Annotated in this window: 105 protein-coding genes, 1 tRNA gene and 3 pseudogenes (1 of these 109 only partly in view); 62 read left to right on the top strand and 47 right to left on the bottom strand. The window is 64.4% G+C overall.

The genetic code is table 11. The features are described from left to right. On the bottom strand, window positions 1-827 hold the 5' portion of the coding sequence (locus QJT82_RS12105) for an allantoate amidohydrolase (protein ID WP_028339443.1). It extends 445 nt beyond the left edge of the window; the window shows 827 of its 1,272 coding nt (coding positions 1-827); its start codon is at window positions 825-827; its stop codon lies beyond the left edge, outside the window. 373 nt (window positions 828-1,200) lie between these two features. Between QJT82_RS12105 and QJT82_RS12100 the strand changes: the two genes are divergently transcribed. From QJT82_RS12100 to QJT82_RS12080, 5 genes are read left to right on the top strand one after another with little or no spacing between them, the layout of a single operon-like run. Next, window positions 1,201-2,310, top strand: coding sequence for a BMP family ABC transporter substrate-binding protein (locus QJT82_RS12100; RefSeq protein WP_028339444.1), 1,110 nt, complete (start codon window positions 1,201-1,203; stop codon window positions 2,308-2,310). Next, on the top strand, window positions 2,307-3,416 hold the full coding sequence (locus tag QJT82_RS12095; protein WP_028339445.1) for an ABC transporter permease: 1,110 nt from the start codon (window positions 2,307-2,309) through the stop codon (window positions 3,414-3,416). The genes QJT82_RS12100 and QJT82_RS12095 overlap by 4 nt, the downstream gene beginning before the upstream one ends. Window position 3,417: 1 nt before the next feature. Continuing rightward, window positions 3,418-4,344 carry an ABC transporter permease gene (locus QJT82_RS12090; RefSeq protein ID WP_028339446.1) on the top strand — a complete coding sequence of 309 codons (927 nt, stop codon included), beginning with the start codon at window positions 3,418-3,420 and terminating at the stop codon, window positions 4,342-4,344. A gap of 19 nt (window positions 4,345-4,363) precedes the next feature. Further along, complete coding sequence (locus QJT82_RS12085; RefSeq protein WP_028339447.1) at window positions 4,364-5,047, top strand: isochorismatase family cysteine hydrolase; 684 nt, start codon at window positions 4,364-4,366, stop codon at window positions 5,045-5,047. After that, window positions 5,044-6,576: an ABC transporter ATP-binding protein gene (locus QJT82_RS12080; protein ID WP_028339448.1), complete on the top strand. Its 1,533-nt coding sequence runs from the start codon at window positions 5,044-5,046 to the stop codon at window positions 6,574-6,576. The genes QJT82_RS12085 and QJT82_RS12080 overlap by 4 nt, the downstream gene beginning before the upstream one ends. Before the next feature lie 307 nt (window positions 6,577-6,883). Here QJT82_RS12080 and puuE read toward each other — a convergent pair whose 3' ends face one another. Together puuE and QJT82_RS12070 are read right to left on the bottom strand one after the other, a co-directional pair. Then, a complete protein-coding gene (puuE, locus tag QJT82_RS12075; RefSeq protein WP_028339449.1) occupies window positions 6,884-7,822 on the bottom strand; it encodes an allantoinase PuuE in 939 nt (312 codons plus the stop codon). A gap of 1 nt (window position 7,823) precedes the next feature. Beyond that, window positions 7,824-8,237, bottom strand: a complete 414-nt coding sequence (locus QJT82_RS12070) for a DUF3830 family protein (RefSeq protein WP_016843084.1) — start codon at window positions 8,235-8,237, stop codon at window positions 7,824-7,826. A gap of 196 nt (window positions 8,238-8,433) precedes the next feature. On the opposite strand from QJT82_RS12070, the gene QJT82_RS12065 reads away from it, so the two are divergent. Then, window positions 8,434-9,168, top strand: coding sequence for a 3-oxoacyl-ACP reductase family protein (locus QJT82_RS12065; protein ID WP_028339450.1), 735 nt, complete (start codon window positions 8,434-8,436; stop codon window positions 9,166-9,168). Here the strand turns inward: QJT82_RS12065 and QJT82_RS12060 are convergent. Further along, a pseudogene (locus QJT82_RS12060) lies at window positions 9,165-9,254 on the bottom strand (IS5/IS1182 family transposase); the annotation flags it as partial. The gene QJT82_RS12065 and the pseudogene QJT82_RS12060 overlap by 4 nt on opposite strands. Before the next feature lie 412 nt (window positions 9,255-9,666). On the opposite strand from QJT82_RS12060, the gene QJT82_RS12055 reads away from it, so the two are divergent. After that, a complete protein-coding gene (locus QJT82_RS12055) occupies window positions 9,667-10,272 on the top strand; it encodes a CarD family transcriptional regulator (protein ID WP_028339451.1) in 606 nt (201 codons plus the stop codon). A 78-nt stretch (window positions 10,273-10,350) separates the two neighbouring features. Here the strand turns inward: QJT82_RS12055 and QJT82_RS12050 are convergent, their stop codons facing one another. The 3 genes and pseudogenes from QJT82_RS12050 to QJT82_RS12040 all read right to left on the bottom strand — a co-directional run bounded on the left by QJT82_RS12050 (window position 10,351) and on the right by QJT82_RS12040 (window position 12,987). After that, window positions 10,351-11,037, bottom strand: a complete 687-nt coding sequence (locus QJT82_RS12050; RefSeq protein ID WP_028339452.1) for a hypothetical protein — start codon at window positions 11,035-11,037, stop codon at window positions 10,351-10,353. Between the two features lie 544 nt (window positions 11,038-11,581). Beyond that, the gene (locus tag QJT82_RS12045) at window positions 11,582-12,493 is read right to left on the bottom strand and encodes a complex I NDUFA9 subunit family protein (protein WP_028339453.1); all 912 of its coding nucleotides are present in this window, start codon (window positions 12,491-12,493) and stop codon (window positions 11,582-11,584) included. A gap of 123 nt (window positions 12,494-12,616) precedes the next feature. Next, window positions 12,617-12,987: pseudogene (locus QJT82_RS12040) on the bottom strand (VOC family protein). A gap of 264 nt (window positions 12,988-13,251) precedes the next feature. Between QJT82_RS12040 and bfr the strand changes: the two are divergent. The 4 genes and pseudogenes from bfr (at window position 13,252) to QJT82_RS12020 (ending at window position 16,664) form a co-directional block, all read left to right on the top strand. Then, window positions 13,252-13,734 carry a bacterioferritin gene (gene bfr / locus QJT82_RS12035; RefSeq protein ID WP_028339454.1) on the top strand — a complete coding sequence of 161 codons (483 nt, stop codon included), beginning with the start codon at window positions 13,252-13,254 and terminating at the stop codon, window positions 13,732-13,734. 328 nt (window positions 13,735-14,062) lie between these two features. Continuing rightward, window positions 14,063-15,100: pseudogene (gene ftsZ, locus QJT82_RS12030) on the top strand (cell division protein FtsZ); the annotation flags it as partial. A gap of 278 nt (window positions 15,101-15,378) precedes the next feature. Beyond that, window positions 15,379-16,380: a tryptophan--tRNA ligase gene (gene trpS / locus QJT82_RS12025; protein WP_028339456.1), complete on the top strand. Its 1,002-nt coding sequence runs from the start codon at window positions 15,379-15,381 to the stop codon at window positions 16,378-16,380. Window positions 16,381-16,463: 83 nt separating this feature from the next. Next, window positions 16,464-16,664 carry a hypothetical protein gene (locus tag QJT82_RS12020; RefSeq protein WP_016843073.1) on the top strand — a complete coding sequence of 67 codons (201 nt, stop codon included), beginning with the start codon at window positions 16,464-16,466 and terminating at the stop codon, window positions 16,662-16,664. 11 nt (window positions 16,665-16,675) lie between these two features. Here the strand turns inward: QJT82_RS12020 and QJT82_RS12015 are convergent, their stop codons facing one another. The 3 genes from QJT82_RS12015 to QJT82_RS12005 all read right to left on the bottom strand — a co-directional run bounded on the left by QJT82_RS12015 (window position 16,676) and on the right by QJT82_RS12005 (window position 18,956). Beyond that, window positions 16,676-17,560 carry an aldose 1-epimerase family protein gene (locus tag QJT82_RS12015; RefSeq protein WP_259244476.1) on the bottom strand — a complete coding sequence of 295 codons (885 nt, stop codon included), beginning with the start codon at window positions 17,558-17,560 and terminating at the stop codon, window positions 16,676-16,678. Window positions 17,561-17,676: 116 nt separating this feature from the next. Beyond that, window positions 17,677-18,444: an enoyl-CoA hydratase-related protein gene (locus QJT82_RS12010; protein ID WP_028339458.1), complete on the bottom strand. Its 768-nt coding sequence runs from the start codon at window positions 18,442-18,444 to the stop codon at window positions 17,677-17,679. A gap of 77 nt (window positions 18,445-18,521) precedes the next feature. Then, window positions 18,522-18,956, bottom strand: coding sequence for a MarR family transcriptional regulator (locus tag QJT82_RS12005; RefSeq protein WP_028339459.1), 435 nt, complete (start codon window positions 18,954-18,956; stop codon window positions 18,522-18,524). 292 nt (window positions 18,957-19,248) lie between these two features. Between QJT82_RS12005 and QJT82_RS12000 the strand changes: the two genes are divergently transcribed. From QJT82_RS12000 to QJT82_RS11965, 8 genes are all read left to right on the top strand, one after another. Then, window positions 19,249-20,148 carry a CHAD domain-containing protein gene (locus tag QJT82_RS12000; RefSeq protein ID WP_245288663.1) on the top strand — a complete coding sequence of 300 codons (900 nt, stop codon included), beginning with the start codon at window positions 19,249-19,251 and terminating at the stop codon, window positions 20,146-20,148. A gap of 168 nt (window positions 20,149-20,316) precedes the next feature. After that, on the top strand, window positions 20,317-20,589 hold the full coding sequence (locus tag QJT82_RS11995; protein WP_028339461.1) for a helix-turn-helix transcriptional regulator: 273 nt from the start codon (window positions 20,317-20,319) through the stop codon (window positions 20,587-20,589). Further along, entirely contained in the window at window positions 20,586-22,601 is a 2,016-nt protein-coding gene (hyfB, locus tag QJT82_RS11990) for a hydrogenase 4 subunit B (RefSeq protein WP_264641711.1), read from the top strand. The genes QJT82_RS11995 and hyfB overlap by 4 nt, the downstream gene beginning before the upstream one ends. After that, on the top strand, window positions 22,592-23,548 hold the full coding sequence (locus tag QJT82_RS11985) for an NADH-quinone oxidoreductase subunit H (protein ID WP_028334457.1): 957 nt from the start codon (window positions 22,592-22,594) through the stop codon (window positions 23,546-23,548). Before hyfB ends, QJT82_RS11985 begins: the two co-directional genes overlap by 10 nt. Continuing rightward, complete coding sequence (locus tag QJT82_RS11980) at window positions 23,548-24,210, top strand: hydrogenase-4 component E (RefSeq protein ID WP_016843065.1); 663 nt, start codon at window positions 23,548-23,550, stop codon at window positions 24,208-24,210. Before QJT82_RS11985 ends, QJT82_RS11980 begins: the two co-directional genes overlap by 1 nt. After that, window positions 24,207-25,655: a hydrogenase 4 subunit F gene (locus QJT82_RS11975; RefSeq protein WP_028339463.1), complete on the top strand. Its 1,449-nt coding sequence runs from the start codon at window positions 24,207-24,209 to the stop codon at window positions 25,653-25,655. Before QJT82_RS11980 ends, QJT82_RS11975 begins: the two co-directional genes overlap by 4 nt. Before the next feature lie 18 nt (window positions 25,656-25,673). Further along, the gene (locus QJT82_RS11970) at window positions 25,674-27,185 is read left to right on the top strand and encodes an NADH-quinone oxidoreductase subunit C (RefSeq protein ID WP_028339464.1); all 1,512 of its coding nucleotides are present in this window, start codon (window positions 25,674-25,676) and stop codon (window positions 27,183-27,185) included. Window positions 27,186-27,197: 12 nt separating this feature from the next. Then, a complete protein-coding gene (locus QJT82_RS11965) occupies window positions 27,198-27,731 on the top strand; it encodes an NADH-quinone oxidoreductase subunit B family protein (protein WP_028339465.1) in 534 nt (177 codons plus the stop codon). Between the two features lie 48 nt (window positions 27,732-27,779). On the opposite strand, the gene QJT82_RS11960 is transcribed toward QJT82_RS11965, so the two are convergent. Continuing rightward, the gene (locus QJT82_RS11960) at window positions 27,780-28,790 is read right to left on the bottom strand and encodes a LacI family DNA-binding transcriptional regulator (protein ID WP_028339466.1); all 1,011 of its coding nucleotides are present in this window, start codon (window positions 28,788-28,790) and stop codon (window positions 27,780-27,782) included. Between the two features lie 99 nt (window positions 28,791-28,889). Between QJT82_RS11960 and QJT82_RS11955 the strand changes: the two genes are divergently transcribed. From QJT82_RS11955 to QJT82_RS11940, 4 genes are all read left to right on the top strand, one after another. Then, complete coding sequence (locus tag QJT82_RS11955; RefSeq protein ID WP_028339467.1) at window positions 28,890-29,762, top strand: phytanoyl-CoA dioxygenase family protein; 873 nt, start codon at window positions 28,890-28,892, stop codon at window positions 29,760-29,762. Window positions 29,763-29,902: 140 nt separating this feature from the next. Next, the gene (locus tag QJT82_RS11950) at window positions 29,903-31,249 is read left to right on the top strand and encodes an MFS transporter (RefSeq protein ID WP_028339468.1); all 1,347 of its coding nucleotides are present in this window, start codon (window positions 29,903-29,905) and stop codon (window positions 31,247-31,249) included. A 3-nt stretch (window positions 31,250-31,252) separates the two neighbouring features. Continuing rightward, window positions 31,253-32,113: a TIM barrel protein gene (locus tag QJT82_RS11945; RefSeq protein ID WP_028339469.1), complete on the top strand. Its 861-nt coding sequence runs from the start codon at window positions 31,253-31,255 to the stop codon at window positions 32,111-32,113. A gap of 57 nt (window positions 32,114-32,170) precedes the next feature. After that, window positions 32,171-33,676, top strand: coding sequence for a hypothetical protein (locus QJT82_RS11940; RefSeq protein ID WP_028339470.1), 1,506 nt, complete (start codon window positions 32,171-32,173; stop codon window positions 33,674-33,676). Window positions 33,677-33,691: 15 nt separating this feature from the next. Here QJT82_RS11940 and QJT82_RS11935 read toward each other — a convergent pair whose 3' ends face one another. Both QJT82_RS11935 and QJT82_RS11930 read right to left on the bottom strand, forming a co-directional pair. Next, complete coding sequence (locus QJT82_RS11935; RefSeq protein WP_259244486.1) at window positions 33,692-34,543, bottom strand: division plane positioning ATPase MipZ; 852 nt, start codon at window positions 34,541-34,543, stop codon at window positions 33,692-33,694. Between the two features lie 225 nt (window positions 34,544-34,768). Continuing rightward, a complete protein-coding gene (locus tag QJT82_RS11930; protein ID WP_028339471.1) occupies window positions 34,769-35,557 on the bottom strand; it encodes a crotonase/enoyl-CoA hydratase family protein in 789 nt (262 codons plus the stop codon). A 104-nt stretch (window positions 35,558-35,661) separates the two neighbouring features. Here QJT82_RS11930 and QJT82_RS11925 point away from each other — a divergent pair, with 104 nt between their 5' ends. The 4 genes from QJT82_RS11925 (at window position 35,662) to QJT82_RS11910 (ending at window position 39,309) form a co-directional block, all read left to right on the top strand. Beyond that, complete coding sequence (locus QJT82_RS11925; RefSeq protein ID WP_028339472.1) at window positions 35,662-36,231, top strand: TetR/AcrR family transcriptional regulator; 570 nt, start codon at window positions 35,662-35,664, stop codon at window positions 36,229-36,231. 37 nt (window positions 36,232-36,268) lie between these two features. Continuing rightward, window positions 36,269-37,027, top strand: coding sequence for an SDR family NAD(P)-dependent oxidoreductase (locus QJT82_RS11920; protein ID WP_035631128.1), 759 nt, complete (start codon window positions 36,269-36,271; stop codon window positions 37,025-37,027). A gap of 110 nt (window positions 37,028-37,137) precedes the next feature. Then, window positions 37,138-38,061 carry a glutathione S-transferase family protein gene (locus QJT82_RS11915; RefSeq protein ID WP_028339474.1) on the top strand — a complete coding sequence of 308 codons (924 nt, stop codon included), beginning with the start codon at window positions 37,138-37,140 and terminating at the stop codon, window positions 38,059-38,061. A 213-nt stretch (window positions 38,062-38,274) separates the two neighbouring features. Then, window positions 38,275-39,309, top strand: a complete 1,035-nt coding sequence (locus tag QJT82_RS11910) for an LLM class flavin-dependent oxidoreductase (protein WP_028339475.1) — start codon at window positions 38,275-38,277, stop codon at window positions 39,307-39,309. Window positions 39,310-39,393: 84 nt separating this feature from the next. Here the strand turns inward: QJT82_RS11910 and QJT82_RS11905 are convergent, their stop codons facing one another. The 3 genes from QJT82_RS11905 to QJT82_RS11895 form a co-directional block, all read right to left on the bottom strand. Continuing rightward, on the bottom strand, window positions 39,394-40,965 hold the full coding sequence (locus QJT82_RS11905; protein ID WP_028339476.1) for a porin: 1,572 nt from the start codon (window positions 40,963-40,965) through the stop codon (window positions 39,394-39,396). Window positions 40,966-41,704: 739 nt separating this feature from the next. Further along, complete coding sequence (locus QJT82_RS11900) at window positions 41,705-44,809, bottom strand: DEAD/DEAH box helicase (RefSeq protein ID WP_028339477.1); 3,105 nt, start codon at window positions 44,807-44,809, stop codon at window positions 41,705-41,707. Between the two features lie 421 nt (window positions 44,810-45,230). Further along, the gene (locus tag QJT82_RS11895) at window positions 45,231-46,409 is read right to left on the bottom strand and encodes an NnrS family protein (RefSeq protein WP_035631112.1); all 1,179 of its coding nucleotides are present in this window, start codon (window positions 46,407-46,409) and stop codon (window positions 45,231-45,233) included. 485 nt (window positions 46,410-46,894) lie between these two features. Between QJT82_RS11895 and QJT82_RS11890 the strand changes: the two genes are divergently transcribed. Continuing rightward, a complete protein-coding gene (locus QJT82_RS11890) occupies window positions 46,895-47,740 on the top strand; it encodes a LysR family transcriptional regulator (RefSeq protein WP_035631113.1) in 846 nt (281 codons plus the stop codon). Between the two features lie 251 nt (window positions 47,741-47,991). Here the strand turns inward: QJT82_RS11890 and QJT82_RS11885 are convergent, their stop codons facing one another. Continuing rightward, window positions 47,992-48,540, bottom strand: a complete 549-nt coding sequence (locus QJT82_RS11885) for a hypothetical protein (RefSeq protein ID WP_028339481.1) — start codon at window positions 48,538-48,540, stop codon at window positions 47,992-47,994. A 325-nt stretch (window positions 48,541-48,865) separates the two neighbouring features. Between QJT82_RS11885 and QJT82_RS11880 the strand changes: the two genes are divergently transcribed. The 4 genes from QJT82_RS11880 to ctaD all read left to right on the top strand — a co-directional run bounded on the left by QJT82_RS11880 (window position 48,866) and on the right by ctaD (window position 52,858). Further along, window positions 48,866-49,360 (top strand): universal stress protein, encoded by a 495-nt coding sequence (locus QJT82_RS11880; protein ID WP_063607062.1) that lies wholly within the window; start codon window positions 48,866-48,868, stop codon window positions 49,358-49,360. A gap of 257 nt (window positions 49,361-49,617) precedes the next feature. After that, entirely contained in the window at window positions 49,618-50,094 is a 477-nt protein-coding gene (locus QJT82_RS11875; RefSeq protein ID WP_155258379.1) for a hypothetical protein, read from the top strand. A gap of 246 nt (window positions 50,095-50,340) precedes the next feature. Then, on the top strand, window positions 50,341-50,952 hold the full coding sequence (locus QJT82_RS11870) for a TIM44-like domain-containing protein (protein ID WP_080686664.1): 612 nt from the start codon (window positions 50,341-50,343) through the stop codon (window positions 50,950-50,952). A 298-nt stretch (window positions 50,953-51,250) separates the two neighbouring features. Beyond that, the gene (gene ctaD / locus QJT82_RS11865) at window positions 51,251-52,858 is read left to right on the top strand and encodes a cytochrome c oxidase subunit I (protein WP_028339484.1); all 1,608 of its coding nucleotides are present in this window, start codon (window positions 51,251-51,253) and stop codon (window positions 52,856-52,858) included. Between the two features lie 471 nt (window positions 52,859-53,329). On the opposite strand, the gene QJT82_RS11860 is transcribed toward ctaD, so the two are convergent. Continuing rightward, window positions 53,330-53,404: transfer RNA gene (locus QJT82_RS11860), tRNA-Gln, on the bottom strand. A gap of 219 nt (window positions 53,405-53,623) precedes the next feature. On the opposite strand from QJT82_RS11860, the gene QJT82_RS11855 reads away from it, so the two are divergent. Further along, window positions 53,624-55,402 carry an acyl-CoA dehydrogenase gene (locus tag QJT82_RS11855; RefSeq protein WP_028339485.1) on the top strand — a complete coding sequence of 593 codons (1,779 nt, stop codon included), beginning with the start codon at window positions 53,624-53,626 and terminating at the stop codon, window positions 55,400-55,402. A gap of 194 nt (window positions 55,403-55,596) precedes the next feature. Here QJT82_RS11855 and QJT82_RS11850 read toward each other — a convergent pair whose 3' ends face one another. Next, window positions 55,597-55,872 (bottom strand): hypothetical protein, encoded by a 276-nt coding sequence (locus QJT82_RS11850; RefSeq protein WP_155258380.1) that lies wholly within the window; start codon window positions 55,870-55,872, stop codon window positions 55,597-55,599. Window positions 55,873-55,957: 85 nt separating this feature from the next. Beyond that, on the bottom strand, window positions 55,958-56,263 hold the full coding sequence (rpsU, locus tag QJT82_RS11845; protein WP_080686675.1) for a 30S ribosomal protein S21: 306 nt from the start codon (window positions 56,261-56,263) through the stop codon (window positions 55,958-55,960). 489 nt (window positions 56,264-56,752) lie between these two features. On the opposite strand from rpsU, the gene QJT82_RS11840 reads away from it, so the two are divergent. Next, window positions 56,753-56,986, top strand: a complete 234-nt coding sequence (locus tag QJT82_RS11840) for a hypothetical protein (protein WP_028339486.1) — start codon at window positions 56,753-56,755, stop codon at window positions 56,984-56,986. Window positions 56,987-57,007: 21 nt separating this feature from the next. Here QJT82_RS11840 and QJT82_RS11835 read toward each other — a convergent pair whose 3' ends face one another. From QJT82_RS11835 to QJT82_RS11820, 4 genes are all read right to left on the bottom strand, one after another. Further along, a complete protein-coding gene (locus QJT82_RS11835) occupies window positions 57,008-57,247 on the bottom strand; it encodes a hypothetical protein (RefSeq protein ID WP_028339487.1) in 240 nt (79 codons plus the stop codon). A gap of 190 nt (window positions 57,248-57,437) precedes the next feature. Beyond that, complete coding sequence (locus tag QJT82_RS11830; protein ID WP_028339488.1) at window positions 57,438-57,686, bottom strand: hypothetical protein; 249 nt, start codon at window positions 57,684-57,686, stop codon at window positions 57,438-57,440. A gap of 104 nt (window positions 57,687-57,790) precedes the next feature. Next, entirely contained in the window at window positions 57,791-58,000 is a 210-nt protein-coding gene (locus QJT82_RS11825) for a cold-shock protein (protein WP_028339489.1), read from the bottom strand. A 281-nt stretch (window positions 58,001-58,281) separates the two neighbouring features. Then, entirely contained in the window at window positions 58,282-59,274 is a 993-nt protein-coding gene (locus QJT82_RS11820) for a LysR family transcriptional regulator (RefSeq protein WP_028339490.1), read from the bottom strand. On the opposite strand from QJT82_RS11820, the gene QJT82_RS11815 reads away from it, so the two are divergent. Then, entirely contained in the window at window positions 59,263-59,805 is a 543-nt protein-coding gene (locus QJT82_RS11815; RefSeq protein WP_245288664.1) for a DUF1330 domain-containing protein, read from the top strand. The two genes, QJT82_RS11820 and QJT82_RS11815, sit on opposite strands and share 12 nt — an antisense overlap. A gap of 111 nt (window positions 59,806-59,916) precedes the next feature. Here QJT82_RS11815 and QJT82_RS11810 read toward each other — a convergent pair whose 3' ends face one another. Next, window positions 59,917-60,918 (bottom strand): lytic transglycosylase domain-containing protein, encoded by a 1,002-nt coding sequence (locus tag QJT82_RS11810; protein ID WP_080686665.1) that lies wholly within the window; start codon window positions 60,916-60,918, stop codon window positions 59,917-59,919. 75 nt (window positions 60,919-60,993) lie between these two features. Then, window positions 60,994-61,362, bottom strand: a complete 369-nt coding sequence (locus tag QJT82_RS11805) for a VOC family protein (RefSeq protein WP_245288665.1) — start codon at window positions 61,360-61,362, stop codon at window positions 60,994-60,996. Window positions 61,363-61,585: 223 nt separating this feature from the next. Between QJT82_RS11805 and QJT82_RS11800 the strand changes: the two genes are divergently transcribed. Next, window positions 61,586-62,149 carry a DinB family protein gene (locus QJT82_RS11800; protein ID WP_028339492.1) on the top strand — a complete coding sequence of 188 codons (564 nt, stop codon included), beginning with the start codon at window positions 61,586-61,588 and terminating at the stop codon, window positions 62,147-62,149. Window positions 62,150-62,262: 113 nt separating this feature from the next. Continuing rightward, window positions 62,263-62,991 carry an alpha/beta hydrolase gene (locus QJT82_RS11795; protein WP_028339493.1) on the top strand — a complete coding sequence of 243 codons (729 nt, stop codon included), beginning with the start codon at window positions 62,263-62,265 and terminating at the stop codon, window positions 62,989-62,991. A gap of 248 nt (window positions 62,992-63,239) precedes the next feature. Here QJT82_RS11795 and paoC read toward each other — a convergent pair whose 3' ends face one another. The 3 genes from paoC to paoA are packed head-to-tail and all read right to left on the bottom strand — an operon-like array spanning window position 63,240 to window position 67,066. Further along, entirely contained in the window at window positions 63,240-65,447 is a 2,208-nt protein-coding gene (gene paoC / locus QJT82_RS11790) for an aldehyde oxidoreductase molybdenum-binding subunit PaoC (protein ID WP_028339494.1), read from the bottom strand. A 30-nt stretch (window positions 65,448-65,477) separates the two neighbouring features. Then, complete coding sequence (locus QJT82_RS11785) at window positions 65,478-66,428, bottom strand: xanthine dehydrogenase family protein subunit M (protein ID WP_028339495.1); 951 nt, start codon at window positions 66,426-66,428, stop codon at window positions 65,478-65,480. Beyond that, complete coding sequence (paoA, locus tag QJT82_RS11780) at window positions 66,425-67,066, bottom strand: aldehyde dehydrogenase iron-sulfur subunit PaoA (RefSeq protein ID WP_028339496.1); 642 nt, start codon at window positions 67,064-67,066, stop codon at window positions 66,425-66,427. Before paoA ends, QJT82_RS11785 begins: the two co-directional genes overlap by 4 nt. A 400-nt stretch (window positions 67,067-67,466) precedes the next feature. Between paoA and QJT82_RS11775 the strand changes: the two genes are divergently transcribed. From QJT82_RS11775 to QJT82_RS11735, 9 genes are all read left to right on the top strand, one after another. Next, window positions 67,467-68,228 (top strand): crotonase/enoyl-CoA hydratase family protein, encoded by a 762-nt coding sequence (locus QJT82_RS11775; protein WP_028339497.1) that lies wholly within the window; start codon window positions 67,467-67,469, stop codon window positions 68,226-68,228. Between the two features lie 61 nt (window positions 68,229-68,289). After that, window positions 68,290-69,960 (top strand): bifunctional metallophosphatase/5'-nucleotidase, encoded by a 1,671-nt coding sequence (locus tag QJT82_RS11770; protein WP_028339498.1) that lies wholly within the window; start codon window positions 68,290-68,292, stop codon window positions 69,958-69,960. A 288-nt stretch (window positions 69,961-70,248) separates the two neighbouring features. Beyond that, window positions 70,249-71,175: a histone deacetylase family protein gene (locus QJT82_RS11765; protein ID WP_028339499.1), complete on the top strand. Its 927-nt coding sequence runs from the start codon at window positions 70,249-70,251 to the stop codon at window positions 71,173-71,175. 127 nt (window positions 71,176-71,302) lie between these two features. Further along, complete coding sequence (locus QJT82_RS11760) at window positions 71,303-71,554, top strand: exodeoxyribonuclease VII small subunit (protein WP_028339500.1); 252 nt, start codon at window positions 71,303-71,305, stop codon at window positions 71,552-71,554. A 545-nt stretch (window positions 71,555-72,099) separates the two neighbouring features. Beyond that, entirely contained in the window at window positions 72,100-74,028 is a 1,929-nt protein-coding gene (dxs, locus tag QJT82_RS11755; protein ID WP_028339501.1) for a 1-deoxy-D-xylulose-5-phosphate synthase, read from the top strand. Window positions 74,029-74,127: 99 nt separating this feature from the next. Beyond that, on the top strand, window positions 74,128-74,691 hold the full coding sequence (locus tag QJT82_RS11750; protein ID WP_028339502.1) for a nucleoside 2-deoxyribosyltransferase: 564 nt from the start codon (window positions 74,128-74,130) through the stop codon (window positions 74,689-74,691). Further along, window positions 74,688-75,449 (top strand): TlyA family RNA methyltransferase, encoded by a 762-nt coding sequence (locus QJT82_RS11745; RefSeq protein WP_028339503.1) that lies wholly within the window; start codon window positions 74,688-74,690, stop codon window positions 75,447-75,449. Before QJT82_RS11750 ends, QJT82_RS11745 begins: the two co-directional genes overlap by 4 nt. Beyond that, window positions 75,442-76,683 carry a methyltransferase gene (locus QJT82_RS11740; RefSeq protein ID WP_028339504.1) on the top strand — a complete coding sequence of 414 codons (1,242 nt, stop codon included), beginning with the start codon at window positions 75,442-75,444 and terminating at the stop codon, window positions 76,681-76,683. Before QJT82_RS11745 ends, QJT82_RS11740 begins: the two co-directional genes overlap by 8 nt. 54 nt (window positions 76,684-76,737) lie before the next feature. Further along, window positions 76,738-77,571 carry a nucleotidyltransferase domain-containing protein gene (locus QJT82_RS11735; protein ID WP_028339505.1) on the top strand — a complete coding sequence of 278 codons (834 nt, stop codon included), beginning with the start codon at window positions 76,738-76,740 and terminating at the stop codon, window positions 77,569-77,571. 104 nt (window positions 77,572-77,675) lie between these two features. Here QJT82_RS11735 and QJT82_RS11730 read toward each other — a convergent pair whose 3' ends face one another. Then, window positions 77,676-78,527 carry a DUF1194 domain-containing protein gene (locus QJT82_RS11730; RefSeq protein WP_028339506.1) on the bottom strand — a complete coding sequence of 284 codons (852 nt, stop codon included), beginning with the start codon at window positions 78,525-78,527 and terminating at the stop codon, window positions 77,676-77,678. Window positions 78,528-78,760: 233 nt separating this feature from the next. Between QJT82_RS11730 and clpS the strand changes: the two genes are divergently transcribed. Together clpS and QJT82_RS11720 are read left to right on the top strand one after the other, a co-directional pair. Further along, window positions 78,761-79,066: an ATP-dependent Clp protease adapter ClpS gene (clpS, locus tag QJT82_RS11725; RefSeq protein WP_028339507.1), complete on the top strand. Its 306-nt coding sequence runs from the start codon at window positions 78,761-78,763 to the stop codon at window positions 79,064-79,066. 90 nt (window positions 79,067-79,156) lie between these two features. After that, window positions 79,157-79,921 (top strand): hypothetical protein, encoded by a 765-nt coding sequence (locus QJT82_RS11720; RefSeq protein WP_245288666.1) that lies wholly within the window; start codon window positions 79,157-79,159, stop codon window positions 79,919-79,921. On the opposite strand, the gene QJT82_RS11715 is transcribed toward QJT82_RS11720, so the two are convergent. The 3 genes from QJT82_RS11715 to QJT82_RS11705 all read right to left on the bottom strand — a co-directional run bounded on the left by QJT82_RS11715 (window position 79,918) and on the right by QJT82_RS11705 (window position 82,919). Next, window positions 79,918-81,111: an adenylate/guanylate cyclase domain-containing protein gene (locus QJT82_RS11715; RefSeq protein ID WP_028339509.1), complete on the bottom strand. Its 1,194-nt coding sequence runs from the start codon at window positions 81,109-81,111 to the stop codon at window positions 79,918-79,920. The genes QJT82_RS11720 and QJT82_RS11715 overlap by 4 nt on opposite strands. A gap of 44 nt (window positions 81,112-81,155) precedes the next feature. Beyond that, window positions 81,156-82,244, bottom strand: coding sequence for a chorismate synthase (aroC, locus tag QJT82_RS11710; protein WP_028339510.1), 1,089 nt, complete (start codon window positions 82,242-82,244; stop codon window positions 81,156-81,158). Window positions 82,245-82,319: 75 nt separating this feature from the next. Next, window positions 82,320-82,919, bottom strand: coding sequence for a histidine phosphatase family protein (locus QJT82_RS11705; protein WP_028339511.1), 600 nt, complete (start codon window positions 82,917-82,919; stop codon window positions 82,320-82,322). Window positions 82,920-83,148: 229 nt separating this feature from the next. Between QJT82_RS11705 and QJT82_RS11700 the strand changes: the two genes are divergently transcribed. Together QJT82_RS11700 and QJT82_RS11695 are read left to right on the top strand one after the other, a co-directional pair. After that, entirely contained in the window at window positions 83,149-83,637 is a 489-nt protein-coding gene (locus QJT82_RS11700; RefSeq protein WP_016844579.1) for a sigma-70 family RNA polymerase sigma factor, read from the top strand. 67 nt (window positions 83,638-83,704) lie between these two features. After that, complete coding sequence (locus QJT82_RS11695) at window positions 83,705-84,469, top strand: anti-sigma factor (RefSeq protein WP_028339512.1); 765 nt, start codon at window positions 83,705-83,707, stop codon at window positions 84,467-84,469. Window positions 84,470-84,854: 385 nt separating this feature from the next. On the opposite strand, the gene QJT82_RS11690 is transcribed toward QJT82_RS11695, so the two are convergent. Then, window positions 84,855-85,811 carry a J domain-containing protein gene (locus tag QJT82_RS11690; RefSeq protein WP_028339513.1) on the bottom strand — a complete coding sequence of 319 codons (957 nt, stop codon included), beginning with the start codon at window positions 85,809-85,811 and terminating at the stop codon, window positions 84,855-84,857. Between the two features lie 118 nt (window positions 85,812-85,929). Then, the gene (locus tag QJT82_RS11685) at window positions 85,930-86,337 is read right to left on the bottom strand and encodes an RT0821/Lpp0805 family surface protein (RefSeq protein WP_028339514.1); all 408 of its coding nucleotides are present in this window, start codon (window positions 86,335-86,337) and stop codon (window positions 85,930-85,932) included. A gap of 108 nt (window positions 86,338-86,445) precedes the next feature. Between QJT82_RS11685 and pdxH the strand changes: the two genes are divergently transcribed. Both pdxH and QJT82_RS11675 read left to right on the top strand, forming a co-directional pair. Beyond that, on the top strand, window positions 86,446-87,087 hold the full coding sequence (gene pdxH / locus QJT82_RS11680; protein WP_028339515.1) for a pyridoxamine 5'-phosphate oxidase: 642 nt from the start codon (window positions 86,446-86,448) through the stop codon (window positions 87,085-87,087). Window positions 87,088-87,243: 156 nt separating this feature from the next. Beyond that, the gene (locus QJT82_RS11675) at window positions 87,244-87,996 is read left to right on the top strand and encodes an SDR family oxidoreductase (protein WP_028339516.1); all 753 of its coding nucleotides are present in this window, start codon (window positions 87,244-87,246) and stop codon (window positions 87,994-87,996) included. Between the two features lie 134 nt (window positions 87,997-88,130). On the opposite strand, the gene QJT82_RS11670 is transcribed toward QJT82_RS11675, so the two are convergent. Further along, window positions 88,131-88,352 (bottom strand): hypothetical protein, encoded by a 222-nt coding sequence (locus tag QJT82_RS11670; RefSeq protein ID WP_063607063.1) that lies wholly within the window; start codon window positions 88,350-88,352, stop codon window positions 88,131-88,133. Between the two features lie 130 nt (window positions 88,353-88,482). After that, complete coding sequence (locus QJT82_RS11665; protein ID WP_028339517.1) at window positions 88,483-89,460, bottom strand: magnesium transporter CorA family protein; 978 nt, start codon at window positions 89,458-89,460, stop codon at window positions 88,483-88,485. Between the two features lie 337 nt (window positions 89,461-89,797). Here QJT82_RS11665 and QJT82_RS11660 point away from each other — a divergent pair, with 337 nt between their 5' ends. After that, the gene (locus tag QJT82_RS11660; protein WP_028339518.1) at window positions 89,798-90,475 is read left to right on the top strand and encodes a L,D-transpeptidase; all 678 of its coding nucleotides are present in this window, start codon (window positions 89,798-89,800) and stop codon (window positions 90,473-90,475) included. 17 nt (window positions 90,476-90,492) lie between these two features. On the opposite strand, the gene QJT82_RS11655 is transcribed toward QJT82_RS11660, so the two are convergent. Continuing rightward, window positions 90,493-91,617 carry an extensin family protein gene (locus tag QJT82_RS11655; RefSeq protein ID WP_245288667.1) on the bottom strand — a complete coding sequence of 375 codons (1,125 nt, stop codon included), beginning with the start codon at window positions 91,615-91,617 and terminating at the stop codon, window positions 90,493-90,495. A gap of 145 nt (window positions 91,618-91,762) precedes the next feature. Here QJT82_RS11655 and QJT82_RS11650 point away from each other — a divergent pair, with 145 nt between their 5' ends. Together QJT82_RS11650 and QJT82_RS11645 are read left to right on the top strand one after the other, a co-directional pair. Next, window positions 91,763-93,391 carry a fatty-acid--CoA ligase gene (locus tag QJT82_RS11650; protein ID WP_028339520.1) on the top strand — a complete coding sequence of 543 codons (1,629 nt, stop codon included), beginning with the start codon at window positions 91,763-91,765 and terminating at the stop codon, window positions 93,389-93,391. A gap of 350 nt (window positions 93,392-93,741) precedes the next feature. Then, window positions 93,742-94,599, top strand: coding sequence for a DUF1499 domain-containing protein (locus QJT82_RS11645; RefSeq protein ID WP_028339521.1), 858 nt, complete (start codon window positions 93,742-93,744; stop codon window positions 94,597-94,599). 4 nt (window positions 94,600-94,603) lie between these two features. Here QJT82_RS11645 and QJT82_RS11640 read toward each other — a convergent pair whose 3' ends face one another. The 4 genes from QJT82_RS11640 to QJT82_RS11625 form a co-directional block, all read right to left on the bottom strand. Next, window positions 94,604-95,521 carry an MBL fold metallo-hydrolase gene (locus tag QJT82_RS11640; protein ID WP_028339522.1) on the bottom strand — a complete coding sequence of 306 codons (918 nt, stop codon included), beginning with the start codon at window positions 95,519-95,521 and terminating at the stop codon, window positions 94,604-94,606. A 112-nt stretch (window positions 95,522-95,633) separates the two neighbouring features. Next, a complete protein-coding gene (locus QJT82_RS11635) occupies window positions 95,634-96,848 on the bottom strand; it encodes an acyl-CoA dehydrogenase (protein ID WP_028334515.1) in 1,215 nt (404 codons plus the stop codon). Window positions 96,849-96,994: 146 nt separating this feature from the next. Beyond that, window positions 96,995-98,071: a 3,4-dihydroxy-2-butanone-4-phosphate synthase gene (gene ribB / locus QJT82_RS11630; RefSeq protein ID WP_028339523.1), complete on the bottom strand. Its 1,077-nt coding sequence runs from the start codon at window positions 98,069-98,071 to the stop codon at window positions 96,995-96,997. Window positions 98,072-98,311: 240 nt separating this feature from the next. Further along, window positions 98,312-100,045 carry a cation:proton antiporter gene (locus tag QJT82_RS11625; protein WP_028339524.1) on the bottom strand — a complete coding sequence of 578 codons (1,734 nt, stop codon included), beginning with the start codon at window positions 100,043-100,045 and terminating at the stop codon, window positions 98,312-98,314. A gap of 122 nt (window positions 100,046-100,167) precedes the next feature. On the opposite strand from QJT82_RS11625, the gene QJT82_RS11620 reads away from it, so the two are divergent. Then, window positions 100,168-100,647, top strand: coding sequence for a DUF3124 domain-containing protein (locus QJT82_RS11620; RefSeq protein WP_051447769.1), 480 nt, complete (start codon window positions 100,168-100,170; stop codon window positions 100,645-100,647). A gap of 55 nt (window positions 100,648-100,702) precedes the next feature. Continuing rightward, window positions 100,703-101,941: a PLP-dependent aminotransferase family protein gene (locus QJT82_RS11615; RefSeq protein ID WP_028339526.1), complete on the top strand. Its 1,239-nt coding sequence runs from the start codon at window positions 100,703-100,705 to the stop codon at window positions 101,939-101,941. A gap of 147 nt (window positions 101,942-102,088) precedes the next feature. Here QJT82_RS11615 and QJT82_RS11610 read toward each other — a convergent pair whose 3' ends face one another. Then, window positions 102,089-103,369, bottom strand: a complete 1,281-nt coding sequence (locus QJT82_RS11610; RefSeq protein ID WP_028339527.1) for an amidohydrolase/deacetylase family metallohydrolase — start codon at window positions 103,367-103,369, stop codon at window positions 102,089-102,091. A 231-nt stretch (window positions 103,370-103,600) separates the two neighbouring features. Between QJT82_RS11610 and QJT82_RS11605 the strand changes: the two genes are divergently transcribed. Then, on the top strand, window positions 103,601-103,831 hold the full coding sequence (locus QJT82_RS11605) for a hypothetical protein (protein WP_028339528.1): 231 nt from the start codon (window positions 103,601-103,603) through the stop codon (window positions 103,829-103,831). 69 nt (window positions 103,832-103,900) lie between these two features. Here the strand turns inward: QJT82_RS11605 and QJT82_RS11600 are convergent, their stop codons facing one another. From QJT82_RS11600 to QJT82_RS11585, 4 genes are all read right to left on the bottom strand, one after another. Next, window positions 103,901-104,719 (bottom strand): aldo/keto reductase, encoded by an 819-nt coding sequence (locus tag QJT82_RS11600; protein ID WP_028339529.1) that lies wholly within the window; start codon window positions 104,717-104,719, stop codon window positions 103,901-103,903. A gap of 167 nt (window positions 104,720-104,886) precedes the next feature. Continuing rightward, the gene (locus QJT82_RS11595; protein WP_028339530.1) at window positions 104,887-106,467 is read right to left on the bottom strand and encodes an alkaline phosphatase D family protein; all 1,581 of its coding nucleotides are present in this window, start codon (window positions 106,465-106,467) and stop codon (window positions 104,887-104,889) included. A 308-nt stretch (window positions 106,468-106,775) separates the two neighbouring features. Then, a complete protein-coding gene (locus QJT82_RS11590; RefSeq protein ID WP_028339531.1) occupies window positions 106,776-107,207 on the bottom strand; it encodes a hypothetical protein in 432 nt (143 codons plus the stop codon). Window positions 107,208-107,377: 170 nt separating this feature from the next. Continuing rightward, window positions 107,378-110,851, bottom strand: a complete 3,474-nt coding sequence (locus QJT82_RS11585) for an indolepyruvate ferredoxin oxidoreductase family protein (RefSeq protein ID WP_264641712.1) — start codon at window positions 110,849-110,851, stop codon at window positions 107,378-107,380. 226 nt (window positions 110,852-111,077) lie between these two features. On the opposite strand from QJT82_RS11585, the gene QJT82_RS11580 reads away from it, so the two are divergent. From QJT82_RS11580 to QJT82_RS11565, 4 genes are all read left to right on the top strand, one after another. Then, entirely contained in the window at window positions 111,078-112,028 is a 951-nt protein-coding gene (locus QJT82_RS11580) for a hypothetical protein (protein WP_028339533.1), read from the top strand. Between the two features lie 46 nt (window positions 112,029-112,074). Further along, window positions 112,075-112,629: a carboxymuconolactone decarboxylase family protein gene (locus QJT82_RS11575; RefSeq protein ID WP_028339534.1), complete on the top strand. Its 555-nt coding sequence runs from the start codon at window positions 112,075-112,077 to the stop codon at window positions 112,627-112,629. A gap of 1 nt (window position 112,630) precedes the next feature. After that, window positions 112,631-113,431: an SDR family NAD(P)-dependent oxidoreductase gene (locus tag QJT82_RS11570; RefSeq protein WP_028339535.1), complete on the top strand. Its 801-nt coding sequence runs from the start codon at window positions 112,631-112,633 to the stop codon at window positions 113,429-113,431. Window positions 113,432-113,712: 281 nt separating this feature from the next. After that, entirely contained in the window at window positions 113,713-113,931 is a 219-nt protein-coding gene (locus QJT82_RS11565; protein WP_016845043.1) for a hypothetical protein, read from the top strand. Window positions 113,932-113,963: the final 32 nt, after the last annotated feature.

Raw genomic sequence — 113,963 nt, 5'->3', positions numbered from 1 at the left:
TTGACATAGCCGACGGTGCCGACGAGGCCTTGTTCGTCGGACTGGCAAAACTGTTCGATCGCAACGATGCATTCGGCAGCGCCCGCCAGCGCATCGCGCCGCAGCTTCATCGGCACCGTGCCGGCGTGGCCGGCGACGCCGGTGAGACTGGCGGCCAGCCGGGTCGCACCCGAAATCGCGGTGACGACGCCGACCGGCAGCGCCTTCTCCTCAAGCACGGGGCCCTGCTCGATGTGCAGCTCGACATAGGCGAGCAGCTCGCGGCGGGGGCGCGCTGCCTTGCCGATATGATCGGGCTCGAGGCCGAACTGGATCAGCGCATCGCGCATCGACGTGCCGGCGCGGTCGCGCGTGTTGAGCACGCTCTCGTCGAAGGTGCCGGCGACCGCGCGGCTGCCGAGCAGGGTCGAGGCGAAGCGCACGCCCTCCTCGTCAGCAAAGCCCACGATCTCGATCGCGAACGGCAGCCGCCTGCCGCGCCGGTTCAGATCGGCGACGCAGGCGATTGCGGTGATGACGCCAAGCGGGCCGTCCCATCGGCCGGCGTCGCGCACGGTGTCGTAATGCGAGCCGAGCATCAGCGCCGGCAGGCCCGGCCGCTCGCCCTCATAGCGGCCGCAGACATTGCCGATGGCATCGAGATGCGCGCTCATGCCAGCCTCGCGCATCCAGGACAGGATGAGATCGGCCGCCTTGCGGTGCTCGTCGGTGAGGAAGACTCGCGCCAGATGCTCCGGCGTCTCGGAGATCGTCGCGAGCTGATCGATCCGCGCCACGATCTCTTCGCCAAGCGAAGACGGTTTCGAGGACGGTTTTGTCTCGCTCATGCTGTTTCCCATCAGTCCAACGCGGCCGCCGGAGCCCGCTTCACTCGTAGCAGGCCCGATCCGATTGACCAGCCGGCAAATGGCGCGTCGCGCGCAGGTCCCGACCGGGCGTGCACGGGCTGTCCAGCGGTTAGCGACTGCTTAACGGCATTGCATACAACAGCGATCGATCGCTCATAAAATAGGCAAATCGATCTGGATCAGCTTCCGAGACTTCTGGACCTGATCACCATTCCTACGTGCATTCAACCGCTTACGGAGGAATGACCGCCAAACATGCTCTGGCATGAAGCTTGCGACACTTCCCTCAAGCTCCGCCGTCGGGCGGCTGCGACAAGGACAGGCGGGCCGGACCCGCCGGAGGGAGCAGGCGATGGATTTTGGCAGGATTTCAAGAAGGCATTTATTGCAGGGGAGCGCCGCACTGGCGCTCGGCAGCACGCTCGGCATTCGTGGCGCGGCCGCAGCCGAAACCACGATCGGCTTCATCTATGTCGGGTCGCGCGACGACTACGGCTACAACCAGGCCCACGCGCAAGGAGCCGCGGCGGTGAAGAAGCTTCCCGGCATCAAGGTCGTCGAGGAAGAAAAGGTGCCGGAGACCGATGCAGTCGAGAAGACCATCGAGTCCATGATCAATCTCGACGGCGCCACGCTCATGTTCCCGACCTCGTTCGGTTACTACAACCCGCACGTCCTCAAGATGGCGGGCAAGTTTCCAAAACTGCATTTCGAGCATTGCGGCGGGCTGTGGTCCGACAAGGACCCGAAGAACGCGGGCAGCTATTTCGGCTATATCGACGAGGCGCAGTACATCTCCGGCATCGTCGCCGGCTATTCGACCAAGAGCGGCAAGCTCGGCTTCGTCGCCGCCAAGCCGATCCCGCAGGTGCTGCGCAACATCAACGCATTCACGCTCGGCGCCCGGCTCGCCAATCCGAAGGCGACCACGCAGGTGATCTTCACCGGCGACTGGTCGATGCCGGTCAAGGAGGCCGAGGCGACCAACAGCCTGATCGACCAGGGCGTCGACGTGCTGACCTGCCATGTCGACGGACCGAAGACGATGGTCGAGAACGCCGCGCGCCGCGGCGCTTTCGTCTGCGGCTATCACGTCAACCAGTCGCCGCTGGCGCCGAAGGCCTATCTCACCGGCGCCGAGTGGAATTGGGAGGCGCTCTACCCGAAATTCGTCAAGATGATCACCGCGGGCGAAGCGATCCCGAACTTCTATCGCGGCGGCCTCAAGGAAGAGATCGTCAAGGTGTCGCCCTACGGCGAAATGGTCTCGGCCGAGGCGCGCAAGCATGCCGACGACGTCAAGGCCAAGTTCATGACCGGCGAGTACGCGATCTTCAAGGGCCCGCTCGTCGACAACAAGGGCAAGACGGTGATCGCTTCCGGCACCGATCGCGGCCAGCAGGATCCCGAGCTCGAGAAGATGGACTATCTCGTCGAGGGCGTGATCGGAGCCACCGCGTGACGACCGAGACGGCGGAATCGGTGGAGGCGGCCGGCATCGCTCCGGCCGCCGATCCCGGATTCCTCCAGCGCCACGGCGCGAGCATCGAATACATCCTGATCCCGGCCGCGGCGCTGGTCGGCGCGCTCGCGGTGTTCGGCGGTTTTGTCGCGCTGTACGGCAAGAACCCGCTCGATCTGTATTTCTACATGTATTACGGCGCGTTCGGCACCGCCTTCTCCTGGCAGAACACGCTGACCCGCGCCGCACCGCTGATCCTGACCGCGCTGTGCACGGCGCTGCCGGCGCAGCTCGGCATGGTGATCATCGGCGGCGAAGGCGCGCTGCTGATCGGCGCGCTGTCGGCGACCGCGGCCGCGCTGGCGCTGCAAGGCGCGGCGCCGATCGTGGTGCAGCTCGCGATGGTGATCGCGGGCATGATCGGCGGCGGCCTCTGGATCACGCTGTCGGGCGGCCTGCGGCAATATCGCGGGGTCAACGAGACGATCTCGAGCCTGCTGCTGGTCTATATCGCGCTTGCGATTCTGAACCATCTGGTCGAGGGCCCGATGCGCGATCCGGCGAGCCTGAACAAGCCGTCGACGCGCGAGATCGGCGCCGCCAACATGATCGGCACCATTCCCGGCACCGACGTGCATTGGGGCCTGGTGTTCGGCCTCGTCGCGGCCGTTGCCGCCTACATCCTGATCTATCACACCACCTTCGGCTTCGCGGCGCGCGTTGCCGGCGGCAACATCCGCGCCGCCAAGATCGTCGGCCTCAGCGTCGGCAAGCTGATCCTGACCGTCTGCTTCCTCGCCGGCAGTTGCGCCGGGCTAGCCGGCATGATCGAGGTCGCGGCGGTGCAGGGCCGCACCAACGCCAACCTCGCCGCCGGTTACGGCTTCACCGGCATCCTGGTCGCGTTCCTGGCGCGGCAGAATCCGCTCGCGATCATTCCGGTGGCGATCCTGCTCGGCGGCATCTCGGCTTCCGGCGGCCTGTTGCAGCGGCGGCTCGGCCTGCCCGACGCCTCCGTGCTGGTGCTGCAAGGCATCATCTTCGTGTTCGTGCTGGCCAGCGACGCGCTCTATGGACGGATCGGATTCCTGAAGGGAAAGTCCTGACATGGCGGACGCATCGCTCGGGCTCTGGACCGTTCCGCTGGCCGTGTTCGGCGGCGCCATCCGCGTCTCGACGCCGTTCCTGTTCGTCAGCCTCGGCGAGTGCATCACCGAGCGAAGTGGCCGCATCAATCTCGGCCTCGAGGGCACGCTGGTGATGGGCGCAATGAGCGCCTACGGCATCTCCTATCTGTCGGGCTCGCCGTGGCTCGGGGTGCTTGCGGCCGGCATCACCGGCGCCCTGTTCGGCGCGCTGCATGCCGGGATCTGCTCGCTGCCGCGGGTCAACGACATCGCGGTCGGCATCGCGCTGATGCTGCTCGGCACTGGTTTGGCGTTCTTCCTCGGCAAGCCGCTGATCGAGCCGACCGCGGCCCGGCTGCCGGCGATCGATTTCGGCTGGTGGAGCGACGTGCCGCAGGTGCGCGCGGCGCTGCGCATCAACGTGCTGTTCCTGATCGGCGTCGCGATCGCGCCGCTGCTCTACTGGGCCTTCAGGACCACGCGCTGGGGCCTCTTGATCCGCACCGCCGGCGAGAGCGCGGATGCGGCACGCGCGATGGGCCATTCGGTGCTGCTGATCAGGTTGCGCGCCACCATGGTCGGCGGCTTCCTCGCCGGCATCGGCGGCTCGTTCCTGTCGCTGTTCTATCCGGGCAGCTGGAACGAAGGCCTTTCCTCGGGACAGGGCATCACCGCGGTGGCACTGGTGATCTTCGCGCGCTGGGACCCGATGCTGTGCCTGTGGGCGTCGCTCGCCTTCGGCGGCGCGGCCGCGCTCGGGCCCGCGCTGCAATCGGTCGGCATCACCTCCGGCTATCATTTGTTCAACGCCGCGCCCTACATCCTGACGCTGGCGATCATGATCATCACCTGCTCGCCGAAGCGCACGCTGACCGGCGCGCCCGCCGAATTGTCCATCACCCGATAGCATCTCGAAAGATCATTTCATGCCCGAGCGCTTCATCAAGTCCGAGCCCTACGCTTGGCCCTACAATGGCGATCTGCGGCCAGAGAATACCGCGCTCATCATCATCGACATGCAGACCGATTTCTGCGGCGTCGGCGGCTATGTCGACAAGATGGGCTACGACCTGTCGCTGACGCGGGCGCCGATCGAGCCGATCAGGAAGCTGCTCGCGGTGATGCGCGCGCAGGGCTTTCACATCATCCATACGCGCGAGGGGCACCGGCCTGATCTGACCGACCTGCCCGCCAACAAGCGCTGGCGCTCGCGCCAGATCGGCGCCGGCATCGGCGACCCCGGCCCCTGCGGCCGCATCCTGGTGCGCGGCGAACCCGGCTGGGAGATCATTCCCGACCTCGCGCCGCTGCCGGGCGAGCCAATTATCGACAAGCCCGGAAAAGGCTCGTTCTGCGCTACCGACCTCGAGCTGATGCTGCGGCTGCGCGGCATCGAGAACATCGTGCTGACCGGCATCACCACCGACGTCTGCGTCCACACCACCATGCGCGAGGCCAACGACCGCGGCTTCGAGTGCGTGTTGGTCGAGGACTGTTGCGGCGCGACCGACCGGAGCAACCACGACCACGCGCTGAAGATGATCAAGATGCAGGGCGGTGTGTTCGGCGCGGTGACCAGATCCGCCGACCTGATCGGGGCGCTGTCGTGATCATCGGCGAGCCGCCCGCACCATCAGGCGCGTTCGGCGTCGATGCCATCGCCATGACGATGCGGTTCGGCGATTTCACAGCGCTCGACAATGTCGAGCTCAAGGTGCGTCCCGGCTCGTTCCACGCGCTGCTCGGCGAGAACGGCGCGGGCAAGAGCACGCTCGTGAAATGCATTATGGGCTATTACCACGCCACCGAAGGCGACATCCTGGTCGGCGGCCGCCAGCAGGCCATTGCCAATCCGAAGGACGCGCATGCGCTCGGGCTCGGCATGGTCTACCAGCATTTCACGCTGGTGCCAGCGATGACGGTTGCCGAGAATTTGGTGCTGGCGCGCGACGACGTTCCTGCCGTGGTCGACTGGCGCGAGGAGAAGAAGGAGCTCGAGGCCTTCCTGGTGCGGATGCCGTTCAAGGTGCCGCTCGACGCAAAAGTATCCGACATCTCCGCCGGCGAGCGGCAGAAATGCGAGATCCTCAAGCAGCTGTATCTGAAGCGGCGCTTCCTGATCCTGGACGAGCCGACCTCGGTGCTGACACCGGGCGAAGCCGACGAGGTGCTCGGCATGCTGCGCGCGATGGTGGTCGCGGGCGAACTCACCATCCTGATGATCACGCACAAGTTCCGCGAGGTGATGGCCTTTGCCGACGAGGTGACCATCCTGCGCCGCGGCAAGCTTGCCGGCACCGGCCGGGTTGCCGAGCTGACGCCGGATGAGATGGCCCGCACCATGATCGGCGCCGAGCAGCTGACGGTGCAACCGCCGCGCACCGGCGAGACCGGCGCGGCCCGGCTCGAGCTCGACGGGCTCACCGCGCTTGACGATGCCGGCGCGATCGCCGTGCACGGCGTGTCGCTGACCGTGAAGAGCGGCGAGATTGTCGGCATCGCCGGCGTCTCCGGCAACGGCCAGCGCCAGCTCGTGGAGGTGTTGGCCGGCCAGCGCGAGGCCGAGAGCGGCACCATCCGCGTCCAGGGCGAGACCTATGCGGCGAGCCGCGCGGAGATGCGCCGCCACAGGATGTCGCTGTTGCCGGAAGAGCCGCTGAAGAATGCCTGCGTCGGCGGCATGAGCGTCGCCGACAACATCGCATTCCGCGAGTTCGATCGCGCCCCGTTCGCGCGCGGCGGCTGGTGGCTGAACCGCGCCGCCTTCCGCAACGACGCCGAGCGCAAGATCAACCGCTACAAGATCAAGACCCGCACGCCGGAGACGCCGATCGCGGCGCTGTCGGGCGGCAATGTGCAGCGCGCGGTGCTGGCGCGCGAGCTTTCGGGCGATGTCGAGGTGCTGATCGCCGCCAACCCCTGCTTCGGACTCGACTTCGCGGCAGTGGCGCAAATCCACGCCGAGATCATGGCCGCCCGCAATCGCGGCGCAGCGGTGCTGTTGGTCAGTGAGGATCTCGATGAGCTCCTGGAGCTGTCGGATCGGCTGGTCGTGATGTTCCACGGCGCGTTCGTGCATGAGGCCCGCGCCAGCGAGGCCGACCTCACCGAGATCGGCCGGCACATGGCAGGCCATTGACCATCCGCGTCAAGCGAAGCAATCCATTGTTCCGCGTACGCGGGATCTCGCAATGGCGAACAGCTCTGGCCTCACAAAGATGTCGTCCCTGCGAAAGCAGGGACCCATAACCACGAATGCTGATTGTTGCGCAGCGCTGGAACGACGAATCCCGTTCACAACATCCGCCGCGGCGTATGGGTCCCTGCTCCCGTGCGCAATTGCGCACTAGGCAGGGACGACACCGGAGTTTGTGGCGCGCGATCCGGCAAGATCCCGCCATTGCAATGACGAAGCTGGCTGCGCTCCGCGTCACATCGGGGCAAACCTACCCGATCTCGAACGCGTGTTCCGCGAGATGCTTCAGATTGGCGTGCCAATGCTCGGCGATCGCAAGCCGGGTCGGCACCCAGACATACTCGTGCTTCTGGATGTAGTCGAGAAAGCGCATCAGCGCGGCGGCGCGGCCGGGACGCCCGACGACACGGCAATGCAGGCCGATCGACATCATCTTCGGTGAGGTCGCGCCCTCGGCATAGAGCACGTCGAAACTGTCTTTCAGGTAAGTGTAGAACTCCTCGCCGCCGCCGAAGCCCTGCGCGTTGATGAAGCGCATGTCGTTGGCATCGAGCGTATAGGGGATCACGAGATGCGGCTCGGTGCCTGGCGCCTTGATCCAGTACGGCAAATCGTCGGCATAGGAGTCGCAGAGATAACGGAGGCCACCCGCCTCCATCAAAAGCCGCATCGTGTTGATCGAGGAGCGGCCGGTGTACCAGCCGAGCGGCCGCGCGCCTGTCGCCTCGGTGTGCACGGCAATGGCGCGGGCGATCTCCTCGCGCTCCTCGTCCTCCGACATGTCCTTGTGCTCGACCCAGCGCAGGCTGTGGCTGGCGATGTCCCAGCCCGCCTCCTGCATCGCGGCGACGACGTCCGGATTGCGTTTCAGCGCCGTCGCGACGCCGAACACCGTGGCCGGCAGCTTCCGCTCGGTGAATATCCGCCACAGCCGCCAGAAGCCGGCGCGCGAGCCATATTCGAACATCGTTTCGATATTGGCGTGACGCTGCCCGACCCAGGGCTGCGCGCCGAGCACGTCGGACAGGAACGCTTCCGAGGCGCGATCACCGTGCAGGATGTTGTTCTCGCCGCCCTCCTCGAAATTGACCACGAATTGCACGGCGATGCGCGCCGCGTCGGGCCATTTCGGATCGGGCGGATTGCGGCCGTAGCCGCGGAGATCGCGCGGATAGCGGGCCTCGGTCACATCAGATTTCCTCGAAGCGGATGTTCTGCGCGCCCTTCCACAACACGGTCTTGCCGAAGGCGGTGAGGTTCTCCAGCCCCGAGGTCAGCGTGATGAAATGATTGCCGGCGAGCTGGCCCATCTTGCTGGCGAAATGCACGCCGCCATAGGCGAGCAGGATCTCGGTCTCGCTGATGCCGCCGGGATAGAGGATGATCTGGCCCGGCGCCGGATAGCTGGTGTGGTTCTCGTAGGACACGCCGAAGTCGAGGTCGCCGAGCGGCATCCAGACGCCCTCGCCGCTCCAGCGCACGTGGATCGCCTGGCTCTCGAACGGCATCGCCTTGCGGAACGCGGCGACCGTCTTCGGCGCGAGCTGCTCCTCGAAACGGGCGTCAAAGGTGAACTCGCCGGCGCGGACAATCAGTTTGCTCATCGATCTCTCGTGGGTGGGCCAAGAAGTGATGTCCCAACCATTGCCGCCGGCCCGGGCCGGACGCAAGGCCGATTCCGGCCCGGGAAGCCGGTTTTTCGCCGCTCGGCGGCCTTCAACGCAGATTTGAGCAGAGTTGCGTTGCGCGGCGCCTTCCCGTTTGCGAGCCTGCGCGGATACGTCGAACAGGGTGACTTTGATGACAGCAAGCAGTCTGCACGGACATGTGGCGCTGGTGACCGGCGGATCGCGCGGCATTGGTGCGGCGATCGTCAAGATGCTGGCGGATGCCGGCGCCGCCGTCGCCATCAATTATCGCGAGCGCTCGGCCGAGGCGGAGACGCTGGCGAAGGGCATCATTGCCGCCGGCGGCCGCGCCGTCGCGATCGCCGCCGACGTCTCGGAAGCCGCCGCCGTCGCCACGCTGGTCGAGCGCGCCAAATCCGGGCTCGGCCCGGTCGACATCCTCGTCAACAATGCCGGGATCGCCATCGTCAGGGGTATCGACGAGCTCACCGAGGAGGATTTCGACCGCACCATCACGGTCAATCTCAAATCGGCGTTCCTGTGCACTCAGGCGGTGCTGCCGATGATGCGCACCCGGAAATGGGGCCGCATCGTCAACATCTCTTCCGGCGCTGCGCGCGGCGCCGGCTCGATCGGGCCACACTACAACGCATCCAAGGCGGCGATGGAGGGGATGACCCGCGGCTATGCCGCACGCCTCGTCAAGGAGGGCATCACGGTCAATGCCGTCGCGCCCTCGCTGATCGAGACCGACATGATGAAGGGACAGAGCGAGCTGGTCAGCCGCATTCCGATGGGCCGTTTCGGCACCGCCGAGGAGGTCGCGCAGGCCGTGATGCTGCTGGTCAATAATCCCTACATGACCGGACAGACCATCGCGATGAGCGGCGGCATGGCGTTCAACTAGGACGCGGCCTCATCAGCGCGCAGCCATAGCCTGATCGATGCGAGTTGAACGACGGCAAGGTAGCTGGCGGCGAGCTTGTCATAGCGCATTGGTCGCGGGATCATCGCGCCTGCGGTACGAATGAGTGATCGAGGCGTGAGAGATCGTCGCCTGAGATGAGTGCATCTGGCCCAGCAGCGGCAGAGACGTGTGCATCCCTGCCGGTTCCACCGATTGCTCCCGGTGTCCTGTCTCTTGGGTTTGGCAAATGTTCGTTTCATCGGCACGAAACGATTGATTTCGCCGAGTGGGAACACGTTGCCAAGAAGCCACAGCGATTGAAGGGAATGGAGATTGGAGGCGTCATTCTCGTGGCGGCGCACGCGCTCGCGGCTTATTGGTTAGGGACAGATCGGGCAGCATGTCATTTCCAGCCCGGCAGTTTTGTTTCAGACGCTTGATTGATCAGAGCTGGAATTGGCATCAGCCAATTTCAGAAGCCATGGAGCTTGTCGCGAAATGAATTTCGATAATCAAACCAGATCTTCTTATTCGAACCACACACATTCAGCATCAGTGACCTCCGCCGATAAACCGAATGAGGGCCAGGACGGCGAAACACGCTTTGGATTTAGGGCAACGGACTTGATCGTATACCCTGCGCACGGCGTCGGCCAAATTGTAGCGATTGAGGAACAGACGGTGGCGGGGGCTTGCCTCGAGTTCTTTGTCGTCTATTTCGCGAAGAGCAAGATGACGCTACGCGTTCCGACGAGGAAGGCGGCAAGCGCCGGAATGCGTCAACTGTCCGATCCCGTTTCGATCGAGCACATGCGACGAATCCTGGGGCAGGCGCCGCACAAAGCGCGGGGTAATTGGTCCCGACTTGCTCAAGAATACGAAAGCAAGATCAATTCGGGCAATATTGTCGCTATCGCGGAGGTCATGCGCGATCTGTATCGGCCCGCGGTCAATCCCGAGCAGAGCTACAGCGAACGACAGCTGTACGCTGCGGCAGTCGAACGCCTGTCCGGAGAAGTGGCGCTCGTCAGCGGCATTACTGAAGAGGAAGCCGTCAAGGAGCTTGAAAGCCTCATCATTGCTGAGGTCAGGCGGAGCGCATAGGGACTGGTCGCACATCCTCGGAATGTCTGCGTCCGGGTCCTGGCCGACGTTCCGGCGCCGCCGGCCAGATATGATTTCCTAGGATGGCCGTTCGACGAAGGCGACGGTCTTATTGCTATAGGTCCATATCGCGCCGTCGCGCTTGCTGATCCCGAGAAAGGCGGTCTTTGTACCGGCATATTTCATGTCCCGATTGCCCCCGTCGATGCCATAGGCCCATGGGTCGAGGCACAGAAACTCGGTGATCTTGCCGTCGGCTCCCGATGTGCGGTGGCCGACGATGCCCACATAGTGGGCGCCGCCGAGGGAGGCCCGCACCGGCACCTTGTTTTCGAGATTCTTGATTGTCCAATCCACCGCTTTGCTGGGATCGCGGCCCGCGCTCACCTGGTCGCGCGCCGTCGGTTCGGCCATTTTCCAGCCCATATAGCGGACAAACACGATCTTGATGATCGAACCGCACCAATATTCATTGTTCACTGCCTTGAGGAAACCGCCATTGTTCTGGTTCCACGGCAGCTTGCTCTTCTTGTAGTTTTCCATCGACGCGTCAGCGGTCGCCGCCAGGGTGGGAAGGGTGTGCAGCTGTTCATCCACCAGCATTTCATAGACGCGATGGCGGCCGTCCAATTCGTCGCTGGCGTCCTGATTGCTGTAGAACTTGCGATAGGCGGCGGGTGCTTTGGCCGCCGTCGTGACGGTGTGGAAATAGTGCCAGATCAAATCGGTTTTCCACGAGGGATCGCGGACATGGGTGTCGGACATGGAGAGGGTCCATATAAGGCATTCGGCTGCGGCGGCTTCGCGGTCTTGTCCCGCTTGCGGTTGGACCAGCCGCGCTGAATGGTTAGTCCCCGCTGGATTGATGACGGTTCAACGTGGACTTGGTGACGCCCAATCGCGTCTTGGCAGGAACACGATCAAGCAGACCGCCTCGGAAGCACCCGCCGCATGAACGAATCTCGGTCTCCTGTTGTGCATCGCATGAACCGGGGCTTGGCCCGCAGCCGAAGATCGCTTTAACCATCACAATGTCGGCTCAATGGTACGGAGCGGACCTTGCCTGTTCTGACGCAGGCGGCTCAAAATGCCCCGCCAAGGAGCGCTTTGGTCGCGATGCGCCCGAAAGCGGACGCGTTACTTTGAGTTTTGTCGTTCGTGACCCCAAGGTCAGTTGCCCCCGAACCATCTGCAGCTGCCGACGGCGCACAGCCATATTGCCGCCGTCGAACGGCGGATAAGCCATCGCGTCTCGTAGTGGTAGCGCGCGAACCAGCCATCCGAAGCGGATCTAACCGATGAGTCCCCGTCATCCGCACTTTGACAGCATCTTTTGGAGTATTGCCTCAACCGGCTGCGGCGAAATCCCAAGTTCGACAAGGCCAGGCGACGACACGGTATCGATCTGCATCAGCTCCACCTGATTGCGCGTGAGAATCGGGTCCGGGAGTATTTCGGAAGCCCATGCCAGGGCGTGCCAAACGACGAGCGGGATCGGGACCAGGATGGGCGCAAGACCGGCCTGATGCGCGACGATTCCGACCAATTCTTCGTAGGAATAAACGCGAGGGCCGCCGCACTCGAAGATCGTCGGTTGCGTCTCGGCTCGCTGGATGATCCGGACAGTCGCCTCCGCCACATCTTCCACATAGGCCGGCTGCAGTTTCATCGAGCCGCGGCCGAACATCGGATAGATCGGCAGCCGGCGGAGAAGGTTGAGGATGGTCGTAAGAAACGCATCGTCCGGTCCGAACATGACGGCGGGTCGGATGATATGCGCGCCGGCAAACGTAGCCCTGACCACCAGTTCACCTTCGCCGCGCGCCCGGATGTACCGCGATCGAGACGCGGCATCGGCGCCGATGCCTGACAAATGAACGAGTCGTTTGACTCCGGCCCGGCGCGCTTGGGCCGCTACCCGTTGGGCGGACTCGACATGAACGGAATGAAACGTCTCACGCCCGTGCTCGACGTAAAGGCTGACGGTGTTGACGGCGGCGTGAGCGCCGGCAAGCGCATTTGCGACAGACCGTTCGTCGTGAATATCGGCCTGGACGAACAGAAGCTGCGAATCATGCGGTCCAAACTGACTGCGCCCACGATCTGGATGCCTTGACGCGATCCGGACGGGAAATTCGTGATCGCGCAGATGCTGAACGATGCGGCGGCCGAGAAAGCCGGTTCCGCCGAATACAGTGACGGTGCGACCGTTCGTTGCCATCCTTTGATCTTTGCTCGAGAGAACGCGCCATAGCCCGAGCCGAAGCTGACGTCAGGGCGATGGCCGTCTGTCGGAACAATACCCTTTCGCAGCGACGGTTGGAATGCAGGCCGCTTCGAACCGCTATTGGACGGAAGCCGGATGCAAAGGCCGAGCGAAACTGAGTTCGTGGCCGTCGGGGTCAGCTAGGTGGAAGAAACGCTCACCCCATTCGGCATCGCGCGGGGCGCTGTCGCCGGCTGGTAACCCCCCGCGAGCGCGCGTTCGTAAAGTGCGTCAACATCGGTGACGTAGAAGATGACCCGACCCCACCAGGACCAGCGTCGTTCGGCAGGTTGGTCGATGAGGTTGAGGTAGCTCGGACCTGCTCGAAAGCTGGTGAACGACGACCATTCGCCGCTATGCAGGACCTCAAAGCCCAGGGCTCGGTAGAATCGGACAGCTCGTGGCATGTCATGGGTGCCCAGCGTGAGCGCGCTTATCCTCTCGATCATGGCCAAAACTCCCTTGTTCTACCTCCCTACGCTTTTTTGAAGTCGCGGCGCAGAGATTAACCTCTCATGTGCGTCGAACGGTGAGCAAGTCAGCGCCGCCCGCCCCTTTCCTTGCGTCGCCGCTCACGGCGAGCTGTGGATGCCCCAAACTGCTCGAACCGAAAGCGCTGACGCTCTAAGCTCTCCATCGCGTCGGCCAAACATCAAGTCCAGGCGCCCACGCAACCAATCGATCCCGGTGGCACCCAAGAAAAGGAGGGGAGCATGAAGGGCGACAAAGACGTTATCGAACACCTCAACAAAGCGCTGCGCCACGAGCTCACCGCAGTGAACCAGTACTGGCTGCACTACCGCCTCCTCGACAATTGGGGCTACAAGATGCTGGCCAAGGCGTGGCGCAAGGAATCGATTGAAGAAATGCAACACGCAGACAAGCTCATCGAACGCATCATCTTCCTCGATGGATCTCCCAATATGCAGACGCTGGAATCCCTCCATATCGGGAAGACCGTGAAGGCCGTGCTCGATAGCGACTTGCAAGCCGAATTGTCGGCGTACTCCCTCTACGCTGAAGCTGCGACCCAGTGCCATCAGGTCAAGGACTACGTGACACGGGATCTGTTTGAGCAACTCATGCACGATGAGGAAGAGCATATCGATTTTTTGGAAACCCAGATCGAACTCGTCGCGAGGATCGGCCTCGAGCTATATGCCCAGCGTCATATCGGAGAGCTCGACAAGGACTAAAGTGCAAACGACTGCTTTCGGCCCAAATCGGACACCGCGGCGGCGCGGAATTATGACCGCTGCTCGCCCGTTAGGAATTCGTTAACCATCGCGGCCTAGCCTAACCTCATAGCCTGGTCATCATCAGCCGATTGCCGCTCGGTTCGGTCCAGGAACAGCCGGTGTCCGCCAAGACGCTGACATATGCCGCGCCAGGTGCGCGCCTGAAATCTCGCCAGTGGCCGCTCGTCGCTTGCTAAGCGACTGCGCTTGCCGCGCTCACTTTAGGAGCAAAATCCTGGTGTATAGCTCTCATTCCCCAGCTCGGTAGAGCAATTGTGAGGCAAGAATGACCGATATTTGCGAGATGAAGGCGCGCATTACCGTGTTTGGGGTCGGCGGTGCCGGTGGCAATGCAGTCAACAACATGATCGCGGCCGGGCTGCAAGGCGTCGACTTCATCGTCGCCAATACCGATGCACAGGCGCTTACCATGTCGAAGGCCGAGCGCCTCATCCAGATGGGCACGCGGGTGACGGAAGGTCTCGGCGCTGGCTCGCATCCTGAAGTGGGGCGCGCCGCAGCCGAAGAGACGATCGACGCGATCCGCGATTCTTTGACCGGCGCACACATGGTGTTCGTTACTGCCGGCATGGGCGGCGGTACGGGCACCGGCGCAGCGCCCATTATCGCCAAGACCGCGCGCGAGCTCGGTATTAAGTCGGAGGCCAAGCGGTCTTAGGAAGACAAATATGTCTGGCAACTCCTTGGCTCACAGAACGACATGGCTACGATCCGACTTGAACTACTGAAGGTGGTAGATACTCTGCTGATCATCCCAAACCAGAACCTATTCCGGGTGGCCAACGAAAAGACCACGTTCTCCAATGCTTTCGTGTTGGCCGATCAGGTGCTTTATTCGGGTGTGGCCTGCATCAGCGACCTCATAGTCAAGGAAGGTCTGATCAACCTCGATTTTGCCGACGTTCTCGCCGTCATGCGGGAGAAGGGCAAGGCCATGATGGGCAGAGGCGAGGCTTCCGGCGCAAACCGCGTGGTCACCGCCGCCGTAGCCGCGATTTCAAATCCATTGATCGAGGACCCCTCGATCAAGCGTGCCAGCGGGCTCATCATTTCCATCACTGGCGGCAAGGACTTGATGTTATTCGAGGTCGACGAAGCTGCTACCCGCATTCGCGACGAGGCCGACCAGGACGCCAACATCATCATTGGCGCATCGTTTGACGAAAGCCTGGAGGGTATCGTCCGCGTCTCGTTAGTGGCGACCGGCATCGATAATCTTGACCCGGCACCCCACGCGCAACCAGCGGAAAGCTCACTTACAGAGCTCGCCGGCAGGCTGCGCAACGACAGCCGTCAGGTCGCCGGATCGAGCGCGGTACACCGCTGACCGACGCGCACCGCATCGGCGCGTCGGCCAAGTGCGCAACAAAGGAGCTATGCCGTCTTGACCGGCTCGCTTGATTGCCTTACGCCTCACGCCATGAACCGCTCGATCCTGATCGCCAATTTCTGGTGGCTCGCCGACTGACAGGCGGGCCGAACGTGTTCATGCATTTCGGGGCCGCCGCATCGGGCGGCCTTTTTCTTTCACCTCATCCGGCCCGCATGCGGCGTCCCCATTCAACCGAATGGAGACAAGCCGTGACCAAACCGATCATCCTCACCGGCGACCGCACCACCGGGCCGCTGCATCTCGGCCACTACGTCGGCTCGCTCAGAAGCCGCCTCGCGCTTCAGGACAGTCATGAGCAGTTCCTGCTGCTCGCCGACATGCAGGCGCTGACCGACAACGCGCACGACATCGGCAAGGTCCGCGGCAACGTCATCGAGGTCGCGCTGGATTATCTCGCCGTCGGCATCGATCCCGAGCGAACCTCGATCTGCCTGCAATCGCAGCTGCCGGCGCTCGCGGAGTTGTCGATGCTCTATCTCAACCTCGTCACCGTCGCGCGGCTGGAGCGCAATCCCACCATCAAGGACGAGATCCGCGCCCGCGGATTCGGACGCGACATCCCGGCGGGCTTCCTGTGCTACCCGGTGGCGCAGGCCGCCGATATCACCGCGTTTCGGGCCACCGTCGTGCCGGTCGGCGAGGACCAGGCTCCCCTGATCGAGCAGACCAACGAGATCATCAGGCGCGTCAACGCGCTGGCCGGTCGTGCGCTCCTGCAGGAGGCGGTGGCCGTCATACCGCGCGCGGGACGGCTGCCGGGCGTCGACGGCCGCGCCAAGATGAGCAAGTCCGCCGGCAATGCGATTGCTCTCTCGGCCTCGCCCGGTGACATCTCGGCCGCGGTGCGTGCGATGTTCACCGATCCCGATCACCTGCGCGTCGGCGACCCCGGCAAGATCGAGGGCAATGTCGTCTTCAGCTATCTCGACGCGTTCGATGACGATCAGCACGCCGTCGAGGAATTGAAGGCGCGCTATCGGCGCGGCGGTCTCGGCGACGCAGCCGTCAAGCGGCGGCTGGAGGACATCCTGCAAGCCCTGATCGCGCCGATCCGGACCCGGCGCGCCGAGCTGGCAAGCAATCGCGACCATGTCGCTGACGTGATCAGGCGCGGAACCCTGAAAGCCCGCGAGATCACCGAGCGCACCAAGCGCGATGTGATGGCGGGGCTCGGCGTGTTCCAGCTCTGAATGCGCTGTCATCAAACCATGGCAGGAACTGTGCTTGCCTGTAACAGTTGTCCGCTTGGCGAAAACCGGATTTGGAGCTTGTCGTGATCGATCCGAAAACGCTTCTCGAACGCGCCGCACAATTGACCGATCAGGCCAAGGGCGAGGAAGATGCCGGCATCCGCGAGCGGCTGCTGCGCATGGCCGAGCATTACCGCGACCTGGCCGCGCATGAGGCCTGGGCGAACGAGAACCCGCCATCGGTCGGCGCGATCACCAGTGCGCTCAGCCCCCGCGCCCATTGACCTGTGCTTCGTCAGCTCACGCGAATGCGATAGCCCAGTGACCGCCGTGCGCCCGGCGCGACGTGCATGAGGCCGGGCTTACCTGCGAACTCGCCGTCGAATTCGACCGGGCTGGCAAAGCCGTGCCACGGCTCGATGCAGAGGAACGCCGCGCCGCCGGGCTTCGACCAGATGCCAAGTTCGCGAAAGCCGCGCCACGACAGCTCGATCGCGGGCCCCTGCGCAGCAGCAAAGCGAACCGACGCGCTCGCAACCTGATCGAGGATCATGGCGTCGTCGTCGAACAATTGCTCCGACAACGCGAGCACCCTGCTCTTGATCGGACCTGTCTTGATCGGAGTTGGCTCGGCCTGCGGCCTCATCAGTCCTTCCGTCAGCCGCCGGATCGGCGCCGGCTCATCCTTCTCGAAGGTCAGCGCGTAGGCCTCCTTCCGCAACCCCGGAAGCAGCGGCCAGTTGAAGGCGGGATGACCGCCGAGCGAGGCCGACAGCGTCTCGGCGCCGGTGTTGACGATGTCGAAGGCGACATCGAGATCGGCGCCATTAACGGTATAGGTGACCTCGAGCCTGAATGCGAAGGGATAGCGTGCACGCGTCTCTGCATCGTCGATGAGCGCGAGCTTGCATGATCGCGGCCCCTGCTCCACCCAGGCAAAGCGGCGATCGCGCGCGAAGCCGTGCTGCGTCATCGGATAGGTCTTGCCGTTGTGGCGCAGCGTATCGTTCTTCAATCGGCCGACGATCGGGAACAGGATGGGCGCATGGCGCGGCCATTGCGGGCCGGCCTGCCACAACAGTTCGGTCCCGTCGGCATTGCTGAGCGACGACAATTCGGCGCCCTGCGCCAAAATAGTCGCGGCGATTCCGTCGCCGCGCAGCGTGTGACTGTCGCTCATGCCTCGCCTCGCCGGGTTGCGCTATGACCCGACAGGAGATGTTCGAAGCCGGCGAGGCCGTCAACCCCAAAGCAATGGTGCGGCCGACCTCGGCGTGGCGGCGCCACGCTCCGGGCCTACCCCGCAATCTTGGAGAAATCGGGCTGGCGACGCTCGGCAAAGGCCGCGAAGGCCTCGCGTGCTTCCGCACTCATCAGCCGTTCCTGGAAGATCTCACCCTCGCGCGCCATTTGCGCGCTGATCCTGGCGGGGTCGCGCATCAGCGCCTTGGTATGCTGAAGCGAGCCGAACGGCCGCTTTGCCAGCGCGTCCGCCGCCGCGCGGGCCTTGGCGCGCAGCTCCGCCAGCGGCACAACCGCGTTGGCGAGGCCGATCGAGACCGCCGTCTCCGCCTCGACCGGTTCGCCGAGCGCGAACATTGCATAGGCCCGCGCATAGCCGATGCGCTGCGGCAGCAGATAGGTCGACGCCGCCTCCGGCACCAGCGCCAGATTGACGAACGGCGTGATCAGCCGCGCGGTCGGCGCAAGATAGACGAGGTCGCAATGCAGCAGCATGGTGGTGCCGATGCCGACCGCATTGCCCTGCACGGCGGCAATCAGCGGCCGCGTCGCCTTGGCCAAAGCGGCGAGGAAGCGCGTCACGTGACGCTCGCCCTGCACGCCGCGCGACACCGCCGCGAAATCGGCGAGATCGTTGCCCGCGGTAAAGCTGTCGCCGTCGCCCTGCAGCAGCACGGCGCGGATCGCGGAATCGCCTTCCGCGCGCTCGAGCGCGTCGGCCATCGCGCCATACATCGCGTTGGTGATCGCATTCTTCTTGTCCGGGCGCGCCATCGTCACGGTGAGGACACCGCCGTCCAGCGCTACGACCACTTCACTCATGCTGCACTCCTGTTGCTTGCTTGTTGTTTGACGCGTCTTCTTCACGCGAACCGGTACCCACTTCGCTTGAAGACGCTCTAGCTGTCCTTGTCTTTCGGAAACTTGTCTTGCAGGCTGGTCAGCCAACGCGCCACCACGTCGATTTCAGCGTCCGAGAACCCCTCCATCAGACGGTTGTTGATCACCCTGGTCCGCGTTGCGGCGCGTTTGCCGAGCTCATGCCCCGCCGCGGTCAGATAGAGCCGCTGGCTGCGCCCATCCTCGCCATCGCGCCGGCGCTTCACGAGGCCTGCACGTTCCATCCGGTCGGCGAGCCCGCTCATCGCCGACGGCACGATGTCGAGCGCCTGCGAGACGTCGCCGATCAGCGCGCCGTCATTGCGCCCGAGAGAGAACAGCACGCCGGCCTGAGCCGAGGTCAGCTCGTGGGCGGCCGTCTCCTGATCGATGGCGCGCTGCAACCGGCGATAGGCCACGGTCAGGAGAAAGATCAGCCGGTGTTCCGCTTTCATCACGCCGTTATATATTTCGCACGCGAAATATCAAGATACTTCGTGCACGAAATATCCGGCTATTGGCGGAGATCCGTCATTGCGTTCCGCGGTCTCAGAACCCCGCATTCACCCAAACAGCACGCGCTCGGCCGGAACAAGCCGTTCCTATCGGCGCAACTGCGACATTTTGATCCCGCCGCCCGATCGTTGCGCTGCGGCCCGGCAGAAAACCCTTGATCGACGTCGATCAAACGGGAAATCTTTGCATCCGGGAGCCGCGTTGCGGCTCTGGCGGGGTCACGAGAGTGTCATGACGTTAGCGGCAAGTCCGGACAGGGAGCGCGTTGTCCGCCCGAAGCGGGCACGCCATCTCAGCGAAGCCATGCGTTGCGAGACCGCCTTTCGCCTGATCCTGTCCGAGTGCCTCGAGGAAGTCGCGACCAATCACGAGGCCTTGAGTTCCGGCGATCCGGCCGCGCTCCATCAGACCCGCATTGCACTGACACGCCTGAAAGCCGCGATCGCGTTCTACGGCCCGATGGTGGCGGATAGCGAGTGGACGCGACTGAAATCCGAACTGAAATGGCTGAGCGGACATCTCGGCGCAACGCGCGACCTCGACGTCGCGATCGAGAACAGCAAGGGCTTGCCCGAAGAACGCATGCTCCAGACGGCGCGAACCGATGCGTTCGAAGCCCTCAGGGAGGCGTTGCAAAGCGACCGCTACTGGCAGTGGTTCGATGGCATGTGGGACTGGGTCGGCAGCGGCCCCTGGACCACGCGGCAGGATCCCCGTGCCGCGCAACGGCGCGCCGTGCCGGTCTCGGTCTTTCACGCACGGCGGCTGGCGCGGTGGCATGGCAAGCTGTGCCAGAAGAGCCGCGGGCTGCAAGGCATGGGCAAGAACAAGCGGCACCGCGTCCGTCTCGCCAGCAAGCGGCTGCGCTACGCCATCGAGTTCTCGGAGGGCGGCTTGTCCCCTGACGAATACGCGTCATGGCGGATCATCCTGAAGCATCTGCGCAAGGGGCAACAACTGCTCGGCGAATTGAACGACGACGAGGTGCGTCGCGGGTTGCTCGAGAGTGTCGATGCACCCGCGCAGCGCGCCCACGAGCGCAAGGCCAAGCACCAGCGCGTCCACGAGCGGAAGCGCAAGAGCCGGTTGCTGCGCCACGCCGCGGCGGTCTATCGAAAAATCTCCGGCTGAGCGCGCGTCAGCGCAACGTCGTCGGCGCGGCGGATGCGGCTCGCGTCGATGACCACGCGCATGAATGATGTATAAAACATCATTTATTGCCCTTGTGCCATCATTACTTGATGTGCATAAATGACATTCAAATAGACGCGGCTCCTCAAATCGACGGCCATCACTCAGATGATCACCGCGGCGCAGCTACGAGCCGCCAGAGCCTTGCTTGGCATCGACCAACGGCAGCTCGCCGAGCTGTCCGGACTTTCGGTGCCAACCATCCAGCGGATGGAGGCGAGCGAAGGCACCATTCGCGGCAACGTCGACTCGCTCGTGAAACTGATCGACGCGCTCGGCACGGCCGGCGTCGAGGTCATCAATGAGGGCGCCGTCAGCAGCGGCGGCGGCCGCGGGGTGCGATTGAAGGCCGGATCAGGCTCACCGAAGGTGCAGACATGATCCCGGCGGTCACTCAGCAGATCTGGTGTGTAGCCGCCCTGCTGGGAACGACCGCTCTCGCGATTGCAACGAGCCGATCGCGCCAATCGACCGCCATCGTCTACGGCACGACCTTTGCGATTTCGCTGGTCGCATTGGCCGGAGCCCTGTTCGCGCTGATCGCCCGCACCGGCGCGACGGAACTGATGCTGCCGGTCGGCTTGCCATGGCTGGGATCGCATTTCCGCCTCGATGCGCTCGCCGCATTCTTTCTCGTCGTGGTCAATCTCGGCGGTGCAGCCGCAAGTCTTTATGGCATCGGTTACGGCCGCCACGAATCCGCGCCACAGCGCATCCTTCCGTTTTTCCCGGCGTTCCTGGCCGGGATGAATCTCGTCGTGCTCGCCGACGATGCGTTCACCTACCTGCTGTGCTGGGAGTTCATGTCGCTCGCCTCATGGGCGCTCGTCATGGCGCATCACCGTGACGCAGACAATGCCCGCGCAGGCTACGTCTATCTCGTGATGGCAAGCTTCGGGACGCTGGCTCTGTTGCTTGCCTTCGGCCTGCTGGCGGGAGCCGGCGGCAGCTACAGCTTTGCGGCCATCCGCGCCGCCCCGCACACTCCGTCCGAGGCCGCATTGGTGCTTGCACTGATGCTGCTCGGCGCCGGGTCGAAAGCCGGCCTGATCCCGTTGCACGTGTGGCTGCCGCTGGCTCATCCCGCCGCACCGAGCCACGTCTCGGCGCTGATGAGCGGTGTGATGACGAAGGTCGCGATCTACGGATTCATCCGGGTCGTGTTCGATCTGCTCGGGCCGCCAGGCTGGTCGGCGGGTGTCGTGGTTCTCATCCTTGGCGGCGCGACCGCCGTCATGGGGATCCTCTATGCGCTGATGGAGAAGGATCTCAAGCGCCTGCTCGCCTACAGCACGATCGAGAACATCGGCGTCATCTTCGCAAGCCTCGGCCTTGCGCTGGCATTTCAGGCGAACGGCCTTGGCCTCGCGACGGCTCTCGCCTTCACGGCCGCATTGTTCCACGTGCTGAACCATTCGTTCTTCAAGAGCCTGCTGTTCTTCGGGGCCGGCGCGGTGCTGACGTCGACCGGCGAACGCGACATGGAGAAGCTGGGCGGCCTGATCCACCGCATGCCACTCACGAGCTTCGTCTTTCTGGTCGGCTGCGTCGCGATCTCGGCGCTGCCGCCGTTCAACGGGTTCGTGTCGGAATGGCTGATGTTTCAGGCCGTCCTGCAGAGCCCCGACTTGCCGCAATGGCTGCTGAAGATCATGGTGCCCGCGGTCGGCGCCTTGCTGGCGCTGGCGGCGGCGCTCGCCGCCGCATGCTTCGTCAAGGCTTTCGGCATCACATTTCTCGGCCGCGCGCGGAGCCCGGCCGCGGAAGCCGCCGCCGAAGTCGATCGCTGTTCGCTCGCCGCGATGTTCAGCCTCGCCGCGCTCTGCTTCCTCGCCGGCATTCTGCCGGGCCTCGTGATCGACGCGCTCTCGCCGGTTGCGCAGGCCGTGATCGGCCACCGGATGCCGGTTCAGGCGGACGATCCCTGGCTCTCGATCGTGCCGATCGAGGAGAGCCGCAGTTCCTACAACGGATTGCTCGTCTTTGCGTTCATCACCGCCGCAGCGTCGCTCGCGGTGTACTTCATCCATCGCTTTGCGTCGCGCGCGATCCGGCGCGGACCGGCCTGGGGCTGCGGCTTCGCCGATCCGACACCGGCGGCGCAGTATTCCGGCGTGAGCTTCGTGCAGCCGATCCGCCGCGTGTTCGGCACGCTGGTTTTCCAGGCCCGCGAGCATGTCGACATGCCGGCGCCGGGCGAACTGCGGCCGGCCCGCCTCAGGGTGGATATGCACGACCTGGTCTGGGAGCGGCTCTACACACCCGTGGCGGAAGCCGTGTGGTTTTTCGCCGATCGGCTGAACCAGCTCCAGTTCCTGACCATCCGCCGCTACCTGAGCCTGGTGTTCGCAACCCTCATCACATTGCTGCTGGCGCTCGCGATATGGTCGTGATCTCGGACATCCTCGTTCAGCTCGGCCAGATGGCGCTTGTGCTGCTGCTCGCGCCGCTGCTGACCGGCGTCGTGCGCAAGATCAAGGCGCGACTGTTGCGGCGGAAAGGGCCGTCGATCTTCCAGCCCTACCGCGACCTTCTGCGGCTGCTGCGCAAGGAGGTCGTGCTCGCCGAAAACGCGTCCTGGCTGTTTCGCGTCACGCCCTATGTGACGTTTGCGGCCATCTGGGTCGCGGCGGCGCTGGTCCCGACATTTGCGACCGGCCTGCAATTCAACTGGAGCGCCGACCTGATCGCGATCGTCGCCCTGCTCGGCAGCGCGCGCTTCTTCCTCGCGCTTGCCGGCATGGACGTCGGCACCAGCTTCGGCGGCATCGGCTCCAGCCGCGAGGTGATGATCGCCGCACTCGCCGAGCCGGCCATGCTGCTGATGGTGTTCTGCGTCGCGCTGATTGCCGGCTCGACACAGCTGTCGACGGTCGCGACCTTCATGGCGTCGTCGGAAGTCGGACTGCGCGTCTCGCTCGGCATGGCGATGATCGCCCTCATCATGGTGGCGCTCGCCGAAAACGCGCGCATCCCGGTCGACAACCCGGCGACGCATCTGGAGCTGACCATGGTGCACGAGGCGATGATCCTCGAATATTCCGGGCGTCACCTCGCCATGATCGAGTTCGGCGCCTTCCTCAAGCTGCTGCTCTACATCTCCCTGATCATCTGCGTGTTCTTTCCGTGGCAGATCACCACGGAAGGCGCGGGGCCGCTGTCCTATCTGGTGAGCGTTGCCGCCTATATCCTCAAGCTTGCGGTCGCGAGCTTCCTGCTTGCCGTGTTCGAGACCGCGACGGCCAAGATGCGGGTGTTCCGCGTCCCCGAATTCCTCGGCGCCGCGCTGATGCTCGGCCTGCTCGGCACGCTGCTTCGGTTCGTGTCACGGGGCTTCTGATGCACAACCTCGCCTTCGACATTGCCCATCTGCTCGCCGGCGGGCTCGTGCTGATCAGTTTCATGATGCTATACCAGGACCGCCTGTATGCGCTGCTGAACATCTTCGCACTTCATGCCGTGGTGCTCGCAGCTTCCGTCGCCTGGCAGGCCTTCATCCAGAATGCGCCGCATCTCTACGTGACCGCAGCCATCGCACTGGTCTTCAAGGCGATCGTCATCCCGGTGGCGCTGCATCGGATCATCAAGCAGCTCGGCATTCATCGCGATATCGAGACCGCGGTGAGCATCGGTCCGACCATGCTTGCGGGCATGGGGCTCGTCGCCCTGTCCATGGTGCTGATGCTGCGCGTCACCGGCGCGGCCGATCCGCTGGCGCGGGAAGACCTCGCCTTCGCGCTGTCGGTGGTGCTGCTGGGATTGCTCGTCATGGTGACGCGGCGCAACGCCGTCAGCCAGGTCGTCGGCTTCATGTCGCTGGAAAACGGCCTGGTGCTGGCCGCGACCGGCGCCAAGGGCATGCCGCTCGTCGTGGAGATCAGCGTCGCGTTCTCGATCCTGATCGCATTCATCGTGATCGGCGTGTTCCTGTTCCGCATTCGCGAGCGGTTCGACACCGTCGACGTCGGCGCGCTCGATGAATTCAGGGGGGAGCGCCGATGACTGCCGCGTCGGATGCCGTCACCTGGGTTCTGTTGATACCGATCACCGCCGCGGCGGTGCTGGCCGCGCTGCCCGGCTACCGCTTGACCGCCGGTCTCAATATCGTGGCCAGTCTCGGCACCTTGCTGGCCGCGCTTTCGCTGCTCGTGGTCGAGCGCCCGCAACCCGGCCAGTACCTGCTGATCGACGATCTCAACATCGTCTTCATCGTGCTCAACACCTTCGTGGGATTCACCACGAGCGTGTTCAGCGCAAGCTATATCGCCCACGAACTCGAGACCGGGCGGCTGACGCCGGGTTATCTGCGATTCTACCATGCCATGTATCAGGTGATGATGTTCGGCATGAACCTCGCATTCGTGTCGAACAATATCGGCCTGATCTGGGTCGCGGTCGAGGTTGCCACGCTCACCACCGTCCTGATGGTCGGCATCTACCGGACCCATGCGGCGCTGGAAGCGGCCTGGAAGTATTTCATCCTCGGCAGCGTCGGCATCGCGCTGGCGCTGTTCGGCACGATCCTGGTGTACATGGCGGCGCTGCCGGTGGTCGGCGAGGGTCAGGACGCCATGGTGTGGACGGTGTTGATCAGCCGTGCGGCGACGTTCGACCCGGCATTGCTCAACGTCGCCTTCATCTTCCTGCTGCTCGGATACGGCACCAAGGTCGGCCTGGCGCCGCTGCACGCCTGGCTTCCGGATGCGCATGCCGAGGGCCCGACCCCGATTTCCGCCGTGCTTTCCGGCCTGCTGCTCAACGTCGCGCTCTACGCGGTGCTCCGCTTCAAGATCCTGCTCGCCGCCAATCCGGATGCGATATCGCCCGGACCGCTGATGGTGACGATGGGGCTGACCTCGCTGCTGTTCGCGGCCTTCATGCTTTACCGCCGCCGCGACATCAAGCGGCTGTTCGCCTACTCCTCGATCGAGCATATGGGGATCATCGTGTTTGCGTTCGGCATGGGTGGACCGCTCGCCAACTTTGCCGGCCTGCTCCACATGGTGATGCACAGCCTCACCAAGTCGGGAATCTTCTACGCGGTCGGCCACATTGCACAGGTGAAGGGCACGCAGCGGATCGCCAACATTCGCGGCCTGACCGAGTCGCATCCGGCACTCGGCTGGAGTCTCGTGATCGGCGTGGTCGCGATCGCCGGCCTGCCGCCGCTGGGTATCTTCATGAGCGAATTCCTGATCGTCAGCTCCACCTTCGCGCGCCAGCCGCTGCTCGCCATCCCGCTGGTGTTCGGCCTGCTGCTCGCCTTCGGCGCGCTGATCCTGCGCCTGACCAGCCTTGCGTTCGGCGAGCCGCGCGGCAATGCCGCGCCGGCGGATGCGTCCTATTTGCCGATGTTCGCGCATTTCGCGCTGGTGCTGTCTGCGGGCATCTACCTTCCGGGACCGCTGGTCGTCTGGTTCCAGCACGTCGCCAACCTGCTGGGTTAGCGCGAGGGAGAACGGGATATGCCGAGGTTGATCGATCTGATCCGGGCCGGCCACAGGATCGAACGGCATCATCCATGGCCGCGCGCCGTGGTGGACGGCGAAACCTGGCGCACCGCCGCTCACGCATTTGCGGATGGCGGCCTGAGCCTGCTCGGACTGTGGGGTGAGCCGTCGCGCGTGCACATGGCCATCCTCGACGACCGCACGTCCGATATCGGCGTGATCAGCCTGGATTGTCCCGATCGCCAATTTCCTTCGGTCGCGGCCCATCATCCGCCGGCGCTTCGATTGGAGCGCACCCTCCACGACCTGTTCGGATTGCAGCCCATGGGCACACCGGATCCGCGTCCCTGGCTCGATCATGGCCGTTGGCAAACGCGCTTCCCGCTGGGTGAACGTCACGATGCATCAGCGGACGCAGCGCCTTATCAATTCCTCCCGGCCGAGGGGGACAGCCTGCATCAGATCGCGGTCGGTCCGGTGCATGCCGGCATCATCGAGCCCGGGCATTTCCGCTTTACCGCGAGCGGAGAGACGGTGGTCCGCCTCGAGCAGCGGCTCGGCTACACCCACAAGGGCGTCGAAGGGCTGATGGCCGGAAGCACCGTCGAGCAGGCCGCGCGGCTTGCCGGCCGGGTCTCCGGCGACAGCACGGTCGCCTATGGGCTGGCATTCGCGCTAGCCGTCGAGGCCGCGCAACGGATTGCCGTGCCGCCGCGCGCGCTGTTGCTGCGCGCGCTGATGGCCGAGCTCGAGCGACTGGCCAATCATCTCGGCGATATCGGCGCGATCTGCAACGATGCGTCATTTGCGCTGATGCAGGCGCATTGCGCCGTGCTGCGCGAATCCGTGCTGCGCGCCGCCGACGCTGCATTCGGCCACCGCCTGATGCGCGACCTCGTCGTTCCCGGCGGCGTCGCGCGCGATATCGCCGGCGATGGAGCCGACGCAATCCGGGCCGTACTCGACCAGATCCGCCGGCATTTCCCTGCGCTGGTCGAGCTCTATGACAACACCGCCTCGTTGCAGGACCGCACCGTCAGCACCGGCATCGTGACTCTAACGCTCGCCCGGCAATTCGCCGCCGGTGGTTATGTCGGGCGTGCGAGCGGCCGCGACCATGACGCCCGACGCAAGCCCGGCTATCTCCCCTATGATGGCCTCCGTTTCGAAGTCCCCGTCCTCAGCGACGGCGACGTCAACGCCCGGGTCTGGATCCGGATCCGCGAGGTTGAGCAGAGTCTTGCGCTGGCGTACCAGATCCTCATTGGCCTCGAGGCCGGTCCGGTGAAAGTGCCGCTGCACAGTGCGGCAGAGCCTTGCGAGGGCATGGCCCTCGTCGAAGGTTTCCGCGGCGACATCCTGGCCTGGCTGCGCCTGAACGGCGATCGGATCGAGCGATGCCATCTGCGCGATCCGTCGTGGTTTCAGTGGCCGCTGCTCGAGGTGGCCATCGAAGGCAACATCGTGGCGGACTTCCCGCTCTGCAATAAGTCGTTCAACTGCTCCTATTCCGGGCAGGATCTCTGAGGGCTTGAGGCGATGCGCAAACTTCTGTTCCAGAGCCTGTTTCGCCAGCCATTGACGGAGCAAGCGCCGCGCCCCGATGACGCTGCGCTCGCGGAGCTCGCGACCATGGTCGGCCGCACCGCACGACGACGCCTCGGCCGCAGCCTCTCGATCCGCGAAGTCGATGCGGGCTCGTGCAACGGATGCGAGCTGGAAATACACGCGTTAAGCAATGCGTATTACGACGTCGAACGGTTTGGAATCCGGTTCGTCGCCTCGCCCCGTCACGCCGACGTGCTGCTGGTCACGGGTCCGGTCACCAAGAACATGCGCGAGGCGCTGGAGCGCACATACCGTGCAACGCCCGATCCCAAATGGGTCGTCGCTGCGGGCGATTGCGCAAGGGATGGCGGATGCTTCGCCGGTAGCTACGCCGTGGTTGGCGGAGTCTCCACCGTTGTTCCGGTCGATCTCCATATTCCGGGTTGCCCGCCTTCGCCGATCGCCATCCTGCGTGGCCTGGTGACCTTGCTCGAGGCGGTCGACGCCGGGGCCACGGCAAGGTGAAAGCACGGAAAGAAGCGAGCACCTCCGCCCGCACCGTGGGCGAGGCCGCTAACCGCTGTCGCGCAGCACCAGCTCGAAGCCGAGATCGACGCGGCGCTCGCCGCCGCGCTCCAGCGTGAGCGTCGCCGCGGTGCGGCCGATCGCGTCGCCATGCACGCTGATCGTACTCAGGGTCGGCGAGATCAACTGGCCCATTTCGAGATCGCCGAGCCCGATCACGGCGACCGGCTGCGCCGATGCAGGCCCGTCGCGCAGCAGCCCGGCCTTGCGCAGCCCGGACATGAAGCCGATCGCATGCGCATCGTTGGCGGCGAACACCGCGTCGACATCGGGCAGGCGTGCATGCGCCGCCACGCTGCCGGAATCCTTGCGGTCCAGGATCAACCGGCGCGGCTCGGCGAGGCCGCTGGCCAGTGCCTCGTCCCTGAAGCCGAACCAGCGGCGCGTCCCGCGCGGATCGTCGCCGCCGATGAAGGCGAGCTGCTTGCGGCCCTGCGCGACCAGATGCTTCGCGACGGCGACACCAGCCTTGTAATTGTCGAAGCCCGCGACCGCGTCGATCGGGTTTGCCGGCAGATCCCAGGTCTCGACGATTGGAATGCGCGCATTGCGCAGCAGGCGGCTGCCCTCCTCGGTCGCCGGCGAGCCGACCATGATGATCGCCTCGGGCCGCCGCGACAGCAGCGCCGCCAGCATGCGGTCCTCGCGCGCCGCATCATAGCGAGACTGCGCCAGGATCACGGAGAAGCCGAGCGGCTCGAGCTTGTCGGACAGGCCCTGCACCGTGTCGGCGAAGATCGCGTTGGCGATGGTCGGCACCAGCACGCCGACCGAATTGGTCCGCGCGCTCGCCAGCGCGCCCGCCACCAAGTTCGGGACATAGCCGAGGTCGCGCATCGCCCGCTCGACCCGCGCCCGGGTCTCCGGGGCAACCAGGTCGGGCATCCGCACCACCCGGCTCACCGTGATCGAGGAAACGCCGGCGCGCTTGGCCACCTCTGAAAGGGTGGGCGCGGCACCGGCCGGGCCGGTCCCGGGGGCGGTCAGTTCGGAGCTCATGGGGCGGAGCCTGCCCGATTCCGGGTTGCCAAGCCACGATGTTAGCGCTAGCATCGTGTCATGTTAGCGCTAACATGGAACAAAAAAGGGAGAAACGGCATGATTTCGGACGAGCAGGCCCAGGCTTACAAGCGCGACGGGGTGATCGTGGTCCCCGAGGTGCTCAACCAGGAGACCTTAGCCAAGGTGCGCACGGTGCTCACCGAGCTGGTGGCCGGCGCCGCCAGTGTGAGCGAACACACCGACGTCTACGATCTCGAGCCGGGCCATACGCCGGAGACCCCGCGCGTCCGCCGCATCAAGGCGCCGCACAAGGTGCATCCGATCTTCGACGAGATCGTGCGCAGCCCGGCCGTGATCTCGATCCTCACCAAGCTGATCGGCCCCGACCTTCGCCTGCACGGCTCCAAGCTCAACATGAAGTCGGCGCAATACGGCTCGCCGGTCGAGTGGCATCAGGACTGGGCGTTCTATCCGCACACCAATGACGACATCCTCGCGATCGGCGTGCTGCTCGACGATTGCGATATCGAAAACGGTCCGATGCTGGTGACGCCTGGGTCGCACACCGGCGACACGATGTGGGACCATCACGGCGAAGACGGCCACTTCGCAGGCCTGATCGATCCGGACCAGATCGCGAACGACATCAAGCGCGCGGTGCCCTGCATGGGCAAGGCCGGCAGCATGTCGTTCCATCACGTGCGCGCGCTGCACGGCTCGGCGACCAACACATCGAACCGGCCACGCAACCTGCTGCTCTATGAAGTGGCCGCCAGCGACGCCTGGCCGCTGATGGGCGTGAAGGACTTCGACGAGTTCAACAGCCGCCTGCTGGCTGGTCCGCCGGTGGTCGCACCGCGGCTCACCGACGTGCCGGTGCGCATGCCACTGCCGCCGGCGAAACGGCAGGGATCGATCTACGAGACACAGTCGGCGTCGAAGAAATCCTACTTCACGCGCGCCGCCTGAGACCAGAGACAATGCCCGCGGCCAGGCCGCGGGCATTGCTGCTTTCACGAGCACGATCCCCCGCGACAACGCAGAACGCGTTTGCGCGGAGATCGTGCCCGATCAAGACGACCATAAAAACAGACATAACGGGGAAACGAATGACCGAGATGGCAAGAGATGGCGCTCGCACATCGCGCCTGCGTGTGATCCTGGCCGCAAGCATCGGCTCCGCGCTCGAATGGTACGACTTCTTCCTCTACGGCACCGCAGCGGCGCTGGTGTTCGGCGAGCTGTTCTTTCCGAAGAGCGATCCGGTGGTCGGCACGCTGTTGTCGTTCCTGACCTTCGGTGTCGGCTTCGTGGTGCGGCCGTTCGGCGGCCTGTTGTTCGGCATTCTCGGCGATCGCTATGGCCGCAAGCCGGTGCTGGTCGCCACCCTCCTGATGATCGGCATCGGCACCACCGCAATCGGCTTCCTGCCGACTTATGGGCAGATCGGGATCTGGGCGCCGCTGCTGCTGGTCGCGATGCGTGTCATCCAGGGCCTTGGCGCCGGCGCCGAATATGGCGGCGCGGTGATCTACCTGGTCGAGAACGCGCCGCCGAAACATCGCGGCTTCTGGGGCGGCTTCGCGCCGCTCGGCGTCTCCGTGGGCAATCTGCTTGCGGCCGGCGCCTTCGCGCTGGTGACCATGCTGCCGCGCGAGGATTTGATGAGCTGGGGCTGGCGCCTGCCCTTCCTGGCGAGCTTCCTCCTGATCGTGGTCGGCATCTTCGTTCGCATGCGCATCACCGAGACGCCGGTCTACACCGAGGCGGTGGTCGCGCGCGGCAAGGTCGAGAGCAATCCGGCGATGGAGGCGTTGCGACGGCACCCGCGCAACTTCTTCGTCGTGCTCGGCGCCCGCATGGCCGAGAACGGGCTCGGCTATTTCTTCCCGGTGTTTGGTCTCAGCTACGTGATCACAACGCTCGGCGTGCCCAAGGCGGAGGCGCTCAGCGCGCTGATGCTGGCATTCACGGTCGAGCTGTTCGCGATCCTCGGCTTTGCGGCATTGTCGGACCGGATCGGACGGCGGCCGGTCTACATGTTCGGCGCGCTGGCCGGCGTGGCGCTCGCCTTCCCGTTCTTCTGGATGGTCGGCACCAAGGAATGGATCATGATCGCGCTCGCCTTCATCCTGGCGCGCGCCGTGGTGACGGCGGCGATGTTCGGGCCGCAGGCGGCGTACTTCGCCGAGCTGTTCCCGCCGCAACGCCGCTTCGCCGGCTTTGCCTTCGCGCGCGAGCTCGGTTCGCTGCTGTCGGGCGGCCCGGCGCCGTTCGTCGCCACCGCATTGGTGGCAGCCTATGGCACCTGGTGGCCGGTCGCCTGCTACGCGATGTTCCTGTCGGCCTGCACCGTCGTTGCGATCTGGATCGGGCCCGAGACCTACCAGGAGAACATCGACGCCGACGCGAGCGAACAGGCCGAGCTGCCCGCGGCGATCCCGGCGCGGGCCTGATCGGTGGCGCAGCAACTGCGTGTCCTGCAGTCGCTCTGGGCGATGGAGCGGCGGCTTGCGGATGAGGGCGAATGGCCGCTGCACACCCAGCTCGCAATGATCCGCGATGCCGGATTTGACGGCGCCGGCGTTCGCTTCATCGATCCTGCCTTCGCGCGCGAGGTGACGAGCTTCCTTCGCGCGCATGGCATGATCTGGCAGGCGCAATGCTATCCGAAGAGCGTCGACGACCTGAAGCCGGTGCTCGAGCTGGTCGCCAAGCTCGGCGCCGATCATGTCAATTTGCAGCCGGACGTTCGGCCGCGCCGGCTCGCAGATTGCATTCCCCTGCTCGAAGGCTGGCGGCGGCTTGCCGCGGAGGCCGGCGTTGCCGTGCATGTCGAGACCCATCGCGACCGCATGACGACCGACCTGTTCTTCATGCTCGATTTGCTCGACTGCTTTCCCGATCTGCGGCTCACCGCCGATCTCTCGCATTATCTGGTCGGCCGCGAATTCGCCTGGCCGGTCGACGACGTCAACCACGCGATGATCCATCGCATCCTCGACAATGCCTGGGGCATCCACGGCCGCATCGCGAGCCGCGAGCAGGTGCAGGTCTCGCTCGGCTTTCCGCAGCACCAGGGCTGGGTGTCGCTATTCATGGGCTGGTGGGACTACGGCATCCGCTCCTGGCGGAAGCGCGCCGGGCCCGACGCGACCCTGACCTTCCTGTGCGAGCTCGGTCCCGCGCCCTATGCCATCACCGGGCCCGACGGCAGGGAATTGTCCGACCGCTGGCAGGACGCCCTGGTCATGAAGGACATGATCCGCGCGCTGTGGGATCGTATCGCGAACGAGCCGCAAGACGCGTTCCCGCATTGATTCAAACAAGCCGCGGCGGCATCCTGAACGCCACAATCCGGAACGCCGCGAGGACCCGTGCGCGACCGCTGGGCATATCCGCTTCGATGTCTCGCCGCCGTCTCGGCCATGGCCACCTTCGCGCATACGAAGGCGGTCGCGGCAGAGCTGGCCTTGAATGTCGCGACCCTGCCGCGCGTCGCGACCATCGACCCGCGCTTTCAGTCCTACAACATCGAGATGGTCGAGGTGACCGGCGGACGGTTCTGGAAGCCCTATGCAACCGCCGGCACGCGTCGGCGTGCGGAAACGGATCGGTTCGCGGCTCGCGCTCCGATCGACCTGCACGATGGCAGACTGCGCAAGCTCGCCGCCGCCCTCTCCCCCGCCTATCTACGCGTCAGCGGGACCTGGGCCAACAGCACGTTCTTTGCAGATTCCGAAACGTCACCGACCGCGCCGCCGGCCGGCTTCAACAGCGTGCTGACGCGACAGCAGTGGCGGGACGTGATCGAGTTCTCGCGCGCCATCGACGCTCCGATCGTCACGTCCTTTGCGATCAGCGTGGGCGCGCGTGACGCTACGGGGCAATGGAGCCCCGAGCAGGCCCGGCACTTTCTTGACTTCTCACGATCGGCCGGCGGCCATATCGCCGCAGCTGAATTCATGAATGAGCCCGATCTGCCGGCCATTGGCGGCGCCCCTGACGGCTACGATGCCGCGGCCTACGGCAGGGATTTCGCAGCGTTTCGTGCATTCATGAAGGCAACCGCGCCTGACGTGACGATCCTCGGCCCAGGCACGATCGGCGCTGGCACTGAGGCCCACGCCCTCTTCGCCGTATCAGCAGCCGGCGTCGACGCGGTCTCCTACCATCATTATGGCGCGCCGTCGGCCCGATGCGGCGGCGATCGCACGGCAAAGCAGGCATTGTCGGACGAATGGCTGGCGCGAGCCGGCAAGAGCCTTGCCCTCTACGAGACGCTGCGCGACCAGCTTGCACCGGGCAAGCCGATCTGGCTGACCGAAACCGCAGAGACCGCGTGCGGCGGCAATCGCTGGGCTAAAACCTTCACCGACACGTTCCGTTACCTCGATCAACTCGGACGGCTGGCCAAGGCCGGCGTTCAGGTGGTGATGCACAACACGCTGGCCGCAAGCGACTATGGGCTGCTGGACGAACGAACCCATCTGCCGCGGCCGAATTATTGGGCGGCGCTGCTATGGCGACGGTTGATGGGGACCATTGTGCTCGATGCCGGTGTCGCCGAGCAATCCGGCTTCCATGTTTATGCGCATTGCGCGCGCGACATGCCTGATGGAATAGCTCTGCTCGTCATCAACAATGATCGGCGAAAACAGCGCAAGCTCATGCTGCCAGCCGCCTCGCAACGCTACACGCTCACGAGCGCTAAGCCTGCCGACGGCAATGTTCAGCTCAATGGCGCGACGCTTTTGCTTGGAGCCGCTGACGGGATCCCAGCCCTGAACGGCGACGCGGCCGTCGCCGGAACGATCGTCTTCGCACCTGCAACGATCACGTTCCTGACCGTCGCCGACGCCGGCAACGCCCTTTGCCGTTAGCGGCCTGACGTCGCCTTACGCCGCGTCGCGGCTGGCATCGGAGGATTCCGGCGGGCGTGCCACCAGATGGCCGAGCATGATGGCGGTCATCAGCCGCTCCATCTCGAGCCGTGCGGTGACATGCGACATGGTCGGCCGGCCACCGAGTGCGAGCTGGCTGACGTCGTCGATCGCGGTCAGTCCGCGCGGATAGAATTCGCGGAAGATCACGCGTTCGGCCAGGCCATCGACCAGGCGGAAATTCAGCGTCTTGGACAATTCGCTCAAGGCTTCGCCGACCAGGCGCTTGTTGCGTGAACCGAGCGTGGAGAGACGGTTGCGCAGCACCACCCACTCGAATACCGGCTGATCGTGTGCGCTGCGCTCGCGCCGCGCCTCCTCCACCATCTTCGAATAATGGCTGATGCCGGTCACCTTGAAGTCGTTCGGATCGACGGTGCCCAGCACGTCGAAATCGAGGAAGCTGTCGTTGAGCGGCGTGATCAGCGTATTCGCCAGCGAATGCGTGAACGTCGTCAGATAGGTGTCGTGGCCGGGACAGTCGATGACGACGAAATCGTGCGACCGGCCCAGCCGCTCGACGATCTCGGCGAGCGCGCTGCGCCCGAGCGTCTCGACCTCGCTGCTCCTGCCGCTCACCGTCTCGAAGCACATATGCGCGGGAATGCCGAGATCCAGCGAGGTTTCCCGCGCCCAGTCCCGCCGGTTCTCGACGTAGTGCGTCAGCGACTTCTGCTTGTTGTCAAGATCGATGGTGGCGACACGCTGACCCGCCTTGATCAGCGCGATGGCGACGTGCATGGCAATTGTCGACTTGCCAGAGCCGCCCTTGTTATTTCCGACAACTACTACTCGTGCGTTTGTCATGGGAATCCATACCGGACGCTTGAGTGAAAGCAGGACGAAACAGAATTTAATGAATGGATTCGAATCTCCCTGATTCGACGAATCTCGACAAGAGTCGTCGCACGATCGGCGTAATTGAAATTGATGCGGCTGCGACAACATTGTCACAACCGCAATCCGGGCACGTATCGTGAACGCAGCGAGCGCCGCTGCGGCGAGCGCCCCTGCTACTAGCGCGCCCTGGGACTAACGTCCCTGAAACACCGCCGCGCGGCGCTCCACGAAGGACTTGATGCCCTCGGCCGCATCTGATGTGTTGAGCACGCGTTCGCGGATCTGCGGGATGATCGCGATCGCCGCCTGCTCGCCGGCCTCGATGAACTTGCGGCCCGCCTCCTTGGTCACCTGGATTCCAAGCGGCGCATTGCGTGCGATGATCTCCGCGAGCGCCATTGCACGCTCGACCTGCTGGCCCGCCGGCACGACTTCCTGCACGAGACCGATCCGACGCGCCTCGGCGGCGCTGAACTCGTCGCACAGCAACAGGTGATACATCGCATCGCCCCACCCGGCGCGGCTGATATAGCGGAAATGCGCGCCCGCCAGCGGCGCGATGCCGCGCTTGGCTTCCATCTGGCAGAAGCGGCTGTCGTCCGCAGCGATCACGATATCGCCGGCCAGCATCATCTCGATGCCGACGGTGAACACAATACCCTGCACCGCCGTGACGATCGGCTTCCGGCAGCGCTTCGACAACCCGAACGGGTCGACGTTGCCCTCCGGTAGCGGCTTGCGCGTCGCCGTCGGACCGAAGAACTTCGGCATGTCGAGCCCCGCGGTGAAACTGCCGCCGGCGGCGCAGAGCACGCCGACCCAGAGGCCATCGTCATTGTCGAGCAGCGTCAATGCGTCGGAAAGCTCAGCCATCATCTCCGGACTGAAGGCATTCTTCTTCGCGGGATTGTCGATGATGATCTTGAGGATGTGGTCGTGCCGCTCGTGGCGGACCCGCCCTTCGCTCGCGCTGCCGGACATCTGTTCCTCCCTGCTTTGTGACTGAATAATTTCTGGATGATGCTTGTCATTCAGATGCATGATGGTCATAATCCAGAAGGAGAGTCAAACAGGGACCAGGCGAGATGGGCCATTCCCAGGCCGACAAGGCCAGGAGCCGTGAGCGTATTCTGAACGAGGCTGCGACGCAGATCCGCGGCAAGGGCCTCGACGCGCTCAGCATCGGCGGCCTGATGCAGCAGGTGAAGCTGACCCATGGCGGTTTCTATGGGCACTTCGCCTCACGTTCCGACCTGATCGCCGCGGCGCTGGAACAGGCGCTGAATGCAGGCGAAGCATCGGCTCACGCGGCGCGCGATCCCGACAAGTCGGTCAATATCAACACACTGGTGCGGAGCTATCTCAGCCGCGCCCATCGCGACTCGCCCAGGTCAGGCTGCGCGATCGGCGCGCTGATCTCGGACGTCGGCCGCGCCGATGCGCAGTGCCGCGCGGTGATGGAGCCGCACATCGAATCCTTCATCGCCAAGGTCGCCGAGACGTTCGGCGACGATGACGACAGCAGCGCAATCCTCGCGGTGAGTGCGATGGTCGGGGCGCTGGCGATCTCGCGCGTCCTCACCGACCAGAAGCGGTCCGACGCCGTTCTGCGCACCGTGCGCGACAGCATCGTCGCGATGGCATCCGACGAATGATTTCGCCCGCGTCGCGGGCACCCTGATGGAGCAAGCCATGAACGACCGATCCGCCCTCGAGCCGACCGCCGTGCAGGGAAGCGTGCTGATTGCCGGCGTCGGCGCGTCGAACGGCCTCGGCGCCGCGATTGCGCGTCGCTTTGCCTCGGGCGGCTATCCCGTCGCGATCGCCGGCCGCAACGCCGATAAGCTCGCCGCGACGGCAGCCGAGCTGGCCGCAAGCGGCGCGACGGTCGCGCATGTGGTCGGCGACGCCTCCACGGCGGCCGATGTCGCGCGCTTCGTCGCGGCGGCCGAGAGGCTCGCGCCGCTCGCGATGGCCGTGCACAATGCAGGCTCCAACCGGCCGGCACCGTTCCTAAAGGTCAGCGAGCAGCGCTTCGAGGAGCACTGGCGCGAACACGCGCTCGGCGGTTTCCAGCTCGCACAGGCCGCGATCCCCGCTCTGCTTGCGCGCGGCGGCGGCACGCTGGTGTTCACCGGCGCCAGCGGTTCGCTGCGCGGCAAGGCCAACTACTCACCGTTCGCCGCCGCCAAGGCCGCGCTGCGCGCGCTGGCGCAGAGCGTGGCGCGGGAATTCGGGCCGCAGGGCATCCATGTCGGCCATGTCGTGGTCGATGGCGGCATCGAGGGCGACCGCCTGCTGAGCATGCGTCCGCAATTGAAGGATGAGCGCGGACCGGATGGCATGCTCAACATCGCGGCCATCGCCGACGCCTATTGGGTGCTGCATCACCAGCATCGCAGCGCCTGGACGCTGGAGCTCGACCTGCGGCCGTGGGCGGAGCAGTTCTGAACGCGCTGCGCCACCCTTCTCACCCGTGAATATAGGTTGCGATCGGCCGGAATCTTGTCAGCTTATGCGGCAAGGTCCGTCGAGATCGCACCCTGTCCCGGGAGAAGGCCATGTCGCAGCCCACGCCGATCCTGCACCATTTCGATCAATCGCCGTTCTCCGAGAAGATCCGCATCATCTTCGGATTCAAGAAGCTCGCCTGGAACTCGGTGCGGATCTCGCGGATCATGCCACGGCCGGACCTGATGCCGATGACCGGCGGCTATCGCCGCACGCCGACGATGCAGATCGGCGCCGACATCTATTGTGACACCCAGATCATCATCCGCGAGCTGGAGCGGCGCTACCCGACGCCGACGCTGTTTCCGGCGGGCAATGCCGGCATGCCCTGGGCGCTCGGCATGTGGACCGACCGGCCGTTCTTCCAGAACACGGTCAATCTCGTGTTCGGCTTCATCGGCGACAAGGTCCCGCGGGATTTCATCGAGGATCGCGAGAAGTTGCGCGGCGGCAAGTTCGACGTCGCCGCCATGACCGCGGCGCTGCCGCAGATGCGCGACCAGTTCCGCGCCAATATCGACTGGATCGAGGCGCAACTCGGCGACGGCCGGCCGTGGCTGTTCGGCGAGTTCAGCCTCGCGGACGTCAGCGCCTATATGAACGTGTGGTACGCGCGACAGAGCCTCGCCACGATGGACGAGATCATGAAGTCCATGCCGCGCGTTGTGGCATGGGAGGAGCGCATCCGCGCCATCGGCCACGGCACGCGCACCGAGATGTCGTCGGCCGACGCGCTCGAGATCGCGGCGAAGGCGCGGCCGGAGTCACCTGTGTTCGGCGACCCCACGGATCCGAACGGCCGCAAGCCCGGCGACGTCGTTGCCGTGATGCCGGATGACTACGGCAAGATCCCGGTGCGTGGCGAGATCGTCTCGCTGTCGGCGCAACACATCGCGATCCGCCGGTCGGATGAGCGCGTCGGCGAGGTGGTGGTGCATTTCCCGCGCGCCGGCTTCCTGGTGGTCCCGGGCTGATTGCCGCGGGCTGCTCCGTATCGGACCTGGAAACGCTGCGTTTCGCGGCGTGACCTTGCCGGCCCGCTGAACCGGCAATAGTTCCCATTTATCTCCAACCCAAGGCTCCACAGCGCAGGCATGCGGATAAATCCGCAGCAACCCGACCTTTCGGCCTGCGTGCGATGGGTGGCCCGTGGCGGATGCTCCGCCACGCCGACAACCGGACTGACCATGACGACCTCCGTCGAATTCGGGCTCGATACGTTTGGCGACGTCACCAACGACGCCGCCGGCGCGCCGCTGCCCCATGCCCAGGTGATCCGCAACGTCGTTGACGAAGCGGTGCTGGCCGATCAGCTCGGGATCGATTTCATCGGGCTCGGCGAGCACCACCGCGCCGATTTTGCGATCTCCTCGCCCGAGACGGTGCTGGCGGCAATCGCCGCGCGCACCGAAAACATCCGCCTCGGCTCGGCGGTGACCGTGCTGAGCTCGGACGATCCGATCCGCGTCTTCCAGCGCTTCGCCACCGTCGACGCGGTCTCGAGCGGCCGCGCCGAGGTGATCCTCGGCCGCGGCTCCTTCACCGAGTCGTTCCCGCTGTTTGGCTTCGACCTCAGGCAATACAACGAGCTGTTCGAGGAGAAGCTCGACCTGTTCACCGAATTGCTCAAGCAGGAGCCGGTGACCTGGCAGGGCAAGCTGCGGCCACCGCTCAAGAGCCAGTCGGTCTATCCGCCGGTCGAGCATGGCCGGCTGAAGACCTGGATCGGCGTCGGCGGCAGTCCCGAATCGGTGGTTCGCGCGGCGCATTACGACCTGCCGCTGATGCTTGCCATCATCGGCGGCGATCCCAAGCGCTTTGCACCCTATGTCGACCTGCACCAGCGCGCCTACCAGCAGTTCGGCCGCGAGCCGAAGCCGATCGGCGTGCACTCGCCGGGCTATGTCGCCGAGACCGACGCGCAGGCACGCGAGGAGCTGTGGCCGGACTACAAGGTCATGCGCGATCGAATCGGCAAGGAGCGCGGATGGCCGCCGATGGGCCGCGACGAGTTCGTCGCCGAGGCCGAGCACGGCTCGCTCTATGTCGGCGCGCCGGAAACCGTTGCCCGCAAGATCGCGGCGACCGTCAAGGCGCTCGGCGCGGCGCGCTTCCAGCTGAAATACTCGGCGGGCCCGCTGCCGCACGACAAGCTGATGAAGAGCATCGAGCTCTATGGCAGCAAGGTGGTGCCGATGGTGCGCGAGATGCTCGCGGCATGACGCGCCAGAACCGGTACCACAAAGCAAAACCCCCGGCGTTTTCACGCCGGGGGCTCTGTTAGATCGCAATCAGATCAACCGGTATTACCAGTTGCGCTGAGCGCGAAGGAGCAACATGTAGGTGTTCTGGTCCTTCAGCTCGTAGATCGCGCCGGGCTTGCCGATCGTCGGGCTGCCGGGGAAAGCGACCGTACCAGCAAAGCTCTGGTCCAGACGGGTGTAGGTGAAGTCGGCCGAGAAGGTCAGGTTCTTCACCGGGGTCCACTGGGTCTGCGTGCCGAGCTGCGCGATGCTGTAGTCGGGGTTGCAGGACGTCAGAGCCGAACCAGCACCGAAGAAGTTGCTGAGCGAGCCACCCACGCCGTTGCCAGCCGGACCGCAGATGTAGCCCTTGGCCGTGCTGTTGTAGTTAACCTGGGCCCAGGCACCGTAGATGCTGGTGTTCCAGTTCGGGTTCCAGTTGTGCACGTAGGCACCGCGGAAACCGTAGGTCGTGATCAGCTGCTGCTGACCACCGGTCACGAAGATCGAGTCCGGCGCGCTGCCGAAGCCGATGCTCTGATAGGCACCCGGAACGTTGGTGCCGCCGAAGATGGTGTTCGCACCCGCCGAGCCGGCGAGGTCCTGGATGTTGTAGCGCGTCGCACCGTTGGTGTAGACGCCCTGCAAGTTGATGGTGTCGCCAGGTCCGGTCGGGATGTTCTTGATCGACAGAGCCAACTGACCAGCCCAGCCCCACTTGTCGTCCGGATGACCGGTCAACTCGGTGCCGCCGTAGTAGGCCACGTGGTTGTTATGCGCGGCGAACGATGCCTGGAACAGACCCCAGGCCTGATCGACGCGCAGCATCGCGACGAGATCCGGAGCGATCGTGCCAGCGTAGTCGCTGATGCCGAACACGTTGGTGTTGCCGGGAACGCCGAAGGTGACGGGCGCACCGAGGTTGACCACGCCAGCCTGGTAGTAAGCCGACTGATCCTGAGCCGACAGAGACAGCGACACGCCGTTGCCGAACTGCGCGGTGTAGGTGAACTGGTTCACACCAGTGATCGTGCCGCCGCCGCCGACGAGACCGTCGTAGTTGTTGCCCGGGTAGTTGGCCCACGGAGCCGAGAACTGCGAGACCGCCTTACCGATGGTGAAGCCGGCGAACTGGATGAAGGCGTAGTAGACGCCGACCGTACCAGCGGCGACGTTACCGGAGCCGGCATTGTTCGGAGCCGAAACCGCGCCGATCGGCGAGTAAACGGTCGCGCCGTTGCCCTGACCGGCATAGCTGTCCGAGGTCCAGGAGAACGTCGCATCGAAGAACGTGCGGACCACGCCGTATTCGGTCGCGGTGCGCGTATCGATGTTCAGGTCTTCACGAGAGCGCCAGGTGTAGCCGTTGGTGAAACGGTTGTTCGCACCGCCAGCACCCGAGGTGTTGCCGGTGTGGTCCGAGTTGGTGTTCGCCAGAACGTCGACGCGCAGGTAGCCGCCCAGCTTGATACAGGTGTCGGTGCCCGGGATGTAGTAGAATCCGGGACCATACAGGGAGCAAACCTTCACGTACTCGACCGCTTTGGCCTTGACGGGAAGATCGGCCGCCTGAGCTCCGCCGACCGCGACGAGAGCCGCCGCCGAGCCGAGGATAAGGCTCTTAACCATCTTCATGTTAAACCTCCAAGTTGCTCTATCTCAGGGAAGGTTCCGGATCCGCCGGGTAGAACACCCTCAGGTTGGTTCCCTTGTCCCTTAAATCCCCGCTTAGTCGCTTCGCGCCTTCGGACACACCCGCATGAACGCGAGGGACTTAAGCGAACCACCTAGAACGGGACGACCTCGGGATGCCCCCCTCCGTCGTAGTTCCATATGAGACAGAAGGCCCCCGATCACGCAACAAAAGACCGCTCGGTTTGTGGCGAGTTGCGGCTGTTTTCGGGCAAATGTTGCACAAATATCACGGGCATTTGAACTGCGACACTTCGGCAAGCAATTGAAATACAATACGAATATTTCAGTTACCGTTATCGGTCACAAGATCGGGCAACACCGCGGGGAACGGTGTGCAAAACGGGTAGTCGTACGGAGAAAGCGAAAACCGGAGCCGGCTTCGGCAGAGCTGATTCCGGTATCCGCGCACGGCATTTCGGCCCAAAACGCCGCGATTTGAACAACATAACCCGCCCCAAATACCGTCGACTCGCGCCTGGAAGGGGGCTTTCCGATGGCTCGGAGCAGGCCGAATGACGGCGGGCGGTTTGCCACCCATGTGCAGTAACGATGCTACATGTCACTGGGATGTCAGCGCGCAGAATCGATCGATTTGTTCTCCGCAGCCCCGACGCGCTGAAACATCTCTACTGTGCGCGGCGCACCCGCAAGGCTCGTCTCCGACGGAGCCGCGTCGCACTCACTCGTCCAGAATGTCCAGGAGATCCTCGATCCGCTCGAAAGGCGGCTCGTGTATGTTGTCCGAATAGAACACGCGATCGCCGTCGCGCTCGAGCGATCGTGCCCTGGATTTCGGCAGCCTCCCCGGAAGGAACGTCGCCGCGACCGCCTCCGGGCCGACATCGAGCCTCACGATGCCGCGCCGCTTGCAATCGATCCTGAGCCTCGCCGCGGCGAAGAAATCCCGACCGGCGGAGGGCAGCCCGCCGAAGCGGCGCGAGGTCTCTTCCTCGAGATCTTCCAGATCGTCTTCGCTCCGGCACCTCGCGGCACGGCCATAGATTTCAAGCCGCACGGATTCCGATTGCACATAGCTCCTGGGCAGCAAATCCGCGAGCGGAAGGTTGAGATCGGGCACCCACATATCGGCGGACCGGTCGTTGGTCTTCTCCGAGGCTTGCTTGAGAAGGTGGCTGTAGAGCACCGGACCGAAAACCTGCACGTGGCCGGATTGCCGCTCCGAAAGCAGATCCCCGGCGCCTCGGAGGTCGAGATCCCGCTCGCTGATCGCAAAACCGGCGCCCGGTCTGCTGAACTCCTCCAGAACGGCCAAACGCCTCCCGGATTGTTCCGAACTGGATTCGGTCAGCATGTATGCGAAGGCGCGTGTCCCGCCGCGTCCCACCCGGCCTCTGAGCTGGTGGAGCTGCGCCAGACCGAACTTTTCCGGCCAGCAGACCACGATGGTATTCGCCCTCGGGATGTCGAGACCGCTTTCCACGATGTTGGTCGCCAGGAGGACGTCCGCCTCGCCTTCGACGAAGCTCATCATTCGATCGTCGATTTCGTCGGCGGGTAGCTTGCCATGCAGGCAGACGATGCGGAGCTCCGGGGCCATCGACTGCACGCGCGCCAGCATCGGATCCAGATCCTGGATGCGCGGAGAGATCAGAAAGCTTTGCCCGTGACGTCGCTGCTCGCGCAGCAATGCTGCGGCGATGGCGGCGTCCGAGAGCGGAGCGATCTTGGTCGCGACCGGAAGCCGATGAACGGGCGGGGATGCGATCACGCTCAGCTCCCTGAATCCCGCAAGGCCCGCCGCAAGCGTGCGCGGGATCGGCGTGGCACTCATCCACAGCGTATGGGCGCCCTTCGCCAGCCCTGAAAGCTTCGCCTTCTCCGCCGCCCCGAAGTGCTGTTCCTCGTCGATGATGACCAGACTCAACTTGGCGAACTTCACGTCCTTCGATGCGATCGCCTGCGTGCCGACCACGACCTTCATTTTTCCGCTTCGCAGGCCCTCCTTCGTCTCCTTCATCTCCGCAGCCGACGTCGCCCGCGACAGGCTTCCCACTTCGATGCCAAGCGGGGCAAACCGTTTGCGGAAGGTTGCGACGTGCTGCCTTGCCAGAACAGTCGTCGGCACGACCACGGCGACCTGCTTGCCAGACAGGGCAACGGCCGCCGCCGCGCGCAATGCCACCTCGGTCTTGCCAAATCCGACGTCGCCGCAGACGACCCGATCCATCGGATGACCGGACGCAAGATCATCCAGGACGTCGCGAATTGCCTTCGCCTGGTCGACGGTCGTGAAATAGGGAAAGCGCGCGACGAACCGCTCATATGCGGGACCGGGAGCGACCAGCTTGGGAGCGCGCCGGCGGCGCCGTTGCGCGATGTGTTTGGCAAGCGCCTTGGCGGCAGTTTGAATTTCCTGCTCCGCCTTGGTACGGCGCGTCCACCACGTACTGCCATCGGCCCTGTCCAATGCCAGCTTGCCGAGCTCCGCGGCATACGGCCAGATCAGCGCAAGATCTGCCGGCGGAACGAGGACGGCATCATCCCCGGCAAAGGCCAGCCTGATCATCTCGCGCGATGATCCCTTCCCCATATCGAGGGTCTGCAAGCCATCGAGCACGGCCAGCCCGCGCTGCAGATGCACGACGACCGCGTCGCGCTCCGGCACGTCGGGATGATCGAAAGCCGAACTCCAGGCTCTCGCCATCGGCTGCGGATGATGCGCCCTGCTGCCGAGCACGTCGGTCGCCGTCACGACGACGAGCGGCTTTCGCCCTGAGCCGATGAAGCCGGTGTCGAAGTCGGCCAACAGCGCGCCTTCGCCGCCCCGCCCTTTCGCCGCCTCGTTCCAGTCGGCGAAACGCTCCGCCTTGATCCCGCTCATTCGCTCCATCGCGCGCAGATCGTCCTCGACCGCCGCGACAAAGAGCAGCCGAGATCCGCTGCGCTCCGTGTCGGCGACAAATGCGCGAAGAGCTTTCCGCGACGAGGCGACCTTCGAGAAGTCAGGCGTGGCGATGAAGGCCGCCTTTCGAGGCAGCGAGCTCATCCGCTTGGTCAGCCGTTTCCAGTCAGCGGGCCCCAGATATTCGCGCTCAGCCTCCCTGCGGCCGGCCGCCTCCTTGATCGTGCTCAGCCAGCTATCGGCGTGGCCCGAAACGCCTGCGTCCGCGATCCAGTGCGCGCGCTGGCAATAATCCGGCAGCGCCGCCCGCTGTACCCGCTTGCCTCCCAACGCGATCCGTTCGGACATCGGGTCGATGTGCAGTTCCTCCGCGTCGAACACGACGTCGTGCTCGTCCGGATCGACGCCTGCGATTCTGCGGATCACGCCACCGGAATGCTCAATTCTGAACGGCCCCAGCGCGCCGGCGGGAAATACCTCGAACGTCATTCCGTGGAACAGAGCGCTGCCGGGATAATCCGCCTCTTCGTCGAGATCGTATCCCAAAGCTTCCAGACGATCCTTGAGTTCCTGCTCGGAATAGCCCGCCCCTACCTTCAGGCTGATGCTGAGGCGCGCCGAGCTGGCGGGCAACGGCAACCGCTCCATGATCGCTTCCGCCGTCGACACCAGGAACACCGGCTTCTTGCTCCTGGCGAGGCGCCTCAACACCGAACTGCGCCTGCCGGCGATCTCTCGTGACGGCTCCAGCCCATCAAAGGGCAAGGTATTCAGCCGCGGGAACACCAGCACCTCGACCGAGGGATCGAGCGAATGCAGCACGCTGCCGAGGCGCTCGGCCCTGTTCTCGCTTTCCGCAAGGAAAACGATGCCGTCCCGCCCGGACTTCTTCCATTGCTCGAGAAGATGGAGCGCCAGCATGCCAAGCGGTGAGGAAGACGAGATCCCGGAACGCGCCGATCCCTTGCTTTTCTTCTTCGCGCCAGCAGCAGCGCGGGCCTTCTTGGTATTCGCCACGTCAGATCCGTCGTTATGTCGAGAGCATGATCGCCCGTTGACCTGCATCCCGGGCCGACTCGGGGTTTGCCGCCCAACGGCATGGAAACGAAAGCGGCACGGATTTCCAGCAAAATTCCGTTGCTGCGGGCGAATTGATACCGAATTCTCGAGTCGACTTAGCAGGGAAACGACTGTCTGCGACCAGGAACTTCTCTGCAAATAACAGCGATAGGCGTTAGCCGCTTTCCGCGCAGTCAGGCGCGAGGTTTCCTGCTCCCTGATTGAATGTCGCCGGCAGCAGCAGAACGGCTCCGGGGGCGCTCCGCCGATCGTCGCGGCCTTGTCACCCGTTCCGTACGAGGCAGAGCAGCCGTGCATAGGTCAGCGCAAAGCCGAGAAACGCGAGCGTCCAGGCTGCCCCCGCCAGCGGGAGCAAGACGTCTGCATGCGAGGGCTCGAGTGAGGCACAGACGCGCGCGAGTGCCGCCGTCACGACGGCGAGATAGAGCGCTTGGGTGGTGCGCGAGGCCTCTAGCGGCTGACCTGTATGTCCAAGTGACGCACGCGTCATTACCGCAACCGTCATCGTCCCGATCGCGCCTCCGGTCCAACCGTGCACGCCGGCTCCGGAGGCTACGATGCCGAGCGCGGTGAGCGCCGCGAGGAAGAATCCGGCTGGTATAAAGGCGTATGCGAGATGCAGAATCAGCACCAAGCGATCCGAAAGTGTCCGTTCGCCGGCCCATCGCGCGAGACGGATCAGATGCAGCGCGCCGGCCCAACCAAGCACGGACGCAACAATGCGGCCCGACGGCGCCACAACCCAAATGGCAAGCGCCGCGGCACCGGTCATGACGGCGACGGCATCGAAGCGACTGAATGTGGCCGGCATGCGCCCGTTCCCACGGCTGGCGAGCCAGTTGCCCGTGAAACTCGGGACGATGCGGCCGCCGATGACGCTGATCAGCGTTACGACGACGGCAATTCCTGCGCGGGCGGAGTACGCCGCGATCCCTTCCAAGTGCGCCTCCACATGAAAAGCAATGTTGGCGGCCGCGAGCACAATGACGATGGCCACGACCATCAGATTGCTCCACTTGCGGCCGGCCACGATCTCGCGCGTTGCAGCGAAGGCGAGCAGCAACAAGAACAGCCCATCCACCGCCATCGCCGCGCGCCATCCGATAGTTGCAGAAAAGCTCACGGTAAGGCGACCCGCCAGCCATGTTGAGAACAGGACCGCCAGTCTGGGCCCCCGGATAGGCGGTCGTCCCGTCCAGTTTGGCACCGCGGTCAGCAGAAAACCGGCGATCACCGCAGCGACGTAGCCGAACAGCATTTCATGCACGTGCCAGTCGAGCGGCGCGAAGACCGTCGGCGGCGAGACGTCGCCGGCAAACACCGCGAGCCACAGCGGGATCATGACACCGGCTTGGATCGCGCCAAACAGGAAGAACGGCCTGAAGCCGTAGGAGAACAGTGTCAGGCCTCGATACGCAGTCACTGTTGTTATCGTTCCCATCAGGTGTCCTGCCGTCCTGCAAGGGAGCCCCGACGCCCTTCCCTGTCGTGGCGCAATGACGGGCGCAATTGAGATCGAGCTCCTGACCGAGCGCCTCTGCCAGACGAATAGTCGATAGTTCGCTTAGCGCGATTGGCGTAGACTGTCGCATCGGTCCGCGCCTTCGTCAGATAGGTCACATTGATCTCGCCCGGCAGGAGAAGTGCGGCTCTATCGCCTCGTTTCCAGGCCGCGCGTGCGAGCTGATCGAGGCGGGGATAATCTGACGCAGTCAACGCAACCTTCGGAAGAGCCAGCACGGCAACGTCCTTGCGCGAGATCGTCGACTTCGAAAGTGAAGCCGCCATCCGAATTGCGACGAAAGCGCACACACTGACTTAAAGCGATAGATCGCTTCATGCTCTGTTCGCATTACGCCAAAGGTGGTGCGGTCAACGCAAGCGAATTGAATTGACATTTTCCTGCAAAGATCTTGCTATCATTGCATGGATATCGAGCTCGCCAGAACATTTGTCGAGATCGTCTCGACCGGAAGCTTCATCAAGGCAGCCGAACGCCTGAATGTCGCACAGACCACGGTCAGCGCACGCATCCGCCTCCTCGAACAGCATCTCGGGCGGCCTCTGTTCGTTCGAAACAAGACCGGTGCGAGTCTCACTCCCGCTGGTGAGCAATTCTTGCGTTTCGCTCCTAATTTCGTGCAATTGTGGCAGCGTGCAAAACAGCAAGTGGCGGTACCCGACGGCCACAGCGCCGTGTTGACGGTCGGGAGCGAAGTCAGCTTGTGGCAACCGCTTTTGGTCGATTGGGTCCGGATGATGCGGCGCTCCCATCCCGACATCGCGCTTCGCGTTCATGTCGACGTTCCCCAGGATTTGGCCTCGCACGTCGCGGAAGGACTGGTGGATATCGCCATCATGTACGCTCCGCATCATCGACCTGGAGTCGGCGTCGATCTGCTGATGGAGGAAGAACTCGTACTCGTGACGACCGATCCTGAGAAACATCGCAACGGCGATCTCCGGTATGTCCATGTTGAATGGGGCTCGGAGTTCTCCCTTCATCATGCAATGAGCTTTCCGGACACGGTCCCGAGCCTGCTGACCAATCTCGGCCCGTTTGCCCTGTCCTACACCCTGTTGGAAGGAGGTTCCGGATATTTTCGAATGCACGCCATTCAACCCTATTTGCTGACCGGAGACCTTCATCTGGTGCCGGGAGCACCGCGGTTCTCCTTCCCGGTCTATGCAACGTACTCCACGAACGTTGATGCCGCCGCGCTGAAGGTGGCGCTTGCCGCTCTGCGTGCCGCGACGGTCGCGAAGAAATAGGAGCCGCGAAAGATGCGGTCGCGTTTTGCGATCGCGCCGACACCGTTCCGGATAGCGTCGTGCTGAATTCGGTCGTCAGACTCGGATCCGAAGTGACGTTCGTCGACCATGCAAATCCACTTGCTTGGCGCGGCCGTCTCGAATGCAGCAGCAAGCGCGACGGCAACGGCGATGAGAACGGATGTCAAGGTTGGAGCGGCAAGCATCCAGCTGTCGCCCTTAGAGCTTGCCGCCGGCAGGCCGCGTCACCATCAATGACCGCGCGCATGGGGATCGGGGCTGCCGTTCGCGGCCGCGGGATCGATCGTATCGAGAAATTCGACTTGTTTGCGGTGAAGCAGCAGCAAATACATCAGCTTCGCGTTCAGCCTTGAATCGAAAATGTTCACGACGGCATCCTCGATCATGTCCGCCAACCCGGCCTGATGGGCGCGGGCGAATGCGACAGCATTCCGGACGATACCCCCCCGATCGGAAGCAGCGGCTGCCCTGCGCCGGCGAACCATGTGCGCGCCACCTTTCCTGATCATTTCCTTCTTGAGCAGAACGCAAATCGCGGCTTGCGCAAGTTCGGACTCGAACATCAGGTCAGCGAGATGCTGCTTGATGGAGCGGCCCACGCACGCAAAGGCTCCAATGCCGGCACGCTCGCCTTCGAGCAGGCTTTCAAGAAAGCGCAGCACCTCTCCCCTGGACCAATAACCGATGTAGGCGGGGTCGCCATCGCTCAATCCATAAGTCGATGATGCGAGTTTGCCGCCGCCATTGCTTACGCCATCCTGCAACGAGGTTTTGTTCATGATGTCGTTCCCTCAAACGCGGATTTGGCCGTCAAGACTGCGCGATCGACCGCGCGTCTCGGCCACCCTGACTTGGCGACCTTTGCGCGCTGTTTGCAAACGAGAAGATTTGTCGGTTTTCAGCAATGACGTTGATACGTGAGACGCCCGACGGAGTGCTCTCGCTGTCAGGTGGCTCACCTATCAATAATGTTGCCGTCAAATGACGAGACTTTTCATTTGTCGCCGTCAGCCCCGCGAATATGTTGATGCCAACCTACGGTTTTCGCCGCTCATCATATTCGGCATGACGGCAGGAGGCCGCTCGCTAAGAGGGAGATCGTACGTGTACCAGAGAATTCTATTGGCTTTTGACGGCTCGGCAGATGGCCGCGAAGCGCTCGCTCAGGCCCAAGGCCTGGCGTTGTCATGCGGCGCCACCGTTCATCTCCTCGCGATCGTCGACCGAACCGAAAGCATGCCGGTCGGCGAGGCGATGTCGTTCGTCGTTTCCGATGCCCAGCGGCTTGCCGTCCAAGCGGTGATCGATGAAGGCGTGCGACGCCTGCATCACGCCGGCTGCTCAACGATGGGGGCCATGAAGTACGGCAGGCCATCCGAACAGATCGTTCTGGCCGCCAGGGACATGAACGCCGATTTGATCGTGATCGGTCATCGCGATCAGGGAACGCTTGCGCGCTGGTTGAACGGCTCCGTTGGCGAAACCATCTTGCATAAGCCGCCCTGCAGCGTGCTCGTCGCCGTGAAGCCCGAGAACCGCGCGGACAACGTCAGCCCTCTTGAGAGACTGAAGACGAAAGAGACGCAGAAGACTTCGTGATCAAATCGTTTTCTGGTGCCTCGCAAACGAAGAACGGTTTTGCTGCTGTGATATCCGCTGGCAACCGGCAACGCACCAATCGATAGACGCGCCCTCGGACAACCCACCGGTTCTCGCAGAAGATTTGAAGCGGCCGCGGACCGCCACCGAAAGCCGGATCGTCCATCGCGGACCGTGGCGCTGCATGGCCGAAGGAGGTGAAGGCCGTTCGCAACGTGTACCTCTCCGGCTTCGATTTGAACACAAGGGAGGATCAGATGGAGATCGCCAAAGCCTCCGTGTTGTCGCCCAAATATGACGCGTTTCTGTTTGCAGTGATCTGCGAAGACGGCAACGGAACGCAGATCAGCGTCCTTTCCGCGTTGACGCGAATGGATGTCGATCCCTGGGAGGAAGCGGCCTGTCTTGACAGAATGGCCGGGACTCGTGCACGGAAGCGCTTCGTCGCGGTGCTCGACAAAATCTCCGGACAGAACTGGAACGGCCCCCAAAAGGAGGAGCTGGCGTCGAGGTTGATCGGACTGCTGCCGTCCTTCAAGGGAAACACGAATTCCGTGCCGGCTTCGGAGATCAGCCTTCGTCTGCTCTTTTGCCTCGTTATTTGGTGGGGTTTCCTGCTCGCAACCGCCGCCTCGACCTATTACAACCACAGGGCGGATGGCGTCTCCGCGAGCTACGCCATCAGAACAGATCCCGTGCGGAACAGCAGTGACGCGAGGATCGCCAAGGACTGACGTTTGCGAGCCACATCGATCGAACCCGGCAGTGGGCAGCCGTATCCTTCTTAGAGTGTTGGCTGAGGCTTCCCCCTACCCCGGCGCAGCGACTGGCGACCCTCGACTCTCGGCTCATTCACCCAGTCTACCGGATCGCGGCAATCACGCGGCCTTCATAGCAATTTTTGTGGTCCGTATGAGCGATTAAATTCGTTTGTTTGTCCGGACGAGGGGAGCGAGGCTTCTGCCAACCAGGAGGTCGCTATGCCAGAGGATGGCAACGGTTCGGAAGTTATCGCGCTATTGTGGGGACTTTGGGTCTACGGACTATTCACCTTCTGGTTTGAGCATTTTTCATCGCTTGCGAAGGCTAGAGCCGCACAAAGATCGGGCCAAACGAATTCGCCTTCCTGTGCGTTGGCCCCGAGCGCTCCAGCACGTTGCACAGATATCGAAGCGCTGGCATGCCGTATCCTCGAGCGTTGCGGCGGACTCGCCCTGAAGGAGTTCCTCGACGAAAGGGTTGCAGCCTACGAGGCCATCGTTGCGGCATTCGACGCCGGCGACCAGGTGGCGCTTCTCAGACACGTTTCCCCTGAGGTCTATGCCGCATTTTCGGACGCGATCGCGGTAAGAGAGGATCGGCTCGAGAAGACGGACACCGTGTTTGCTCTGGTCACGCCTCCTGAGATCGTTGCCGCGCGCATCGACGACGCCCATGCCGAGGTCTCCATCCGCTTCATCGCCGACTCCTACAAGCTTTCGGAAGGCGACCAAAGGAGGCGCGAAGGGCGGCACCGGGTCGACGTCTGGACGTTCGGTTGCGTCCTGCCAAACAGCAGATGGAGCCTGATCGCGACGGAGGCCGGAAAATGACCCGGAACCGCGGATGTTTCGACCGACACGATGACGAGCACAACACTCCTCACGAATATGCATCACCCCCCTGTTACATGCACGAGGTCGATTCCGCCTACTTCGGATCGTTGCCCGCTTTCTCTCCGACGCCGGACATCCGCCCGGAAGGCAGCGTTCCGACGGACGCAAGGGCCTCATGGACGACATTGCTAGGCAACGCGCTTTCTCGGGCGATGAGCCGGATCACCAGTCTAACTGGCTCGAAAGACCGGGATTAGACCCGCTCGTCTGATCTTGAAACTCAAGGAAGATCGAAATGTCAGTTTCCCCGGATGTCTCTTCCCACGGGCATGTGCATGACCTGCCAACGGGCTGGCGTAGGTACGTCTATTCGACCAATCACAAGGACATCGGCACGATGTATTTCGTGTTCGCGATCGGCGCGGGATTGATCGGCGGAATTTTCTCGGTGGTGATCCGGGCTGAACTGCAGGAGCCTGCCCTGCAGGTCTTCAGCAACCCCCACGCCTACAACGTCTTCGTAACTGGCCACGGCCTGATCATGATCTTCTTCACCCTGATGCCCGCCATGATGGGTGGTTTTGGCAATTGGATCGTGCCGTTGATGATCGGCGCGCCCGATATGGCCTTCCCGCGCATGAACAACGTGTCCTTTTGGCTTCTGCCGGCGTCGTTCGCGTTGCTCGTCATTTCGATGTTCGTCGGAGGAGAGCCCGGCTCGGCGGGAGCCGGCACGGGTTGGACGCTTTACGCGCCGCTGTCGACCGCAGGCCACCCAGGTCCGGCCGTCGATTTCGTTATCCTATCGCTGCATTTGGCTGGTGCGTCCTCGATCCTCGGTGCCATCAACTTCATCACCACCATCTTCAACATGCGCGCTCCGGGAATGACCTTGCACAAGATGCCACTGTTCGTGTGGTCCGTACTCGTGACGGCATTTCTGTTGTTGCTGTCGCTGCCCGTGCTCGCCGGCGGAATCACGATGCTGCTGACGGATCGGAACTTCGGGACGACGTTCTTCGCGCCGGAGGGCGGCGGCGATCCCGTACTGTATCAACATCTCTTCTGGTTCTTCGGCCATCCGGAAGTCTACATCATGATCCTGCCCGGCTTCGGCATGATCAGCCAGATCGTCTCGACCTTCAGCCGAAAGCCCGTGTTCGGCTATCTCGGAATGGCTTATGCGATCGTGGCCATCGGCTTCATCGGCTTCGTCGTCTGGGCGCATCATATGTACACCGTAGGCATGTCCAGCAGCGCTCAAGCCTACTTTGCACTCGCCAGCATGGTGATCGCTGTACCCACCGGCATAAAAATCTTCTCGTGGATCGCCACGATGTGGGGTGGCTCGATCGAGTTCAAGTCGCCGATGCTGTGGGCGATCGGCTTCATCTTCGTCTTCACGATCGGCGGCGTGACCGGCGTGGTCCTGGCCAATCCGGGCATCGACCGATCGCTCCAGGACACCTATTACGTCGTGGCGCACTTCCATTACGTGCTGTCGCTCGGCGCGGTGTTCTCGATTTTCGCGGGCTGGTACTACTGGTTTCCAAAATTCACCGGCTACATGTATTCTGAAACTTTCGCAAAGTTGCACTTCTGGCTGACGTTCATCGGCGTCAATCTCGCCTTCTTCCCGATGCATTTTCTCGGGCTGTCGGGAATGCCGCGACGGATCGTCGACTATCCCGACGCTTTCGCGGGCATGAACCTGATTTCCTCGATCGGAGCATACATCTCTGCGGCTGGGCTCGTCGTTTTCCTTGTGGGCACCGTTCACGCCTTCGTCCGCAAGTCACGGGCGGCCGGCAACCCATGGGGTCGTGGAGCGACCACGCTGGAATGGACGCTGTCGTCACCCCCACGATTCCATGAGTTCGAGGTGCTGCCTCGAATTCAGTGAGCTACGGCAGCGATCGTGGCGATCGAAAGGGTCGGTCCCCTCGTTGCACTCGTACTCCAGCTCTTATCGCAGCGAGGGTCGCCTTCGCCCCGCAAAACCCCACTTCCGCCGCGTTCGATCCCACACGAGGAAGGCCGACGTCTTAGGGGCTCGCACAGTAGTCCCGTGCATGGGCCTGCCAAAGGAGTTTCGCCTTGGACGCCTGCCGGCGTGGCGGCATGGCGGCATGGCTAAGCTCGAGGCGGCGGAACTGATGGAGGGTCAGAGGGCCGCACCTTATCGGCCCGCCGGACCCGGGAGAGCAATGCCGGGTCATTCAAGCGGACCGAGGCCCAGCGATTGTCCGAGGCTCGGAAGCGCCAGACGCAGCTGGCGAACCAAACAGCAACAGACCTTCAGAATGCGGCGGCGACGGCGTTCAGAATAAAGAACAGACCATCAAAACCTCCTGATAAATCAATGCGATAGAAATGGCTGGGGCGGGAGGGATCGAACCTCCGAATGGCGGAATCAAAATCCGCTGCCTTACCGCTTGGCTACGCCCCAACGCGCCGATCGAAGGCCACGTCGGTCTATAGGGTGAGTCCCGCCATTTCAACAGGGCGGCGATCGAAAAGGCACGAAAGCCGCAGGATGATGACGGTACTCTTCTTATAAGACGACGCCGCGGTGGCCGAAACAGACCGTGCGATGTCCGTTCGGACTGTTGAGAGGCCGCCGGTTTCATGGGATGACAATTTCAAACGCCTCGTCGGGAGTAACGCCATGACCTACCGTGCGCCGATCAACGATATCCTGCTGTCCCTCAATCACGGTGCGGGGCTCGCTGCCGCCGTGGAGGCCGGCCACTACGGCGATTTCGACGGCGACATCACCGCTGCGGTGCTGGAAGAAGCCGGCAAGTTCGCCTCCGATGTGCTGGCGCCGTTGAATCGTGTCGGCGACGAGCACGGCATCAAGCTCGACAACGGCAAGGTGACGACCGCGCCGGGCTGGCCCGACGCCTATCAGCGCTGGACCGCAGCGGGATGGAACGCGGTCTCGGGGCCGGAAGCGTTCGGCGGCCAGGGCCTGCCGCTCGCGGTCAACGCCGCATGCACCGAGATCTGGAGCGCGTCGAACGTCGCCTTCGGCCTCTGCCCGTTGCTGACGCTGTCGGCGATCGAGGCGCTCGATGCCCATGGCAGCGCCGAGCTGAAGAAGATCTATCTCGAGAAGCTCGTCACCGGCGAGTGGACCGGCACGATGCAGCTCACCGAGCCCAATGCCGGCTCCGACGTCGGCGCGCTGCGCACCCGCGCCGAACGCGCTGATGCCGGCACCTATCGCATCAAGGGCACCAAGATCTTCATCACCTACGGCGAGCACGACATGACCGACAACATCGTGCATTTCGTGCTTGCGCGATTGCCCGATGCCCCCTCGGGCACCAAGGGAATCTCGCTGTTCCTGGTTCCGAAATTCCTGGTCAATGCCGACGGCTCGCTCGGCGAGCGCAACGACATCCATGCCAGCGGCGTCGAGCACAAGCTCGGCATGCACGCCTCGCCGACCTGCACCATGACGATGGGCGATAAGGGTGGCGCGATCGGTTATCTGATCGGCGAGGAAAACCAGGGCATGCGCTGCATGTTCACGATGATGAATCAGGCCCGCCTCGGCGTCGGCCTCGAAGGCGTCGGCATTGCCGACCGCGCCTATCAGCAGGCGCTGGCCTATGCGCAGGAGCGCCGGCAAGGCAAGGCTATCGGCCACAAGGGCGACGGGATGGATCCGATCATCGTGCATCCCGACGTCAAGCGCATGCTGATGCAGATGCGCAGCATGACGGCCGCGGCGCGCACGATCTGCTACGCCACCGCGGTCGCGCTCGACGTTTCGGTGCGCGCCAAGGACGCCAAGGTGCGCGCCGAGGCATCGGCCCGCGGCGCGCTGCTGACCCCGATCGCCAAGGCCTTCTCCACCGACATCGGCAACGAGGTCGCCTATCTCGGCGTGCAGATCCATGGCGGCATGGGCTTCATCGAGGAGACCGGCGCCGCGCAGCATTATCGCGACGCCCGCATCACCTCGATCTACGAGGGGACCAACGGCATCCAGTCGATCGACCTCGTCACCCGCAAGCTCGGCGCCAATGGCGGCGCCTCGGTCTGGGCGCTGCTCGACGAGCTCGCTGCCGTCATCAAGCAGGTCGAGACCTCCAACGATCCGGCGTTCGGCACCACGGGCGCCAAGCTGCGCGACGCGCACGCCGCGCTGGAGCGCACCAGCAAATGGCTGCTCGAGCGCCTCGCCTCGGCGCCGAACGAGGCACTCGCCGGCGCAACGCCCTATCTGCGGCTGTTCGCCGCAACGCTCGGCGGCTGCATGCTCGCCGGCGAGGCGCTGGCCGCCAAGGCGAACGGCGAAGCCGAGCCGCAGCGCTACGTGGCGCTGGCGCGCTTCTTCGCCGAGAACATCGCCGTGCAGGCGCCGTCGCTGGAAAAGACCGTGACCGAGAGCGCCGAGGCGGTGACCGGCGCAGATGCGGTGCTGGCGGGGTAAGATACTTTCCACCGTCATTGCGAGGTGAGAGGGCCCAAAGCGCTGTGCTCGCCAAGGGTCCTCCTCGCTCGTTTGATGCACACGACGTGCCTCATCACAACTGTCGTCCCTGCGAAAGCAGGGACCCATAACCACAGCCTTCCGTTTTAAAACGAGCTCTGGCTCCAGCTTTGCAGACCAATCGGCATTTGTGGTTATGGGTCCCGAGTCGCGCTTCGCTTGCCCGGGATGACATCGAGTTTTGCGTCTACCGCCGAATCATACGTTTTGTCAGCGGTCCGCGCGAAGCGCGCGAAACTCCTCGGGGCCGTCGAGCAAGTCACGCTTGCGAGCGGCCTGATCGAACTGGCTGGCAGCATGATCCGCCATTGCGTTAATGGCCGTGCCGGCCAGGTTTTGCGCACGTCGCCGTCGATCGTCGTGCCGCGATCGAACATCCCGATCCACGGCTCGCCGACGACAGATCTCATCGGAGATGCGTTCCTGGAGGCATCCGTTGCCTCGATAAGATCGCCGCGTCATCTTGCACGATCCTTCCAGCAGGATCGGTACGGGCTAGGTCTCCCGTGTGCCGCCTGCTTGCTGTGGCGATGGTGGTGATTGCCCTGGCGCCGAAGGTCTGGACGCCGGGAACTTGGGCTTCCGCGGAGGAGCCGCGATCAATCCATCCCGTATCGCTTGCTTGCGGGCAAGCTTGCGGGCTCGCCGCACAGCCTCGGATTTCTCTCGAGCCCTTTTTTCCGATGGCTTTTCGAACGATCTGCGGCGCTTCATCTCTCTGAAGACGCCCTCGCGCTGCAACCTCTTCTTTAGAACTCGAAGCGCCTGGTCGATGTTGTTGTCCCTGACAAGAACTTGCAACGGATTACCTCTCTCGCGGTACAACGCACATTGAATGAACAATACGAGAGCCCGCTCTCTCAGCGACAGAGCGGGCCGCACTGCAATTCCAGTACATCCGTGGAACGGCAGCCGACCAACAACGTCGCGGAAGCTTCAGCCGCGGTGCCACAAGCACGCGTCCTCGCTTTCATCCGACGATGTCTTTGGAAAAGGGTCCCACCGGGACCGATCTACAAGGCTCAAGGCCAGTCGATCTATTAAAGCTATGCACTTATCTCGGCTATGCAAGACACAATCGCAAATCGTGAGAATTATGTCCGACGGTTCAAGCAACGCCGAGATCATGGCTGAACGGTGATGGCGAACACGAAAGACGGTTCCCCAAATCTGCATCGTTGCCGAGTAGCAAATTCGCTCCAACAGGCGCAGAGTGCGGCGCTGCCGGATGATCTTGGAGCGCCGGCACTCGAGAGCCTGGGCAGCTCCCGTCACAAAAGGGAGCCGCAAATGGCAACCCGCTTCTATTTCGATATCCGCAACGGCGAGGAACTCTATGCCGACAGACAGGGCATCGAGCTCCGCGACGAGGAAACTGCCGCGCACGAAGCGATGCAGTCACTGCTTAGCATAGCCAAAGACAACCCGTCTTTGGACAAGCAAAGGCTGCTGGCGTTCGAGGTCCGCACGGACGAAGGGCCATTGTTTCAGGTCAGTCTCAGTCTGGGCATAACGAGGTGCTAGGGCGTTGGCGCGCAACCAAACTCAGGAATTCGAGCGGCGAATGCGCCATGCAATCCGCACTTCAAGCACGGGCCCGTCGTCGTCCCGGACTTCGATCGCAATCTGATCGAAATTGTGTCCGCGAACGGAATCGCGAACCATGTCGGCCAAAGCACGCGCGGCTTCTTCTTGAACCGCCGCGAGATCGGGCAGCACCAGACCTTCCTCGTCGAGGGCCAAGCCGCAACCGTCACGGAGATCGAAATAGTACTTCATCGCCATGATAATATGGCCCGCCTCTCGATCGTTCCTGCAGACCTTGCGAAATGTGGCGACGAAGTCCGATGCAGACGGCGAGAGTCGCCCGGAGAGTCATGACCAGTCAACGCTGCTTCCCGTAGCGATCCCAGCGTGGCGGGCGAAAAACAGGGCAGCTTCAGCGACGTGATCGAGGATGCGGGGAGTGCGCAGCTCAGCGCACGATGCGCTTGATCCGTTTGGTCCTCTTGGCCGTGGGCGCTGATGGTGCAGGGCCGGCCTGCGCGGCGGCCTCGGCGTCACGCGCTTCACGGAGAGCCCGCAGACGCACCATGTTCTTGCGCACGGCGATCGCATCGCGCTCGACCTCGGCGATTGCCTGCGCACCGGCCTCGGCGGCAAGCCGCTGGCGCTGGGCCTTGGCCAGGCGCTCGGCGGAAAGTTCTTCCGGCTTCTTGGCCATGAGCGAATGAGCCCTTTGAAAAGCACGAGACCCGCTCAACCCATCAGGGGATCGAGCGGGCCGCAGCTGTCATCCCAGTACATCCGTGGAATGACAGGTCGATTTCAAGCCAGCCGAAGATCTTCGGCGCTGGTCTTGCCACGCATCTTGTCGACCTTGAGTTCAAACGACAACTTCTGGCCCTCGGCGAGACCGCCAAGTCCGGCCCGCTCGACAGCGCTGATGTGAACAAACACGTCATTCGTGCCATCATCGGGCTGAATGAAACCGAAGCCCTTCTGGCCGTTGAACCACTTCACAGTACCTGTAGGCATTTGTCTTCTCCAAAGCGGACGCACGTGAATTCGCGCTTGGTCCGCATCATCCTTCAACCGACGATGTTCTTTGGAAAAGGGCCGCTTTGACCATTCAACAAGGCACAACGGCAAATCGAACGCTGCAAGCATACACACTTAATCCGCTAGGGCAAGCTCGGAAGCGCCGTCGATCGGGTGAGCGGAGTTGCACCGGGCCGTCGTTCCGATAAACCGAACCATGTTTCGCGTAAGGGCTTGCGCCGTCTGGGAACTTGTTGGCGCGGCGCAAATCGCAGCATTCAACCGCCCGGACTTTTCGCCTTGCGTGGAACTCGCCTTGCGCGGGACTGAACGCTTGCTCTTGCTACAGCCGGCTCCGTGGGGCGCGTGATCGGAAACGTCTGCCGCATATGCGCTGCCAGCATTGCACAGTAGTCAGTCGCGAAACGAGGCAACGGACGCCGCTTGTCCCATGAGATGGTCAGGGGCTCCTGCAACACACGGCGCCTGTGCGTGAGACCGACAATCCTTAGTCCGTAGCGCCAGCACTGAAGCTGGGAGGGAACGATCGCGACGCCGTGCCCCGCCTCGGCCAGTGCCAGCAAGGTGTGCGGACTGCGACTCTCGAACGTGATCTTCGGTTTCAGCCCCGCCATACGGCTTGCTGCATCGAAAGCACGCCGAAATCCGAACCCGCTGTCCAGCAGCAGCAGCGGAAGTTCGGCGAGGTCAGCGATCTCGATCGTGCGACGGGGACCAAGTGGCATCGACGGATGGCAAGCAGCCAGCAACTGTACCGATCCAAGCGGAAGACTGCCGAAGTGCTGTTCATTCAGTCTGACGGCGTGCAGCAAATTTTGGCCGAGATGAACTTCCCCGCGTTCGAGCATCGCCAATATCTCGCTGCCCGTCCCCTCCCTGATCCTGATCTCGACCCTGGGATATCGCTCCGCGTAGCGGTGGAGAAATTCCGACAGCACGCTCTCGATGTGTTGCGGCGAGCCAGCGATCCTCAGGACCCCGGTATCTCCTTGACGGAGCAGCTGAGCCTGCTCTTTCAGTGAACTGACACTGTTGAGCAGCAGACGGCAGCCCGCAATCAACTGCTCGCCTTCGCCAGTCAACAGAAGCCGGCGCCCGACGCGGTCGAAGAGCTGCAAGCCGAGCTCCCGTTCGAGACCGATGATTTGCCTGGACAAGGCCGGTTGGGCGACACGCAACCGCAATGCAGCCTTTGAAACGGTGCCGAGTTCGGCCACCGTCAGGAACGTGAGGGCCTGTTGGAGGTTCATGCCCGCTTATACCATTCGAGCATAAGATTTGAGAAAATATATGTATTGGACGTATTTCGAAGCCTCGTGGAAAGTCCTGTCAGGCTGGCGGCTTGCGGCACCGGCACGGCAGCGGAGGAGGCTCCCATGAATTCTGGAGGCAAGATGGCTCTGGTCATGTTGGGTTGTACCGCGATCGGCGCTCTTGGCAGCGAAGCACTGCATGGCGAAGCCAGGCCGCCCGCCTATCTGATCGGCCAAATCGAGGTCACCGATCCCGATGGTTATGCCAGGGAATATCTCCCGAAAGCGAAGGAGATCATCAAGGCACATGGCGGCAAGCTGATTGCGGCTGCAGGCGCGGCGGCAACCGGCTCGCAGGTCGTTGCCGTTGATGGAAATCCACCCAAGCGCGTCGTCATCTATATGTATCCGAGCATGGAGGCGCTTTGGGCCTGGCGACACGATCCAGCCTACGTGCAAGTTCGGGCCGTCGGCGAGAAATACGCCAGGTACCACACATTTGCGGTCGAGGGCTCTGTCGCCAATTAGCCCTCATCACGCCGTCGATCGCGGCGACCTGCAAGGTGCGCCACCTAATTCCGAAACACCAGGCAGCGCCCGCCGACTGCCTCTAATCGGGCGCAGAGCTGGTTAGCCCGCTCACGGGTCGTCTCGGCGACCCGGAGCAGATACCAGGTGGCCGAGCCTGGCCCGGCCATGCGCGATCTCAGAACGAGCGGTGCGCGGATCGCCGAGCACGGATGCAAATCGTTTCTGAAGTTGCTGGTAGTCGGCGAGGACCCTCGATTGCGACGGGCCGCCGGCCAATTGAAGTCCCCAGGGTCCCCACGCAGCTTGCTGTGCGATTGTCACGGACTCTCTTGGGCCCGCGGGAAGCGCCCGAACGAGCATGCCGCGCACGATGTCGCCGCAGGCCATCGCCGCGTCGGTGTGGACTCGGTCCTCGAGCGAACCCTGCGCCCATTCCTCGGCAGACTTGCCGGTGATGATCCGGACATAGGCGCGTGTTTCGCCGGGCAGGTTTCCACGTCCCGCCAACCAATCCTGAACCCGCCGCGGACCACCATTATAGGCAGCCGCCGCAAGACCGAGATTGCCAAACTGCTCGCGCAGCTCGCGGAGCCAGCGCGCGGATTCCTGCAAGGCAGGCAATGGCTCGAATGGGTCGGCCAGACCGCGCCATCGCGCAGTGCCGGGCATGAACTGGGCGATCCCCTGGGCACCGGCCGAACTGACCGAGTTGGGATCGAAATTGCTTTCCTGCCAGATCAGCCGGACGAAGAAATCCGGCGGCAAGCCGCTCTCTAATGCAGCCTCCTCCAACGCCTTGCAGTATTGCTGCGGGCCATCGAGCTTTGGAGGCGACGGTGTGGCCGCCGGAGACAGAGCGGATGAGGATTGATGGTCGGACGCCGACGGAACGGCCTCAGCGTTGCGCACTCCGGCGTCGGTAACCGGACGAGACGTTTCGGTTTGCGATGTTTCTGTCTGCGCCGGCTCTGCGCGCTGCGCGGCGGGCGTCGCTGGATTGCTGAGAGGTTGGGCGCTTGCGACGGGGACAAACAGCAGCAGGCAAGCCGAGCCGATAAACGCTGGCAAAATCGATCGATGAACCCGCCGCGGCCTGAAAATCGACTGCATAAAGCGATCATCAAATTGGATGCATTCGCCGAATCATATCATCGGCGCCGACCGGGCGGCCAGAAAATTTGCTGCCTAGCGGTTGGACAGGCTCCCAACGATCGATGCGCGACGCGACAGTTCGATCCAGTTGCCATCGGGAGCGAGGATCATGGAGATCCGTGCGACCTCGCCGAGCGTCACCGGCGCAAGGCCTTCCCGCACGCCCTTGGCGCGCAGCTTGTCATGCACGGCGTCGATGTCGGCGACCTGCAGCGTGATGTAGCGCCAGCCGCGCGCCTGCCGAACCGGATCGACCGTCGCGGCAGCATATTCCTTGAGCAGGATCAGGCTGTCGCCGAGGCGAAACGCCGGACCGCCTGACCATGATTGCTCGGTGAAGCCGAGGATGTCGCCGTAGAACCTGCAATGCGCGGCGAGGTCGCGCACCGCGAAGTCCGGCATCCTGTTGCCAGAACCGCAGCATCGGCTCGAGATCGTTGGAGGAAAGGCCGACGTCGATCACGTTCTTTGCCAGTTGCATCTGCTGCCGCCCTGGGATGAAGTGCACCACGATGGATTAGCTATGCGAGGATCAAGTCACCAACGCAAGCACCACGATCACTGTGGCGGATCGGCCGGCTGGCCGCCGCGCCCGCCTGAAACAGTCAATCCAGTGAGGACCGATATGCAAGCAGGCCTCGTCCAGACTTTTCGCGCCTTTGCGTACAATAATGCCTGGGCCAATCATCGCCTGCTCACGGCCTGCGCCGGTCTCAGCCAGGCGGAGTTCGCCGCGGCGCGGACCGGATTCTTCCCGAGCCTGCAGGCGACGCTGAACCACATTCATGTCATCGACCTGTTTTATGTCGACGCGCTCGAAGGTGGCTGGCTCGGGCCGAAGGCGTGGGCGAACGAGGTGCCCTACCCGTCGGTGGCGCAGCTGAAAGACGCCCAGCGCGCGATCGACCAGCGGTTGATCGCGCACTGCGATGCGCTGACGCCTGAGCGGCTCGATGACGTGGTGAAGATCAATCGTGACACGAGCGTGCAGACCGAGCGGCGCGACCGCCTGCTGATGCATCTGTTTCAGCACCAGATCCATCATCGCGGCCAGGCCCATGCGATGCTTTCGGAGACCACAGTGAAGCCGCCGCAGCTCGACGAATTCTTCGCCGCCGGCGAAGCGCCGCTCCGGGCGGCCGAGTTCAGGGATCTGGGCTGGAGCGAAGCCACCGTGTGGGGCGGCTGAAGGCGAGGTTCCGCCCGCGATCGGACGGTGTGGAACGGTTCCCGTTCCGGAACGAGGTCTTGAATCCGGGCGCTGCCACGCTCACCTGTCGTGAAACATGGGGAACTCTATCAATGCCATTCGCCAATCACCGGGGCCAGCGCATCCATTACACCGTCGAGGGGTTCGGGCCGCTGATCGTGCTGCAGCACGGTCTCCTGCTGGACGCCGCGAGCTGGAAACAATGCGGCGTGGTCGACGCGCTTGCCGATCGCTTTCGTGTCGTGTGCGTCGATTCGCTCGGACATGGCCTGAGCGACAAGCCCGCCGATCCAGCGCTCTATAATCAGGCGCAGCGCGCCGGCGACATCGTCGCCGTGATCGACGATCTCGGCGGCGAGCGCGCCCATGTGGTGGGCCACTCGATGGGCGGCTGGGTCGCAGTTGGTGTCGCCCGGTTTTTCCCGGCGCGGCTGGCGTCGCTGGCGATTGGCGGCTGGGACTTCCTCACCGGACTGCCGCGCGGCAATGCCGGCCCGCTGACCTATGGCGCCTTCATCACCTTTGCCCGCCGCACCGTGCCGGAGCTCGCCGAATGGGTGACGCCGGATCTCGAAGGCGGCGTGCGCGCCTGCTTCAATGCGCTCGGCCAGGTCGATGGGGCAAAGGACGCGGTGCTGTCCTCGCGCGTGCCGGTGCTGCTGTGGAACGGACAGGACGACGGACCGCATGCGCCGATGCAGCGCTTCGCCGCGGAGAACGGCCTCGACGCGATGTCGGTGCCCGGCGATCACCTCGGCGCACTGTTTCAGCACGGCGCCGCGATCGGCCGGGGCATCGGCTCGTTCGTCGGGCGCGGCTAGAGCGCTTAGGTAGAACAGCGCCCCCGACTCCGCTGTGCTCCCTCTCCCCGTTCTTCACGGGGAGAGGGTTGGGGTGAGGGGCCGTCTCCGCATATCCGGTGATAGTTGTCTTTATGGAGACTTCCCCTCACCCGGAACGCATCTAACGATGCGTCATAGCTGAAGCTCTGCTTCAGCGTTCTTCTGAACGGCCGCCAACGGCGGCCTATGCCTCTCCCCGCATGCGGGGCGAGGTGAAGCGTTCCGCGCTACGCCGGCTTCGGCATCTCCGCGAGCAGCTTGTCGAGCGTGATCGGATAGTCGCGCACGCGAACGCCGGTCGCGTTGTGGACCGCATTGGCGACCGCGGCGGCGACGCCGCAGATGCCGAGTTCGGCGACGCCCTTGGCCTTCATCGGCGACGACATCGGGTCGGTCTCGTCGAGAAAGATCATCTCCTGATGCGGGATGTCGGCATGGACCGGCACCTCATAGGCAGCAAGGTCGTGATTGATGAACAGACCGTGACGCTTGTCGACCACGAGATCCTCCATCAGCGCCGCCCCGACACCCATGGTCATCGCGCCGATCACCTGGCTGCGCGCCGCCTTCGGATTGAGAATGCGGCCCGCCGCGCAGACCGCAAGCATCCGCCGCACCCGGATTTCCGCCGTGTCGGCATCGACGCTGACTTCGACGAAATGCGCGCCGAAGGTCGACTGCTGGTAGGTTTTGGCGAGATCGCCATACTCGATGGCATCTTCCGCCACGAGGTCGCCGCCGCCGGCGGCCTGCGCCAGCGGCACGCTGCGATTGCCGGAGCGGACCACGCCGTCGGCAAACACCGCTTCCTCGGAATTGAAGCCGAGCTTCTGCGCAATGGCCTCGCGCAGCTTGGTACAGGCGGCATAGACGCCGGCGGTCGAATTGTTGCCGCCCCACTGCCCGCCCGAGCCGCAGGACACCGGAAAGTCGGAATCGCCGAGCCGCACCGCGACCTTCTCGAGCGGCACGCCCATCATCTCGGCCGCGGTCTGCGCGATGATGGTGTAGGAGCCGGTGCCGATGTCGGTCATGTCGGTCTCGACGGTCACGATGCCGTTCTGGTCGAGACGAACCCGGGCCGCCGATTTGGTCACGAGATTGTTGCGGAACGCCGCGGCGACGCCCATCCCGACCAGCCAGCGTCCGTCGCGGACCTCGCCGGGTTTCGGGTTGCGCTTGTCCCAGCCGAACCGCGCCGCGCCATCGCTCAGGCACTGCACCAGTTGCCGCTGCGAGAAGTGCCGCTCCGGATGCTCGGGATCGACCTGGGTGTCGTTGCTGATGCGCAGCGCGACCGGGTCGATGCCGAGCTTGTCGGCGAGCTCGTCGATCGCGATCTCGAGCGCCATCATGCCGGAGGCTTCTCCGGGCGCGCGCATCGCATTGCCTTCCGGCAGATCGAGCGCCGCAAGCCGCGTCGCTGTCATCCGGCTGGCGCCGGCGTACAGCAGCCGCGTCTGGCTCACCGCCATCTCGGGCTCGCCGTCCTTGACGTTGCCGGACCAGCTCTCGTGGCCGATCGCGGTGATCTTGCCGTCGCGCTCGGCGCCGATGCGGATGCGCTGGATCGTCGCCGGACGGTGCGTCGTGTTGTTGAACATCAGCGGACGTTGCAGCGCGACCTTGACCGGCCGGCCGGCCGCGCGGGCGCCGAGCGCGGCGAGCAGCACCTCGGCGCGCAGGAACAGCTTGCCGCCGAAGCCGCCGCCGATATAGGGCGACACCAGACGGACATTCTCCTTGGGGATGCCAAGCGTCTTCGCCATGTCCTCGGCGCCCCAGGCGATCATCTGGTTGGAGGTCCAGACCGTGAGCTTGTCGCCGTCCCAGGCCGCGATCGAAGCGTGCGGCTCCATCATCGCGTGGCCCTGATCGGGCGTGGTGTAGGTGGCATCGAGCTGCACGGGCGCAGCAGCGAAGGCGGCGGCGAAATCGCCGACGGCGGTGTCGGCCGGGCCGCCGAATGACGGGTGCGGCGTGATGCCCTTGTCACGCTCCGCGGCGAGATCGAACTTGCCGTCGCCCTTGACGTAGTCGATCCGGACCAGTTGCGCCGCGGCCCGCGCCTGCTCGAAGGTCCCGGCGACGACGATGGCGACGGCCTGGTGATAATGCGCGATCTCGGGCCCGCCGAGCAGCGGCGCCGCATTGCGCTCGCCCTTGCCGAGCTTGCCGGCATTGTCCGCTGTGACGACGGCGAGCACACCCGGTGCAGCCTTCGCCGCCTCGAGATCGATCGAACCGATCCGCCCCTTGCCGATCGCCGAACCGACCACGTAGCCATAGGCCTGGTTGGCCGCGACGTCGTGCCGCTCATAGGCGTAAGGCGCGGTGCCGGTGGTCTTCAGCGGTCCCTCGATCCGGCTGGTCGGGTGGCCGATCACCTTGAGCTGGTCGATCGGATTGAAGGTGGCGGGATGTTCAAAACGCATGATGTCAGGCCCTCATCTTAAGCCTTCGTTTCAAGCTCTGGCCTCGCGCAGCACCGCCGCCAGCGTTCGCTCGGCGAGCGGCAGTTTGTACGCATTTTCCTTGGTCGGCTTCGCATCGGCGAAGAGGCGCGCGGTGACGGCCTTGGCGCCAGCAGGCAATTCCGCCTCCGCCGCCTCGACGCGCCACGGCTTGTGCGCCACGCCGCCAAGCGCGACGCGGCCGGTGCCGTCGCGCTGCACGATCGCGGCAACCGAGACCAGCGCAAAGGCGTAAGAGGCGCGGTCGCGCACCTTGCGATAGGCCTGCGCGCCGCCGACCGGTTTCGGCAGCACCACCGCGGTGATCAGTTCGCCCGGCTCCAGGCTGGTTTCGATCTCCGGGCTGTCGCCGGGCAGACGATGCAGCTCGGCGATCGGGATGCTGCGCGTGGTGCCGTCGGGCCGCACCGTCTCCACGGTCGCGTCGAGCGCGCGCATCGCCACCGCCATGTCGCTCGGATGGGTCGCGATGCAGGCATCGCTCACACCGACCACCGCATGCTGGCGGCTGAAGCCACCGATCGCGGCGCAGCCGCTGCCGGGCTTGCGCTTGTTGCAGGGCAGATTGGTGTCGTAGAAATAAGGACAGCGCGTCCGCTGCAGCAGATTGCCCGCGGTCGTCGCCTTGTTGCGCAACTGGCCGGAAGCGCCAGCGAGCAGCGCGCGCGACAGCACGCCATAGTCGCGCCGCACGCGGATATCGGCGGCAAGATCGGTGTTGCGCACCAGCGCGCCGATCCGCAGGCCGCCGTCTGCGGTCTCCTCAATGCGGTCGAGCGCCAGGTCGTTGACGTCGATCAGATGCGCCGGCGTCTCGATCTCGAGCTTCATCAGGTCGAGCAGATTGGTGCCGCCGGCGATGAACTTGGCGTTCGCGGTGCCGGCGGCGGCTGCGGCCGCCGCGCCCGGCGAGGCGGCGCGCTCATAGCTGAATGATCTCATGCGCTCCTCCCGGCGACCTCGCTGATCGCCTCGGCGATGTTGGAATAGGCGCCGCAGCGGCAGATGTTGCCGCTCATGCGCTCGCGGAGCTCGGCATTGGTCAGTCGCAGCGGCGCATTCAGATCCGCCGTGACATGGCTCGGGATGCCGGCCTTGACCTCGGCAAGCACGGCGACCGCCGAGCAGATCTGGCCGGGCGTGCAATAGCCGCATTGATAGCCGTCATGCTCGACGAACGCCGCCTGCAGCGGATGCAGCCCGTCCGGCGTGCCGAGGCCCTCGATCGTCGTGATCTCGTCGCCCTGATGCATCACGGCGAGCGTCAGGCAGGAATTGATCCGCCGCCCGTCGACGAGCACCGTGCAGGCGCCGCATTGGCCGTGGTCGCAGCCCTTCTTGGTACCGGTCAAATGCAGGTGCTCGCGCAGGGCATCGAGCAGCGTGGTCCTGGTGTCGAGCTCGAGCTGGTGGGTTTCGCCGTTCACGTCAAAGGATACTCTCGTCATCACGGGCGCTCCGGTCGGGGCAGATTGGGCGGCCGCAGGCGGAGGCGTCGCGATCGACGACGCCGCAAGCGAGGCGGCTCCAACAATCAACAGATGGCGCCGCGATAGTTCCAAACGTCCGGAGATCTGCATGCCGCTGCTCTCCTCGAGTCAGCCGGACGCGGAACCACGACAACGACGTGTCGAGGTCTGCTCGGCCTGTCAGCAAAGGGGGGGAATGCCGCGAACGGCGGAATGTTTCTCGCGGGGAAGTTAAACTCGTCGCGAGCGCCGCGGCGGCTCCTGGGAGGCAGCAGCGCCATCAGGCGCGGGCGGCCTGCGCGGCAGCATCGTCGTACAGGTCCGGCCTACGACCAACGTCCCCTGCCCGGAGTCGCGAAATTCCGGTTAGCTGCATTGCGCCGTCCTCATGCTCGCCCACGGGGAAAAGCGGCCCGGAACACGCTGGAGCTCTTGGGGCTTGCACCGGATCATGTAGGATGGCGCTACGACCTCCACCGGCGACGATGCCGGCCGACCCTGGGACCGCTCGATGACCGCGCATGTCATAGTGACCGACGAAGCCGCCACGCGCGTGATCCGGCTGCGCAGGCCCGAGAAGAAGAACGCGATCACCCAGGAGATGTTTCGCGCGATCAGCGACGCGATCGACAAGGCGCAGAACAATCCGAAGATCCGCTGCCTGATCATCACCGGCGGCTCCGGCGTGTTCACCGCGGGCAACGACATCGAGGATCTGCTCGCGCAGGGCACCTCGACCGGCGAGACGCCGCCGGCCTCCGACCTCGTCAAGTTCCTGTATTCGCTGGCCCACAATGTGAAGCCGATCATCGCCGCCGTCGACGGCGTCGCGATGGGCATCGGCACCACCATGCTGTTTCACTGCGACTATGTGCTCGCCAGCAAGACCGCGCTGTTCTCGACGCCGTTCTCCAATTTCGGCCTGGTGCCGGAAGGCGCCTCAAGCCTGTTGATGCCGCGCATGATGGGCCACCAGCGCGCCTTCGCGATGCTGGTGATCGGCCGCACCATGTCGGCCGACGACGCCCGCGTCGCCGGCTTCGTCAACACCGTGGTGGCGCCGGGGCACGCCGAGGTGGAGGCGCACAAGGTGGCGCGCGAGATCTGCGCGCTGCCGGCCGAGGCGGTGGCGATCTCGCGGCGCCTGATCCGGCTGCCGCCGGAGGACGTCACCCGCCGCATCGAGCAGGAGAACCATCTGTTCAGCGAACGGATGCGCTCCAAGGAAGCTGTCGAGGCGTTCAAGGCATTCATGGCTCGCCCGAAGGATTGAAACGAAGCGTCGCAAAATTGTAGTGGCGCGGCGCCATGATCCCGTGCTCCATGGACAGGTCATGAGACAGCCCCGCCTTTCCCCTCTCGCCGCGCTCTGCGCGTTCGGACTGGCCGCAGCAAGCCCCTGCCTGGCGCAGGCCGCGGAGCCGGTGAGCCTGCGCATTCTCGCGATCAACGATTTCCACGGCTATCTGCGGCCGCCGCCGGGCGGCATCCGCATCACCGATCCCGCTGATGCGACCAGGAAGATCATGGAGCCCGCCGGCGGCGCCGAGCGGATGGCCACCGTCGTCAAGCAGCTGCGCGAGGGCCACAAGAACAACATCTTCGTTGCGGCCGGCGACCTGATCGGCGCGAGCCCGTTCCTGTCGGCGATGTTTCACGACGAGCCGACCATCGAGTCGCTCTCGCTGATGGGACTTGCGATCTCCTCGGTCGGCAATCACGAATTCGACGAGGGCAAGGACGAGCTGCTGCGGATGCAGAATGGCGGCTGCCATCCGGTCGACAAATGCCAGGGGCCGCACCCGTTCACAGGGGCCAAATTCCGCTATCTCGCCGCCTCTACGATCGACAAGGCGACCGGCAAGCCGGTGTTTCCGCCCTACGAGATCAAGCAGTTCGACGGCATTCCAGTGGCCTTCATCGGGCTGACGCTGAAGAACACCCCGAACCTGGTGTCGCCGGCCGGCGTCGCGAGCCTCGATTTCCGCGACGAGGCCGAGACCGTCAACACGCTGGTCCCCGAGCTGAAAGCGAAGGGCGTCGAGGCGATCGTGGTGCTGATCCACGAAGGCGGCTTTCCGACCGGCGACTATAATGAATGTCCGGGAATCTCCGGGCCGATCGTCGACATCGTCAAGAAGTTCGATCGCGCGGTCGACGTCGTGATCTCCGGCCACACCCACCAGGCCTATGTCTGCGAGATCGACGGACGGCTCGTCACCTCCGGCGACAAATACGGCACCCTGGTCACCGCGATCGATCTTCAGCTCGATCCGAACAGCCATGACGTGATCAGGGCCAAGGCCGCCAACACCATCGTGCGGATCGCCGGCACGGCCAAAGATCCCGAGCAGAGCGCGCTGCTGGAATCCTACGACCGGCTGGCCGCGCCGATCGCGAGCCGCGCGGCAGGCTCGGTCACCGAAACACTGTCGCGTACGCCTGCCGAAACTGGCGAGAGTCCGCTCGGCGACATCGTCGCCGATGCACAGCTGCTTGCAACCAGCGCCGAGCCGAATGGCGGCGCGGTGATCGCCTTCACCAATCCGGGCGGCGTGCGCACCGACATCGTCAAGCGCGAGGACGGCGCGGTGACCTATGCCGATATCTTCGCAAGCCAGCCGTTCCGCAACCAGCTCGTGACGATGACGCTGACCGGCAAGCAGCTCAAGGACGCGCTGGAGCAGCAATGGGCCGACCCGAAGCGGCCGCGCGCCCTCCAGGTCTCGAAGGGGTTCTCCTATGCGTGGGATGCGAGCAAGCCCGATGGCGCGCGCATCATCGCCGCACGGATGTCGCTGGACGGCAAACCGATCGACCCGGCCGCGAGCTACCGCGTCACCGTGAATAATTATCTCGCCGAGGGCGGCGACGGCTTCACGGTGTTCAAGCAAGGAACCGCGCAGCAGTTCGGCATCTACGACGTCGATGCGCTCTATACCTACTTCAAGGCCAACAGCCCGGTGGGCCCGACGGCAGGCAAGCGGATCGAGCGGATCAATTGAGCGAGGTGTGGGGGTGGCGTACGCAGCCCCTCGCGTCGTTGCACGCGGAGCGGAGCAATCCATTGTCTCCGAGCATGCGGCAGCATGGATTGCTTCGCTCTGCTCGCAATGACGCGGAAAACGCCCCGGCTTTGAAGGGACGGGAACAGAGATGATGTCGGCCCTTTCCGGAACGCCGCTAACGGCCTAGATTAGGGCCTGCTCTTGCATGATCTTGTTCGGAAAACCGCTGCGCACTTTTCCGGATCATGCGCCCTCGCACGCGCATCCATTGCGCCGGGAATTTGCATGACACTGCTTCTGACGCATTCCGCCTGTCTCGACCACCTGACCCCTCCCGGACATCCCGAACGCCCCGACCGGCTGCGGGCGGTCGCCGAGGTGCTCGGCGAGGATCGCTTCAAGGCACTGGTGCGCGATTCCGCCCCGGAAGGCGACCTCGACACCGTGCTGCTCTGTCACGGCGAGCACTATGTCAGCGAACTCCGCCACATCGCGCCGACCTCCGGCATGATCTATATCGACGGCGACACCTCGATGTCGCCGGGCACCTGGGAAGCAGTGATGCGCGGCGTCGGCGGCGCGGTGGCCGCCACCGATGCGGTGATGGAGGGCAAGCATCAAAACGCCTTCGTCGCGGTGCGCCCGCCCGGGCACCACGCCGAGAAATCGACGCCGATGGGCTTCTGCTTCTTCGACAATGCCGCGATCGCCGCACGCCACGCGCAGCGCAAATACGGCATCAAGCGCGCCGCGATCATCGATTTCGACGTCCATCACGGCAACGGCACGCAGGATATCTTCTGGGCCGACCCGACCGTGATGTATTGCTCGACGCACCAGATGCCGCTGTTTCCCGGCACCGGGGCCGCCGGCGAGCGCGGCGAGCACGACACCGTCGTCAACGCGCCGCTGGCGCCAGGCGACGGCGGCGCCAAGTTCCGCTCCGCTTTCGAGAACCTGATCCTGCCGCAACTAGAGAGGTTCTCCCCCGAACTCGTCGTCATCTCGGCCGGCTTCGACGCGCATCACCGCGATCCCCTGGCCTCGATCAACCTGACGGGCGAGGATTTCGGCTGGGTCACGCGTAAGCTGATGGATCTCGCCGACAAGAGCGCCGGCGGCCGCGTCGTCTCCGTCCTGGAAGGCGGCTACGACCTGCAGGGCCTGAAAGAGTCGGTAGCATCTCACGTCACCGCATTGATGGACGGGTAAATCCCCGCCACAATACGCCCGCAAAAATTCGATTGATTCTGCGCCGGGGCGAGCATGGCCTGCGACAGGTCATGTTTGGACGACAAGATCAGGTTGCGATCTGATCCACGCAATCGGGAACGCAAGAATGGCCGACAACACCCAAGCCGACGTGAAGAAGCTCTCCTTTGAACGCGCGATCGAGGAACTCGAATCGATCGTCAAGCGGCTCGAGGACGGCAAGGTCCCGCTTGAGGAATCGGTCGCGATCTACGAGCGCGGCGAGGCACTGAAACGGCGCTGCGAGGAACTGTTGCGCCAGGCCGAAGCCCGCGTCGACAAGATCACCACCGACGCCTCGGGCCAGCCGACCGGGACCGAGCCGCTCGACGTGCAGTAGCGCCACCGACCACCTCGATCGCGCGGCACGATGTCCGCCACGGTGGGCAATTGTTGCTGCCCATTTCCAGCAAACCGTAACCCCACGGGGCTCCCCGTGGCGGTCGTGTACGGTTGCGAATCAGGTTGAGCCGGCCCCGCTGGCTGCCGCCAAATTAGGCGAATTGGAACCCGGCCCCAGCCCAGCCATTGAAAAGGCTAGGTTTTTCAGTGCGGCGCATAGGAACCCTGCGCGCCCTATCGGGTTGGCTTTGGCTGCGGCTTTGGTGTAATGCTTCCAGTTCTATGGGCATTTGAGAGTGGCGGGCAGCCCGACTTTTCGGGCGGCATGCATCTCAAATGGTTCGACAAAACTGAACCGGGACGGGTGAAGAGCGACCAAGGTGATGCATATCACGTGGTCCAATCCGGAGTGAATCTAGGCTTACAACCAGGCACCGGCCTGCCGGGGCGGCACCCAGTGTCTGGCATTCGCTGCGCGGTGTGCGCGCCATCCCATCTCGCGTCGGGCGGTTCGTTCCGACAGGCAAAAATTGGAAATTCGCTGTGACCACATTTAGTAAGACGCCGCTTCTTGACACTATTCACACGCCGGATGACCTGCGCAAGCTGAAGGTCGAGCAGGTGCGGCAGGTTGCCGACGAGCTGCGCCAGGAAACCATCGACGCGGTGTCGGTGACCGGCGGCCATTTCGGCGCCGGCCTCGGCGTGGTCGAACTGACCACCGCCATCCACTACATCTTCGACACCCCGCGCGACCGCCTGATCTGGGACGTCGGCCACCAGGCCTATCCGCACAAGATCCTGACCGGACGCCGCGACCGCATCCGCACGCTGCGCACCGGCGGCGGCCTCTCCGGCTTCACCAAACGCACCGAGAGCGACTACGATCCGTTCGGCGCCGCGCACTCCTCGACCTCGATTTCGGCCGGCCTCGGCATGGCCGTGGCGCGCGACCTCTCCGGCGGCAAGAACAACGTTATCGCCGTGATCGGTGACGGCGCGATGTCGGCGGGCATGGCCTATGAGGCGATGAACAACGCCGGCGCGATGAACTCGCGCCTGATCGTGATCCTCAACGACAACGATATGTCGATCGCCCCGCCGGTCGGCGCGATGAGCGCCTATCTGTCGCGCCTCTACTCCGGCAAGACCTACCGCTCGCTGCGCGAAGCCGCCAAGCAGATCAACAAGCGCCTCCCGAAGATCCTCGCCAATCGCGCCAACCGCGTCGAGGAATATTCCCGCGGCTTCATGATGGACGGCGGCACGTTGTTCGAGGAACTCGGCTTCTACTATGTCGGCCCGATCGACGGTCACAATCTCGACCATCTGCTGCCGGTGCTGAAGAATGTCCGCGACATGGAGACCGGCCCGATCCTGGTTCACGTCGTGACCCAGAAGGGCAAGGGCTACGGCCCGGCCGAAGCCTCCGCCGACAAGTACCACGCCGTGGTCAAGTTCGACGTCGCGACCGGCACCCAGGCCAAGGCCAAGCCGAATGCGCCGGCCTACCAGAACGTATTCGGGCAGAGCCTCGTCAAGGAAGCCGAGAGGGACGACAAGATCGTCGCCATCACCGCGGCGATGCCGTCGGGCACTGGCGTCGACATCTTCAACAAGGCGTTCCCGGACCGCACCTTCGACGTCGGCATTGCCGAACAGCATGCGGTGACCTTCGCCGCCGGCCTCGCCACCGAAGGCTACAAGCCGTTCTGCGCGATCTACTCGACCTTCCTGCAGCGCGGCTATGACCAGGTGGTCCATGACGTCGCGATCCAGAGCCTTCCGGTCCGCTTCGCGATCGACCGCGCCGGCCTGGTGGGCGCCGACGGCGCGACGCATGCGGGTTCGTTCGACAGCGCTTATCTCGGCTGTCTGCCGAACATGGTGATCATGGCCGCCGCCGACGAGGCGGAATTGGTCCACATGGTGGCGACGCAGGTTGCGATCAACGATCGTCCGAGCGCGCTGCGCTATCCGCGCGGCGAAGGCCGCGGCATCGAGATGCCGGAAGTCGGCGTTGCCCTGGAAGTCGGCAAGGGCCGCATCATCCGCGAGGGCAAGAAGGTCGCGCTGCTGTCGTTCGGCACCCGTCTTGCCGAGTGCGAGAAGGCGGCCGACGAGCTCGCCGCCCACGGCCTTTCCGCGACGATCGCCGACGCGCGCTTCATGAAGCCGCTCGACGAAGAGATGATCATGAAGCTCGCGCGCGACCACGAGATCCTGATCACGATCGAGGAAGGCTCGATCGGCGGCTTCGGCTCGCATGTCATGCAGTTCCTGTCGGACAACACCATGCTCGACAGCGGCATGCTCAAGTTCCGCTCGATGATCCTGCCCGACGTGTTCCTCGACCACGACACGCCGGCGGCGATGTATGCCCGCGCCGGTCTCGACGCCAAGAGCATCGTTGCCAAGGTGTTCGAGACCCTCGGCAAGGACTACAAGACCGAGACCGTCAAGCTCGCCTAATCGTTACGGGCGGCGCTCACTGGAGCATTTTCGGTTCTGATTGAATCAGAACCGAAGCTCCAGGTTCTCGCTCGAAAACGCACCAGCCCCGGCACGTCCATGAAGATCTATCTGGCAGGTCCTGACGTGTTCCTGCCGGATGCCGTGGAGATCGGCCGCCGCAAGGCGGAGGTTTGCGCCTATCACGGGCTGACCGGGCTGTATCCGCTCGACAGCAGCATCGATCCCACCGCCGCCGGGGCCTCGCTCGCCATCTTCAAGAGCAACGAGGCGATGATGGAGTCTGCCGACGCCATCATCGCCAATTTGACGCCGTTTCGCGGCCCCAGTGCCGACGCAGGCACGGTTTACGAACTCGGCTACATGGCGGGACGCGGCAAACTGTGCCTCGCCTATTCCAACGATCCCACGTCCTACGCCAATCGCGTGGCGCGGCTGAGCCAAGTCGTGCCGGCATCCGACGGACGCCTGATCGATGCGGAAGGGCTGACGGTGGAAGAGTTTGGATTACCGGACAATCTGATGATGATGCACGCGCTCGACCTGCACGGCAGCCCGCTGGTGACCCCGCGCGAGCCGTCGGCCGACCTCTGGCACGACCTCACCTCCTTCGAGGCCTGCGTGCGGCTCGCTGCCGCGCAGCGCCGGCAGGCGGCGAAGTGACCAGAGCGGGCGACAACGACAACGACGCATCCGCCGGCAAGCGCATCGACGTGCTGCTGGTGGAACGCGGCCTGTTCGAAAGCCGGGCGCGGGCGCGCGCCGCCATCGACGCCGGCCTCGTCACCGCCGACGGCAAGCAGATCGCGAAGGCGTCCGAGATCGTCGCACCGGGCGCGGCCCTCTCGGCCGAGCCGGCGCATCCCTATGTCTCGCGCGGCGGCGTTAAGCTCGCCGGCGCGCTCGAGCACTATCCGATCGACGTCGAGGGCCATGTCTGCCTCGATGTCGGCGCCTCGACCGGCGGCTTCACCGAGGTGCTGCTCGCCAACGGCGCAAGCCTCGTGTTCGCCATCGATGTCGGCCACGGCCAGCTGCATCCCTCGCTGCAGGGGCATCCGAAGATCGTCTCCATGGAGGCGACCGACATCAGGAGTTTCGACGGCAAGCGCCTGCCGGCGCGGCCCGACATCGTGGTGATCGACGTCAGCTTCATCTCGCTGAAGCTGGTGCTGCCGGTTGCGCTGTCGCTGGCGGCCGCCCCGATGCATCTTTTGGCGTTGATCAAGCCGCAATTCGAGGCGGCGCGCAAACACTCCAAGCGCGGCGTGATCCGCAACGCGATGGTGCACCAGGAGATCTGCGACGATATCGCCGCCTTTGCCGCCTCGCAGGGCTGCACCGACATTCAGGTGTTCCCGTCCTCGATCTCGGGCGGCGACGGCAATATCGAATTCTTCCTCGGCGCGCGCCGTGGCTGAGCTTCTCACCATCGACCATGTCGGCCACCGCGGCGACGGCGTCGCGATCGAGGGATCGCAATCGATCTTCGTGCCTTATGCGCTGGCCGGCGAAACGGTCGAGGTCGACGATGTCCCGGGCAACCATCCCGACCGGCGGCGGCTGCTGCGGGTCGCGCAGGAAAGTCCCGAGCGCATCGCGCCGTTCTGTCCGCATTTCGGCGTCTGCGGCGGCTGCGCGATCCAGCACTGGAACGACGCGCCCTACCACGCCTGGAAGCGCAACATCGTGGTCGAGACGCTGGCGCAGGCGAAGATTGCGGCGGACGTCACAGCACTGGTCGATGCCCATGGGGCGGGCCGTCGCCGCATCACGCTGCACGGGCGCATGGGCCCCCATGACGTCCTCAAGGTCGGCTACGCCGCGGCAGGTTCGCACGACATCATCCCGGTCGATCGCTGCCCGATCCTCGATCCTGCGCTCGACGGTGCGCTTGAGGCGGCCTGGGCCACAGCCGAGCCACTGATCGCGATCGGCAAGCCGCTCGACATCCAGGTGACCGCGACCGTCAACGGCCTCGACATCGACGTGCGCGGCTCCGGCGCGCTGCCGACCAGCCTGATCACCACTTTGTCGCGCGTCGCGCAGAAGCACCGGCTGGCGCGGTTGACACGCCACGGCGAGCTGGTGCTGCAGCGCGGCTCCCCCGAGATTGCGATCGGAAAGGCGAAGGTCGTGCTGCCGCCCGGCTCGTTCCTGCAAGCGACCGTCAAGGGCGAGGAGACGTTGGCCGCGCTGGTTCGCGAGCATTGCGGACGCGCCAAGCATATCGCCGACCTGTTTTGCGGCGTCGGTCCGTTCGCGCTGCGCCTCGCGGAGAAGGCGCGGATCGCGGCCTTCGACAGCGATGCCGGCGCCATCACGGCACTACAGAAGGCCGCGCAATCGACGTCGGGGCTGAAGCCGCTCAAGGCCGAGGCGCGCGACCTGTTCCGCCGCCCCCTGATGCCGCAGGAATTGCGCGACTATGACGCCGTCGTGTTCGATCCGCCGCGACAGGGCGCGCAGGCGCAGGTCACCCAGCTGGCGGTGAGCAAGGTGCCGGTGATCGTCGCGGTGTCCTGCAACGCCGCGACGTTTGCGCGCGACGCGAAAATCCTGATCGACGGCGGCTACAAGATCGCAGCTGTCACGCCGGTCGATCAGTTCCGCCACACCCCCCATGTCGAGCTGGTGGCGCGGTTCGCACGGTGACAGGACGCAGCGACTATCGCTGAGCGCCGGCGCTCCCGCTATAGTCTGCGCTCCATGTCCGACGATCCGCTGCTCGCACGCATCATTCCCGTTCTCGGCGCCGTACCGGGCGTCGCCGCCATCGTGCTCGGCGGCTCGCGGGCGCGCGGCACGGCGCATGACGCCTCCGACACCGATATCGGCCTCTACTATCGGGATGGCGCCGCGCCGGATATCGATCGGCTGCGCGAAGCTGTAACGGGCCTGGTCGACGACCCCGCTGCTGCGCACGTCACGCCGGTCGGCGAATGGGGACCGTGGATCGTCGGCGGTGTCTGGCTCACGATCCGCGGCCGCAAGGTCGACCTGCTCTACCGCAGCATCGATCAGGTTTCCGCCGTCATCGATGCTTGCCGGAACGGCGAGATCAGCATGCACTACCAGCCGGGCCATCCGCACGGCTTCTGCTCGGCGATCTGGATGGGCGAGGTCGCGCTGTGCTATCAGCTGCACGATCCCGACGGCCTCGTCGCGGCGCTAAAGGCGAGGACCGCGCCCTACCCGCCGGCCCTGCGCGATGCGTTGGTGCGGCGCTTTCAATGGGAAGTGCTGTTCAGCATCGAGAATGCCGAGCTCGCCGTGCCGCGCGGCGACAGCACGCATATCGCCGGCTGCGCCTATCGCGCGCTGGCCTGCATCGCGCAGGTGCTGTTTGCGCTGAACGGGACGTATCTGATCAACGAAAAGGGCGCGCTGGCGCAGGCCGCGAATTTTCCGGTGACGGTGCGCGGCCTCGCTGGTTGCACCGCGGAGGTCTGGCGCCAGATCGGCGCGGCCGAGCACGCCGCCGCGTTGCAGATGCTGCGCGTGCTGGAAAGTGACCTCCAGAAGATCTGTAGGACGAGTTAGAACCGTAGGATGGGTAGAGCGCAGCGAAACCCATCTTCGCGCCGCGGATATGAATTGATGGGTTTCGCTGCGCTCTACCCATCCTACGAGATCCACATGATCGGCTACCGCCCCCAGCGGTCCTGCCAGATCTTCTCGCCGATCAGGCAATTGACCCGCGGCTCCTTCTCGGCGGTCCGCATGATCGGGCGCTCGGGGGTGCGGCCGGCGACTTCGAGCAGCAGCTTGGTGCGGATCGCCTCCTTGAACTTCTCACGATCCTTGATCGTCACCACGAAGGAGCCCGGTCCGCCGATCACGCAGTCCTCGTAGTAATAGTCGAGATTTTCGATATCCATCGTCGAGTAGGATGGCTCCTTCACCATGATCGGCAGGCCGTTGATGACGATGCCCTTGTCGAGCGCCGCATCGCGCGCGGGCGTGATCGGCGTGCCGTTGTTGTTGGGCCCGTCGCCGGAAATATCGATCACGCGGCGCAGGCCGCGATGCGGATTCTCGTCGAACATCGGGATCGCGAAATAGATCGCGCCGGAGATCGAGGTGCGCGAGGCGCGGCGCACCGGCGTCTTCATGATCTCGGCGGCGACCGCATCGGCGGATTCAGGGCCGTCGATCACCCGCCAGGGGATGATGATCTTCTGATCGTTGGAGGCGGCCCATTCGAAATAGGTGATCGAAATCTTGCCGTTCGGACCGGCCTTCAGCGCCTGCAGGAAATCCTTGGAAACGATGGCCTGCGCATAGCCCTCGCGCTGGATCGCGAGCTCGTCCATGTCCATCGAATAGGAGACGTCGACCGCGATGATCAACTCGATGTCGACGCTCGGTGTGGATTCCTTTTCAGCCAGGCGATGGCCGGGCTGGGTTCCCGGGCCGGGCGCGGCAACACCGGCCACATCGCCGCTGGCCAGCATGCCCGCGACAAGCACCGCTCCGATCGAGACATACCAGCGCATTGCGGCCCTCCCGTCGTATGAGTGTCATCGTGACACGCAATTCAGGCGGCGAAAAGCGCAGATATCAGCTGTCCTTCACATTCAGGTTAGACGTCCACACTCAAGTCAGACTTCGCTTGTCTCGAATGCGGCGACACGCGCCGTGCCGTTGCCGCAATGACGCCGTGCAAATCGAACGGTTCCAAGCCGCGCCCGAAGACGGTATTCTTACGGGGCAATCGCGAGGGAGTGCGATGCCAGATACCGTCGTCAAGCCGAATACCAGGACGAAGACCAAGGTCGAGCGGCCGCGCCTGCACAAGGTGATCCTGGTCAACGACGACTACACGCCGCGCGAATTCGTCGTCACCGTGCTGAAGGGTGAATTCCGCATGACCGACGACCAGGCCTACAAGGTGATGCTGACCGCGCATCAGCGCGGCGTCTGCGTCGTCGCTGTGTTCACCAGGGACATCGCCGAGACCAAGGCGACGCGCGCCACCGACGCCGGCCGCGCCAAGGGCTATCCGCTGCTGTTCACCACCGAACCCGAGGAATAGCGCGCCGGCGCCAGATTGCCGCGGGCCTTGCCACGTATTTTAGCGATCGCGGCGACCGGTGCTTTAGGGATCGCATGGTACCTACGCGGCATGTCCGTCGCGCTGCGCCAACAACTGTCCCTGCGGAAGACTCGCCCGGAGACCTCGTTCGGGCCGTTTCGCCCGTTGCCCGCCCTGCCCTGGCTGATCATGGCGGCGGCGCTGCGGATCGTCGGCTACGGCAATCTCGGCCTGATTGTGCCCGCGCTGGCGCTGGCCAACGCTTGCGTGCTGCTCGCCTTCTTCGCGACGGCACGGGACTCGATCCAGGCTTCCGGCGGCCGATCATCGCTCGGCGAATTGACGCTGGCCGAGCAGATCCGACTGTCGCTGTCGATCCTGTGGCGGATCGTGCTCGTGATGATCGTGGCGGCACTCGGCACCGCCGCGATCGGCTTCTCGTGGTTTGCGCCGTATCTCTTGTCGGGCCTCGACGGCATGGCCTTCGATCAGGTCACCCATCTCGGCCGGTTCTGGAGTGCGGCGATCGCGGCGCTGGTGCTGCTGATCATCGTCAATGCAGAAGGCAATGGCGGTCGCGTCGCGCTGTTTGCCGCCGTCAAGGACCTTGGCCGGCACGCGCTCTGGCTTGGCGCGGCGGTGCTCGTGCTGGGCGCGATCAACGTTGCGCTGGGCTACGGGCAGGCGCTTGTGCGCACCGCGATCTGGGACTTCTGGCAAATCTCGATGGTGGGCCAGCCGATCAAGAACCTGGTCTACGTCGTCTTCATCTTCGGCTTCGCGATGCTGCGGCTGTGGATCACATTGTCGATCCTGACCTTCGGCCTGAAGCAGTCTTACGCCCGCAGCGGCTAGCTAGCAGCAGCGACCGGCGCCTCGTCGAACAGGCCGTAGACCCGTTCGGCCTTGGCAAATCCCGCGATCGGAAACTCGCCGAGATCGCTCCAGCCGCCGTCGCTGATGCCGGCGAAGCGCTCCGAGGCCACCACGGTGCGGCCGAGACGGCCGGCGATCTTCTCCAGCCGCGCGGCGAGATTGACCGCCGGACCGATGCAGGTGAAGTCGAGCCGGTTGCCGCCGCCGATATTGCCGTAGAGCACGCGCCCGAGATGCAGCGCGAGGCCGAAACGGAAGCGTTCGACGGCATCGCCGTTGGCGAATTGCAGCGCCTCGACGCCGGCGCGGGACGCGCGCGCGGCCTCCAGCACGCGTGAGCAGACCTGCACCTCGTCGCCGAGATATTCGTCGACCGGGAACACCGCGAGCAGGCCGTCGCCCATGAATTTGAGCACTTCGCCGCCATGGTCGCGGATCGCGGTGACCTGGCAATCGAAATAGAGGTTGAGGATCTCCACCACCGTCTCGGCCGGCAGGCGGTCCGACAGCGCGGTGAAGCCGCGCAGGTCCGACAGCCAGATCGCGGCATCCATCGTATCGGCATGGCCGCGCCGGATCTGGCCGCCCATGATGCGCTCGCCGGCACGGTTGCCGACATAGGTGTCGAGCAAGAGCGAGGCGGTGCGGCGCAGGGTGATGATCTCGATATAGCGCGCCAATGGCACGGCGATCGACCGGATCGCATCGAGCTGCTCGTCGGTGAAGCCGCCCGGCTGCCTGGTGGTCCAGCTCGAGGCATTGACGAAGCCGTCAGTATAGACCAGCGGCACGGCGATGTAGTCGGTGACGCCTTCGGCCTGCAGGTCCACGACGATCGGAAACCGGGCGCTTGCGGGATCGTCGAGCCGCGCGCGGACCTCAATGCCCTGCCTGAAGACGGTCGACAGCGGGCTGACGGCAAATTCCGGAGAGTCGAGGATGTTGTGATCGACGGTGCCGGTTTCGACCTCGGCGCCGGGCTTCCAGAAGAAATGGCGGCCATAGATCTCCGGATGCAGCGTGCGCACGAAGACGCCGATGCGCCACAGCGGCAATCCGGCCCGCACCAGCCGTTCGCAGCATTCCGCCATCATCTGCGGCGGGGTCGGCGCCGACCGCGCGCCGCCGATCATCCACTCGATGATGTCCCGAAGCTCCGACGCATTCATGGCATTCCCCCAGGGCGGTCTGGCGACCGCCACTATATAGGGGATCAGCGCCCGGTCTGCCCGCGGTCGCGCAGAAAATGATCGGCCAGCACGCAGGCCATCATGGCCTCGCCGACCGGCACCGCCCGGATGCCGACGCAGGGGTCGTGGCGGCCCTTGGTCAGGATGTCGGTATCGACACCCTTGCGGTCGACGGTCCGGCGCGTGGTCAGGATCGAGGACGTCGGCTTGACCGCAAAGCGCACCACCACCGGCTGGCCGGTTGAGATGCCGCCGAGGACGCCACCGGCATGGTTGGACAGGAAACGCGTTCCGTTGTTGCCGGTCCGCATCTCGTCGGCGTTCTCCTCACCCGACAATTCGGCGGCGCCGAACCCGGCGCCGATCTCGACGCCCTTGACCGCGTTGATGCTCATCATCGCCGCCGCCAGGTCGCTGTCGAGTTTGGCGTAAATCGGCGCGCCGAGCCCGGCCGGCACGCCCTCGGCGACGACCTCGATGACGGCGCCGATCGAGGAGCCGCTCTTCCTTATGCCGTCGAGATAGCTTTCGAAGAACGCCGCCTTGTCCTTGTCGGGACAGAAGAACGGGTTGTTCGCAATCTCGTCCCAGTCCCACTTCTCGCGGTCGATCTTGTGCGGCCCCATCTGCACCAGCGCGCCGCGCACCTTCACCTCGGGCAGGACCTTGCGCGCGATCGCGCCGGCCGCGACGCGGGTCGCGGTCTCGCGCGCGGAGGAGCGTCCGCCGCCGCGATAGTCGCGCAGGCCGTATTTCGCTTCATAGGTGAAGTCGGCGTGGCCGGGGCGGAACTTGTCCTTGATCTCGGAATAATCCTTCGAACGCTGATCGGTGTTCTCGATCAGCAGCGCGATCGGCGTGCCGGTCGTCACCTGCACCCCGCTCTCCGGATGCGCCATCACGCCGGACAGGATCTTCACCGCATCCGGCTCCTGGCGCTGCGTGGTGAAGCGCGACTGGCCGGGGCGGCGGCGGTCGAGGTCGTGCTGGATCTCCTCCATGGTCAGGGGGATCAGCGGCGGGCAGCCGTCGACGACGCAGCCGATCGCGACCCCATGGCTCTCGCCGAAGGTCGTGACGCGGAACATATGGCCGAAAGTATTGAAGGACATGGCGTGTCGTAACGCGCAGGGTCGGCAGCGTCAAACGAGTTTCATGGCCCCAAAGACGCGGGTGGCCGGGCGCCCTTAACTATACTTCCGCAACCCCGCCGCGCCGAACACATAGACCGCCCCCTGTTCGATAGTGAGCTCGGCGGCCGAGGCCGTGGTCTCGAAGCCGAGCGCCACCATCAGCGCCCGCGCCGTGCCGCCATGGGCAACCGCGACCGTGTCTGCCGTCACCGAGCTATACCAGTCAGTCATCCGCACCTGGACGTCGACATAGCTCTCGCCGCCGGTCGGCGACACCGTCCACTTCTCGGCCAGGCGGCGGGCATACAGCACGGGATCCGCAGCCTGCGCCTGCGCCAAGGTCGAGCCCTCCCACGTCCCGTAGCCGATCTCGCGCAGTCGCCTGTCGAGGGCGTAGTCGCCGGGCGGCAGACCGAGCTCGGCGCGCACCAGCTCCATGGTGGCGCGCGCCCGGATCAGCGGGCTCGCGACGAACGGCACCGTCGTCTTGTCACGGCCGTCGCGCGCCAGGAGATCGGCGAGGATGCGCCCGGCATGCGCGGCCTGGGCGCGGCCGCGCTCATTGAGGGCGATGTCCTGCACGCCCTGGAGCCGGCCTTCGGCGTTCCACGCGGTCTCGCCGTGGCGGATGTAATAGATCGTCGGTACCGGCATTCCCGTAACGGCTGGTCCCTGCTGAGCGAGAGATGTCGGCCGCCTCAAGGCTTCCACGCTTCGAATTTTTTCGGCCCCGAGGTACACCAGCACTTCGGCCGGCGACAAGCCCAAATCGGTCGCGGCTTGGGCGGTATGCGCGCAGATCGGCGCAAACGGAATAGCCACGCCGCCAGGGTGTTATGTTGGACAAGGCGGCTATCGCCGCGACCATCGAAGACTGGGATGCATGACCGCGTTTCGTCAAAGTGTCGAAGCCATGATTCCCGCGCTGCGCCGCTATGCGCGCGCGCTGGCGCGTGACACGGATATCGCCGACGATCTGGTGCAGGACACGCTGGTGCGGGCGCTGCGCTCGGAGCGGCTGTTTCTCGGCGGCGACGTCAGGAGCTGGCTCTACACGATCCTGACCAATCTGAACAAGAATCGCCGGCGTTCGCTGGCGCGGCGGCCGGCGTTCGTGCCGCTGCTCGACAACAATGCCGACGCCAGCGGCACCGAGGCCGAGGGACGCGACATCGAGCGCGCGCTGTCGACGCTGGTCGAGGAGCAACGCTCGGTGCTGCTGCTCGTCATGCTGGAGGGCATGAGCTACCGGGAGGTCGCCGACATCCAGGGCGTGCCGATCGGCACGGTGATGTCCCGCCTCGCCCGCGCCCGCGCCCATGTCCGGGCCTCGATCGAGGGCCAGCGCCCGGCGCTGCGGCGGGTGAAATGATAATGTGCGCGATGGCCGGCATGATGCATGAACGATTTTCGAACAAGATTTGGCAGAGACGACTGATATGACCGACCCCAACATTCCCGTCACCGAAGACGAGCTGCACGCTTACGTCGACAACGAGCTGCCGGCCGAACGCCGCGGCGATGTCGAGGCGTGGCTTGGCACGCATCCTGACGACGAAGCGCGGGTGCAGTCATGGCGCGCGATGGCCGAGACATTGCATGCACGCTACGACACCGTGCTGGACGAGGCGGTACCGAAACGGCTCGAGCTCGAGCGGCTGGTGCGCCAGCCGCGCCGCTGGATCTATGGCGCGGTGGCGGCGACGCTCATGGCCTTCGTCGCCGGCGGCGGCGCCGGCTGGATCGCGCGCGGAGCGGCGGCGACGCCGTCGGCCTTCCAGAGCTTCACGGTCGATGCGCTCGATGCGCATCGGCTCTACGTGGTCGAGGTCCGGCATCCCGTCGAGGTGCCCGGCAGCGAGCGCGACCACCTGCAGCAATGGCTGACCAAGCGCTGCGGCTGGGACGTCCGCGCGCCGGAGCTGACCGGGCTGAAGCTGGTCGGCGGCCGCCTCTTGCCCGGACCGAGCGGCCCGGCGTCGTTCCTGATGTATGAGAGCACGTCCGGCGAGCGCTTCACGGTCTACACCGCCAAGGTAAAGACCGAGGCGACCCAGATGCGCTATGCCGTGCAGGGCAGCGACGGCGCACTGTTCTGGGCCGATCGAGGCGTCGCCTATGTCGTCAGCGGCGGCGCCGATCGCACGCGCCTGACCCAGGTCGCGCAGGCCGTCTACGATCAGATGGAGAAGAGCGGCGGGTGATCTTCCGTAATTTTACGGAAGATCAGGTCGTCGAAATTGCGTCATTTCGAGTAAGTGAATCCAGCCTCACTCAGCGTCCCAATTCCGACATCGAAAACTTCGATTCGCGTCATCGACGCGTCTCATTATCGCACCGGATGCTCACGCGAAGATGATCCGCGCCCGATCCGCCGATCGGCGCACGCGGCCTCGATTGGGGTTTTGTGTACCGCGCTGGTCCCCCTCTCGAGGCCGCACTCCTTTTCCGTCATCCGATCTGCACGCCGCAGACCTCGGACGGCCAGTCATCCTTTGTGACGCGCTCGCAATGCCCGCGTCTACCCCGATAGACTCCGGGGTAGTTGCAGTTTCGCGTCTTCGCGTCTTTGGGGCGCGCTCTCGGCGGTCAGCCGAGATCGCTGCGCGGATTATAGGGGTTACGATCCCGCCACGTCTGCATCAATGCCTCAAGCTCGGCATCGTTCCCGTCGGGAAGGATGATGCGGGTCGTGACGTAGAGATCGCCGACAACGCCTGCCTTCGATAGCCCCTTGCCCTTGACGCGGAAAGTACGGCCGCTCGAGGTGTTTTTGGGGATCGACAGTTCGACCGCGCTGCCGAGCGTCGGCACGCGGACCTTGCCGCCCAGCACGGCCTCGTAGAGGGTGATGGGCAGGTCGATCCGGAGATCGTTGCCGTCGACCTTGAAGAACGGGTGCGGGGCGATCGAGATCGTGATCAGGAGATCGCCGGGCGGATGGCCTTGCGCGGTCTCACCCTGCCCCTTTAGCCGGATCTGTTGGCCCGCAGCGACCCCGGGCGGAATCTTGACGTTGAGCTCGCGGCCGGTCGGCAGGCGGACGCGCTTGTCTCCGCCCCTGACCGATTCCTCCAGCGACACCGTCATGGCGACCGAAAGATCGAGGTCGACGCCGACCCCGCCGCCGTCAAACTCGAACGGACTGGCCCGGCCCGCGCGGCCGCCGCCGCCGCGAGCGGCATTGCCGAACATGCTGTTGAGGATGTCCTCGAAGCTGCCGCCGCCCGTGCCGCCGCCGGGCCCAGAGCGGAAACTGTACTCGAAGCCGCCCGGACCGGCACGGCCGCCGGCGCCGCCACCAGGGAAACCCTGGAAGCGCGGCTTGCCTTCGGCATCGATCTCGCCGCGGTCGAACTGCTTGCGCTTGTCCTCGTCGCCGACGATCTCGTTGGCCGTGTTGATCTCCGCAAAGCGGGCCGCCGCCTTCGGATCATTCTTGTTGTTATCCGGGTGATGCTTCTTGGCGAGCTTGCGATAGGCGCTCTTGATCGTCGCAGCGCTAGCGCTCCGCTGCACCCCCAAGACCTCATAGGGGTCGCGCATCCGTCACGTCTCCTTCACGGGAAAAATCAGTCCTGGCCGGGAACCCGTCCGGGCCCACTTTGCCTTCATGTGGGGGCTCAGTGGCATTTTTGCAACTAGTCCGGCTTCACCGGAATTCTCAGGATTTTCTCCAAGGCTTCAGGCTATGGATTTCCCACCGCCCTTGTCCAGCCTTGCACGCGGCACCCTGCAGCCAGCTCTCGGTGGCTCCATTGACGTAGCTGGCAAGGAAATCCCGGCACGTCTTGCCATCCTCGCCCGAATAGGCCTGGGCCAGCGGCGTCACCGAACCGCGCGCGCCGGTTTCCGGATTTTCCCAAGGCTGGCTGGAATCCTTGTCGCCCTTGGTCAGCACGTCGGAGGCGGCATTGCGGGCGAAGGCGAGATCGCTGTCGGTCGGCATCACGGCATTGACCTGGGTCGGGCTGATCGAGCCCGTCACATCCTTGTCGTCGATCTTGGCGAAGGCGTCGCTGCGCGACAGGCTGCAGCCGCTTGCGCCGACGCCGATCAGGATCAATGTCACCACCGCGCCTGCGGGGTGGATCGCCGATAGGCCAACGCGCCCCCATGCCCTATATAGGGCTAGTAACGCGCTTTCAGACGCGGGCGGATGCAAATCGGGACTCCTGACATGACCGACACGACCTCCATCAAACACCCGACACCGTTAACATCGGGTGATTTCACCGCGGCGGAGGAGCCGTTCGCCCTGTTCGCCGAATGGTTTGCGGAGGCGGTCAAGTCCGAGCCGAACGATCCGAACGCGATGGCGCTTGCGACCGTCGATCCCGACGGCCTGCCCGACGTGCGGATGGTGCTGATGAAGGGCTTCGATGCCGACGGCTTCGTGTTCTACAGCCATATTGCAAGCGCCAAGGGCCGCGAATTGGCCGCAAATCCTAAGGCCGCTTTACTCTTCCACTGGAAATCGCTGCGCCGGCAGGTGCGCATCCGCGGGCCGGTCACGCCGGTGACCGATGCCGAGGCCGACGCCTATTTCGCCACGAGGCCGAAGCAGGCACAGATCGGCGCCTGGGCCAGCAAGCAGTCGCAGCCGCTGGAGAGCCGCTTCGCCTTCGAGCAGGCGATCGCCAAGACCGGTGCGAAATACGTCATCGGCGAGGTGCCGCGGCCGCCGGGCTGGAGCGGCTGGCGGATCACGCCGCAGCGCTTCGAGTTCTGGCACGACCGCCCCTACCGCCTGCACGACCGCATCGAATTCCGCCGCGACGGCGGCGACAGTGCCTGGTCGAAGGTACGGCTCTATCCCTGAAAGCTGCGACCGTCGTGGCCGGGCGAAAGCGCGAAGCGTGTCTTCGTGTAAGATGACCCCGGCCATCGACGTCTTGATCCCAAGTCATCCCAAGTCGTTCGAAGGCGTGGATGCCCGGCACGCCGCCGTGCATGACGAAAACGAAAGAAACCGTCGATGCCCCACCCATCCAATGCACCGCGGCGCACGCTGCTCCTGACCGGCGCAAGCCGCGGCATCGGCCATGCCACCGCGATCCGGTTCTCGTCCGCCGGCTGGCGCGTCATCACGCTGTCGCGGCATGCGTTTCCCGAGGTCTGCCCGTGGGGCGCCGGGCCGGAAGATCACATCGAGGTCGACCTCGGCAGCCATGACGACACCGTGCGCGCGATCTCCGAGATCCGCAGGCGGCTCGAGAACGATGAACTGCACGCGCTGGTCAACAACGCCGCGATCTCGCCGAAGGCTGCGGGCGGCGGCCGGCTCGGCACCATGGACACCGACATCGAGACCTGGACCCACGTTTTCCACGTCAACTTCTTCGCGCCGATCATGATCGCGCGCGGGCTGCTCGAGGAGTTGAAACACGCCAAGGGCGCGGTGGTGAACGTCACCTCGATCGCCGGCTCGCGCGTGCATCCGTTTGCCGGCGCGGCCTATGCGACGTCGAAGGCCGCGCTCGCGGCGCTGACGCGCGAGATGGCATCGGACTTCGGCCGCGTCGGCGTCCGCGTCAACGCGATCGCGCCGGGCGAGATCGATACCTCGATCCTGTCGCCGGGCACCGAGAAGATCGTCGACCAGCAGATCCCGATGCATCGCCTGGGCACGCCGGACGAGGTCGCCAAGATCATCTACGTTCTCTGCACGGAAACCAGCTCTTACGTGAACGGTGCGGAGATCCACATCAACGGTGGTCAGCACGTCTGAAGCTGGGAAAGAGCCGTATTTCGGGGAAGGAAGTTTTGAGGCGATCCCGGCCGCCGCCGCGGCCGTCATTGGGATTGCTTCACTTGCAGGCGTAACAAACGCAAACGAGGCTTCTGCCTCCGAGGCTTCGGCCTCTAGTCTGCGTAGAACCGACGCGACTTCTTCTCGGGCTGCCGCAGCGCGACGTCATTCAGCGCGCTGGAGCATTCGTCTTCGTCCTCGCCATCCAGCAACGCAGCGCCACAGTAACGGCAAAGTGTCGGCGAGATCGCCTGCACCTTGCCTGCTGCGCGGTCCTGTTGATAGCGCGCAAAGTCGATGACGTTACGCCGTGGCGTTATGATCTTCTCAACCATTGCTGTCCTCCGGCTTCGAGGCGGGCGTTATCGCAGACAAGTTTCGCCCAAACGTTCAGCGCAACGCTCAAATTTTAGCAGAGGAAATAAGGCAGAAAGCGCGTCCCAAAACGCGACGTGTGGAACCGGTTTACAGCCACTTCTTCCACTTGAAGATCCAGTACGGCACAACGGCCGCAATCAGCATCAGCACCAGTGCATACGGATAGCCGTGGGCCCATTCGAGTTCCGGCATGATCTTGAAATTCATGCCGTAGATCGAGGCAATCAGCGTCGGCGGCATCAGCACCACCGCCATCACCGAGAACAGCTTGATGATGTTGTTCTGTTCCAGATTGACCACGCCGAGCATGGCGTCGAGCACGAAGGTGATCTTGTTGGAGAGATAGGAGGCGTGGTCCGTCAGTGAGGCCACGTCACGCTGCATGGTCTTGAGCTGCTCGCGCATGTCCTTGGACCATTTCACGCCCTCGACCACCGCGGAGAGGAAGGTGACGAGGCGGCCGATCGAGACCAGGCTTTCGCGAACCTTGGAGGTCAGGTCGCCCTTGCGGCCGATCGCGATCAGGATCTGCGAATATTGCTTGGCGTGGCCGTGGCGCTCGCTCTCCGGCTCGAAGATGTCGTGAGACACCTGGTCGATATCGGCTCCGCAGCGCTCCAGGAGATCGGCGCAACGGTCGATCACAGCGTCCAGCAGTTCCATCAGCACCTGCTCGCCGGTGATGCCGGGGGAACAGGCGCGGGCCAGCTTGTTCTCGACCAGCGCGAAAGGTTTCGGCAAGTCGTAGCGTACCGTGACCAGGCGATGGCTGGTCAGGATGAAGGTGACCGCCGTGGTGCGCGGCATGTCGGTGTCGGACTGGCACATCAGCGTCGCGGTCATGTAGCGGGCGCTGTTCTCGATATAGAGGCGGCTGGAGATCTCGATCTCCTGCATGTCTTCCCGGGTCGGCACCGCGATCCCCGCGAGCTTCTCGACCGCCCGGTCCTCCTCCACCGTCGGATTCACCAGATCGACCCAGACCGCTCCCTCGGGCAGCGCGCCGAGGTCGGTCGCGGTGGCCTTCTTGAGCGAAAACTCGGACGGAACGAACACCGACAGCATCACGAACTCCACGAAACAGGGCTGGCAGGACCCGCCGACTTAGCGCGATTCTGGGGGGCGCTTCATGACCGGGGCATTAACCGGGCATCCATACTTGTGGCGGCCAGGCGGCAGTGACGTGGCGCCGACTCGTCGACCGTTGCCTGTTTGCACAAAAACCAACCCGGCGCCAGAACAGTTGCGGCAAAAAAGCCACAGACGACGTCCCGCGATGCGGGAAAGGCATCTAAAGTCTGGGAATAATGGCGCGTTTCAGCAATACTGCCCTCATGGAATCGTGGCGTTTGGGGCGTAATAGTGGCGCTTTCGGGCGCGGATTTTCGATTGGAATGTAATCATGTCGTCGCTCAAAGTTACCTTCGGGATTCTGGCCGCGGGCCTGATGTTGTCAGGCTGCATGCAGGCCACAACCTATGAGGCAACCAATACCTCGAACTTCAAGCCGCGTGACAAGGAACTCCTGGCCAAGACCACCTACGTCAAGACGCCGGTGGCTGAACCGTTCCGCCGCGCCATCGTCGAGTATCACCGCAAGGAAGCCCCCGGCTCGATCGTGGTCGATTCCGACAACCATTACCTCTATTACGTGCTGAACGACGGCAAGGCGATCCGCTACGGCATCACCGTCGGCGAGGAAGCCATGGCCTGGTCCGGCATCGCCAAGGTCGGCAGCATGACCGAATGGCCGGCCTGGCACCCGACCCCCGGCGAAATCTCGCGCCTCGGCGTCCCGACCTTCGTGGCCCCCGGCCCGGACAATCCGATGGGCTCGCGCGCGATGTATCTCTATTCGGGCGGCAAGGACACGCTGTTCCGCATCCACGGCACCAACCAGCCGGAATATATCGGCGCGTCGATCTCCTCGGGCTGCATCCGCATGACCAACGAGGACGTCATCGACCTCTACAACCGGGTCAAGCTCGGCACCATCGTCGTGGTGCTGGAGCCAAAGCACGGCGACTCGCCCTACAAGCCGCAGATGGCCCTGCAGGGCGGCGGCGGCACGACCTACTGATCCCATCGCGATCGCGATCAAAAGCGCCGGCTTTGCCGGCGCTTTTTTGTTGGCTGCGTCTTGGTCTCGGCGCTGCGGTCAGGCGCAGCCGCATCATCTGATTTTGTGCCGTCCGGCTTCTTGCCGGCGTCAGACTTGCCGTGGTCAGCCTTGCCTTGGTCAATTCTGGGTGCGTCTGTCTTCGACGCGTCGGATTTGGCGGCGACCTCGCGCGGCGGCGCCTCTTCGGGGCGCTCGGCCGGCAACAGCGGCGCGACTTGCGGCAGCGGGTCGTCCACGTTCCACTGGCAGATCCGGTAATTGTTGCGACGCTCGATCAGGTCGAGATGGATGTGGTCCTCGTGGTACCAGTCCGAGCCCGGCCCGAGCACCGTGGAGAAGCGGGCGCAAACCGAGTGCAGCACCGTCTCGCGCAGATCACGCGGCACGCTGCGGTCAGTCAGCGAGATCGACTTGCCGTTGGCGAGACCGAGGGCGCGCACGTCAAGCGCATTGGCGCGGCCGTGCTCGGAGAGCTGCGCGCCGGCGACCCGATTGCGGCCGCGGCATTCGAACGAGTCGAAATTGTCGAGATTGCTGATCCCGCCCCCGAGGCTCTGCGCGAGCGGCGCGATATCGGTGCGGACCCAGTCGACGACCGCAGCGGCCATCTTGCAGCGGAGGATCGCCGCGGGCTTGACCGCGACCTTGCGCTTGTCCGCCAGCACGATCGCCTCGAGCCGCACCAGATCCTCGCCGCCGCAGCCCCCGGCGCCGTGAATATCCGGAACGCTCGGGGCAATCGCGATCTCCTCGGTCAGGGCCTGCCGGCAGGCCGAAAGCTGCGGCGCGGCGGGCTCGGCCGGCTTTGCCGCCTCAACCGGCTTGGCCCTCTCGCTCGGCCTGGCCGCCTCAGTAGGCGCGGCCGGAGACTGCGTCTCGGCCGCGGGCGGCTCGGGCTCGGTTGCCGCCGGCGCGTGGGTTGGCGCCTGCGCCGGGCGCGGCTTCGGCAGCGGCACCGCCGAGCGGCGGACTGCCTTGTGCGGCCTTTGCGGCCGGGTGCCGAACAGATCGTCCCACGGAAAGCTGGGCGCGCGGCGGGCGGCCTCGGCGGGGCCTGCTTGCATGCCAAGGCAAAGCAGCAGGGCGGCGGCGGTAACCATTGCCGCGCCCCCGCGACGAAACGCGCCAACAGGCCATTTTCGGCTTGCTTTCTCCGCGCTAAAGTTCATGTCAGTTCCATGATTTTACTGCCGGCCGTCCAAGATGCCGGCGGATCATGCGTGAGGATCGAGGAGGGATTTGCGTATGCTTGGTTTGATGCAAGATTGGCCCTTGCTGTGTCACAAGATTATTGAGCACGCCGCCAAATATCACGGCACGCAGGAAGTCGTGACGCGGTCGGTCGAAGGCCCCATTCATCGCACCACCTACGCTCAAATCCATGCCCGCGCACTGAAGGTCTCGCAGAGCCTGGAACGCGACGGCATCAAGCTCGGCGACCGCGTCGCCACCATCGCCTGGAACACCTGGCGCCACCTCGAGGTCTGGTACGGCATCATGGGGATCGGCGCGATCTGCCATACGGTCAATCCGCGCCTGTTTCCGGAGCAGATCGCCTGGATTGTCAACCACGCCCAGGACCGCATCGTCATCACCGACCTCACCTTCGTTCCGGTGCTGGAGAAGATCGCAGGCCAGCTGCCGAGCGTCGAGCGCTACGTGGTGCTGACCGACAAGGCGCACATGCCGCAGACCACGCTGAAGAACGCGGTCGCCTATGAGGACTGGATCGCGGCATCCGACGGCAAGTTCGAGTGGAAGACCTTCGACGAGAACACCGCGGCGGCGATGTGCTACACCTCCGGCACGACGGGCGATCCCAAGGGTGTACTTTATTCGCACCGCTCCAACGTGTTGCACGCGCTGATGGCCAACTCGAAGGACGCGCTCGGTACCTCCGCGTCGGACACAATGCTTCCGGTGGTCCCCTTGTTCCATGCCAACAGCTGGGGCATCGCCTTCTCCGCGCCGTCGATGGGCACCAAGCTCGTGATGCCGGGCCCGAAGCTCGACGGCGCCTCGGTGTACGAGTTGCTGTCGACCGAGAAGGTCACGCACACCGCCGGCGTGCCGACGGTGTGGCTGATGCTGCTGCAATACATGGCCGCCAACAACGTCAAGCTGCCGGATCTGCAGATGGTGATCTGCGGCGGGTCGGCGATGCCGCGCTCGATGATCAAGGCGTTCCTCGACATGGGCAGCCAGGTGCGCCACGCCTGGGGCATGACCGAGATGAGCCCGCTCGGCACGCTGGCGACGCTGAAGCCGCCGTTCACCGAGCGCACCGGCGAGGAGCGGCTCGACATCCTGCAGACCCAGGGCTATCCGCCGTTCGGCGTCGAGATGAAGATCACCGACGATGCCGGCAAGGAGCTGCCGTGGGACGGCAAGACCTTCGGCCGTCTCAAGGTCTCGGGCCCGGCGATCGCCAAGGCCTATTTCCGGGTCGACAGCAACATCCTCGACGGTGCCGGCTATTTCGACACCGGCGACGTCTCGACGATGGACGAGCACGGCTACATGCGGATCACCGACCGCTCCAAGGACGTGATCAAGTCCGGCGGCGAATGGATCTCCTCGATCGATCTCGAGAACCTCGCGATCGGCCATCCGGCGGTCGCGGAAGCCGCCGTGATCGGCGTCCATCACCCCAAATGGGATGAGCGGCCGCTGCTGATCGTGCAACTCAAGCAGGGCCAGAGCGCCACGCGCGAGGACATCCTGAAGTTCATGGACGGCAAGATCGCCAAATGGTGGATGCCCGACGACGTCGCCTTCGTCGACGGCATCCCCCACACCGCGACCGGCAAGATCCTGAAAACGGCGCTGCGCGACCAGTTCAAGGACTACACGTTCCCGACCGCCGCGGCGTGACGCAACACCAGAAATCGTAGCCCGGATGGAGCGAAGCGCAATCCGGGGTTCGGCGATCGACGGAAGGACCTGCCCCGGATTTCGCGGAGCCTGTCATCGGGCGCGCGTTCGCGCGACCCGTTGGCTCCATCCGGGCTACACAATTGCTGCGGCGTGAACGATCCGGGTTGACGCCGCAGCCCGGCAGGAGCGTGAAGCGCGTCTTCGGCCAGTTGGCCCGGGCACGACGGCCCATCCAAGGCGCTTCGACACCCAAATCCCTTGAATTCGCCGCAGGTCCGTGGTCTCACACGACTGATCGCGGCGGCCGAGGTCGCCTGAGGACATCTCAACCGGCAGATTTTTCGACGATGGCGCGCAGGTTTTCCGCTCCCTACCAGCAGGAGCCCGTGTCCGGTCTCGCCACCTGGTCGCGCAACCTTGCCATCTTCTCCGTCGTCGCGGTGATGGTCTCGATCCTGATCGTCCGCTTCGGGTTCCTGGAGGTCAAACCGGCGCTGGCGACCTTCTTCGGCGCGCTGGGCCTGGCCGGCCTGTCGATCCTGCTTGGGCTGGCCGCCTTTGCCGCGATCTGGCAGAACGGCACCCGCGGCATGGGCCGAATCCTGCTCGCGCTGCTGATTGACGCGGCGATCCTCGCCTACCCGGCCTACCTCATCTATCAGTACCGCAAGCTGCCGCGGATCTACGACGTCACCACCGACGCGATCGACCCGCCGAGGTTCGAGGCGCTGGCGCGGCTGCGCACCGGGGAAGGCACCAATCCTGCCGCCTATGCCGGCCTCTATTCAGCCGAGAAGCAGCGCGCGGCCTATCCCGATATCGAAACCGTCGAGCTCGAAACCCCGGTCGACCGCGCCTATGAGCTGACGCTGCGGCTGGTGAACCGCCGCAAATGGCTCGTCATCGACGCGCGCGCGCCGCAGCCGCCGCGCCGCATCGGCCGCATCGAGGCGGTGGCGCGGACGCCGATCATGGGTTTCCGCGAGGACGTCTCGATCCGGGTCACGCCTGACGACGAGGACTCCCGCGTCGATATCCGCTCGGCATCGCGCTATTTCGACACCGATCTCGGCAGCAACGCCGCCCGCGTCAAGAAGCTGATCGAGGATCTCAACACCGCCGCCGAGAACGACAATTCCAAGCCGGCGAAGAAGGCCGCTCCTGTCGCGCCAAAGGCACCGCCGGCGAAGACGGTGAAGAAATAGCGCCCTACGCCATCCGGTACGTCCCGCCGATCACGGGATCGCCATCCGTCGCCACGACACCGCGCGCGACGAGGTCCTCCAGATGCGCCAGCACCGAATAGCCGGCGGCATTGGCGAGCCGCGGATCGAGCCCGATATAGATCGCCCGCACCATGGTGGGGATGTCGGCCTCGCCCTTGCCGAGGCGATGCAGGATCGATGCCTCGCGCGCCCGGCGATGCCGCGCCAGGAAACGGACGTAGCGCGGGCCTTCCGGAATCTCCGGGCCGTGGCCGGAGAAATAGAGCTGCTCGGGCCGCTGCTCCAGCCGCTCCAGCGAGGCCATGTAGTCGATCATCGAACCGTCCGGCGGCGCCACGATCGAGGTCGACCAGCCCATCACATGGTCGCCGACGAAATTGATGCTGCGCTCGGTCCAGGCGAACGCCAGGTGATTGGCGGTGTGGCCGGGGGTGGCGACCGCCTCCAGCGCAAAGCCCGCCCCCTCGATGACGTCGCCATGCTTGACCTGCACATCGGGCCGGAAATCGCGGTCGGCGCCGGATTCCGGATTGTGCTTCTCGCTCTCGAAGCGCGGGCGCGAGGCGCGGTGCGGTCCCTCGGCATAGACCGGCGCGCCGGTCGCGGCCTTGATCCGCGGCGTGTTCGGCGAATGGTCGCGATGGGTATGGGTGACCAGGATATGCGTCACGGTCTCGCCCTTGACCGCATCGAGCAGCGCCTTGGCATGCGCCTCGTCGTCGGGACCGGGATCGATGATCGCGACCTTGCCCTCGCCGACGATGTAGCTGACCGTGCCGGTGAAGGTGAACGGGCTCGGATTGTTGCAGAGGACACGGCGAACGCCGGGGCGGACCTGTTCGACCACGCCGGGCTTCAGCGGAAAATCGCGGTTGAACGGGATATCGTCGTTGTCGGCCATTTTGGAATTTCACTCCGACGTCATTCCGGGGCAGCCCGACAGGGCTGAACCCGGAATCTCGAGATTACGGGTTCGATGCTGACGCATCGCCCCGGAATGACTGTGAAAGGATTTACGAGAACGCCTGGATGCCGGTGATCGCGCGGCCGAGGATCAGCGCATGGACGTCGTGCGTACCCTCATAGGTGTTCACCGTCTCGAGGTTCGCGGCGTGACGCATCACGTGATACTCGATCTGGATGCCGTTGCCGCCGTGCATGTCGCGCGCCATACGGGCGATGTCGAGCGACTTGCCGCAATTGTTGCGCTTGACGATCGAGATCATCTCGGGGGCCATCTTGCCCTCGTCCATCAGGCGGCCGACGCGCAACGAGGCCTGCAGGCCGAGCGCGATCTCGGTCTCCATGTCGGCGAGCTTCTTCTGCACCAGCTGGGTGGCGGCGAGCGGCCGGCCAAACTGCTTGCGGTCGAGCGTGTATTGCCGCGCGCGATGCATGCAGTCCTCGGCGGCGCCCAGTGCACCCCAGGAGATGCCGTAGCGGGCGCGGTTGAGGCAGCCGAACGGACCCTTGAGGCCGGAGACGTTGGGCAGCAGCGCGCTTTCCGGCACCACCACATTGTCGAGCACGATCTCGCCGGTGATGGAGGCACGCAGCGAGAGCTTGCCGCCGACCTTCGGCGCCGACAGGCCCTTCATGCCCTTCTCGAGGATGAAGCCGCGGATCTGGTTGTCGTGCGCGGCCGACTTGGCCCACACCACGAACACGTCCGCGATCGGCGCGTTCGAAATCCACATCTTGGCGCCGTTCAGCTTGTAGCCGTCGGCGACTTTCTCGGCGCGGGTCTTCATGCCGCCGGGATCGGAACCGGCATCCGGCTCGGTCAGGCCGAAGCAGCCGACCCATTCCCCGGTCGCGAGCTTGGGCAGATATTTCTTGCGCTGGTTTTCGTCGCCATAAGCGTAGATCGGATACATCACCAGCGACGACTGCACCGAGTTCATCGAGCGATAGCCGCTATCGACGCGCTCGATCTCGCGCGCCACGAGGCCATAAGCCACGTAGCTCGCATTGGCGCAGCCATACTCCTCGGGCAGCGTCACGCCGATCAGGCCGAGCTCGCCCATTTCGTTGAAGATCTCGCGGTCGGTTTTCTCTTCCAGATAGGCCTTGGTGACCCGCGGCAGCAGCTTGTCCTGCGCATAGGCCCGCGCAGTGTCGCGGATCAGGCGCTCGTCTTCGGTGAGCTGGTCGTCGAGCAGGAACGGATCATCCCACTGGAAGCTGGCGGCAGCCGGCTTGTCCTTGGCCTGGGGGCGCACGCTCATGAAACATCCTTTCGCATCGTCTATCGGAAATTGGCGGATAAATTAAAGCGCTATGCTGCGAAGCGCAATTGGTGATCCTTTCACCGTCACTCCGGGGCGCGCACCAGCGCGAACCCGGAATCTCGAGATTCCCCGGAATAACAGCGCTAGCTCTCCAGCTTCTCGTTCGACACGATCTCGATGCCGAAACCTGACAATCCCTTATAGTCGTGCACCGACGAAGTCAGGTGCCGGATCGAGGTGACGCCGAGATCGCGCAGGATCTGTGCCCCGACGCCGACCTCGCGCCACTGCCTGTGGCGATCGGCCTCCGCCGTCTTCTGCTCGCCGACCGGCTCGACCGGAACACCGGCGGCACCATCGCGCAGATATACCAGCACACCGCGGCCGGCGTCCTTGAAGTGCCGCAACACGGCTTCCATTCGCGCCGGCCCGGTGAACAGGTCTTTCACGATGTTGGGCTTGTGCAGCCGCGTCAGCACGTCCCGGCCGTCGCCGATGCCGTTATAGACGAAGGCGGCATGCATGATCTCGTCGAACGGCGAGCGATAGGCATAGCCCTGCAGCGGACCGATCGGGCTTTCGGTGGTGAAGGTCGCGACCCGCTCGATCAGCTTCTCGCGCGCCTGGCGATAGGCGATCATGTCCGCGATCGTGACATGCTTGAGCTTGTGGGCGGCAGCGAATTTCGCGACCTGCTCGCCCTTCATCACGGTTCCATCGTCGTTCATCAGCTCGCTGATGACGCCGACCGGCGGCAGCCCGGAGAGCCGGCACAGATCGACCGCCGCCTCGGTATGGCCGGAGCGCAGCAGCACGCCGCCGTCGCGCGCGATCAGCGGGAAGATGTGGCCGGGGCGCGCGAAATCATTGGCGCCGGCATTGGGATTGGCGAGCGCGCGGCAGCAGGAGGCGCGCTCCTCGGCCGAGATGCCGGTGCCGCCATCGGGCTTGTAGTCGATCGAGACCGTGAAGGCGGTGGTATGATTGGACTCGTTGTGCGCTACCATCGGGTCGAGCCGCAACCGGCGGGCGTCCTCGGTGGTGATCGGTGCGCAGACGATGCCGGAGGTGTGGCGGATGATGAAGGCCATCTTCTCCGCCGTGCAGAACGACGCCGCGACGATCAGATCGCCCTCGCCTTCCCGATCGTCATCGTCGGTGACGACGACGAGTTCACCCTTCGCAAAGGCTTGCAGCACTTCCTGGATCGTATCGGCCATTGTCCTGACATCTCGCTATATGCAGTCAGTGGATTAGCCGGGTTCCGATGTCAGCGCCAGTATCATTATGCAACCCGCCATGCATCCGGCAGGCATTCCAGGAATGCCCGTAGCCCGGATGGAGCGAAGCGCAATCCGGGATATCCCCGCGTGCAAAGTCCCCGGATTTCGCGGAGCCTGTCATCGGGCGCGCGTTCGCGCGACCCGTTGGCTCCATCCGGGGTACAAAACCGGCTCGTCCTACGGCAGCACCTCGCGCCGGTCGCTGAGCTGGACGTCCAGCTCGGCGCGCTTGTCGTCGAGCAGGCCGGCGTCGGCCGCCTCGATCACCGAATAGAGCTCGCCGGCGTCGCTGAGCCGGGTCACCGTCACGTAGTCGGCGCCGGCGCTGTAGAGGTCGTCGACGCCGGTCAGGAGGTCCGCGGTGGCAACGATCCGCGCGGTCGGATTGAGGGCGCGGACGTGGCGCACCAGCTTCTCATTGTCGGCGCCGACCAAGAGGAAGTCTGGCACGCTCAGGATGATGATCTCGGCCTTGCCGATGCCGGCATGAACCAGGGTGTCGACATTGCTGATGTCGCCATAGATCACATGCATGCCGCGGTCGGACAGCGTGCGGAACACCAGCGGGTTGAAATCGATGACGCTGATCTGCTCGAGCAGCGACTGGTTCTGCCGCTCGATCTGGCTGATCAGCGCGCTCGCCGCGCGGAAAAAGCCGAGGATGACGATGCGCCGGATCTCGCCATGTCCGCCCTCGTGCCCGGCCTCGCCGCGGCCCTGGCCTTCCTGGTCGAGGTCGCGCAGCCCGATCCGCTTCAACGGACCGATCAGGCCGCGCACGATCTGGTCGCTGCGCCCCATCGCGAAGGTCGAGAGCACCGCCAGCACCACGAAGGCGAACGAGACCGCACTCGCGGTCTCGGTTCCGATGTGGTTGGCGGCGACACCGGTCTGGATCACCACCAGCGAGAACTCGGAGATCTGCGCCAGGTTGATCGCCGGCAGCAGGCTGGCGCGCAGGCCCTGCTTCATCAGATAGAGCGGCGTGAACGTCGTGATCAGGCGGCTCGCCACCGTGAAGGCCGCGATGACGAGCGCAAGCCAGATCACCGAGAGACCCGGAATCGGGATCGTCATGCCGAGCGCGACAAAGAACAGCGTGATGAAGAAATCCCGCAGCGTCGTGACCTTGGCGGTGACGTCGAGCGCATAGGGAAAGGTCGAGATCGAGACGCCGGCGACCAGCGAGCCCATCTCGCGCGACAGATGCAGCCGCTCGGCGATCTCGCCGATCAGGAAGCACCAGGCGAGCGCGCCGAGCAGCACGAGTTCGGGCCGCCGCGCGATCTGGTGGAACAGCCGCGGCAGCACGTAGCGGCTCAGCACCAGCGCGGTTGCGACCAGCACCGCGACGCGGGCAATCGACAGCAGCACGACACTGATCTGCAGATTGTCCAGGCTCGGCTGCACCGCCAGGAACAGGATCGCGAAGATGTCCTGCAGCACCAGCACGCCGAGCGTGATGCGGCCCGGCAGCGTGTCCAGCTCGCGCTTCTCGTAGAGCACCTTGACGATGATCACGGTCGAGGACAGCGCGCAGGCGACGCAGAGATAAATCGCGTCGAACTTGCCGCCGCCGACCGCAAGCCCGATAGCGGCAAAGAACGCCACGCCGATCAGGCAGCCGCCGATCAGCTCGCCGGCACCGGCGAACAGGATGACCTTGCCGGCACGGATGATCTTCTTGAGGTCGATTTCCAGCCCGATCATGAACAGCATGAAGATCAGGCCGAGCTCGGAGATGACGCTGATCGATTCCTGGGACTTGACCCAGCCCATGCCGAATGGACCAATGAAAAAGCCGGCGATAAGGTACGCCAGTATCAGCGGTTGCCGGGAGAAGTGGGCCAACAGCCCGATCCCCCAGGCAAAGAGAATACAGAGCGTGATATCGGGAATCAGTTCATGCATGCGTCAAAGACTTCCTGTTGCCGCAACCTAGAGGGCCGGGCGTGAGGATCAACCGAGCAATGTGTCACATCCGCGCAGGCGGCATTTTTCTCGCAGTTTTGCTCTGCCTGCTCACCGTGCGCATGTCAGAGGCGCTAGCACAATCCACCGGAAGTATTGAACAAAATTTTGCGAGCTCGTTGACGGCGGTGCCATCGGAGGGCCTCACCGCCTCCGGTGCATTCTACGTGCCGGTGTATTCCAGCGTGTCGATGAGCCAGGGCAAGCTCAGGGCCGATTTTTCGGTGACGCTCAGCGTGCACAACGCCTCCGAGACGAAGCCGCTGGTGCTGAAGCGGATCGCCTATTTCGACACATCAGGCAAGATGGTGGAGAGCTACCTCAAATCGCCGGTCGCGCTAAAACCGTTTGCGACCGTCGAGGTCGCGATCGCCACGACCGATACCCGCGGCGGCACCGGCGCGAATTTCGTGGTCGATTGGGCGGCCGCCGGCGACATCGCGGAACCGGCGGTCGAGGCCCTGATGGTCGGCAGTGTCGGCGCAGGGCACTACGCCTTCATCAGCCAGGGCCGGCCGATCCGGTTGGCCGGCAAGAACTAACCTCATGGAAGGCCGCGCGGCCTTCTCAACGATAACAACACGGAGCGAAACATCCATGTCCACCTCAGCCCAGTTCGACTTTGCACCGCTGCTCCCGGCCGGCCTGCCTGCGCCGGCCGCACGCTGGACCGGGCTCGCCAAATACAGCTTCGTCGGCGGCAACAACGATCCCGACCAGGTCCCGGTCGACGGGCTGCTGGAGGCGGTCAACGCCGTGTTGAAGCGCGAGGGCAGGAATCTCGCGACCTACAATCTCGCGCACGGGCCGCAGGGCTATCTGCCGCTGCGCCAGTTCCTGACCGAGAAGCTGAAGCGCGACGCCGGGATCGCCTGCACGGCGGACGAGATCATGATCGTCTCCGGCTCGCTGCAGGCGCTCGATCTGGTCAATCACACATTGCTGGCCAAGGGCGACACCGTGCTGATCGAGCAGGAAACCTATCAGGGCTCGCTGAACCGGCTGACGCGGCTTGGCGTCAATGCGGTCGGCATCCCCCTCGATGGCGATGGCATAAGGATCGATGCGCTGGCCGCGGCGCTCGCCGATCACAAGCGGCGCGGCATCACACCGAAATACATCTACACCATCCCGACGGTGCAGAACCCGACCGGCTCGATCCTTCCCGAGAGCCGCCGCGCCGAGATGCTGAAGCTGTCAAGGGAATACGGCGTGCCGATCTTCGAGGACGATTGCTATGCCGATTTGATCTGGAGCGGCGAACGGCCGCCGGCGATCTATGCCATGAGCAAGCATGGCGGCGTGATTCATATCGGCTCGTTCTCCAAATCGATCGCGCCTGCGCTGCGGGTCGGCTTCATCGTCGCGCCCTGGGAGATCATGTCGCGAATGCTGCCGCTGAAGACCGACGCCGGCTCCGGCGCGCTGGAGCAGATGGTGCTCGCGGAATATTGCGCGCCGCATTTTTCGACCCACGTGCCGCGCCTGACCAAGGGCCTGCGCGCCAAGCTCGACACGCTGATGGAGGCGCTGAACGAGCAGTTCGGCACTGCGGCCGAGTTCGCGGCGCCGAAGGGCGGCATCTTCCTCTGGGTCAAGCTGCCCGACAATGTCGACACGTTAAAGCTTTATCAGGCGGCGCTTGCCGCCGGCGTCTCGATCAATCCGGGACCGGAATGGTCGACCAGCAAGGCCCATTCCGGCAGCCGGCTCCGCCTCTGCTTCGCCAGCCCCTCGCACGAGCAGATCCGCGAGGGCGTCGCCGTGCTGGCCGAGGTGTGCCGCAAGGAGTTCGGCGTGCCGGCGCGCAGCAGCAATGTGGAGAAGCGCGGCTAGCTGTCTCGCTGGCCGGAAGATGGATTGCTTCGCTTTGCTCGCACGGGGTAACCCGTCTCGACGTCATTGCGAGGAGCTCGCGACAAAATTGCAAAGCAATTTGCGCTGAAGCGACGATGCAATCCACGTTTCCACTTGCACGAAGTCTCACCTCACCGAGAACGGCGCCTGATAGGGCCGGCCGAACGGCACGCCGTTGACCACGGTCTGCACCGGCTTCAGCAGCAGATTGCCGTCGCGCTTGTTGTTGCGGGTATCGACGAAGGAGACCGGACCTTCGACGAGGTCCATGATCGCGACGTCGCCGGGCGCGCCACGCTGCAACGTGCCGATCTTCGGGGTGCGGTTGATGATCCGCGCCGGCACCGAGGTCGCCATCGCCACCACCTGATCCAGCGACGAGCCCATCGCGAGGAACTTGCTCATCACGTTCGGCAGGAACGGGATGCCGGGCGAGTTGCCCGAGAAGACGTGGATGTCGGAGGAGATCGTATCGGGGGTGCAACCAGCGGGGATCGCGATCTCGGCCACCGTGAAATCGAAGCTGCCGCCGCCATGGCCGACGTCGAACAGCACGCCGCGCTGCTTGGCCGCGAGCGCCGCCGGCAACAGCTTGCCCTCCTGCACGATATTGGTGAAAGCGCCCGACATGTTCGGCGCGCCGGAATAGGCATGGGTCAGGATATCGCCCGGCCGCAGCAGATTGAGGATGTCGGCCATCAGCTCCCTGGTCTCGACGCCGCCAATATGCACCATCATCCGCGCCGGCCAGCCGCACATCTCGCAGGCCTGGATGCCGCGCTTCAGCGGCTCGAGGCCATGCTTGAAGATGACGTTTTCCGACATCCGCACCTTGACCCCGATCAGGAAGTCCGGGTTCTCCGCCAGCGCCATCGCGCAGGCTTCGACCTGGGCGTTGTCGATGTTGTAGAGCTCGGCCACCGGGAATGCCGACAGGCCGTTGTTGGCGATATGGACGAAGGCGTAGATCCGGGCCCGCGATTGCGCCACGATGAAGCGCCGCAGCGCCGCGAGATTGTTGACGCCGGCGTCGCCCGCCGAGACCACCGTCGTGGTGCCCTGGAATTGCACCAGTTCGTCGGCGGGAATGCCGATCGCCGATCCGTAGGGGTAGACGTGGCAGTGCAGATCGACCAGGCCCGGCATCACGAGCTTGCCCGAGGCGTCGATGGTCTTGCCGGCGCGGGCAGCCGGGATCTCGTCTTCGATCGCCTCGATGATGCCCCAGCGGATGCCGATGTCGCGCTTGCCGCGCAGCGACTGGCTGGGATCGATGACATCGCCGTTCTTGATCACGAGGTCGAACTTGTCGTCCGGCCCCATCGCCGCAGTGGCCGGCCCGGCGAGGGCTGCGGCAGCGGCCGATCCCGTCACTTTCAAAAAATCCCGGCGTGAAAATTCGCTCACGGCAACGTCCCCCCGAACATTGATTTTTGTGGCGCGATGATGCGTCGGACGCAGCGGTTAGGCAAGGCCGGGAAAGCCGCCCGTGCGCTCGCTCATCGGTTGTGCGTACTGACACGCGACGGCAGCAGCCGTTCGACAGTTGCTGAACAAGCGTTCAGAAAACTCCTCTGGTTCCTGAGGAACGTTTCAATCTCCGCACGGTTTTCTCTTCACTTATTTGAGGAGGATGAGATGAAAAAGATTGGCTTTGTTCTCGCGGCGGTTGGTGCGCTTGCGGTGGCCGTTCCGTCGATCGCGAGCGCCGAGACGGTCGTGATCAGACATGGCGGTCATCATCACTGGGACCGCGGCTGGGGCGCACGCGCCGAAATGCGCCATGACCGTGGTTGGCATCGCGGCTGGCACCACGGCTGGCATCACGACCACGACCGGACGGTGATCATCAAACGTCATCGCTACTAAAGACCGACACAACGGAAAATGGCTCCTCACGGAGCCATTTTCTTTTGTGATTCCGCAGGGCCTGCGGCCTCAATCCCACGCCGGCGCAAACCCCGGATTGACGCAGCGCATGTCCTTGCGCAGCGCCGCAATCGCCTTGCGGTCCTCGTCGTCGAGCTTGACCTTCAGTGCGTCGAGATTGGCCTTTTGGCTTTCGGCGCGCGAGGCTTTCGGAATAGCCGCCACGCCATCCTGATCGAGCAGCCATTTCAGCGCCACCTGTGCCGCGGTCGCATCATGCTTGCTGCCGATTTTCGCCAGCGTCTCGTCGGTGGCGAAGCGGCCCTGGGCGAGCGGACAATAGGCCACCAGCGGGATCGATTTCGCGGCGAGATATTTGCGCACCGGCGTCTGGTCCAGCATCGCGTGATATTCGATCTGGTTGCAGGCGATCGGTGCCTTGATGTCCTCGACCACGGTCTTGAGCAGCGCGGTGGTGAAATTGGCGACGCCGATCGCGCGGGTGCGGCCTTCCTCCTTCAGCTTCATCAGCGTCTCGAAAACGGCAGGCAGCTTCATGCTCCGCGACGGCCAGTGCACCAGATAGAGATCGACGTGATCGAGCCGCAGCTTCTTCAAGCTGGCGTCGAACGCTGTCCGGATCGCATCCGGCGCCAGGTTCTCGTGCCAGACCTTGGTGGTCACGTGCAGGTCCTCGCGTGCGACCTTCGATGTCGCGATCGCCGCCCCGATCGCCTCTTCATTGCCGTACATCTCGGCGGTGTCGATATGCCGATAACCGAGCCCGAGCGCGCTCTCGACCGCCGCGCGGCAAGCATCGCCCTGCATGCGGAAAGTGCCGAGCCCGAGCTGCGGCAGGCTGATGCCCTGTGTCTGCAGATTTTCCATGGATTGCTCCTGACGCGTGGGACGCCGATGCCATCGACGACGTCACGCCAGCAAATCGTTTCGTGGGAATGAAATTGGCAGGACTGCCGACATGCAGTCTGCCCGCAAACCCGCCCTTTGGGCAAGACGCCGGCAATCAAGATGTCGCGACGGGATCAGAGACGGCGCTAGATGTGCTGCGCCGTGATCTGGCCGGGCCGCGCGTCCGGCCGCGGCTCGATATCGACCGACCAGAGATCGTGGTTGTCGACGTCCTTCAGCGTCACCGTCATCACCCCGGTCTTGCCGTCGATGTCGACGCGGCCGAAGAATTGCAGGCCGAAGCACGGCGCGAGATTGTCGCCCTGGTCGGCCGAGCAGCCCTTCTGGTACATCGCCTTCGGGCCAAAGGTGTTGTCGAGCTCGCCCGGCGACCAGGTGCCGGCGTGCAACGGACCGGAAACGAACTCCCAGAACGGCTCGAACTCCTGGAACACCGCGCGGTTTGGATCATAGTGATGCGCGGCGGTGTAGTGCATGTCGGCGGTGAGCCACACCGTGTTGCGGACCCCGGCGCGCTTCATGAAGGACAACAGATCGGCGATCTCGTGCTCGCGCCGCGCGGGCGGGCCGTCGCCGAGCGCGACCGCATCCAGGCTGACGAGCCCAATTGGCAGGTCCGCCGCGATCACCTTCCAGATAGCATCCGACGCCACCAGCTCCCGCTTCAGCCAGGCGAGCTGACTCTGGCCGAGGATGCAGGCCTGCTCCGGGTCGCCCTGCTTATTCCAGCTGGAATCGCGGTACGAGCGCATGTCGATGATGAAGACGTCGAGCAGCGGCCCGTAGGAAATCTTGCGGTAGACGCGGCCATCGCGCTCCGGCATCAGCCGCATCGGCATGAATTCGTGGAAGGCGCGGCGTGCCCGCGCCACCAGACGCGAGCTGCCGTCCGCCTCATAGCCGGTCGCATCAGTGGTGCCAAGCGGCGACCAGTCGTCGGCCACCTCGTGGTCGTCCCACTGCGCGAACATCGGCACCTCGGCGTGGAAGGCGCGGAAATTCTCGTCGAGCCAGTTGTATCTGTAGTTGCCGCGAAACTGGTCGAGGCTGTGCGCGACGGCGGATTTCTCCTCGGTGACGATGTTGCGCCAGACCTCACCGTTGGGGAGTTTCTGCTCCGACGGCACCGTGCAATCGGCATAGATGTGATCGCCGGAATGGATGAAGAAGTCCGGGCGCTCGTCCAGCATGGTGCGGTAGCTGCGCAAGCCGCCGCGCGCGGGGTCGATGCCCCAGCCCTGCCCGACGACGTCGCCCGACCAGACGAAGGAGACCGAGCGGCGGTCGACCGGCGCGGTGCGGAAATGCCCGATGCGGCTTTCGCCTGATGTGCCGTCGCGGTCCTCGAAGCTGACGCGATAGAACAGGTCCTGGCCCGGCGGCAGGCCGTCGAGCAACAGCTTTGCGGTGAAGTCGCGCTCGGGCAGCGCGTCGGCGGACGCGGCGCGCAGGATGGTGGCGAAGCTTTCGACCGCCGCGCATTCGATGCGCATCCGCGCCGCGCGATCGGCGCGGGCCCAGATGACAGCGGAATCGCTTGCGACGTCGCCGGACTGGATGCCCGCGATCGCGGGCCGATCCGCGGCGCGGCTCAGATACGGTCTTGCCAGCGCGCCCAATCCCGCCAGCGCCGCGGTCGACGCCGAGCGCACCAGAAGCTGACGCCGGGTGAGGCCTCGCCGCCTCGCGGAGTTCGCTGTCGGCATCGAATAACCTTCGTCGAATCGCAACGAAGGTTTTGCCTGCGCTCCTTGACTCCGGCCTTACGGTTTCTTGACTCTCCGCCGACGGTTTTGCGACGGCGGGATGACTCGGCCACGTCGATTGGAACGCAGCACGCCGAGCATTCGATCTAATCCCGTCATCCTGAGGCGCGAGCGGAGCGAGCCTCGAAGGATGAATCGGCCACAGACGGGGCCGTCCATCCTTCGAGACGGCCGCTTCGCGGCCTCCTCAGGATGACGGGCTTAACATTCTTGTGGATGCGCACGTGGATCTGCGCGAGAGCGCCGCCTCACCGATGCCAGTTGCAGATGCCGCCGGTGCGGCACGGCCAGGTCTGGATCCGTGTGTCGCGGGCCTCCGCATCGAGCGGGTTCGAGTGGCGGCGCGCGAGCTTGGCGCGGGCGGGAACGTGCGCGGCCGCGCGCTTCCGCTCACGCGGCGCGGTTACCCCGGTGGTCCGCACGGCTTTCTTCGGCGCGACTTTCGTCTCCTCGACCTGCGGCTCGACATTCGCATGCTGATCGGGACCGTGGTCGGCCTTCGCCTCGACCGGAACCGGCTCGAACTGCGCCGGCGGGCCAAGCCGCTTCGGCGACAGCACCGCCTTGGAGAGATCGAGGCTGAAGAACTCGCTGGGGCCGTACTCGTCGGCAAACGCCACGCCACCCCAAGTCAGGCACGCGGTGCAGACGATTGCAACAAAAGCGTTTTTCAGGACCATCAAACGGCCTCCTGAAATCACTCGAACAGAACAGCCATCATGTAGGGGCCCCGGCCGCGCAAATCCAGCCACGGCCAGCGGGCAGGGTTACCGGTCAACCAGGGCGGCGGTGGAAAGTTCCCCAGCCGCCACCTGGAGCCCTTTCTGTTCCGATGGAATAACGCTCTGTCCTATTCGGCCGCCTGCGCCAACGGCTGGCCGATCGCGCGCTCCAGCCGCGCGCATTCGGTGCGGTAGCGGGCGACGTTGCCCTCCTTGATGTGGCCGTAGCCGCGCACGAGGTCCGCAGCCTTGGCCAGCGCCACGAGGCGCGGCAGGTCGAGCGGCTTCCTGCCGTCGAGATGACGCAGAATCATCGCCGAATAGTCGACCGGCAATGCGCGCTCCATCTTGCGCTCCGCAGTGTAGCCGAAAATGTCGAAGGCGGTGCCGCGCAGGCCCTTCAGCTTCGCCAGCATGCCGAACGCGGTGAAAATCCACGGACCGAATTCACGCTTCTGCAGCCGCCCGGTGACGGGATCGCGTTGGGCCAGCAGCGGCGGCGCCAGCAAGACCTTCAGACCGGAATTGCCCTCGAACTGCTCCCTCAAGGCCTTGCCGAACTCGCCGTCGGAGTAGAGCCGCGCGACCTCGTATTCGTCCTTGTAGGCCATCAGCTTGAACAGGCCCTTTGCAAAGGCTTCGGTCAGGTCCTGCGAGCCCGGCGCGGCCGCCGCCTCGGCGGTGCGGACGCGCGCAACGTCGTCGAGATAGCGCCTGGCGTAGGCCGCGTCCTGATAGTCGGTGAGGAATTTGGCGCGGAAGGCGATCGCCTCGTCGAGCGTCTTCTTGGCCGGCGCAGCGCCGGCGCTCTTGAAACGCGCGGCGCTGACCACGCGCTGCAGGTCATGCGCGGCGAGCCGGCCCCACGAGAACGCGGTCTTGTTCATCTCGATGGCGGCGCCGTTGAGCTCGATCGCCTTCAGAATCGCTTCCAGCGACAGCGGGATCGCGCCGCGCTGAAAGGCAAAGCCGAGCATGAAGGCGTTGGTGGCGATGCTGTCGCCCATCAGCGCGGTGGCAAGCCCGGTGGCATCGAGGATGTCGAGATCGCCAGGTGTCACCGCGCCGTTCAGCGCATCGCGCATCGAGCTGGCTTCGAAGTCGATATCGGGATCGATCACGAAGCTTGCGGTCGGCAAGAGATCCGCGTTGACGACAGCGCGGGTGACGCCGCGCTCGGCGCGGCTCAGCGCCGGCACGCTGGTGGCGACGACGAGGTCGCAGCCGAGGATCAGGTTGGCGTTGCCGGGCGCGATGCGCACCGTGGTCAGCATGTCGGAGGCGGGCGCAAGCCGGACGTGGCTCATGACAGCGCCGTTCTTCTGCGACAGGCCGGTGAAGTCGAGCGTCGAGCAGGCGAGACCTTCGACATGCGCGGCCATGCCGAGCAGCGCGCCGATGGTGATGACGCCGGTGCCGCCGATGCCGGTGATCAGGATGTTGTAGGGATTGCTCAACGTGGCCACAGGCGGCGTCGGCAAATCGGCGAACAACGCCTTGGGATCGGCGGCGGTGCGGTCGGCCTTGCGCAGCTTGGGATCCTGCACCATCACGAAGCTCGGGCAGAAGCCGTCGATGCAGGAGAAATCCTTGTTGCAGTTCGACTGGTCGATGCGGCGCTTGCGGCCGAGCTCGGTCTCCAGCGGCTGCACCGAGACGCAGTTCGACGCCACCGAGCAGTCGCCGCAACCTTCGCAGACGCGCTCGTTGATGAAGACGCGCTTGGCCGGATCGGGGAACAGCCCGCGCTTGCGGCGGCGGCGCTTCTCGGCGGCGCAGGTCTGGTCGTAGATCAGGACGGTGAGGCCCTCGATCTCGCGCAGGGTGCGCTGCACGGCATCGAGCTCGCGGCGATGATGAATGGTCGCGCCGGGCGGAAAATAATTGGCGGGATATTTGTCAGGATCGTCGGAGACGATCGCAAGCTTCCTGGTGCCCTCGGCGGCGACCTGATGCGCGATCTGCGACACCGTAAAGCCGCCCTCGGCCGGCTGTCCGCCGGTCATCGCCACCGCATCGTTGTAGAGGATCTTGTAGGTGATGTTGACGCCGGCCGCGGCCGCCGCACGCAACGCCAGCAAGCCGGAATGGGTGTAGGTGCCGTCGCCGAGATTCTGGAACACGTGCTGTTCGCTGGTGAACGGCGCCTGCCCGATCCAGCTCACGCCCTCTGCACCCATATGCGAGATGGTCTGGGTGTTGCGGTTCGGCACCGAAAGCGCCATGCCGTGACAGCCGATCCCGGCCATGGCGCGGCTGCCCTCGGGAATCTTGGTCGACGAGTTGTGCGGGCAGCCCGAGCAGAAATACGGCGTGCGCTGCAGCTTCGCGGTGCCCGTGCCCTCGGCCGGGCGGTCGAACGCCTCGAGTTTTGCCAAACGCTGCTCCAGCAGCGGGCTGCGGTGACCGAGCCGGCGCAGCCGCGCCACCACGGCGGCGGCGACCATGGTCGGCGTCAGCTCGCCTTCGCTCGGCAGCAAGGGAGCGCCGCTCTCATCGCGCTTGCCGACCACCGAGGGACGCTTTGCGGCGTCCATGTTGTAGAGGATGCGGACCAGCTGGTCCTCGATGAAGCCACGCTTCTCCTCGACGACAAGCACATCCTGCAGGCCCTCGGCGAAGGCACGCGCGCCGCGCGCTTCGAGCGGCCAGGTCAGCGCCACCTTGTAGATGCGCAGGCCGAGCGCCTGCGCATCGGCATCGGTGATGCCGAGATCGGCGAGCGCCTGGCGCAGATCGAGATAGGCCTTGCCGGTCGCCATGATGCCGAGCCGTGCCGGCTTGGAATCCAGCACGATGCGGTCGAAGCGGTTGACGCGGGCGAAGGCCGCGACCGCCTCCATCTTGGGCCCGTGCAGCCGGCGCTCCGCCTCGAGCGGCGGGTCCGGCCAGCGGATCGAGAGCCCGTCCGGCGGCATCTCGAAATCGTCGGGCGTGATGATCTTGATGCGATCGGGGTCGCTGACGATCGAGGCCGAGCTTTCCACCGTCTCGGAGATCGCCTTGAAGCCGACCCAACAGCCGGAATAGCGCGACAGCGCGAAGCTGAGGATGCCGAGGTCGAGATAATCCTGCAGCGTCGCCGGATTGACCACCGGCATCAGCGCCGAGGCAAACACCTGCTCGCTCTGATGCGCCAGGGTGGAGGATTGGCAGCCATGGTCGTCGCCGGCCAGCGCAATCACGCCGCCGTTCGGCGAGGTGCCGGCGGAATTGGCGTGCTTGAGCGCGTCGAGCGAGCGGTCGACGCCGGGGCCCTTGCCGTACCAGATGCCGAACACGCCATCGACCTTGGCGCCGGGGAACATGCCGACCTGCTGGCTGCCCCACACCGCGGTCGCCGCCAGATCCTCGTTGAGGCCCGGAACGAAGGCGATGTCGTGCTCCTTCAGGAAGGATTTCGCCCGCCACAGCGCGTGGTCGTACATGCCGAGCGGCGAGCCGCGGTAACCGGAGATGAAGCCGGCAGTGTTCAGCCCGTGCGCGCGGTCGCGTTCGCGCTGCAACATGGGCAATCGGACCAGCGCCTGGGTACCGGAGAGGAAGATTCGTTTCGTATCCAACCGGTACTTGTCGTCCAGTCCAACTTCCATCAACGCCATCAGTTTCCCCGTCAGTCAGCCACGCCGGTCCGAACCGGTCTGATTATCTTCCGAAATGATCATGCATCAGCATGCACTGATTTTGTTATGCATGAACAGCCCCGTTCCATGGCCGCAGCACATATCTCATGTTGCGCATGCGAGGCTTGTTGCTCTGCGAGGCTTGCCGAACCCTGGCATCTTTGAAACGGTGGCGCGCAGAGGGAGACGCAGAGGGAGACCAAGGATGATTACAGTCGAATCCGCGTTCACGACGGAAATCGTGGAGAACGGCGATCTGCTGGTGGGTCCCTGGCGCAGCCCGAAGCAGATGCTGCAGGCCCAGACCTACGATTCCCACGCCTCGATTCACGACGACGCAACCGCGCAGAAGCTCGGCTTCCGCGGCGGCACGATCGAGGGACCGACCCATTTCAGCCAGTTCGCGCCGCTGTGCGAGCGGATCTGGGGCCGCGCCTGGTTCATGACCGGATGCCTCTCGGCGCATTACCGCAACCCGGTGTTCGAAGGCGAAGAGGTGCAGGCCCGGATCGAGAAGCCGAAGCCGGGCCAGACCGTTTGCACGATCGGGATGATCAAGCGCGACGGCACCGAGATCCTGCGCGGCACCGCCTCGATCGACGGCGACGGCACCGAGACGGCGCTCAGCCGCCGGCTCGGCGAATTGAAGCCGCTGACCGATCCCGTGATCCTCGCCGACATCAAGGTCGGCATGAAGACGCCGCGGCAGGCGATCAAGATGGATTTCGACCAGAACATGGGCGATCTCTATCCGTTCTCGCTCGCCGACAAGCTCAAGGTGATCACCGAGCCTTCGGACTATTATTCGCTGGAGCACAATCCCTGGGGCCGCGCCATCATCCCGATGGAGATGCTGAGCGTGCTGTTCCAGTACCGCGCGCGCGAAGATCGCCTGCCGGTCCGCGGCCCCGCGGTCGGGCTGTTCGCCGACCAGGAGATCCGTCTCTTGCGCGGGCCGCTATTCCCCGGCGAGACCTATTGGGTCGAGCGCGAGGTCGTGGCGCTCTCGGGCAGCAAGCGCACCGAGAGCATGTGGGTGCGCTCGAGCGTGTTCGATGCCGACAACGCCGTGGTTGCGACCATGCTGCTCAACGGCGCCAGCATGAAGGACTCCTACGCCAACTACGACAGCGAACACAAAGCCCTCTACGGCTGAAGCGACAGCCGTCTCCTCCGCAGCCGCCGAAAAAAGGACAACAACAATGGCCCGCCTGCCCTATCTCGAGGCCGATCAGGTCGCTCCCGAATATCGCGACATGCTCAAGCGCAACACCAATCTGCACAAGCTCCTGGTGAACTCGCCGGACATGGCGCGCGCCTTCAACGGCATCGGCGGCTATATCCGCTTCAAGAGCAAGCTCGATCCCAGGTTGCGCGAGCTCGCGATCCTCCAGGTCGGCTGGCTCGAGCAGTCGGAATACGAGTTCACCCACCATGTGAAGATCGGCAAGGAGTTCGGCGTCACCGACGAAGACATCCGGGGCTTGATCGCGGAGACTGATGGTAGACCCTCGAAGCTCGAGCCGCTGGCGAAGGCGATCCTCAAAGGCGCCCGTGAGATGGTGCGCGAGCTCGCGATGTCGGATGCGACCTTCGCCGAGATCAAGCAACATCTCTCCGACGAGCACATGACTGACCTTGTGCTGACGATCGCGTTCTACTGCGCCGTGGTGCGCGTGCTCGCCACCATGCAGATCGACAACGAACCGCACTACAAGGAGGTACTGCAGCAGTACCCGCTACAGGGAGTGAAGTGACATGCGCCTGCAAGATCGCGTCGCCATCGTCGTCGGCGCCGGCCAGAGTCCCGGCGAGGGCATCGGCAACGGCCGCGCCACCGCGCTGACCTTCGCGCGCGAAGGCGCCAGGGTGCTGTGCGTCGATCACAATCTGGCTTCGGCGCAGGAAACCGTCGATCTGATCGCGGCCAAGGGCGGGACTTCAGTCGCCTTCAAGGCCGACGTCACCAGAAATGCCGACATCAAGGCGATGGTGGCTGACGCACATGGCCGCTGGGGCAGCGTCGACATCCTGCACAACAATGTCGGCGTCAGTCTCTCTGGCGGCGACGCCGAGCTGCTTGATATCACCGAGGAGGCGTTCGACCGCTGCGTGGCGATCAATCTGAAGAGCTGTATCCTCGCCGCCAAGCACGTGATCCCGATCATGCGCGCGCAGCAGCGCGGCTCGATCATCAACATCTCGTCGATGGCCGCGATCACGACCTATCCTTACGTTGCCTACAAGGCGACCAAGTCGGCGATGATCGCCTTCACCGAACAGCTCGCCTACCAGAATGCGCAATATGGCATTCGCGCAAACGTGATCCTGCCGGGATTGATGAACACGCCGATGGCGGTGGACACGCGCGCCCGCGAATTCAAGAAGAGCCGCGCCGAAGTCGAGGCCGAACGCGACAGCAAGGTGCCGCTGCGTCACAAGATGGGCACCGGCTGGGACGTTGCCAACGCCGCGCTGTTTCTCGCCTCCGATGAGGCCAATTTCATCACAGGTGTGACGTTGCCGGTCGATGGCGGCGCAAGTGTGCGTCGCGGTTAACCGCGACGACTAACCCGATTAATCCAGGTGATTAACCCGGTTAATCGAGACGATTAACCCGGTCAATCGTTTCGATTAACCTATGTGACGATGCCGGTTAATCACTGTGACGACATCACGCGTCAACGCGCCGCAATGATTCGAAAAAATTGAAGTATTCCAATGACACGGCGATGTGACGACGCGTCCACATAAATCGAAATCCTGACTCGTTGTGGTCGCACGAAATTCATCTGCGCTCTGTATCTCGCACGCCAAGAACTCCTGGAGTGCCTGGACCGATGAGCGAAGAATTCGAACTCAGACCCGATCAGTGGGATGCGCTGAAAGCGCTGCGGGCCCCCGCAGCAAACCCTTCACGGCTGAACCGGTTTGCCGTCGAAAGCCTGGTCACGCTCGGCTATGTTGCGGTGCGAGGAGACTCGTTTGAGCTGACGCCCGCGGGCCGCAAGGTGCTGGTCCGCGGTTCGTCACTGCTGCTGCTCGATATCGCAGCCTGATCCTTCGAAGCTGACATCGAGCTTACACACGC

Source organism: Bradyrhizobium sp. Mp19 (assembly GCF_029952935.1).
GTDB lineage: Bacteria > Pseudomonadota > Alphaproteobacteria > Rhizobiales > Xanthobacteraceae > Bradyrhizobium > Bradyrhizobium elkanii.
Note: the sequence above shows the minus strand (reverse complement) of the source record. Positions and strands in the feature narration are given on the sequence as shown.

Coding starts and splice junctions, on each gene's coding strand:
- QJT82_RS12100 (WP_028339444.1), top strand. CDS start 1,201: ATGGATTTTGGCAGGATTTCAAGAAGGCATTTATTGCAGGGGAGCGCC.
- QJT82_RS12090 (WP_028339446.1), top strand. CDS start 3,418: ATGGCGGACGCATCGCTCGGGCTCTGGACCGTTCCGCTGGCCGTGTTC.
- QJT82_RS12085 (WP_028339447.1), top strand. CDS start 4,364: ATGCCCGAGCGCTTCATCAAGTCCGAGCCCTACGCTTGGCCCTACAAT.
- QJT82_RS12070 (WP_016843084.1), bottom strand. CDS start 8,237: ATGAGCAAACTGATTGTCCGCGCCGGCGAGTTCACCTTTGACGCCCGT.
- QJT82_RS12065 (WP_028339450.1), top strand. CDS start 8,434: ATGACAGCAAGCAGTCTGCACGGACATGTGGCGCTGGTGACCGGCGGA.
- QJT82_RS12055 (WP_028339451.1), top strand. CDS start 9,667: ATGAATTTCGATAATCAAACCAGATCTTCTTATTCGAACCACACACAT.
- QJT82_RS12050 (WP_028339452.1), bottom strand. CDS start 11,037: ATGTCCGACACCCATGTCCGCGATCCCTCGTGGAAAACCGATTTGATC.
- QJT82_RS12045 (WP_028339453.1), bottom strand. CDS start 12,493: ATGGCAACGAACGGTCGCACCGTCACTGTATTCGGCGGAACCGGCTTT.
- bfr (WP_028339454.1), top strand. CDS start 13,252: ATGAAGGGCGACAAAGACGTTATCGAACACCTCAACAAAGCGCTGCGC.
- QJT82_RS12015 (WP_259244476.1), bottom strand. CDS start 17,560: ATGAGCGACAGTCACACGCTGCGCGGCGACGGAATCGCCGCGACTATT.
- QJT82_RS12010 (WP_028339458.1), bottom strand. CDS start 18,444: ATGAGTGAAGTGGTCGTAGCGCTGGACGGCGGTGTCCTCACCGTGACG.
- QJT82_RS12005 (WP_028339459.1), bottom strand. CDS start 18,956: ATGAAAGCGGAACACCGGCTGATCTTTCTCCTGACCGTGGCCTATCGC.
- QJT82_RS12000 (WP_245288663.1), top strand. CDS start 19,249: ATGACGTTAGCGGCAAGTCCGGACAGGGAGCGCGTTGTCCGCCCGAAG.
- QJT82_RS11995 (WP_028339461.1), top strand. CDS start 20,317: ATGATCACCGCGGCGCAGCTACGAGCCGCCAGAGCCTTGCTTGGCATC.
- hyfB (WP_264641711.1), top strand. CDS start 20,586: ATGATCCCGGCGGTCACTCAGCAGATCTGGTGTGTAGCCGCCCTGCTG.
- QJT82_RS11985 (WP_028334457.1), top strand. CDS start 22,592: ATGGTCGTGATCTCGGACATCCTCGTTCAGCTCGGCCAGATGGCGCTT.
- QJT82_RS11980 (WP_016843065.1), top strand. CDS start 23,548: ATGCACAACCTCGCCTTCGACATTGCCCATCTGCTCGCCGGCGGGCTC.
- QJT82_RS11975 (WP_028339463.1), top strand. CDS start 24,207: ATGACTGCCGCGTCGGATGCCGTCACCTGGGTTCTGTTGATACCGATC.
- QJT82_RS11970 (WP_028339464.1), top strand. CDS start 25,674: ATGCCGAGGTTGATCGATCTGATCCGGGCCGGCCACAGGATCGAACGG.
- QJT82_RS11965 (WP_028339465.1), top strand. CDS start 27,198: ATGCGCAAACTTCTGTTCCAGAGCCTGTTTCGCCAGCCATTGACGGAG.
- QJT82_RS11960 (WP_028339466.1), bottom strand. CDS start 28,790: ATGAGCTCCGAACTGACCGCCCCCGGGACCGGCCCGGCCGGTGCCGCG.
- QJT82_RS11955 (WP_028339467.1), top strand. CDS start 28,890: ATGATTTCGGACGAGCAGGCCCAGGCTTACAAGCGCGACGGGGTGATC.
- QJT82_RS11950 (WP_028339468.1), top strand. CDS start 29,903: ATGACCGAGATGGCAAGAGATGGCGCTCGCACATCGCGCCTGCGTGTG.
- QJT82_RS11935 (WP_259244486.1), bottom strand. CDS start 34,543: ATGACAAACGCACGAGTAGTAGTTGTCGGAAATAACAAGGGCGGCTCT.
- QJT82_RS11930 (WP_028339471.1), bottom strand. CDS start 35,557: ATGTCCGGCAGCGCGAGCGAAGGGCGGGTCCGCCACGAGCGGCACGAC.
- QJT82_RS11925 (WP_028339472.1), top strand. CDS start 35,662: ATGGGCCATTCCCAGGCCGACAAGGCCAGGAGCCGTGAGCGTATTCTG.
- QJT82_RS11920 (WP_035631128.1), top strand. CDS start 36,269: ATGAACGACCGATCCGCCCTCGAGCCGACCGCCGTGCAGGGAAGCGTG.
- QJT82_RS11915 (WP_028339474.1), top strand. CDS start 37,138: ATGTCGCAGCCCACGCCGATCCTGCACCATTTCGATCAATCGCCGTTC.
- QJT82_RS11910 (WP_028339475.1), top strand. CDS start 38,275: ATGACGACCTCCGTCGAATTCGGGCTCGATACGTTTGGCGACGTCACC.
- QJT82_RS11905 (WP_028339476.1), bottom strand. CDS start 40,965: ATGAAGATGGTTAAGAGCCTTATCCTCGGCTCGGCGGCGGCTCTCGTC.
- QJT82_RS11900 (WP_028339477.1), bottom strand. CDS start 44,809: ATGCTGGCGCTCCATCTTCTCGAGCAATGGAAGAAGTCCGGGCGGGAC.
- QJT82_RS11895 (WP_035631112.1), bottom strand. CDS start 46,409: ATGGGAACGATAACAACAGTGACTGCGTATCGAGGCCTGACACTGTTC.
- QJT82_RS11890 (WP_035631113.1), top strand. CDS start 46,895: ATGGATATCGAGCTCGCCAGAACATTTGTCGAGATCGTCTCGACCGGA.
- QJT82_RS11885 (WP_028339481.1), bottom strand. CDS start 48,540: ATGAACAAAACCTCGTTGCAGGATGGCGTAAGCAATGGCGGCGGCAAA.
- QJT82_RS11875 (WP_155258379.1), top strand. CDS start 49,618: ATGGAGATCGCCAAAGCCTCCGTGTTGTCGCCCAAATATGACGCGTTT.
- QJT82_RS11870 (WP_080686664.1), top strand. CDS start 50,341: ATGCCAGAGGATGGCAACGGTTCGGAAGTTATCGCGCTATTGTGGGGA.
- ctaD (WP_028339484.1), top strand. CDS start 51,251: ATGTCAGTTTCCCCGGATGTCTCTTCCCACGGGCATGTGCATGACCTG.
- QJT82_RS11855 (WP_028339485.1), top strand. CDS start 53,624: ATGACCTACCGTGCGCCGATCAACGATATCCTGCTGTCCCTCAATCAC.
- QJT82_RS11850 (WP_155258380.1), bottom strand. CDS start 55,872: ATGAGATCTGTCGTCGGCGAGCCGTGGATCGGGATGTTCGATCGCGGC.
- QJT82_RS11840 (WP_028339486.1), top strand. CDS start 56,753: ATGGCAACCCGCTTCTATTTCGATATCCGCAACGGCGAGGAACTCTAT.
- QJT82_RS11835 (WP_028339487.1), bottom strand. CDS start 57,247: ATGGCGATGAAGTACTATTTCGATCTCCGTGACGGTTGCGGCTTGGCC.
- QJT82_RS11830 (WP_028339488.1), bottom strand. CDS start 57,686: ATGGCCAAGAAGCCGGAAGAACTTTCCGCCGAGCGCCTGGCCAAGGCC.
- QJT82_RS11825 (WP_028339489.1), bottom strand. CDS start 58,000: ATGCCTACAGGTACTGTGAAGTGGTTCAACGGCCAGAAGGGCTTCGGT.
- QJT82_RS11820 (WP_028339490.1), bottom strand. CDS start 59,274: ATGAACCTCCAACAGGCCCTCACGTTCCTGACGGTGGCCGAACTCGGC.
- QJT82_RS11810 (WP_080686665.1), bottom strand. CDS start 60,918: ATGCAGTCGATTTTCAGGCCGCGGCGGGTTCATCGATCGATTTTGCCA.
- QJT82_RS11805 (WP_245288665.1), bottom strand. CDS start 61,362: ATGCCGGACTTCGCGGTGCGCGACCTCGCCGCGCATTGCAGGTTCTAC.
- QJT82_RS11800 (WP_028339492.1), top strand. CDS start 61,586: ATGCAAGCAGGCCTCGTCCAGACTTTTCGCGCCTTTGCGTACAATAAT.
- QJT82_RS11795 (WP_028339493.1), top strand. CDS start 62,263: ATGCCATTCGCCAATCACCGGGGCCAGCGCATCCATTACACCGTCGAG.
- paoC (WP_028339494.1), bottom strand. CDS start 65,447: ATGCGTTTTGAACATCCCGCCACCTTCAATCCGATCGACCAGCTCAAG.
- QJT82_RS11785 (WP_028339495.1), bottom strand. CDS start 66,428: ATGAGATCATTCAGCTATGAGCGCGCCGCCTCGCCGGGCGCGGCGGCC.
- paoA (WP_028339496.1), bottom strand. CDS start 67,066: ATGCAGATCTCCGGACGTTTGGAACTATCGCGGCGCCATCTGTTGATT.
- QJT82_RS11775 (WP_028339497.1), top strand. CDS start 67,467: ATGACCGCGCATGTCATAGTGACCGACGAAGCCGCCACGCGCGTGATC.
- QJT82_RS11770 (WP_028339498.1), top strand. CDS start 68,290: ATGAGACAGCCCCGCCTTTCCCCTCTCGCCGCGCTCTGCGCGTTCGGA.
- QJT82_RS11765 (WP_028339499.1), top strand. CDS start 70,249: ATGACACTGCTTCTGACGCATTCCGCCTGTCTCGACCACCTGACCCCT.
- QJT82_RS11760 (WP_028339500.1), top strand. CDS start 71,303: ATGGCCGACAACACCCAAGCCGACGTGAAGAAGCTCTCCTTTGAACGC.
- QJT82_RS11750 (WP_028339502.1), top strand. CDS start 74,128: ATGAAGATCTATCTGGCAGGTCCTGACGTGTTCCTGCCGGATGCCGTG.
- QJT82_RS11735 (WP_028339505.1), top strand. CDS start 76,738: ATGTCCGACGATCCGCTGCTCGCACGCATCATTCCCGTTCTCGGCGCC.
- QJT82_RS11730 (WP_028339506.1), bottom strand. CDS start 78,527: ATGCGCTGGTATGTCTCGATCGGAGCGGTGCTTGTCGCGGGCATGCTG.
- clpS (WP_028339507.1), top strand. CDS start 78,761: ATGCCAGATACCGTCGTCAAGCCGAATACCAGGACGAAGACCAAGGTC.
- QJT82_RS11720 (WP_245288666.1), top strand. CDS start 79,157: ATGTCCGTCGCGCTGCGCCAACAACTGTCCCTGCGGAAGACTCGCCCG.
- QJT82_RS11715 (WP_028339509.1), bottom strand. CDS start 81,111: ATGAATGCGTCGGAGCTTCGGGACATCATCGAGTGGATGATCGGCGGC.
- aroC (WP_028339510.1), bottom strand. CDS start 82,244: ATGTCCTTCAATACTTTCGGCCATATGTTCCGCGTCACGACCTTCGGC.
- QJT82_RS11705 (WP_028339511.1), bottom strand. CDS start 82,919: ATGCCGGTACCGACGATCTATTACATCCGCCACGGCGAGACCGCGTGG.
- QJT82_RS11700 (WP_016844579.1), top strand. CDS start 83,149: ATGACCGCGTTTCGTCAAAGTGTCGAAGCCATGATTCCCGCGCTGCGC.
- QJT82_RS11695 (WP_028339512.1), top strand. CDS start 83,705: ATGACCGACCCCAACATTCCCGTCACCGAAGACGAGCTGCACGCTTAC.
- QJT82_RS11690 (WP_028339513.1), bottom strand. CDS start 85,811: ATGCGCGACCCCTATGAGGTCTTGGGGGTGCAGCGGAGCGCTAGCGCT.
- pdxH (WP_028339515.1), top strand. CDS start 86,446: ATGACCGACACGACCTCCATCAAACACCCGACACCGTTAACATCGGGT.
- QJT82_RS11675 (WP_028339516.1), top strand. CDS start 87,244: ATGCCCCACCCATCCAATGCACCGCGGCGCACGCTGCTCCTGACCGGC.
- QJT82_RS11670 (WP_063607063.1), bottom strand. CDS start 88,352: ATGGTTGAGAAGATCATAACGCCACGGCGTAACGTCATCGACTTTGCG.
- QJT82_RS11665 (WP_028339517.1), bottom strand. CDS start 89,460: ATGCTGTCGGTGTTCGTTCCGTCCGAGTTTTCGCTCAAGAAGGCCACC.
- QJT82_RS11660 (WP_028339518.1), top strand. CDS start 89,798: ATGTCGTCGCTCAAAGTTACCTTCGGGATTCTGGCCGCGGGCCTGATG.
- QJT82_RS11655 (WP_245288667.1), bottom strand. CDS start 91,617: ATGGTTACCGCCGCCGCCCTGCTGCTTTGCCTTGGCATGCAAGCAGGC.
- QJT82_RS11650 (WP_028339520.1), top strand. CDS start 91,763: ATGCTTGGTTTGATGCAAGATTGGCCCTTGCTGTGTCACAAGATTATT.
- QJT82_RS11645 (WP_028339521.1), top strand. CDS start 93,742: ATGGCGCGCAGGTTTTCCGCTCCCTACCAGCAGGAGCCCGTGTCCGGT.
- QJT82_RS11640 (WP_028339522.1), bottom strand. CDS start 95,521: ATGGCCGACAACGACGATATCCCGTTCAACCGCGATTTTCCGCTGAAG.
- QJT82_RS11635 (WP_028334515.1), bottom strand. CDS start 96,848: ATGAGCGTGCGCCCCCAGGCCAAGGACAAGCCGGCTGCCGCCAGCTTC.
- ribB (WP_028339523.1), bottom strand. CDS start 98,071: ATGGCCGATACGATCCAGGAAGTGCTGCAAGCCTTTGCGAAGGGTGAA.
- QJT82_RS11625 (WP_028339524.1), bottom strand. CDS start 100,045: ATGCATGAACTGATTCCCGATATCACGCTCTGTATTCTCTTTGCCTGG.
- QJT82_RS11620 (WP_051447769.1), top strand. CDS start 100,168: ATGTCAGAGGCGCTAGCACAATCCACCGGAAGTATTGAACAAAATTTT.
- QJT82_RS11615 (WP_028339526.1), top strand. CDS start 100,703: ATGTCCACCTCAGCCCAGTTCGACTTTGCACCGCTGCTCCCGGCCGGC.
- QJT82_RS11605 (WP_028339528.1), top strand. CDS start 103,601: ATGAAAAAGATTGGCTTTGTTCTCGCGGCGGTTGGTGCGCTTGCGGTG.
- QJT82_RS11600 (WP_028339529.1), bottom strand. CDS start 104,719: ATGGAAAATCTGCAGACACAGGGCATCAGCCTGCCGCAGCTCGGGCTC.
- QJT82_RS11595 (WP_028339530.1), bottom strand. CDS start 106,467: ATGCCGACAGCGAACTCCGCGAGGCGGCGAGGCCTCACCCGGCGTCAG.
- QJT82_RS11590 (WP_028339531.1), bottom strand. CDS start 107,207: ATGGTCCTGAAAAACGCTTTTGTTGCAATCGTCTGCACCGCGTGCCTG.
- QJT82_RS11585 (WP_264641712.1), bottom strand. CDS start 110,851: ATGGCGTTGATGGAAGTTGGACTGGACGACAAGTACCGGTTGGATACG.
- QJT82_RS11580 (WP_028339533.1), top strand. CDS start 111,078: ATGATTACAGTCGAATCCGCGTTCACGACGGAAATCGTGGAGAACGGC.
- QJT82_RS11575 (WP_028339534.1), top strand. CDS start 112,075: ATGGCCCGCCTGCCCTATCTCGAGGCCGATCAGGTCGCTCCCGAATAT.
- QJT82_RS11570 (WP_028339535.1), top strand. CDS start 112,631: ATGCGCCTGCAAGATCGCGTCGCCATCGTCGTCGGCGCCGGCCAGAGT.
- QJT82_RS11565 (WP_016845043.1), top strand. CDS start 113,713: ATGAGCGAAGAATTCGAACTCAGACCCGATCAGTGGGATGCGCTGAAA.